Raw genomic sequence first — 115,343 nt, forward strand, 5'->3', positions numbered from 1 at the left:
GCTTCGTCAAGCCCTGCACAGTCAGCATGGTGACACCTCCACTGTCCTGTAGAATGAAATAATGAACTATTATTGGTAATATATTTCATGTGTTATACTATGCCTTAGCTAGCCTGAAGTCAATATAATTATGAAATATTTATTGATATGTATTTCATAATTTCGATATTCAACAGAACTAAGGAGGAGGCGTATGAACGGTTTTGAGAAGAGGTCTGCGCTAATCAAGGAGAAAATTACGAATGCAACGCTTGAGATGCTAAGAACTTGGGAGCCGAAGCGAATGCGGATAGCCGATATTGCCAAAGCTGCGAGCGTCTCGCAGGTGACTATATACAAGCATTTTGGCAGCAAAGAAGAGCTACTGAGGGAGACCTTCAAGCATCTAGTAGAGCAATCCACGAGAGAATTCGAAGCTTTTATTCATCAAGAGCCTTCCATGAAGGAGATCGTTCAGTATATCCTCGGGATGAAAAAAGGAACTTATGCCTTACTACGGCCAAGCCTAGTGCAGACATTGATGATAGACGACCCGGAAATGTTTCAGTACTTGCAGGTTCAATATGCAGAACGGACGTTGCCGCTTATGGTGAGGATGGTAGAAAAGGGTCAGGCACGTGGGGAGATTTCCTCCAAGGTGTCGGCCAACGCCGTGTTAATGTATATGCAGATGTACATGAAAAGTAAGGAGGAGCTACTGGAGCAAGCCAAGGCGGAGGAGAATCTGGATCATTTTATGGATGAGACGCTCCATCTGTTTTTCTATGGGATGTTTGGAAGGGAAGCTGGGGAGTAGAAGAGGTGTGTTTTCAGTGAATGGGAAGAGATTGAAGAGAGCGTCGTTCTGCTAAGAACGGCGTTTTGTTTTTTCTGCTTTTCTTCATTATAAATGGAAAACTGTTCGTTCTATACTATTTTGCCCCCCTTTTAAGGGTTAATTGTACGTAAAATACCGAAATGTACCTATCTTGGAAATTCATCTTCTACTATGATCTTCTCGTAAGAAAGCGCTATCAAAATGATTTGGACCAACAATTCAGAGGGGGTAGGGATGATTTTGAAAGTAATCGGAAAAAGGTTGAGAATGAGTCTGCTGGTATTCATTATTGCAGTAGCGCAGTTCGGATTTATTGGAACAAAGGGCAATGTGGCACAAGCAGCTGATGCCAGTATGGCTCAGAAGCCGTACATGGGCTGGAGCAGTTACAGTATGCAGGTGTATGATGGGGCAGGCAACTGGACATCGGCAGAAGGCATCAAGAAGCAATCGGATGCCATGCATGAGAAGCTGCAAGCCCATGGCTATGAATATATTAATATTGATGCGGGATGGAATGGTGCCGAGGATCAATATGGCCGACCTATTCCGAGTGAGGAGCTGTATCCGAACGGATTTCAGGAGGTTATTGACTATGTTCATAATAATGGGCAGAAGATCGGGATTTATCTGATTCCGGGAATGTCGATAACAGGCTATAACGCGAACTATGAAATTTATGGAACTAACGGACAATGTCGTATGCAGGATATAGCAGCACAGCCGCTTACGATTATGGACTATTGGGATTCCTATACGTATAAAATTGATTTTAGTAACCCATGCGCCCAAAAGTATATTGATTCCATCGCGGATCTCCTTGGCGAATGGGGGATTAACTTTGTCAAATTTGACAGTGTGACTCCTGGTTCGGGTATCAACAACCTGAGTCGTGATGCGCGCGGCGATGTAGAAGCTTGGTCTAAGGCACTCGCGAGAAACAACATCTGGTTCGAGCTTTCATGGGCGCTGGACCATAACTATGTGGATTTCTGGAAAAAGTACGCTAACGGCTGGCGGATCGACTGGGATATTGAAGCCTACGACAGCAGTAAGGGCTTAACGGAATGGTCGAGTATTTCCCGCTTGTTCCCGCTTGCGGCCATCTGGTGGCGAGATGCAGGACCGGGGGGCTGGAATGATTTTGATTCCCTGAATATCGGAAATGGTTCTATGGATGGTCTGACCAGAGATGAGCGGAAGTCGGCTATGACGTTCTGGTCGATCTCTTCAGCCCAGCTCTATACAGGCAATGACCTGACAAGGCTCGACGACTATGGATTGGAGCTGCTTACCAATGACGAAGTAATTGCCGTCAATCAGGCGGGTCGTCCGGGCCATCCGGTGTCTATGGATAAACAGCAGCAAGTCTGGTATGCCAATAATGGAGATGGTACTTACAGCGTAGCGCTGTTCAATCTGGGCAACCGGAGTGCTGAGGTTAAAGTGAAATGGAGTGATCTTGGACTTGAAGGTCCAGCTTCGGTACGTGACCTGTGGAGCCATTCCGAGCTAGGTAATTTTGAGAAAGAATTCAGCGGCGGTGTGCTCGAACCCCATGCTTCACGTATGCTTAAAGTGACTGCGCTGAGCGGCACATCTGCTGTCAATGACGATGATACAGGCATGCGCTACAGCGGAGAATGGAAACGCAATGGTGGCAAGGAGCAGTTGAACGGGGCACAGGATATCAGCATAGCAATCAAAGATACCACAAGTACTAATCCAGCGCTTGCTCCACAAGCTGATAACCTGAACAATGCAGCTGACAATGCTGCAAATTCAGCACTGGCTAACAATGCAACCGTTACGAATGTAGTCTATATTAATGATGATGACAGCAATATTAAATACACCGGATCGTGGAATCCGAACACCGGTAGAAGCTTTGGGGATTACAATGGTGATGTGCATTACACGGAGACGGACGGGGATTCTTTTGAGTACACCTTTACGGGTACAGGCATTGACGTGCTGACAGAGAAGGATAGCAATCTGGGAGACATGATTGTTACCCTCGATAATGGCACACCACAAACTGTAAGCGCTAATAACAATGGACCGAGAGAAGTACAGCAGGCTGTGTACAGTGTGTCGGGTCTAGTTAACGGTTCGTATACGCTAAAAGTGGTCAAAGGTTCGGGCCAATATATGCTGCTCGACGCGCTTAGAGTGACAACAGAAACACCTGCGGGAGGACAGAACAGCACGATTAATCCTGCATCGACTAGCTTTGACAAGGCTGTGGAACAACAGAAGGATGTCACTGTTTCATTGTCCTTGAACGGCAATACGCTAACCGGCATTGAAAATGACGGCGTGGCCCTCAGTACAGACGATTATACGGTAGTTAACGATAAGCTTACTATTAAAAAGGAGTATCTCGCATTGCAGCCTGCTGGCACAACGAGTCTGAACGTAATCTTTAGTTCGGGTGATCCGCAGCCGCTGACTATTCGAATCAGCGATTCTACAGGCATTCGTTATGCGCTTATCAATAACGACGATCCTGGCATTAAGTACAACGGCTCCTGGTCGCGCAGCACTGGAAGAGGGATGGGTGACTACAAGGATGATGTGCATTACGCTGAGGCTAACGGCGATTCTTTGGAATACACCTTCAGAGGAACGGGAATTCAGCTGATCACGGAAGTAGATCAGTCACAGGGAGATATGGATATCTATATTGACGGTCAATTTAAGGAAACTGTCAGTGCTTACCGTAATGGACGGCTGGCTCAGCAGGTTCTGTACAGTATCTCTGATCTGCCGGATGGAATGCACACACTCAAGGCCGTGAAGAAATCAGGCCGATTCATGCTGCTAGACATGCTGAAGGTTGAAATTCCAAATTTGATTAATCCGGTGCAGGCGGGCTTCGATAAGTCAGCTTCCGCTCAAGCGGATATTGATGTGACGTTGCTGCAACAGGCGGAAAGCTTCACCGGGATTAATAATGGATCATATAATCTAGTTCCAGGAACAGATTATACGCTAACCGGGAACCATGTTACACTGAACAAATCTTATCTGGCTACACAACCGGTGGGTACACTGAACCTCAGCTTTACCTTCGGGGGCGATTATCACAATGATGTGCATTATACAGCGGTGGATGGTGATTCCTTTGAATATACTTTCAAGGGTACTGGAATCAGCTTGATCACACCTGTTGGACCAGAGCAAGGTGAAGTAGATATATATGTAGACGGAGAGCTGGTGCAAACCGTAAATGCTCACAGTCCGATCCGTCAAACTCAACAGAAAATCTACAGCATCTCGGGATTGGCCAGCGGCGTACACACGCTCAAAGCTGTCAAAAAATCCGGTGATCTCATGCTGACAGACCAGTTGAAGTTCACGGTTGTTGCTGCAGATAATGGCGGACCGGTGGGTCCGACTGAATCACCAGCGCCAACCGCAACCCCAGTGCCAACTGATCCTGCTGGACCAACTGATCCAAATGGACCATCGAATCCAAGTGGGCCGTCTACCTCAGTAGATCAGCCTACAGCTACTCCAGCTCCAACAGCAACCCCTGCTCCTACTGCCACTCCGGCACCGGGCACAGGGGATGGCGATACGAAGTCCATTCAACACACGGCGTATATCAAAGGTTATCCAGGCGGTTTGTTCAAACCGGATAACAAGATCACCCGTGCTGAAATGGCAACGATTCTTGCAGGTGTTGCTCAGAAAGAAGCAGCTGGACCAAATGTCGTATTCAGTGATATCAAGTCCGACTACTGGGCAGCGGAAGCTATTGCCAAGGTTGCCAAGATGGGTCTGATGAATGGCTACCAAGACGGTACATTTAAGCCGAATCAACCGTTGACCCGGGCAGAGCTGGCAGTTCTAGCTGCTGCTCTCAGCCAGACAGCTGCAACTGCGGGGCATGGATTCTCTGACATTGCTGGCCATTGGGCACAAGCAGCTATCTTGAAAGCTCAGAGTGCAGGCATTCTGAATGGTTATGCCGACGGCACTTTCCGTCCTGGTGCAATTCTGACCCGCGCGGAAGCGGTTGTTGCCATCAATAGAGTATTAGGCAGAGGCCCGCTCACTGGCGTTGTGCAACCACAGTGGAGTGATGTTCCGACATCCCACTGGGCGTTTGGTGACATTGAAGAAGCGTCGAGTGATCATGTCTCCAAACCCGGAACAACAGGCGGAGAACAGTTGGTAAAATAATTACAAGCAGGACTAGAAAAAGGGGGGCCTTTGGGGCCCCTTTTTGCTGAATGAATAGAGACGTTAATGAAAGGGGAAGCCGCATGAATATTTTGATTACCGGTGCCAGTGGATTTATTGGTAAAGCCTTGGTCAAGCACCTGGCGGATAAGCATGATGTTATTTGTCTGTCACGAAAAGCTCCGGAGGGAGCGGCGGCTTATGTACAGGGTTCTTTTGACGTAATGGAGGACTTGAAGGGACTGGATGCTTACGACATTGAAGCCGTGATTCATCTTGCGGCTGTGACTGGAGGCTGTAGTGAAGAGGAAGGACTCGGGGTTAATGTTCTAGGCACAAGGAGGCTCTTCAGATATCTATTGGATCGAGGCTGCCGGAAGTTTATTACTGCGAGTTCCATTGCCGTGGCGGGTGGACTGGATGAAGATTTTGTTCCGCTGGAGTTACCTATTCCAGATGAGCACCCATGTCTGGCTACTGATGCCTACGGACTCAGCAAAGCTATGGTAGAGGAACTGACCCGCTATTTTCACCGTGTTCATCCTGAGGCTGACTTTATTAATTTACGCCTCGGTGCTGTAGCGGCAGAAGACTGGATTCCGCCTGTTCTAGAAACTGGCTCCCGGCCATCGCTCCCGTTCATCACCATGGCCCATGTGTATGCTGATGATGTAGTCCGGGGAATCGCCGCGGCACTGCATGCTCCACTTAGGCCGGGGGTGCGGACTTTGAATCTGGTGGGGCCTGATGCAACCAGCAATCTGCCCGTGCCGGAGGTGTTAAGTGATATTTTGGAAAATTCCTATAATCTGGATTACTATCATTTCCCGGGTCATAATTATAAGTCATTATATGCTATGGATCGGTTCAGAGAAGAATTTGGTTTTGTACCTGTAAGGTCCACTCGATACGAGAAAAACGGTAATCAGGAGAACTGAATCGTCAAAAAAGCCGAACTCGGGATTGCCGATAAAAAGCAGTGATAGCAGCGGGATATCGCTGCTTTTTATACATTTCCGAATGTACATAGCGTGACGGAATGAGGTTGAACACTTGACTATACTGAAAAATGTTTTAATCTATAATCATGACAGCGCTATCAATGCCACATCCAGGAGAGGGGTCCATCATGCTTAAATTTTCTAGTGTCTTCCGCAAATTTCTAATCTCCTATGTGGTTATTTTGATTATACCCAGCATTGGCGGCTATATGTCTTATCTAACGTCGATTTCGGTGACACGTTCCATCTCGATTGAGAATAGTGTGACCCAGCTTCAGAAGAGCCAGGATATTCTCGAGCGCCGTATGGCGGAGGTAGAAGGCTTTACGAGACAACTTGCAGTAAACCAGGAATTGAACGTTCTGATGAACGAGCGCGATAATGAGACGAATGTCTACGGCATATGGAGAGCGATGCGGAACGTCCTGACCTTCGGGCAGACCAATGATTTTCTGCAAAATTATTATATCTACCTGTCCAATTACAATGTGATTTTGACACCGGGTTCTACCTATAGGCCCGATCATTACTATGCCAATTTTCATTATAACGATCTGCCGTTGGAAGAATGGAGTAAGGAAGTACTGGAGAAATCTCATCGGAGTGAAATCAAACCGCTGAGTTCTTTTGTCAGCAGAGGGATACAAACTTCAGTGATAACGTACATGCAATCATTGCCCCTGGACAGTTTCAATGAAGATTCACCGGCTGTTGCGGTTGTAATCATAGACGAGAAAGTTATTGCCAGTCTGCTCTCCGGTCTGACGGAGCGGTATGGTGGCTGGGTTCATATCAGCGATGCGGAAGGGCAGACCATTGTCCTGCAGGGTAGCAGTGAGCCTGAAATGGTCAAAATGGTGTCTGATTCGTCGTTTGACAAGAACGAAGTCAGCCAATTCTATGGTGATGATTTGGTGATCACGACCCGTTCAAGCACGAATGGATGGGTGTACAGGGCAGGTATCCCTCGTCAGGTTCTGATGGAGAATGCCAACAAGATCAAGGAAATGACGTGGCTGATTACGGGAGGCACGCTACTGATCGGCCTGATTGTCGGTCTGGTGCTGGCTTATCGTAACAGCGCGCCGATTAACCGTCTGCTCAGTGTTATGAAAGAGCAGTTTGGGAAGGACGAAGCAGGTCCCAAGAATGAATTTGACTTTTTGAGCGGAAACATCGCCGATATGATTACCCAGAACAAGTTCCTGGAGTCAGAGCTGAACCGCCAGCTTCCGCTAGTCAGGGATGCATTCCTGAAGAGGCTGATAGCCGGCGAATTCAAATCACGGGATGAGATTCTTTCTGCTGCCCAGCAGGCGGATATCAATCTGCAACAAGGTAAAGGGTATGCCGGAATCATCCAGATTAACGGATATGCGGGTATGGATAGCGTGGAGATTCTGAATGAGCTGAATGCTTCCCGCCTGCTCGTGAAGCAGGGTTTATCTGAACTCGGCGTGGATGTGCTGATGACGGATATAGGCTCCGATAAAGTAGTCACCTTGTTCTTTTCTATGAATGAAGAATTGGGTAAAGAGAATGAGATTGCGGATATTACTCACACCATGGCGAATCTGGCGCAGTATGTGTTTAATGAGTACCGCATTACGATTCAGACGGGCTTTGGCGAATTGTTCAGCTCAGTGACTGAGGTCAGCCTGTCCTTTGATCAGGCCAATCAGGCCTTGGAATACGCTGTCTACATGAATAAAAAAGGAATTATGTGGTACAATGAGGCCCAAACTGAGAACACGACCTATTATTATCCGCTAGATTCGGAGCAGCGGCTGATCAGTACGATCCGAGCCGGAGAACTAGAGGAGGCCAAACGGATCGTCCATGCGATCATCGTACAGAACATGGAGCAGCGTGAGCTATCCATTGAAATGAAGCACCAGCTTGTCGGGGAAATGAAGGGAACCTTCCTTAAGCTGTTGGATCAAAAAGCCTTTACGGAATATGCTTCTATCGAAAGTGTCAAACGGCGGGTCATTGACATCGGGTCCTCGGAGACGCTCGAGAGCATCCAGTCTGAATTTTATGAAATTATGGAAGAACTCTGTGGGCTTATTGCCAACAAGAAGAAGGACACACACATTCAGATCATTAAACAGATCAAGGAGTATACGGCAGAGATGTACTCTGATTCGGAACTGACCTTGTACCGGGTCGCTGAGCAAGTGGAAAGACCCGAAAAATATATCTCTCAATTGTTCAAGGAGGTCACAGGTGTTAATTTCTCCGACCATCTTGTCAAAGTCAGAATGGATCAGGCTGTAATTTTGTTAAAAGAGAGTGGATATACCGTGGACGAGATCGCTGCACGGGTTGGATACAATAGCTCTCACTCCTTCAGACGGGCTTTCAAGCGGTTAATTGGCATATCGCCAAGTGCGTACAGACAATGTGTTGATGAATGAACCTCTTCAAGACCCATGGCTGCGTTGTCCGGTTTCGGACAGTGCAGCCTTTTTTCTCCCATTTGGGATACAGTCCCGGAAAAATGGCCGTTCCTATGCTGTTTTGTGCCCCCAAAAACGGGGTATCTGTACGCTGAAAAGCGCAATTGTACCTATTCAGGGGACATCTAAATCTACTATGATCAAGTCGTAGAAAGCGCTATCACAAAAAACAGAGGCTGTTGGATAGGGGGAATTGTTCTGGAGAAACAAATCGCTTTAAACCGTACGTCGTTGCCGCAGAGCAAAAAACCGGGCTTTTGGTACAATGCCCGTAAGAGTATTATGAAGCACTGGCAGTTGCATCTGCTGGTCATTCCGCCCTTACTGTTCTTCGCCATCTTTAAGTATTACCCGATGATGAATGCGGTCCTTGCCTTTAAGGACTACAACGTTATTAAGGGAATATGGGGAAGTCCTTGGGTTGGTTTTCTAAATTTTCGTTTATTCTTTGAGAATCCGCAGTTCTGGACATTGGTCAAGAATACGCTCTTACTCAGCGGCTATCTGCTGCTCGCCGGATTCCCGATTCCGATTCTGTTGGCCCTCATGATTAATGAGGTTCGCGGAGGAAGGTTCAAAAAATTCGTGCAGCTCGTGTCGTTTGCACCTTATTTCATTTCAACCGTTGTCATGGTGTCTATCATCATGCTGTTCCTGGCACCGCGGCTCGGCTTTGCCAACATCGCGCTCAACTTCTTCGGCCTACAGTCCGTTAACTTCCTGGGGGAACCGGGGATGTTCCGTTCGATTTATGTGTGGTCGGATATTTGGCAAACTGCCGGGTATAGTGCAGTCATATATTTGGCAGCGCTTGCGGGAATTGACCCGACCTTGTATGAAGCAGCCAGAGTTGACGGAGCGTCGCGTTTTCAAAAAATCCGTCACGTTGATCTGCCAGGAATTGTACCGACCATCGTCATCATTCTGATCCTGAATGTAGGGAATGTTATGGCGATCGGCTTTGAAAAAGTCTACCTCTTGCAGAATCCGCTTAACCTAGTCAATTCCGAGATCATAGCAACCTATGTGTATCGTGTGGGTCTGTTGAATGCCAACTACAGCTTTGCAACCGCGGTTGGTTTGTTCAATTCACTTATCAATCTGATCCTTTTAGTTACCGTGAACGGTTTGGCGAAAAGAATTACTAAGAACAGCATCTGGTAGGGAAGGAGCTCACCTATGGCAGCAACAGTTCAGAAAAAAATTAAAGAATCGGCCGGCGACAAAGCGTTTCTGTTCACGATCTATGTCGTGCTCAGCCTCGTAGTTATCGCTGTGCTTTACCCGCTGATCTTTATTTTCAGCAGTTCGATCAGTAGTCCGGCAGCCGTTACTTCCGGCCGTGTCTGGCTCTGGCCCGTAGATATATCCTTCAAAGGTTTCAAGGTTTTGTTCAGCACACCTGAAATCCTTACCGGTTATGGCAACTCTATATTCTATACCGCAGCGGGAACGCTGATTAGCGTGATTCTAACGGTTATGATTGCCTATCCGCTATCTCGTAAAGGCTTTTTCGGCCGCAACACGCTGATGATGATTATCACCTTTACCATGATCTTCAGCGGCGGGCTGATTCCGACCTATATGGTCGTAAAGCAGATGCATCTGATTGACACCCGCTGGGCGCTGCTGATTCCGAACGCCATATGGGTGTGGCAAGTGATTATCGCCCGTTCGTTCTTCCAATCCTCGATTCCCGAGGAGCTTATGGAAGCTAGTGAAATTGATGGCTGTAGTGATATGCGGTTTATCTGGAGCGTGGTACTCCCGTTATCGAAGCCGATTATCGCCGTGCTGGTCCTGATGTATGCAGTAGGTCAATGGAATGCATATTTCGATGCCTTGATCTATCTGAAATCAGCTGACTTGTTCCCGCTACAGCTAGTCCTGCGAAGTATCATCATTCAGAATAACAGTGCCGGCGGGGCCATGGACGCAGCGAAAATGGTTGAGCGGCAGCAGCTTTCCGAGCTGTTGAAATACTCTTTGATTGTGGTCGCTACTCTTCCGGTACTTGTCATCTATCCGTTTGTACAGCGTTATTTTGTACAGGGGATGCTAGTCGGTTCCGTGAAGGGCTGATTCTTAAATTCCTGCACATGGAAAGGGGGGATGCACGTAGTTTTACGCTCATAAGGAATTATCGTACCACCTGCTAAACTACAAAAGGGAGTGATCAGATTTGAAGAAGAGCATGATAACTTTACTAACAATGGTAATGGCTTTCACGGTTGTTATTAGCGGATGTGCCAACAAAAATACAGATAACGCATCCAGCACAACGGGCAACGCCGGTTCTGAATCATCTGGTAAGCCGGTCAAAGTTAGTGTGTTCTCCGTTCAGGAATCGAACATTGATATTCCAACCAATAAATTCACGAAACTTGTGGAAGAGAAATTCAACATCAAATTCGACTGGCAGATCAATCCTTCCGATGGTGCCAAGGAAAAACGTCAGATCTCGCTAGCGAGTGGTGACTATCCGGATGCTTACCTGCTTACGCATTATATTGATCAGTTCTCTCAGGCTGATCTTCTGAAATACGGGAAGCAAGGTGTCTTGGTTCCGCTGAATGATTTGATTGAGAAATACGCTCCGAATATTAAAGCTGCTATAGAGAAACACCCAGATTTGAAAACGCTTAATACAGCACCTGACGGTAATATTTACGGACTTGGAGCTTATACGGAATGCTTCCATTGTTCGTACCCAAGCAAAATGTGGATCAATACCGAATGGCTGAAAAAGCTGAATTTGGAAATGCCAAAGACTACAGAAGACTTTAAGAATGTTCTGAAGGCCTTTAAAACACAAGATCCTAACGGCAATGGCAAAGCGGATGAAGTACCGCTGAGTGGTTCTACCGAGGAGTTCGGTGTACGTATTATTCCTTTCCTGATGAACGCCTTTGTCTATGATGATGATCGCAACTACCTGAATATGGTGGATGGAAAAGTGCAATCCGCAGCGGTTACACCGGAGTGGAAAGAAGGATTGACTTACATCAAATCTCTGTTTGACGAAGGTCTGATTGATCCGGGCGCATTCACACAAAATGCCGAAGCGTTCAAGAAAATTGGTGAAAACGCCGATGCAGAAATTTTGGGCGCAGGTGCGGGTATGCACCCAGCGATCTTCATTAACATCGATCCAGGCAATACCCGTTCGGCACACTACAACCCAGTACCTCCGATTACTGGACCTGAGGGCATTTCCTATGCTACGCATGATGCGGGCGGAGTATCTCCAGGCGCGAAATTTGTAATCACGAACAAAGCAAGTGAAGAAGCTCAAATCGCACTGATCAAAATGGTCGATTACATGTTCACCGATGAAGGCCAAACCAATGGTGCAAGCGGCATGAAGGGCATCGACTGGACGGATCCGGTTGAAGGCGATGTGGCACTCGGTAAGGATGTTAAACCGATGGTAAAATCCATTCCATTGGCTGAAGGTGAAGCGCCACGCAACGCAGGCTGGAGCGGTATGGCTCACTTCTATATGCCAAAAGAGTACCGTGATACATGGGTTCAAGGTACTGACATCTTCGCTTCTGACGGTTACGAGCGCAGATTGTATGACGCATCCTTGCTGTACCAAGGTCATGAGCCTAAAGAATTGTTCCCAATTTGGTCCATCTGGATTGATCCAAGCGAAATTGATGAAGCCAGCTTGCTGCAAACCAACATTAGAAACTACATCGAGCAAAACGAGCTGCAGTTCATCACTGGCAACAAGGATCTGAACAAGGATTGGGACGCTTATGTGAAAGGTCTGCAGAACCTGAAGCTTGACCGTTACCTTGAAATTCTTCAAAAGGCTTATGACGTATCGCCGAAATAAATATTGAAATCAGAATCAGGTGCTGTATGATAGACCCGGCACCTGATTTCTTTATATTCAGGGGAGATACAAGTTTTATCGTTGGAGGATGAGACATGACAGACGAGAAACATTGCAATCATTCATTTGTGGTTTCACGCAGAGGACTGCCCGGTATCAGCGGAAGACTTGCGGAAAAAGCGCCGGTGACCGTTGCCTTTCTAGGCGGTTCCATTACAGAGGGAGCAGGGGCTTCGGATGCGGACACATCTAGCTGGAGAGCATTAACCGGAAAGTATCTGCAGGAACGGTTTGCAGATCAGGAGTTCCACTTCATCAATGCCGGAGTGGGCGGCACGACTTCCACACTGGGGGCTCACCGGTTGCAGGAGCATGTGCTGCGGCACGGAAGAATTGATCTGTTGTTTGTTGAGTTTAGTGTCAATGACGGCAGTGACCGGGAAGAATCGATCAGGGGTATGGAAGGTATTGTCCGCCAATGTGGGCGGCTGTCGCCGGATACCGATATCTGTTTCCTGTATACGGCAGCAGAGAAGAATCTGTCGGGCAGTCAGCCGTTTAACATCGCCGTCCATGAAGAAGTGGCGGCGCATTATCATCTTCCGTCCGTCAACTTTGCCGCCAGAGTCTATGAACAGACGCAGACCGGTGAAATGGAATGGACAGATCTGGCCCCGGACGGATACCATCCGAATGATGATGGCCATGCCCTCTATGCGTTTTTCTTGCGCGAGTTTTTGGACAGGGCGCTTGTTCCTGACGGTACCGAATTGAAGCGTGGCGATGTAAGAACTATGTCTCCACTGGAAGTAAAGAATTACGAATACGGGAATTTGCTCGATTTTCGTGCGGGTACTCACACAGATGGATTCGAACTCCGTGAGTTGTCGCCAGGAGATCCGCTGATGAACTGGCGTTTCGGAACGGAGCATTTATATACGGATAGTCTGGAAGATGCGTACACATTTACCGTTACGGGTCAAAGCGTAGGTCTGTTGCTACTTTACGGACCGGATAGCGGGATTTTTGAGTATTCGGTAAACGGGAGCCCTTTTACATCTGTAAATCTGTTCGACGAGTGGTGTCCGCTGGCGCACAGACCGATCCTGGCGATGTTTCCTCTACAGGAGCAGCGCGGGAAACTGCAGGTCACGGTACGGATCACCGGAACGAAGGATGAAGCCAGTAAGGGCACTAGTTTGCGCATTATGAAGATATTAAGTAATTGATTATCTGGTGAAGAGGTATTATACTGCCTCTTATTAAGCGGTTACAAGAATAGAGAGGCGGGGAGACCCATTCATTCTGCAGAACAAGACTTCATTGCAACGCCAACCATCATCACTTTGACGGATTACGGGGCACAGCCGGATACAGAGCTGGACACCCAGGCAGCCATGACCACTGCGCTCCAGGCGGCAGGCGAGATTTCCGGGGCTGTTGTGCTGGACTGTCCCAAAGGAACCTATCATTTCTACGTTGATGAAGCTACTAGAGCGCCCTATTATATCTCCAATACGACTAGTGAGACTGAAAATCCAGATGTGACCAAGACCATTGGTATTCTGCTGAAAGGTCTGCACAACTTCACTTTAGAGGGCAATGGCTCCCTGTTTATTTTCCATGGCAAACAGACCATGATCCTGCTGGACGGCTGCTCCAATGTGGAGATCCGTAACCTGCATACCGATTATTACCGGCCTACCGTAACAGAGATGACCATTGTCAGCAGCGGCACACATTCCTTCGATACAGAGGTTCACCCTGATTCCCGTTATGAGATCAGGGACGGCCGGCTGGTCTGGATCGGTGAGGGCTGGAGCTTCACGGAAGGTCCGATGCAGACCTATGATCCGGTGCGCAATACGACCTGGCGGATGGATAACTGGCTGGAACAGGCGACGTCTGTTGAAGAGCTGGAATCAATGAAGCTGCGTCTGCACTTTGATTTTCATCCAGAGGTGGTTTCAGGACATGTCCTGCAGAACCGTGACGGGATTCGCGATCAAGTTGGGGTCTTCATTACGGGAAGCTCCAATGTTACCTTCACGGATGTCGGGCTGCATTTTCTGCATGGACTTGGGGTTGTAGGCCAGTTCAGCGAAAACCTCACTTTCCGCCGGATGGACTTGTCGCCACGACCGGAAACGGGACGGACTGTCGCCGGTTTTGCGGATTTCATCCATATGTCCAGCTGTCGGGGAAAAGTTACCGTGGCGGACGGTTATTTTGCCGGTTCCCATGATGATCCCGTTAATGTTCACGGAACCTATCTGAGAATTGTAGAGCAACTTGCACCGAATGTAGTTAAGGTTCGGTTCATGCATCACCAGACCTACGGATTCCTGGCCTTTCACCCGGGCGATGAGATTGAATTTGTCCGCTCTGGTTCGTTGATCAGCTACGCGAAGGGGAAAGTGGTCGCTGTGGAATCTCTAAATCCGCGCGAGTTGCTATTAACCTTGGCTGATCCAGCTCCAGAAGGTATTGGCAGCCATGATGTTATTGAGAACGTAACCTGGACCGCAGAGGTTGAGGTTATCAATAATCATTTCGCGCGTGTTCCGACCCGTGGCATACTCGTGACAAGCCGCCGTAAAGCGGTGATCGCGAACAATACGTTTGAGCGCATGCATATGAATGCGGTTCTGATCGCAGTGGATGCTGAGTCCTGGTATGAGTCTGGCAAGGTAGAGGATGTGACCATTACCGCTAATCGTTTTGTGGAATGCGGCAATGGAGAACATCCAGTGATCTTCATTGCGCCGGAGAACGTGGACGTTGATGAGAACGCTCCCGTTCACCAGGGGATTACCATTACAGGGAACCGATTCGAGTTGAAGGATACGCTGGCCTTGAGTGCGAAGAGTACATCCGGCCTGGTTTTCCAATCCAATGAAATCGTGACCGAAGGCGGGGACGCTCTGTCCAGCCTTGATGAGGTCATTGTCTTAACCGCTTGCAGCGGAGTGGATATTGCGGATAATACACTCACAGCTGAATGAGATCTGTTCGAACATGCTGTTAAATGATTGATAGTGGGGGAGAGAGCACATGAAACTTCAATATGACAAGCCAGCAAATGTGTGGACGGAAGGACTGCCGATCGGTAACGGTCGTCTGGGTGGTATGATTTTCGGTGGTGTGGAGCAGGAGAAGATCAGTCTGAACGAGGATACGCTGTGGTCAGGATATCCAAAGGATGGTAACAATCCTGGCGCCAAGGAAGCTTTGCCTAAGGTACGAAAGCTAATAGAAGAAGGTCGCTATGAAGAGGCCGACGCGGAGACCCGGAATATGCTGGGGCCATATACGCAATCCTATCTACCTTTTGGCGATCTGCTCCTCCGCTTTGATCACGGCTGTATTTATCGTTCCTATAAGCGGACGCTGGATGTGGAGAATGCGGTCCATCGTGTGGAATACCAGATCGGTAATGTCACTTATACCCGTGAAATGTTCGCTTCGCACCCGGACCAGGTGCTTGTGCTGCGGCTGACTGCCAGCGCACCTGGTGCACTGAATGTACACGCGACGCTGGACAGCCCGCTGCGGCATAGCCTTCATGCACAGGGCGCCAGCCTTGTCCTGTCAGGAACAGCGCCAGAGCATGTTGATCCTAGTTATTTTGCAAGTGATAATCCTATCCGATACGGCGAACCAGGCTATAGCAAGGGGATGGCCTTTGAGGGGCAGCTTACTGTGAAAGCTGAGGATGGCAAGGTAACCGTTGATGGCAGCGGCGTTCATGTGCTGGATGCGACAGCGGCTACGTTCTATTTCAGCGCGGCTACAGGCTTTAATGGCTATGATAAGATTCCGGGCAAAGAAGGGAAGGATGCCTCTGCGATTGCTGCGTCCCATCTTGCGGGCGCGGTAGACAAGTCTTACCCGAGCCTGCGAGAAGCACATGTCGCGGATTATCGCTCCTTGTTCGACCGGGTGAAGCTGTCACTTGGGAAGTCGCTTGCAGCGGAGGATATGTCCACTGAACAGCGGATTACGACTTATGCAGCCAAAGATCCGGGGCTTGTAGAACTGCTCTTTCATTATGGACGTTACTTGCTGATTGCCAGCTCTCGCCCTGGCACGCAAGCTGCGAATCTCCAGGGCATCTGGAATGCATTTACCCGTCCGCCATGGAGCAGTAACTATACACTGAACATCAATACGGAAATGAACTACTGGCCGGCTGAAATCTGCAATCTGGCGGAATGTCATGAGCCATTACTGGAGATGATCGGGAATTTGGCGAAGAATGGCGCCGAGACCGCTCGGGTCAACTACGGAACACGGGGCTGGACCGCGCATCACAACGCCGATTTGTGGGCACAGACCGCTCCGGTAGGCGACTTCGGCGACGGTGATCCGAGCTGGGCTTACTGGCCAATGGGCGGCATCTGGCTGACACAGCATTTGTGGGAGCATTATGCTTTTGGCGGAGATGAAGAGTACCTGCGCAGTACGGCCTATCCTGTACTGAAAGAAGCAGCCCTGTTCGCGCTGGACTGGCTCATTGAGGATGGCAGCGGTCATCTGGTGACCTCGCCCTCGACTTCCCCGGAGCACAAATTCCGGACAGCGGAAGGCGTAGCCGCAGTCAGCCCAGGTTCCACAATGGACATCTCGCTAATCTGGGAACTGTTCACTAACTGCATCGAAGCTTCAACGCAGCTAGGCACGGATCAAGCCTTCAGAGAAGAACTGGAGAGCGCCCGTGAGCGTCTGTTGCCACTTCAGGTTGGCAAGTACGGCCAACTGCAGGAATGGTCGAAGGACTTCGAGGATGAGGACACGTACCACCGGCATACTTCGCATCTGGTCGGGGTGTATCCGGGACGTCAACTGTCGGAAGAGGAGACACCGGAACTGTTCACTGCCGCGAAGACCTCGCTGGAGCGGCGCGGCAATGAGAGCACCGGTTGGAGCCTGGGCTGGAGAGTAGCCCTGTGGGGCCGCTTCGGGGACGGCAACCGTTCCTTGCGCCTGCTCTCAAACATGCTGCGACTGGTGAAAGACGGAGAATCAGAGCAGTATAACCACGGTGGTGTATACGCCAACCTGCTTGGCGCACATCCGCCGTTCCAGATTGACGGCAACTTCGCGGCGTCTGCCGGCATTGCAGAGATGCTGCTGCAATCGCATCGTCCATATCTGGAGCTGCTTCCAGCTTTGCCGGACGAATGGCAGCAGGGTAGTGTGGAGGGTCTGCGTGCGCGCGGCGGCTTTGAAGTGGATATCCGCTGGGAGAATGGACAGCTAGCGGAAGCTACGATCGTCTCCCTGCTGGGTACGGATTGTGTAATTCGCAGCGAGGCTTCGTTGGTAGTCACCGAAGGTGGAAACACGGTTAAAGTTGAATCTTCCGCAGCGGGAACCGTAAGGTTCGCTACGGAAGCAGGAGAGATCTATAAACTGACCCATCGCGGACAGCACTAGACCTATAAGCTGACCCTAGGCGGGCAGCATAGACTTAGTCAGCGAGGTTACGAGGACAGCGGCAGGAACCCGAAAGATGGATTCCCGCCGCTGTTTTTTTACACCCGTCGTGTGACGATTTTATGGCAGAAATTCAGCACTACAGAGGATGTACAGAACAGCGGATCAAGATGTGTTAAATCGCGATATGGATCGGAAGATCGTTGCATGGTAAACGCTTTATTCTGTCTTTATAATGAGGGCAGACTTGGGTGAGAACAGTGCTTGTTCTACTCAAGGAACAGTAAGCAACATTAAGGAGGCATTTTATGCTAACTAGCGATACATCTGTACAAGTGCAAGTAGAACAACAGAATGAAACTCTGATTCGGGTGACAAACGGTCATGTAAGTCTGGAGATCAATCTCGAAAAAGGTGAAGCTAGCCTCGAGAATAGCACCTCACATGTGAAGGGAATCCGCAGCGCATTCCGCTGGCAGGGCCGGGAATATAACACGGAACATTATCAGAGCCACCAATTGAAGTCACAGGAAGAGGTTGTCCGTGAAGGCTTTGGAAAAGGCATTCATCTGGTAATCCTGCACGAAACATCCTTGCTGCCACAGTTGGAGCAGCATTTCTATATTTATGAATCTTCACCGTTTGTCCTTGTGCAAAGTGTAATTGTAAGTGATGAAGAGCTGAAGACCAACCGCCTGGCCGTTGTGCAGACCAAAGAGGTGACTGTAGGCGGAGCAGCGGGACAGCCAGAGGAACTAAGCATCCTGCGTGTGCCGTTTGACAATGACAAATGGGTTCGCTATACGGTTGTAAAGCCACCGGTGGATATCGAGAGCTATGAGGCAACGGCCTTGTTCGCGGCAGACAGCCGCCGGGGAATTATTATGGGTTCCATCAGCCACAAGGTGTGGAAGACGGGTATCCGTATCAAAAGTGAAAAGATCGGCGGGATCGAAGAGCTTGATCTTTACGGCGGTGCGGTGAGTGAGCTGACCCGCGATAGTCAAGCGCACGGTTATGTGAAGGGAAAGAGAGTGGAATCCCCGCTCGTATTTATCGGCTTCTACGATGACTACCGGGAAGGTCTTGAAGCCTATGGCCGGGCCAACACCTGGATCGAAGCCCAGCTCCCATGGGAAGGCGGCGTTCCTGTAGGTTGGAACAGCTGGTCGGCAGCGATGGCCGAGTTGGATTATGACTTGTACACATCAACCAGTGATTTTTTGAAAAATGAAGTGCAGCCGCTCGGCTTCCAAAGCGAGGACACTGTGTATATCAACTTCGATGCTTTCTGGGACAACTTTACCCCGGAAGAAATGAAGGATGCACTGGAGCGTGTACGGCAGAACGGCCACAGACCAGGAACATACTGGACGCCATTCGCCTTCTGGGGAAGTCCGGCGCAATTCGGGCAGCCTGTTGAAGGGACAGACGGTAAATACACTTACGGAGATATTCTGCTGCGCGACAGTGAGGGCGAGATTTTGCCGGATGTTGACGGCGGTCTGGCTATTGACCCTACACATCCCGGAAACCTGCAAAGAATCGACTGGTTCACGAACAAATTCATCTCGGAAGGGTTCGAGTACATCAAGCTGGATTTCCTGGCACATGGTGCGCTGGAAGGACAGCATCACAATCCGGAGATCACAACCGGAATTGCGGCTTACCATTACGGCATGACTTACTTGCAGAACAAGCTCTCGCCGGAAGTCATCGGCCGGCCGTTCTTCATTAATTTGTCTATTGCTCCGCTGTTCCCTTATGCGTTTGCACACAGCCGCCGCGTATCCTGTGACGTCTTCGGCACACTGCAGGATACCGAGTATTTGCTGAATTCGCTGACACACGGCTGGTGGATGAGTAACACCTTGTACCGTTACAATGATCCCGACCATTCCGTACTGTACAAGAGTTTTAACCAGGAAGCTACCGGCTGGCATGAAGGCCGAAGCCGCCTGACTGCGTCGGTCATCGCTGGTACAGTACTGCTGATGGGGGATGACTTCCGCAAAGAGGAGGCTGCCGCACGGGCAAGAGAATGGCTGGGCAACAAAGAGATCATGCATGTAGCTCGCTTAGGACAGACCTTCCGTCCTGTGGAAGGCGACCTTGGCAAGAACGCCTCTGACGTGTTTGTGCTAGAGGCTACAGAAGAGAATGCCTTCTATCTGGCGGTCTTCAACTTCGATGCTGCACAAGCTGCACATAAATCCATCTCTCTGGAACGTGCCGGACTGGATGGCACGGCGCGTTATAGCCTTCAAGATCTGTGGGAAAGTTCACAAGGAGAAGCAGCGGGTGTTCTGACGCTGAATCTGGAGCCAGCGGAATCCAAAATCTTTAAATTGACGGTAAAAGCAGACTGAAAATGATCACATGCTGGTGGCCAAGACAACATGAGAGCCAAGATAGAATAGTGATGATGCCTCACCAAGACAAGTAGAACCGCTAAGCGGTTATATAAAAAATAGAAAAAAACGCGCTTCCGCCTCTTGCGGACAGCGCGTTTTTTTCTATTGCCCGCCTGTGGCCTACATTCGAATCCGGCTTCGCGGATTCAGGCGATATTGGGTCGGATTCACCCCGTAACTGGCACTGAAGTGCCTGGAGAAGGGATGGATTGAGGGATAGCCTAGCTTCTCGGCGATCGCGGTCACGCTTAGTTCACTTTCCAGCAGAAGGCCTGCAGCGCGCCGCATAACCAGATTGTGATGATAGGCGCGCGGGGTTACCCCGGTCTCGCGCTGGAATAGTTCATGGAAATAGGTTCGCTTGAGTCCACACATCTTGGCCCAGTCCTCAATGGACTCACCACGTTCGGGATGGGCGTTCAGGTATTCCAGCAACCGGACAATACGGTAATCGCTTGGCTGATGCAAGTGCAGCGCATTGTACCAGCTCAATATCCAGGCGTACAGATAACTGTTGACAGCCTCGCTCCGGTAAAACTGCGCATCGTTGAACGTCTTCGCAATCATCACCAGATTGTCATTGAGCATGGGATGAGTCGCCAGTTGGAACACGCTGGGGAGCTGATCCAGCTCGGGGCAGGCCGCCTGTAGCGCTTTTTTTTCAAAGCTTAAGGGTTCAGGGGCATAGATAAACGAATGGTTATCAGACATCGGAGACCGGTTGTCCCATAAATCGAAATAAAAATTGTAGGAGGAGAGCGGGTTAGAGGGAGAGATATGGAAGGCATGGGGTTGGCCCGGACGGAGGAAAATCAGTGTTCCCCGTTCGATCGGATAACGCCTTCCGTCAATCTCCATCTCACCAGGGCCTCCCATAAATAAATGGAATGCATATACATTGCAGACCCGCAGATTTTCATTACTGCTGCCATCATACTGATAAGTCATGGTTTCGCCAACATAAGGCGTGATTGCGGACAGTTTGTTCATGCTGTGCCTTCACTTTCCGGTCTCATCGACCTGGTCTCTATTGCAGCATACAAGTAAGCGTACAAATCGTCAAATGAATGAACCAGCGGGCAAAGACAGCGGATCGTCTCGATGATACTATAAATGCAATGAACCGGTATGGTTATAATGACACGAAATGAACTGAAGAATACCATGTATGTAAGTTGAAGAAGGAAACTTGATAGAGGGGAAAAAGCTGAAGCTAGAGGCATGATTTCGACCACCGTACCCCTTATTCTATCTATGGAATAGCGGAGTAATTAACAACATAATGCTAAGCGCACAATCTTGTATACAGAGGTGAAAACAATGAATCATTGGATAAATAACACCTTCCGCAAGCTGCACCTGGACTACCACCAGCCGGAATGGATGAAAGCTGTAGCAGGCGGGTTTACAGAGGAAGAGGCAAGGCGGCAGGTGGCAATGTTCAAGGAAGCCGGCATTGAGGCGGTTGAATTCTTCGCTTACGACCACTATGGACATACCTTTTACCCTTCGGATATCGCCCCGGCGCATCCTGGACTGCAGAATGATTATACGGGCCTGATGTCACATGCGCTTAAAGAGGCTGGCCTCCGCACGATCTTATACTTGAATGCGTTCACAAGCGTGCATCTGCAAAAGGATCATCCGGAATGGCTGCGCGTTCTAGAGGATGGCACTCTGGCGAGAGGGGCTTGGCTTCAGCATGAAGCTTCGCAGGCTTGTATCTCTTCTGGTTTCCTGGATGAGTATTATCTTCCGCTCCTGAAGGAAGCCGTAACACGTCACGAGCCGGATGCTGTCTGGATTGATGGCGGCAGCTGGACCGTGGAATACCCTTGCTACTGTGAGAACTGCCGCAAGCAGTTCCTTGAAGATACGGGCAGAGAGCTGCCACTGGGACCAATGCCTGATCCTAGCGAAGAGTTGAATAGCCCGGACTGGCTGCAATGGCGCCTGTGGCGGCGGGGACAGATCTTTCATTATGTGCGTAAGCTGGTCACCGCTGTGAAGGAGGTTTCACCGGAGACTTTGGTGGCTGAGAATAACCTCGGCAAATATTTCTACGGCCTTCCGCTAATGGAGGGCGGCAAGTTTGTGCGTTGGCTAACACCGAAGGAGCTGGGGCTGGACTGGCTTTCTTGTGATCCGGTCCATTTCGGGGCCAATCATGAGATGATTTTCAGTAAGGAAGGGCGTTATCAGGCAACCACAGGGCTGACTTATGACTATATGAACGAGCGGTTTCACGGCTGGGGTGAGTGGCAAATACGCCCGACCACCGACTGGAAACTGGAAATGGCTACAATTCTGGCCATGGGGGCGAGAGGTTTCTTCGCGGATCAGCCTTATCCGGACGGGCGGCTGGAGCCTGCGGTGTACCGGGAATTAGGGGCCGTTCATGAATTTATGAAGGAACGGGAGCCTTATGCTACAGGCACCCATATCGTGCCGGAGGTGGCAGTGCTGGCCAGCCTGCCATCCCAGCTGCTTGGGCCGATGGCTGGAGCAGAATGGGGACGCGACAAGCACTGGGGTGCGCTGCCCAAATCGCGAATGGACCGAGTGGACGGCGCATCGCAGTTTCTGGTTGAGATGGGCATTCAGCATCTCATCTATGACGAAGCGACATTAAGGGAGCAGCTGGACCGTCAGGCACTGGTTATCGTGCCGGATCAATGTCTCATGGAGGCCGCTACAATTGCTGCTTTGGAGACTTATGTCGAGAACGGTGGCAGACTGATCGTTACAGGCAGATCGGGCCTGTGGGATGAGCAGGGGCGCAGACGCGGGGGCGATCTTTTCGCTGGACTGCTGGGTCTGACACGTGGTGCGGAGCTTCCCGCCCCGCTGCATTATTGGCAGGCCGGGGATGAACTTGCCGGCAAGCTGGCGTTCGGCCAGATCCGGTTGCAGGCCTGGGGCACGGCGCTCCACACTGAGCTGGAGGGAGCAGAGCCGTTAGCCCAGCTACTGGAGCCGGTGGAAGAGGTCTGGGCAGATAGCCGAAAACGGCGTTCAGACTGGCGGCATTATACTACAGTGGGTGCTGCACCTGCCGGGAATACAGTGGCGGCACCAGCGGTGACGCTGCACAGCTATGGGCAAGGCAGCGTTATGTACTTGAACGGTGATCTGTTTGCGCTGTATTACCTTGAAGGACATCGCCTGATCAGGGAATGGCTGGATATTTGCCTAAATGATATTTACCCTCGGGCGGCTCGAACCATCGAAGTGCAAAAGCCACTTCATGTTGAGATGGTCTTGAATGCTCGCCGCACGGATTCCGGCGAGGAGCTTCTGGTGCATTTCCTGAATTATTTCGCGCAGAAGCGCCCAGGGTATGTGGTTCATAATGAAGAGATTATGCCGGTCCAGGGCATTTCCTTCCACGTAGCGGCTCCTACGAAGCCAAGGAAAGTCCTGCTGCAACCCGAGAACCGGGAGCTGGCCTGGAAATGGGATGGAACCCGGGCGATCATAGAGCTACCGGTGCTGGAGCTACACGCAATTGTACAGATTATATTATAGACAGGAGATTAAAATATGAGCGATTTTAAACTATGGTACTCGAACTCTGCAACGGGCTGGTCTCAAGGCCTGCCGCTTGGGAACGGGAGAATAGGAGCTGTTGTTATAGCCGCTCCGCACCGTGAGGTATGGAGCATGAGCGAGGTCACCTATTGGTCTGGTCAGGCCGATCCAGAGCTTCTTCCTGGAAGCGGGAAAGCTGCACTGGAAGAGATGCGGCAGCATTTCTTCGCCGGAGATTATGAAGCTGGCGATTCTCTGGCCAAGCAGCATTTGCAGCCGAAGAAGCGGAATTTCGGTACAAACCTCGGTCTATGCGAGGTGGTAATTGAATTTACAGATCAGGCGTCACAATCAGGGGAAACCGGAGTCTTCCGACGCGAGCTGGATTTGAGAAGTGCGGTGGCCGGAGCGGTGGCTAAGGGCAATGGAATCACGCTGCACCGTGAGGTCTTCGCTACCCATGCCGATGATCTGGTGGCCTCACGAATTTGGAGTGAGGCCCCAGGTGAGGTATCCTTCACGCTCCATTTGGAGGGAGGGTCAGAGTCGTTCAAGGCCGTAGCCTCGGACGCCACCACCCTGGAATTCAAAGGACAGGCCACGGAAAAAGTGCACAGCAATGGTGCATGCGGCGTCTGGGCTCAGGGCTGTGTCAAGGTAGTCATTACTGGCGGTACGATTCAGAGCGGGGACGGCCAATTGACGGTGGCCGGAGCGGATGAGGCCATAATCTACTTTGCTGTCAGCACCGATTATCGCCGGACCGGCGAGGATTGGAAACTGGAAAGCGCTACTATCATAAAGCAGGCTTTGGACAAAGACTATGCCCAGCTGAGAGAGGATCATATCGTCGATTACAACCAGCAGTATGGCAAGGTAAATATCAGACTGGGGACCTCTGACAAGGCTAGTCTCCCTACCGATCAGCGTATTCAATTGCTGGCTCAAGGCGGGACAGAAGATCCGCAATTATTTGCCTTGTTCCTGCAGTATGGACGTTACCTGACAATCGCCGGTTCACGTGGAGATTCACCGTTGCCGCTGCATCTTCAGGGCATCTGGAACGATGGTGAAGCCTGCCGAATGGGCTGGAGCTGTGATTATCACCTGGATGTCAACACCCAGATGAATTACTACCCGACAGAGGTCACGAATCTGGGGGACAGCCATCTTCCGTTGATGCGCTATGTTGAAGATCTGGCTCAGGCGGGAAGATCTACGGCCCGTAATTTATACGGTAGTGAAGGCTGGGTCGCACACGTATTTTCTAATGTCTGGGGTTTTACGCTTCCAGGCTGGGAGACCTCATGGGGACTCAACGTCACTGGCGGACTTTGGATCGCGACACATCTCATCGAGCATTATGAATACAGCCAGGATCGGGTTTTCCTCGAAACCCAAGCTTATCCGGTACTCAAAGAGGCGGCAGCTTTCTACTTGGACTACATGACTGTGCATCCCAAATACGGCTGGCTGGTGACTGGCCCTTCCAATTCACCGGAGAATGCTTTCTATCCTGGTGATTCTGGTGAGGGTGCGCAGCAGTTATCTATGGGGTCGACCATGGATCAGATTCTGGTCCGCGAGCTTTTCGAATTCTGCCTGAAGTCGGCTACACTGCTGAATCGGGACGTAGAACTGCAGCGGAAGCTGGAGGAAGCTATCGCCATCTTACCGCCGCTGCAGATCGGTAAGAAGGGTCAGCTGCAGGAGTGGCTGGAGGATTATGAGGAGGCTCAGCCGGAACACCGGCACCTGTCTCATCTATTCGCACTGTATCCCGCAAGTCAAATCACACCGGACCGGACACCGGAACTCAGTGCGGCAGTAAGAGTGACGCTGGAGAACCGGATGGTTCAAGATGAGCTGGAGGATGTGGAATTCACCGCGGCCTTGTTCGGTCTGGGCTTTGCCAGATTGCATGACGGGGAGAAAGCCTACAAGCATATCTCCCACTTGATCGGAGGTTTATGCTTCGATAATCTATTCACCTACTCCAAATCCGGTATTGCCGGAGCGGAGAATAACATCTTCGTGATCGACGGGAATTTCGGCGGGACGGCTGTCATTGCGGAAATGCTGCTGCAAAGCCATGCGGATGAGATTCATCTGCTGCCGGCACTGCCAGAAGCATGGAGTACAGGGGAAGTAAGCGGGCTGCGGGCCAAAGGTAATGCCGAGGTCGACATTGTCTGGGAGAGCGGCCAACTGACTGAAGCCGTGGTTCACACGTTTACATCAGGAACGGTAACGGTGCGCTGGGGTGATCAAAGAACTACTTTCCAGGCCGAAAGAGGCGGAAGATACAGATTTAATGCCCGGTTGGAAGTGCTGTAAGGGTTGTCTCACCGTCGCATAGTTGTGATCTTAACCTTGAACAACTGAAGTAAACATATACTAGCTATATAAAACGCATTTGAAAACACAACGTAATTTGGAAAATGATTTCGGCGCCACAATAATCGATTTCTTGTATCTTAAGGTGCAAAATGAACTCTTGGTTCACAAGGATTCCACTCATTCAGGTGACAAATGCGCTGAAAAGCTCAACTTCTCTCGATAGGCATTGGAATAACGGGAATAATTCCTGTTATTTTGATTAAATGCTCTTCTTTTCTAAATATAACTGGAAAATATCCTGTTAATTACCTCATGACTAGGCCACAGAACGGATAAAAGAGGTTTTTAACGGGAGAAATTCCCTTTATTGATGATAAATAAGGTGAAAAGAAACAATTAACGGTATATTTTCCTGTTATCAAAGCCCTCTTAAGCTCGAACTTGGGCTCAGGCGAATATTCCAGTGAAGTGTGGACCAAGAATTTCTCCTGACCATCCAGGACGTTAGATTATTAAATTCACACTAGCTATTTTCTAAAAACATAAGCATGACTGAACGTACCCTCGGGTACGTTTTTCTTTTGCCACATTGCAGACTGCTACTCATCTCATGACCAGCTATGCAGCAGCAAAAATAAAATCATAGGCTTGTCCCGCTCACTTCATTCACAGTTGCAACTTTTTGACCCGAACTCACGTTTAGGAGTGCATCATGTAAAGGATGGTGCATTCCTCATGTTCAACAAAAAACTAGCTTTATCCGGACTAATCGTTGCCACTGCCGCTGCAACTCTAATTCAAGCCCCGCTGTCCCATGCGGCGGCTTTGCCGGACTCGATCCAATTTCAATTGAATCGGGCCACATATACGAATAACACAGGCAAGCATCCCTTAGCGGTGTCTCCCTATCAACTCCATAATACCTCTATGGTTCCGCTTCGCCCCTTGGCTGAGTCTTTTGGCACAGCGATGAGCTGGAACCAGGGAAGCCATTCGGCTTCGCTATCGGGTTCATTTGGAAAGATTACCTTTAAAGCCAATAGCAATATTGCGATCAATGGAAAAGGGGAAAAGGTTAAGCTCCCCCAGCAGGCGAAGATGGTAAAGGGAAGCTTGTTCGTACCGGCCAGAAGCCTCGCCGAGCTTGCGGGAGTGAAATTATACTGGGTGCCTTCCACCCGTACCATTACGTTGACAGCCAAGAATGCTATCCCTGCCACAAGAATGGTCAGCTATTCTTTTAATAAGGATAATGAGGGCTGGAAAGGGGGCTTCGCGGATCTCCCGGTAAATTATGATAAGAGTATCTATGAGCTCGAGCATGTCAGAGCGCTTCTGCCGGCTGCTGAAAAGAACCTGACCAACTACGCCCTCAAGCTTCAGGGACATAACCGTAGTGATGATCTGTTCATGTATCTTTCCCGCAACGTGGACGGCTTTGTGCCGAATACGACCTATGAAGTAAAGCTGCAATTCGGTATGTATACCGATCAAGCGGGTGGCATGGCCGGAATTGGCGGTGCTCCAGGTGAAAGTGTTATTGTAAAGGTTGGCATTCTCGATAAAGAGCCCTTAGCGATTCCAACTCCGGGTAAGGATTCCATGTACCGGATGAATGTGGATAAGGGTAACCAGAGTGTAGGCGGCAAGGATGTGAAGGTCTTGGGCAATATCACGAAGCCGGACTCGGCGAAGGAAGGATTCCAACGTGTAGATTTTAGCTACAGTGCCACAGTGAAGAGTAATGCTAAAGGACAATTGTACCTGTTGATCGGTGTGGATTCCGGATTTGAGGGACTGACCACATTGTATTTTGATGACATTAAGATGACGGCTGTGCAAAAATAATTCGGATGGCAGTAGACAAAATATAGATGGTGGCGTAGGATTTAACTTCCTGCACCACTATTTTTTTATGTGTGAAGTGCATGTTGAAACACTCCAATTTAACAATTTATGCTTGAAAATGACTTTCATTTATAAGTACCATGGTTGGTGTGAGGGAAAAGCATATAATAGAGAAAGAGCAGACAACAAGGAGGAGGGGACTTCGATGTACAGTATTTTTCTTGTAGATGATGAAGAACTGGGACTCGAGATGATGAGAGATTATATTCGCTGGGAAGAGATGGGCATCTACGTCGTCGGAACAGCAGGCAATGGCCGGGAGGCTCTGGAGAAGATTGAGGCCACGCAGCCGGATATTGTGCTTACGGATGTTCAAATGCCAATTATGAACGGAATTGAACTGGCTAAAAATATACATGAATGCTATGAAGGGATGCAAGTGATGTTCCTGACTGGGCATGATGAATTTCATTATGTAAAATCGGCCCTCAACGTAGGTGCTGTCGGATATTTATTGAAACCGCTTGATTTAAATGAGATTGTAAGCGTTATCGAAAAGGTGAAACAGCGCTGTGAGGAAGTACGGATGAAGAAACGTTCGATGGAAGCAGCCAAAGCCAACATTTTCAAGGAGCTTTCCTATGAGAAAAACGCAGAACGCGCCGCCAATCTGGCATCTAGCTTTAGCAAACTAACCCGCTTGCCGGAGAGTAACCGCTATGCACTGGCGTTGTTCAGCATTGATCCCAAGGAGGCTGAGGGGGGGCAGAGTCTGGAGGACTGCATGGGCCGACTGGTGTCTTTTCTGGACCACTTTTTCAAGGCGAAGAACCTGGAGGTTGTCTTTGTTCCCTATAAGGAAGGGGAGATAGGCGTGTTTATGGAAGCGTCGGAGCAACCGGGTCATTATGCATGGGAAGACTTAGCCGAAGCCATTCGAGGTACGCTGGATTTCACGGTGACAGCTGCTGTCGGCGGCAAGGATGCTGAATTGATTCATATCCAACCTCTCTATGAGGAGATGCGTGTGATTTTGAATGAGCGATTCTATGAAGGTACAGGTACGATTATTCATGCCAATGCCGTTTGTAACCAGTTCTACAGCGAACATGTACCACCTTTTGCCAGAAAAGAGTGGTTTGACGCCATTAACCGGCTGGAATTCGAGCAGGCCGCGCAGAATCTGCACCGGCATATTGAAGGATTGGCAACGCTGAGAATTAAGAGGAAAATCATCTGTGACTGGTCTATTGATCTCGTGGATGAGCTGCTAGAGCAACTGCACGAGCCTGTTCCCGAGGGTTTTAAGCGGGCGGAATTATACCATTCTATCTATAATGCGCTGACCCTGAATGAGATTGAGGATCTGATTTTAGGGACTGCCGAGAATGCAGTGAGCTTGCTGGGCGAGCGTTTTATGGACAAAAATGCAAAGCTGATCCACAAGGTTCGGACGATGATTGATCAGAATTATGATCAGCCGATTACGATCAATAGCCTGTCTGATCAGGTCTATTTGTCGCCGAATTATTTACGCTCCATTTTTAAAGATAAGACTGGTATGACGATCCACGATTATTTGACCCGCATACGGCTCGATAAGGCCAAAGAATTGCTGTCGGACGGCTCACTCAAGATTCAGGATATCGCCCAGAGAGTAGGCTATGAAAGTACATCCTATTTTATTTCTCTATTTCTGAAGAACCAGGGAGTTACACCGAACGAATACAGGAAAAGTATTTGACCGTGTCAGTACGGAAGACGCTATTCTCCACAGAATGATGAATGAAAGACGCTTTCCTCTATGAATAGTAAGATTACGGTATAGATAATTCACCGTCGGCTTTTTACAATTAGGCATGTATTCAAAACATAGTGCAAGAGACGGGCTGAAATCATCAGTGCCAATCAAAGGGAATCTTTCAGTTTCTATAATTTCGACAGCGCTTTCAGGATTGGCAGACGAAGAAAGAAAGGAGAAGAAAGCATTGGATAGCTCTTTTACGAAAGCGATTACAGAAATGCGTGTAGCTGCACACGGGGACAGCAGACGTTATTTCCCTGCGGATAGTTGGACAGATGTGCGTTGGCTATTGATCTGTCAGGGTGCTGCAACGCTTTGTTGTGGAAGCGATATCATTAATGAGTGGATCGTATTTTCCGGCGCTTGGATTCCTTTGTATCACTTGATTTGAGCAACATGGCCCGAGTATTACAGTGAAACAACAGAAGAATTGGCAGCAAGAAAGCACTACCTATACAACACCAAACGGAGGGATGTTATGCTTGGACAGGTAATGGAAAAAGGAGTTCTGCTCTTCATCATGATCTGCCTGGTGGTTACCGGTAGCGGACAGTTCGCGAGGACGGCATATGCTGATGATACGAACACCTATGAGGCTGAGGCAGCAGGGAATACGTTGACTGGCAACGCTTCTATATCGGATCTCACTACAGCTTCCGGCGGCAAGAAGGTCGGGGGTATCTATCAAGGCAGTTCCTTGCAGTTCAATAATGTAACGGTAAGCGAGACCGGAAATTATAAAATTACAGTGTACTATATTTCTGGCGATCCGCGCCCATTCTATATCAGTGCCAACGGTGGCAACAAGCAGTTCGAAGAACCACCTAAGACGGCGAACTGGGAGACCGTGGGCACCTACGATGTAACGCTTCCCTTGAACGCGGGAGCCAATACCATCTTGATCGATGATAACGACTGGTATTCTCCAGACATCGACAAGATCGTGATTCACGGGATCGACAATAGCAATCCGGGGGAAGGTCATGAAGGCGACTGGAAGAAGAACCTGCGTGGTGTAGTCATTGAGGCTGAAGCGCCTGAGAATATTATTACAGGCAATGCCAAGGTGGAAGACAGCAGCGTCAGCTCTAATGGTAAGAAAGTAACGGGTCTGTACAAGGATAGCTCCTTGACATTCACTAATGTTAATGCACCGGCTGACGGAACCTATTTGATCCGCATTTCATATATTTCGGGCGACCAACGGCCTGTGTATATGCAGGTGAATAATGGACCCGATGAGCTGATTGATTTGCCGAAGACGGCAAGCTGGAACACGATAGGCACTTATGATGTGGAAGTGATTCTACAAACGGGTACGAATACGATCACTTTCTCAGACCATGACTGGTATTCTCCGGATATGGATAAGATCGAAGTGATTCCTTATACGATCAGCTATGAAGCGGAATCTCCGGTCAATGAATTGACTGGCGAAGCCCGTGTGTCCGACAGCCCCAATGCTTCCGGCGGTAAAAAGGTAGGCTACCTGAATGGAGGCAGCTCTCTAATCTTCAAAAAGATTATAGCTCCGATGACCGGTGATTATAAGATCACTGTAGCCTACATTTCGGGCGACCCACGCAGCTTCTATGTCAGCGCTAATGGGGGCACTGAGCAATACTACGAGCTGCCGAAGACAGCAGACTGGGATACGGTTGGCACCTATGATATTACACTGCCGCTAACTGAGGGTGAGAATACGATCACATTCTCGGACGGTAACTGGTATGCACCGGATCTGGACCGCATTATTGTAGAGCCTGCGATGGGCTCAGAGCCGGGAAATCCCGGTGAAGAAGAGGGTGACCTGGGAACACCGGGCGATACACACAGCTACGGGGCGATTACGGTAACCGATTATACTTACGGCCTGCTGGTATCCAATGGACAATATCAAGTATCCTATAATACCAAGAACGGATATGCTGGTTACAGCTGGGCTGATGGACAGAAGCTAAAAGGAATCTACGGCAGCATTAAGCTCGGCGATGAGCTTGTGGAGACCAAAAGCTACGAGAATCATGCAAGCGCTGGAGCGCCAGTAGAGATTCAGGATGGGTTTGGCAAAGGGGTAGAGCTGACATTTGTTCATACCTCGGCAGGCAAGCCGACATTGAAGCAAGTCTACAAATTCTATGAGGACAGAACATACTTCTTGACCCGCCTGGATGCAGCCAGTGATACGGCAATCAAGAGCAATTATATGTCACCGATTACGTTGAAACGTACAGGTGGTGTAGATATTGGCGCCAGCGCGGATAACCGTGTGCTGACCGTGCCTTTTGACAACGATGCCTGGATTCGTTACAAATCTCAAACGATGAATCGGGCAGATACCAGCTATGAGATGACAGCTATTTTTAACAATGCGACTCGTAATGGGCTGATCATCGGTTCTGTTACGCATGACAATTGGAAGACAGGCATTGACTGGAAAGGCTCTTCCAACCGGCTTAATGAACTTGCGGTGTATGGTGGTGCAGCAAGTGATGTTACCCGCGACACCCAGCCACACGGCAGCCTGACAGGTACGGAGCTATCCTCGCCGCTGGTTATGGTGGGTGGATTCAGCGATTACCGTACTGGACTTGAAGAATACGGCAAAGCCAATGCGATCATCACGCCTCCGTTGGAGCTGAATCCGGAATTGCCGCAAGGCGTACCGGTCGGCTGGAACAGCTGGGGAGCTTATGAAAGCTCATTGTCGTACCAAGACGTAGTGGATGTCTCCAATTATTTTAAAGAGAATCTGAAGGACTTCAACAATAACGGCAATGTATTCATCAATATGGATTCTTACTGGGATAATCTGAGTGATCAGCAGCTTGAAAGCGTTGTCTCTGTTATTAAAGGCAATGGGCAGCATGCAGGTATTTATTGGGGACCGTTTGTATACTGGGGCGACAATATGAGTCAGACAGTAGATGGCACCAACGGTCAGTATACGTATGGCGATATCGTCCTTAGGGATGCTGAGGGTAACCCGCTGCCGACGCTGGACGGGGCTTATGCCCTCGATGTGACACATCCAGGTACGAAACTGCGCATGAATTATTTCCTGGATAAGTTCAAGGATCTTGGATTTACTTTTATCAAATTGGATTTCCTGACTCATGGCGCACTGGAAGGTCAACACTATGATCCGAATGTGACCACAGGGATTCAGGCTTATAATGAAGGAATGCGTTATGTGAAAGACCGTCTGGATGGAAAAATGTTCATCAGCGAATCTATCGCGCCAATTTTCCCAAGCCAATATGCGCACAGCAGACGGATTTCCTGTGACACCTTCGGCAGGATCAATGAGACAGAATACATGCTGAATTCATTGACCTACGGCTTCTGGCAAAATGGAACGATCTATCCGTACACAGACCCGGATCATTTGGCACTAAGCCGTGCTAACAGCTTGACTGAAGCCCGCAGCCGCGTGAACTCCGGCGTCATCGCCGGAACGGTGATGTTGGATAGTGATGATGTGAATGATACTAAAGCGCAGGAATACATGACGGCTTTGTACAACAACACGGACGTTCTTGAAGTGGCTTTGAAAGGAAAAGCCTTCAAGCCGCTGGAAGGCAATACGAATGCCAATGCCGCAGATAGCTTTGTACTGAAGGACGGCAACGATTATTACCTGGCTGTATTCAACTACAGTGCTAATAATTCAGCCAACAAAACGGTTGATTTTGCCCGCGCTGGACTGGATGCTTCTGAATCCTACACGATGCAAGATCTTTGGACGGGAGAGACTTCGTCCGTAACCGGTTCCCTGGCATGGACTTTGCAACCGGCAGAGTCTAAACTGGTCAAATTGACAGCAAGTCCGAAGCCGGTAACAGGCGTAGCTCTGGATAAGACCGAGCTTACACTGACCGTTGGCGAAACCGGCAAGCTGGTTGCAACGGTGAACCCGGAAGTGGCAACGAATAAATCGGTAACCTGGTCTTCAGGTAATGCTGCAGTAGCTACTGTAGAGAACGGTACGGTAACCGCTGTTGCAGCTGGCAAGACGACGATTACTGTAAAGACCGTGGACGGTGGATTTAAGGCAACGGCTGAGATTACAGTCAAAGCTGCCACCACAGAAAATCCAGGTAATCCGGAGAACCCTGGGAACCCTGAAAATCCAGGAAATCCAGGAAATCCCGAGAATCCGGGTACCCCAGGTAATCCAGATGTACCAGTGAATCCTGGCAATAACGGTAACAACGGAAACAATAGCAATACCGGCAGCAGCACCCCAGGCAGCATTGTTGATCCATCTAATGCCGCTAGAACGGTGAGCATCACACCAGATATGCTGAAAGTGGACAGTGCAGGTAATAAAGCAGTAGTGGACATCAAGGGAGATACACAAGAAATACAGCTATCCCCTGCGGCGATTCTTCAACTCGGAAATCACACGCTGGAAGTGAAATCCGGTAAGCTCTCGCTCCAAGTGCCTGCGGATCTGATTCATGTACTACAGAACAAGCTGCCTGCTGATCAGCGGGCAGACAGCTCGATCTCCCTGAAGATGGTGCCGCTTGGCAGCAAAGCCAACGAAGCAATCTCCGCTGCTGCGGAAACCACTCATGCGGATGTAGCGCTCAAGGGTGATATCTATGAATTTAGCCTGTCGATCACTTCAAAAGCAGGTGCAACACAAACACTCTCCACGTTTGATCAACCAATTACGCTGAGCCTGACTGCAGCGGAAGGGTTCAATGCTTCGCGTGGAGGCATCTACTATATTGCCGATAACGGCAAGCTTGAATATATTCAAGCAGATTATGCTGATGGCGTCTTGACGGCTAAGATCAGCCATTTTAGCAAATATGCCGTGCTGGAACTGAACCGGACGTTCACCGATGTTTCGGCCAGTCATTGGGCTAGCTCTGTTATCAAGGAGTTAGCAGCGAAGCTGCTTGTTCAAGGCACCAGCGGTGACAAGTTTGAACCGGGACGCGCAGTTACGCGTGCTGAGTTCACATCCATGCTGGTTCATACCCTTGGGCTTAATGAAACGAGTGAAGCAAGCTTTGCTGACGTTGCACCGAATACTTGGTATGCGGAGCCGATTTCTATTGCTTACAAGGCTGGCATCGTCAGTGGCAGAGGTGCAGACAAGTTCGAGCCGGGCGCAGTGATCACCCGTGAAGAAATCACGGTGATGACGATGAAGGCCTATGAACTGAAGCATGGTAAAGTGTCTGCTGCTGCTTCTGATGCAGCGTTCACGGATTTGAACCAAGTGTCCTCTTGGGCAACCGCTTCTGTTAACGAAGCAGCCAGCCTTGGGCTGATTAAAGGCCAGAACCAAGGACAATTCGCGCCTAAAGGAATCGCATCCCGGGCCGAAGCGGCTCAGGTTATCTACAACTTGATTGTGAAGTAAGGGTTGAAGATCGTTAATCCAGTACCAAGATGTGAAAAAGCAGCAAGTCTCTGTTTTGGAGACTTGCTGCTTTTTGTTTCTGGTCAATTGCTCATCATAGGTCAAACCTACGCAAGGAGTGTAACGGACTGTACAGCCGTTATGTGCAATCCAACCGGGTTTTGGGCATGTTACGGACTCCAGTGCCGCTATTTACTTCAGAACCTCGCATTTCGATCAGACAGCCTACCCATAGGGTCATCTGAGTCCATTAGCAAATGCTACGCCCCCACTACAACATTACCTTTTGCGGCAGACGGATCTGGACTGTGGTCCCTATGCCCAGCCGACTATACACTTTTACACCGTAACGCTCCCCGAATTTCAGTTTGATCCGCCGATCTACGTTCGAAATGCCATAGCCCCGTCCGGGTTTGTCCTCCAGCAGTGTTTGTAGCTTCTCCGGCTTCATTCCCATGCCGTCATCGATCACGGACAGGATAATGTCGTTGTCCTCGATGATCCCTTTGATGTGAATATTCAGCGGGCTCTCCTGATTCCACACGGCATGAATGACCGCGTTTTCAATAAAAGGCTGCAAGGTCAGCTTCACCGTAGAGTAGGGCAGAATGGCTTCATCAATCGTGTAGGTAATGTTCAGTTGTCCTTTGAAGCGTATCAACTGAATGGCATTGTAGCTTTGCGTCAGCCTAATTTCTTCATTGATCGTCAGAATACTCTTCCCTTTATTGAGAGAGATGCGGTAGAACTTGGCCAAATTCAGGACCATATCCTGAATCCGCTGATCCTGATGCTTAATAGCCAAGGAGGAAATGGACCCCAAGGTATTGTACAGGAAATGAGGGTTAATCTGCGCTTGCAGCAGATCCAGCTCCGCTTCCTTCCCCAGCAGTTCCTTCTGGTACACCTCGGTGATGAGGCTTTTCAGGCGGTTCGTCATTTGCCGGAAGGCAAAATGCAGCTGTCCAATCTCATCATTGCCAAGTTGCTCATCCTTGCTCGTATTGAAATCGCCTCGCTCAATACGCCGGATCATACGGATTAACATGCGGATGCGTTTGCTGAACAGTGACGCAGTGATATAAATAAGCAGCAGAGCCACACCAATAAAGGCCAGTGAGATTTTGATGATAATTTGCGATAATGAGCGAGCATCCTTGATGATGCTGTCATAAGGAAAGATAGATACCGTCTTCCAGCCGTTTTTGAGCGTATTGTAGACGGCAAAAGCCTTGACCCCGTTGTACGTGGTATCGAATCTGCCTGATGACGCCTCATCAAACTTATGGTCCAGCAGCTGCGGCAGGCTAGTGTTCAACAGCTGTTTGTCAGCAGAAGACAGGATCACACCGTCATTATTGATGATAAAAATGTCTTTCCCGCCTCCACCGGCCTCTTTCTCCATTAAGGAGTAAATGACCGATTCGGAAATACTGAAGACAAGAATTCCGTAAGGATATTGGTTGCGGTTATTATTCAGTTGTCTGGCCAGTGTGAACATGGCGGGACTATCCTGGGTTTGCGGCGTGGACAAATGAACAATGTTCCCGTAAGTATGCTGCAGCTGTTTGAACAATTCTGTCTTTTCAACTTCCGGTGTAACCGGTTTGATATAGTAGTTGTCTTTGGGTAGCGATGCATTATTTGAATAAATGAATACGCTATCAAAATCAGGGTAGGCAGCCATCACCGTGTCAATTCGATTGGCAATGTATTTGTAGACATCCAGGTAAGAAGGGTCATCCTGATATTCGCTTGTGAGATAACTGGCCAGTCTATTATCCAAATAAATAGAAGCTGAAATATGTTCATAACTATCCAGCTTGTTCTCCAGATTCTTGGTGATCTGGGCGGTTGAATTCATCATATTGATATAGATTTGATCCGTGAGCTTGGACTTTGTCAGCTCGAATGATATGTAGGCTAACAGCATCATTGGAACAATGGTGACCAGGACAAACACCAGGAACAGCTTGGAACGAAAGCTTAGATCTAGGAAAGGCATATAGAAGTATTTTTTATAAAACTGACGCATCGAAGAAGCCCTTTCTCTAAGGAGTATTTGGTGTGCCGTAATGTCTAACAGGTAGTGCTATACATATTTTCCCTGACTCACAAAGACAAGTTTGCCAAGTTTATCATAGCAGACTGAATATCGAAATCCAACAATAGTTTGCGGCAAAACATCTTTAAAAAGCGGTATCTTTCGGAGGATTCAAGTATAGAAAGGAACCTGTGGCGGCCTTAAGATAAGGAGGAGAGAAGTAAAGCCAAGAGATGGCTAGGCATGCTGTGTAAAGAGAAAGGGAGGGTATTTGATGTATAAAGCAAGCGCTATCAAAACAGTCAGGGGCAACGGTCTGTGGTACAGACTAAAAGAACAAAAGTGGTTATTTGTCCTTATGTTCCCTGCCTTTATTGCGACATTGCTGTTTTCTTACGGTCCTATGTTTGGATTGTATATGGCATTTACGAATTATCAGCCGGGTGGAGGATCGTTTTTACACCAGTTCTTCGGTGCTGAATTTGTTGGCTTAAAGTGGTTTGAATATTTCTTTAGTACAGGAGATTTCTATCGGGTAATGCGGAATACGCTTGCAACAAGCTTGCTGACGCTGTTATTCGGATTTCCTGCTCCAATCATACTTGCATTGATGCTGAATGAAGCCAAACAAGGATTCTTCAAGCGTTTTACACAGACGGTTTCTTATCTGCCGCATTTTATCTCCTGGGTTATCGCAGCGAACATTGTAATTACACTGCTTGCCTCCGATGGAATGCTTAACAACTTCCTGGTTATGCTGGGAGTGGTCAAAGAACCGGTGGCCTTCCTACAGAATGGACCGTTGTTCTGGTGGATTATCGCCTTATCTAACATGTGGAAAGAAATGGGTTTCAGCGCAATTATGTATCTTGCAGCGATTTCGGCGATTAACCCGGAGCTTTACGAAGCAGCAAGAGTGGATGGAGCCAGCCGGTTCCGCCAAATGTGGCATATTACGCTGCCAGCCCTGCGCCCAACCATTGTAATTCTGGGAATTCTCGCAGTCGGTGGCATTCTGAACGCAGGTTTCGAACAGCAATACCTGCTGCAAAATAATACAGTCCTTGAATATTCCGAAGTTATTGATATTTATGCTTATAAATATGGACTACAGAACAGCATGTTCTCTTACGGGGCTGCCGTAGGGATGTTTAAATCAGTCGTCGCCTTTATTCTCGTAGTGATTGTGAATAACATTTCCAGAAAAGTGAACGACCAGGCGTTGTTCTAAATAAAACAGGAGAGGAGCGCTTGCGATGGTTTCAAGTAGATTCGGAGATCATATCTTTAAATTCTTTGTGTACCTCATTCTCACAATTGTATTGCTAGTTACATTCCTGCCTTTTTGGAACATTCTCGTTCTTTCATTAAATAGCGCGGAGGATACGGTAAGAGGAGGCGTCTACTTATGGCCAAGAGCGTGGACGCTGGACAGCTACAATCAGATATTGAAAGACAGTGAGATCATGAACGGTCTCTGGGTAACCGTAAAACGGACTATAATCGGTGCACCGCTGTCAGTCCTCGTCATTACGATGCTGGCTTATCCGCTAAGCCGCCGGAATTTGGTAGGGCGCAAAGGATGGAACCTTTACTTCGTCTTCACGATGTATTTTGCCGGTGGTCTGATTCCTTATTATATGGTTCTGAAAGCGCTGAACATGATTGATACATTCTCCGTATTCATTCTGCCGAGCTTGATGAACGTCTTCTATATGATTATCGTACGGACCTTTATGGAGGGGTTGCCTTATGAGATTGAAGAGTCAGCAAAGGTAGACGGAGCGAACGATTTGACGATTTTCTTCCGGATTGTCCTGCCGCTGACAACACCTGTACTTGCAACCGTCGGACTCTTCCAGGCCATTGGACATTGGAATTCCTGGTTTGACTCCTATGCGTTCACCTACAGCTCAGACCTGAAGACCTTGCAAGCCGTACTTGTTAAAATATTAAGTCAGTTCCAGACGGGAAGTATGGTGTCACAGACGCAGATGCTAGCCAACTCGGCCAAGCGGAATGCTGTCTCAAGCGATACGATCCGGATGGCAGCGACGATGGTTGCGACCTTGCCTATCGTGCTTGTATATCCATTCCTGCAAAAGTACTTCGTCAAGGGTATGACTTTGGGTGCCGTTAAGAGTTAATATGGTTAAATAAAACCGAACGCCAGCTGGAGAAGACTTGTCCGGCTGGCGGCCCTGAAGGGGGGTGAGGTGACAGACTTGCTTGGTTGCTTGAACGACATGTAAAGTAACTTATTCAATGGGAGGAATTAGGGTGTCAATGATAAAGAAAAACAGATGGATGAGCGTGGGTATTACGGCTGCACTAGCTGCTGGTTTACTGGCGGGATGTGGTTCAAACGACGGAAAAGACAATACAAACCAAACGGCCGGAGACAATAAAAAAGAAGAGCCGATCACACTAACCTGGTTTGATTCTAATACAAAGGGAGAGCCCTTTACTGATGCTGTAGCACAGGAAATTACTAAAAAGACTGGCATTTCGCTCTCTATACAACAACCTACCGGAAACCCTACAGAGAAGCTGAGCTTGATGCTCGCCAGTGGTGACTACCCGGACGTAGTGGTAATGAGCCGTGGGGATGCTTCACTCGATAAGTACATTACAAGCGGAGCATTCGTACCGCTCGATGAGTTGATTGAGAAATATGGTTCTGATGTGAAAGAAATGTATGGCGATACATTGACTAAAACACGCTATAAAGACGGCCAAAACTATTATTTGGCGAACTGGTATGGACTGGATAGTGATCCTGTCTTCGGGATGTTGATGAGAAAAAATCTGCTTTCGGAGTTGGCTCCGGATAAGGCAGATGGTTCTACGCCACTCACCACTGACGATCTGGAAACAATATTGAAAGATTTTAAAGCGAAACACAAAACTATTGATGGAAAAGAATCCGTTCCTATGACAATGAACGGTGAGAATATGGGCGCCAATCTTGGAACGTTCAAAGGCATGTGGGGCCTGAAAACCTACTACGATAACAATGGGAAATTGCAGTATGATGTGAAGGATCCTAAGTATCGTGAGATGCTGCTCTATGTGAACCGATTGTATAGAGAAGGTCTGATCGAGAAAGAATTTGCTATTAGTAAAACGCAAACATGGATTCAAAAGCTGGCTACTGGCGCAGTATTCTCCTCACCAGGCGCTTATTGGGATCCAGGTAATGGTAATGGAGCTTTGAAGAAGGATGGCGGTGTAGATAACCAACTCTTCCCTTACAAGGTTGTCGCACCAGGTACAGATCCTGCCCAAACGACATTTGGACCAAGAAGCTCGCTTGGATGGGATGCAATCGCTATCACGAAGAATAACAAGCACCCAGAAGAAACGATGAAACTGTTCAACTTCCTGTCAAGTGATGAAGGTCAGCATTTGCTGCTGTGGGGCCAAGAAGGAACCAACTACACGGTGGTAGATGGCAAAAGAGAACCGGACCCTGCATTCTTGCAAAGCTTCAAAGACAATTGGGATGATACCGTGAAGAAGAGCGGCGTTCGCAAATGGCTGTGGTTCATCAAGAATGGTCTAGATCCAAATGGTCAGCCATACGATATGCCGGTTAAATTCCAACGCAACGAAGTAGATGAAATGGCGATCAAGAACCTTGGGGATTCCGTTTGGGATACAGCGGAATATGATAACCTGACTCCTGATGGCGGAACACCTGAAGCACTGACAGCTCAGAAGGTTAAAGATATTATGGAACAAAGCACTACGAGAGTAATTATTTCTCCTACTGAAGCTGAAGCCAATGCCACATTCGACAAGATGCTTGAGGATATGAAAAAGGCTGGCGATGAGAAAGTAGAAGAGATTATCAACCAGAAGCATGAAGAACGTATGAAGCTATGGGGCGGAAAATAATTAGCCCAGTTCCTTAATTAAAAAATAACCCGTAAGACGAACCTCTGCTGAGGCGACGTGCTTACGGGTTATTTTTTTGCTGTCCTTCATACCGATGTTAAAATAGTACATTCTCTGAGCGAATCTACTACAAGAAATGAAACGCTTTAGCTGATACACTTTCTTTCAGCCATCAAGTTCCAATCAAAACGACAAAAATCCAATCGTTGTTATATGGATACGCTTACAGCACGGCACTATAATGACATTACAAGATGATTAACGTGCTGAAAGAGGTGATGAAATGCTTGCAAGACTCTCTAAATACCGCTGGCAATATGTAATGATTCTGCCGGCTGTAGTGCTGTTGTTTCTATTCAGTTATATTCCGATGGCCGGCATTCAAGTCGCCTTCAAGGATTTCCATATCGGGGGGACGATCTGGAACAGCCCTTGGGTAGGGCTGGAGAACTTTTCTTTCTTGCAGGATGACCAATTCTGGATTGTAGTGAAAAATACGATTTGGATCGCTCTGCTCAAATTTATATTCGGGTTCCCTGCACCGATCATACTGGCATTGCTCATTAATGAAGTTAGAAATAACGCCTTCAAGCGGTTCGTACAATCCGTCAGTTATCTGCCCCACTTCTTCTCATGGATCGTGGTGGCTTATATCCTTCAATCCCTACTGACCCTGGATGGCGGCCTTGTCAACCAGCTGATCGTCAATATGGGTGGAGATCCGGTCTTCTTCCTCGGCTCGACCCAGTGGTTCCGTCCGATGATTGTAGCCAGCGGCTTGTGGAAAGAAGTGGGCTGGAATACGATTCTGTATCTCGCAGCAATCACGACGATTGACCCGCAGCTCTATGAAGCGGCGAAGGTGGAAGGCGCAGGCAGACTCGCTCAGATTCGCCATATCACGCTGCCGGGTATGATGCCGACCATTGCGATTGTACTGATCCTCAGCATGCCGAGCTTGATCGCAGTGGGTATGGATCAGATCTATCCGCTGATGAACCCGGCCAACCAGCCGGTTGCGGATGTGCTGGATACGTATATTTTACGCAGCGGCTTGCAGCAGGGCTACTTTGGAATGGCTACTGCGATCGGCCTGTTATCTTCAGTGATCAGCTTGATTCTGGTACTCGTTACGAATCAGCTGGCCCGCAAATTCAATGGGGAAGGGCTGTGGTAGAGAGATGAAGACTTCGTTAAGAGATAAAACAGCTCAGATAATCATTATTGTTCTACTGTCCCTGCTCTGTGTAACAGTTATCTATCCGTTCCTGTATATGCTGGCAGTCTCCCTCAACGTCGGTAGCGATGCTGCCAAGGGCGGGGTGTATCTATGGCCGCGGGAGTTCACACTGTACAATTATGAAATTGTCCTTGGCAACGTTGTAATCCGCCATGCTTACCTGATCACGATTGCCCGGACGTTGCTGGGGACGCTGATCGGACTTGCGGTGACGCTCCTGATGGCGTTCGGCATATCTTACCGGTTGCTGCCATTCAGAAAGCAGATTCTTGCTTACGTTCTGCTCACGATGCTCTTTAGCGGCGGATTGATTCCGCTGTACATTCAGCTGAACAATCTGTCTCTGCTGAATTCCTTCTGGGTATATATTATTCCGTCGGCCTTCTCGGCTTGGAACATGTTCGTTATGATGAAATTCATTCAGGGCATTCCCGAGGCGCTAATAGAGTCCGCTGAGATCGACGGCGCGAATCCGCTGCGGATTTTGTTTGTAGTCGTGCTGCCGCTTTCGAAGCCTATGCTGGCGGCCATTGGATTATTTACCGCAGTAGGTCATTGGAATGACTGGTTTGCCGGCGCATTCTATGTCAGTGATCAGAATCTCATTCCGGTGCAGACGTTCCTGCAGCAGCTCTTGTCCGCTCAGGATATCTCGACAGTGCTGGGCTCCAACAATAACCAGGAAGCACTGGCACGGGGAACGATGCTCTCCAACGTCACGCTGATGTCCATTAAGATGGCTACCGTAATGGTGAGTGCAATTCCAATTCTCTGTGTGTATCCGTTCCTGCAAAAGTATTTTGTCAAAGGGGTTCTCATCGGTTCCGTCAAGGGATGAGGCAACTCTTGTATTAGTGGGTATGAGGCAACAACAATATACCAATCTGTTATCCATGAGGGGGATAAATAGTGAATCTACGTGGCTGGAGAAATAAAGGGGCGGCGGTACTCAGTACTGCCATGCTAGTTTCCGTACTGTCCGCATGCTCAGGCGCTGCAGGTACATCTGGCACAGATGAAGGCGCCAGCGGTTCCAAGACATTCAAGCTTTGGCTCGGCTGGTCGGCGACTGTCAACAATGACAGCATGGTACAGAAGTATTGGAGAGAGAAAGAGCCGGGTATCAACGTTCAATTGGAGTCTACGCAGGGTGATGCTATGACTCAGTTAAATCTGAAGCTGAACACCGGCGGTTTTGAGGATGCAGCCATTTTCTCTCGCGGCGATGTGGTGACCAATGCCATGATTCGTTCGAAGAGCGTTCTTCCGCTCGAGCAATATTTCGATATGCCGGATAAATATCCAAGTCTGGCAGCCATCCCTAAAGTATATCTGGATAAAATGAAGGATGCCGACGGTCACATCTGGTCGATCCCGACCTGGTTCGATCAAGATCCTAAAGACCCTTGGCCGGGCTGGGCTTCCTTGGGCTGGTTCGTCCGCAGCGACGTGCTGGAGAAGGTAGGCATGACCAAAGATGATCTGAAAACGATTGATGGTGTGGAGAAGTATCTGAAGCTGGCAGCAGGTCAGAAGGATGCATCCGGCAAAAATCTGCTTCCGCTCAGCTTCATGTCTGATGCCAATGACGAGAACGTTGTTCTCAGTACCTTCGGTGTGACCGTCAGCTCGGCAGGCGGTGTAATTCCTGTAGAGAAGAAGGGTAACGATTACGAATTCATCTATGACAACCCGGAGTACAAAGCGGCATACCAATGGATGAACAAAATGTACAGAGAGAACCTGCTTGATCCTGAAGCGATTACGGATAAGAAGGAACGCTACAAGGAGAAGAACAAAACGGGTCGGGTAGCTATGAACGTAGGCGGATTCTTCAACATGGACGCTTCCCTGTGGGAAACATTGGATGGCCCAACCGAACCGGCGTGGTTCTATGATGTCATTCCTTACCCGAAAGTTCCGGGTGCTCCGCATGTCGGCGCGAATCAAATTATCAATCCTTATCCAGCAAATGATGTATACATCAACAAAAACACCAAGAATCTGGATGCAATCCTGTCCTTCTTTGATTACACATTGCAGCAGAAACCTGAGCAGCAGCAAGTAGCGAACGAAGGACCAGCCGGAGTGTTCTGGGATTGGGTAGATCAGCCGCTGGGTAAATGGACATACACAGATGCCAAGTACAAAGAGCTGCATGATTCTGGAGACTCTGCCAAGAAAGCAAGTACGACACCGGAGCTATATGCGACCTCTTCTTACAGCAACAAATGGTATCCTTGGTGGAACTACGGCGTAACCGATCCTAAGGGCAGACTCAAGACGATCGAATTCACCGAAAGTATCGGTAAAATGGGCGGTGCCCGTGTGGCCGAGGACTATGATATGGTTAAAGCTAAACCGGGCGGTCTTTGGGAAAAGTATCTGCCGGAGCTGGAAAACGTACGCAAGGAATATAAGGCTAAGCTGATCATGGCTAAGGATGAGGCCGGGTTCGAACAGGCCTGGACAGAATTCCAGAGTGCCTTGGAGAAGCGCGCACACTGGAGCGAGCTAAAGAATGAATGGCATGAGGAACTGCAAGCACAGGCAAACAAGTAATATGCAGCACCGCCGGATGACGGCGGCTCCTGTCAGGACATCGAAGAACGGGGACCTTCCTTTTTTGGGGGAAGGGCTCCCGTTTATTCCTGTTTTAAGACGGTTTTATACATGAGGGGATAGCGGGAGGAGGAACTTTCTTGAGACAATGGTTGGAGCGCAGGATTATCGGGTTCACGCAAGGGATGGATCTGTACGGCAAAATTTTATCTATGTATATTCTGATTCTGCTGATTCCGACGCTGCTGCTTGGTAGCGGTGCCATTTATCTGGTCATTCAAAGCTTTCATAACAGCTTTCTGGCTACGGTTGATGAGGCAGTCCGGCAGACGGCGCGCAATGTGGATTTTGGCAAACAGAGCTATGACCTGTTAGCTGTCCGCACCGCTACCGATGGTGAACTTGTGTCCCGGCTGGGGCGGGAGTACACTGACCGGGCGGATATTGTGGATACGGTTAACTATGTGGATCGGACGTTTCTGGTTACAAGCAAATATTTGCCGGGAATCGCGGATTTCCGTATCTATCACACCAATGACACACTGGTGCAGGACGGACAGCTGCTGTGGCGCCCGGAGGGCCGTCCTCTAGCCGGACGGGATGAACAATCCTGGTTCGAAGAGGTGGTACACTCCCCGGATTCGCTGCATTGGGCCAGTGTTCCCGGCAACCCGGAGCAGATCGTCCTTTCCCGTAAAATTATCAGCCCAACGGGCAATATTTTGGGTGCGGTCTATATCCTGTTGAATTATGATGCAGTCTTCGGTGATCTGCTAGGGCAGCCGTTTAACGACAACGGGAGCCTGTATGTGGTCGATAGCTCTCGTCAGATTCTGGCGGGGACAAACCGCGAAGTCATCGGGAACCGCATGCTGCCGGATGAAGCGGCCGGAGGGAAGGCAGATAAACTGGCGAATGCCAACGTCTACAATCCGCATGAAACCAAAGCGCTCGTGATCAGTAAGCCGCTATCTTCAGGCTGGCAGGTTGTTGCTGTCATTCATGCAAAATTTGTCGACGGCCAGAATTGGACAGTGCTGATTCTAATGATCAGTATTATGGCCTTCTTCCTGCTCCTGTCCATTTTCCTGATGCTGACTATTATCAAGAACATCGTGCTGCGCATTCGCAGGCTGGGCAACCGGATGAGCGATCTGTCCCGCGGCGAATTTGAAGTCATGGTGCGAAGCTCCGGGCATGATGAGCTGGGCGAACTGGAGAATATCTTCAATTCCATGTCCGGCCGGCTGGGCAAGCTGGTGCAGGATATCCGCATGGCTGGCGTAATGGAGAAGGAGCAAGCCTTCAAGGCGCTGCAGGCGCAGATTAATCCTCACTTTGTCTATAACTCGCTGGGATTGCTTCGCTGGCGGGCACTGGATTTGCAGGATGAAGAACAGCTTCGGATTATCGACGCGCTCACCGTCTTTTACCGGCTAACGCTCAATAATAACATCAGCGTAGTGCCGATTGCAGAAGAACTTCAGCATGTTCAGGCTTATATGGAAATTCAGCAGCTTCGTTATCCGGACCGGGTGCAGGTAGAATGGGAGATAGACGATGAGGCTCTTCGTTATTTTACCGTCAAGACGATTTTGCAGCCGATTGTAGAGAATTGTTATCAACACGGTTCCATTACCCGTAAGAAAGAGGCTCTGATTATTATTTCTGTACGGTATGAACAGGAGAATATTGTGCTCACCGTCTTTGACAACGGGAAAGGAATCCCGCCAGAGGAGCTGGAGGATGTCCGGAAGGGACGAACGGTGAGTAAAAATAGAAGCAACGGCTTCGGGACAGCCAATATTAAGGAGCGGCTCAGTCTTTATTTTGGCGGGGAAGCGTCATTTGAGGTCGAGAGTGAAGCAGGCGAGTGGACGCTGGTGAAGATCAAGTTCCCGGCTTGTGCCGAACCAATGAGTCTGGGAGGGGAAGTGTAACATGCTGAAGGTACTAATTGTGGATGATGAACCGTCCAATGTCTATGGTCTAGTCCGTTATATAGAATGGGACAGTCTTGGGTACGAGCAACCTATGACCTGTGAATCGGGTGAGGAGGCGCTGGAGCTGCTTAAGGAGACGGCTTTTGATGTGCTGATCTCGGATGTATCCATGCCGGAAATGAGCGGGATAGAGCTGGTAGCGCATGCCAAGCGGATGTATCCTCAGCTGCAAGTGCTGATGATTAGCGGATATAACGAATTTGAGTTTGTCCGCGACGCGATTGATGTGGGGGCACAAGCTTATGTTTTGAAACCGCTTAAACTGGAGGAGGTCGCAAGCCGTCTGGCTTCCCTGCGGGTGGCACTGGAGAAGATGAATGCCATTAAGGATCAGACCCGTGAACTGGAGCAGAAAGTCTCAGAGAGTATCCGGGTGGCGAAGGAGCGCTTTGTCAGCGACCTCATTGCCGGGATTGCTCAGACGGAGGAGATGCTGTCCTCTTGGGAGCGGCTATTGGAACTGCCGCAGGTGGAGCAGGGGCTGCGGGTCATTGTCTTTGGTCTGGATCATTTTCTAACCTCGGGGCAGGAGGCGAGGGAGCGTGTTGTCCTTGGGGGGCTTTTTCGCAAAACGATTGATATCGGCCTATCCGACCTGGGTTCCCTGTTATTTCAGGGGCAGACCGCGCCTGATGAGATCGTGGTGCTGGAGCTGAATGCAAGCCCTGAGGAACGGGCGCGGATGGAGAAGCAGTTCAGTTTTATCCAGAAGATGGTGCTGGAACAGTATGGCTCCACAGTGACCGTTGGCTGTAGCCGAGAAGGCGGCGGCTGGGGAGAGGCTCAGCTGCTGTACAAAGAAGTCCGGTTCATGATGGCTCAGTCGCGCCTGATTGCTGACGGGCAGATTGCCCGGTTTGAGCAACTCGATCCTGCGGGCTTCAAGGATTACCGGCTACGTGAGGAATTGATGCCCAAGATGGTGAAGCTGATGGAAGAGGGAGATGCTCCTGGCGTGTCTAAGCATATGCAATCCATCTTCGATTTGGTGCTGCGGCAGGAACCCATATCTTTTTCACATGTGCAAGCGTTCGGCATGAGCTTCCTTAGCGAGCTGATTCGGGCACTCAAGTGGCACAGTAAAACAGAAGGAGAGATCAATATACTCATGTGGCGGCGGCTGCTGGATTGCAGCAGTACCCTGCAGATTGTTGAAGTACTGACCGAGGTTGTAGATCGTTATATGACCGAAGACCAGAATGATCAGCTCAACCAGCAGCGCAGTCTGATTCGCAGAATCGCCGTTTTTATCGAGGAGAAGGTGAAGGAGAACTGGACGGTAAAGCAGCTTGCGGAACAATTCAACCTGAATGCCAGCTACCTAAGCGTTTTATTCAAAAAAGAAATGGGGATCACCATCTCCGATTATGTCCAGGAGACCCGGATCAAGCTGGCAAGGGAGCTACTGCAGGACCCCAGCGTTAAAATCTATGAAGTAGCCGAGCAGGTCGGTATCCAGACCTCGGCGTATTTCACCTACCTGTTCAAGAAGATAGTCGGCTGTACCCCGCAGGAGTACCGGAATTATTATGCCCAGGAAGAGAGGCAGGAGAAGGAGTAAACGTTTGAACGGTTCGAATCGTTACCGGCTTTTTCAAACCCCTTTTCTGATATTGTGTCTGTTACTCTTTAGACTTGCCCTTTTGCGTATCTATTACCCTTTATGTGTGCTGCGGTATTGCGAGGGCGAGCAACCCATAATCTTCTTGAACAGTCTGGAGAAATAGTAGGGGTCCTGAAACCCCAGCCGATGGCTGATCTCCTTAATGCTGTGATCCGTCAGGTCAAGATGCTGGCAGGCCAGCTGCACCTTAAGGCGCAAGTAATAATCGATCGGCGAATAGCCGGTCGTTTTTTTGAACCTGTGGGTGAAGTGGGGGACAGAGAGGTTGCTCTCTGCCGCCAGCTCTTTGAGCGATAAATTATGCTCCAAATGCTCAGTCATAAACTTCACGGAGCGCTCAATGTCGTGCTTGTTGCGCTGCTGCTGGCTCGTGAATGGCTGAAGCTGCGAGAACTTCAGGATAGCCGCCAGATGGCAGGCGAGCTGTGAGACATAGATGATGTGGTGCAGGGTGTAGCCTTTTTGCAGCAACTCATAGCATTCATCGAATAGCTCTACGATCTTCAGGGATTTGTCGACCGGGATCGCAATCGGCTCACATGCACCATCGCTACCTGGGAAGAAATCGGCGGCGTTCTCTCCTTTCATGTGCCACCAGTAAATACTCCATGGATGCTCCGCGGAAGAGGCATATTCATGCGCCATTCCCGCTGGGATAACGACTGCAGAACCCTTTTGCAGCGTCTGTGTCTTCTGGCCTTGCACCCGGTACCAGCCTTCGCCGCTGATGCAGTAGATAATGATATAGGCGACGCTACCTTCCGGGCGTTCCCGGTAGTGATGCTGAGCTAGCGGGAAGTAGCCAATATCGGTTAGATGCAGCGGGCGGATCAGGGGATGCTGGGCATAGTCCTTAATAATATGATCCGGCAGGACGATTAATTTCTGGGCGTTGAAGCCTTCCTCAATTCGTATATTTTCCATATATACACTATGCTCGAGCGGAATTTCTTTGTCAAATCTATCAATCGTCTATAATCATCATATAGTCCATTATCCTCATGAGATAGTCAATGGTGTCTACGCGTGTTCACCCGTAAGATAAGGGTAGCAAGTGAATCCCTTACAAGAGAGGATGGGCACCCGTGTCAACAACTCAAGAAGTGAAGATTTGGGAGGAAAGTGTCGAGATTCCCACCTATGAAGTCGGACAGCCGGACAAGAATCCGATGTTCCTGGAAAAGCGGGTCTATCAAGGAAGCTCCGGACGCGTTTATCCGCTTCCTGTTATTGATAAGATTTACGATGAGAAGGTTATGAAGCCTTACCAGATGGTCTTTTTGGAAAATGAGTTCGTACAGATTCAGATTATGCCGCAGATCGGCGGACGGATCTACCGGGCGATTGATAAAACCAACGATTATGATTTTGTCTATCATAACCAGGTTATTAAGCCCGCACTGGTCGGCCTGACCGGGCCGTGGATCTCTGGCGGTATTGAGTTCAACTGGCCGCAGCATCACCGTCCCAATACCTTTGGTCCGGTAGAATACCGGCTGGAGCAGGGTGAAGATGGAAGCGCCACGGTCTGGGTCAGTGAGATTGACCGGATGAGCGGCACCAAGGTGACCGCAGGATTCACCCTGCATCCCGGCAAGGCTTATCTGGAGATTTCGGCGCAGATGTACAACCGGACACCGGAGCCACAAACCTTCTTATGGTGGGCGAATCCGGCGGTTGCCGTCAACGATCACACTCAGTCCGTGTTCCCTCCGGACGTGACAGCGGTCTTCGACCATGGTAAACGCGATGTCTCGCGCTTCCCGATAGCGACTGGTACCTATTACAAGATGGACTATTCTGAGGGTGTCGATATTTCCCGTTACAAGAACATCCCGGTGCCGACCTCTTATATGGCCTACAAGTCGGACTTTAACTTCGTGGGCGGCTATGATCATGGGGTGCAGGCTGGATTATTACATGTAGCGAACCATCACGTCTCACCGGGCAAGAAGCAGTGGACCTGGGGGAATGGTGAATTCGGCCAGGCCTGGGACCGCAATCTGACCGATGAAGACGGTCCGTATATTGAGCTGATGACTGGCGTGTTCACAGATAACCAGCCGGACTTCACATGGCTCCAGCCGTATGAAGAGAAATCCTTCAAGCAGTATTTCATGCCATATAAGGATATCGGCGTGGTTAAGAATGCTTCGATTGAAGCCGCTGTCAATCTGGAAGTGGATGAGACAGAACGCACAGCTACAGTGCTGGCCTATGCGACATCGGTCTTCGAGGGTGCCGTAATTGAGTTGAAGGGCCGAAGCCGTACCTATGTGTCCGATGAGGTGACACTCTCTCCGACCTCGACCTACAAGTCGATCATCACGCTGGACGAAGGCGATCTTCCGCATGATCTTACGGTTACGGTACGGGACGCTTCTGGCCGTCTGTTGATTGCCTACCGTCCGGCAAAGCCGTCCATTGAGCAAGTTCCGGATGCTGCAAAGCCGTTGCCGAAACCGGAAGAGCTATTGACGAATGAGCAGTTGTACCTGGCGGGTCTGCACCTTGAGCAATATCGTCATGCCACCTTTGAGCCGGAATCCTATTATCTCGAAGGGTTGAAGCGCGACCCGGATGATATCCGGATCAACACGGCTTACGGCACACTGCTGCTGCGCCGCGGACGTTATGTCGAGGCGGAGGGACATTTCCGCACCGCAGTGAAGTCGCTAACTTGGCGCAATCCGAACCCATATGATAGCGAAGCCTACTATCAGCTAGGAATGGCCTTGAAATTGCAGAACCGGAGCGAAGAAGCCTTCGCTGCGTTCTACAAAGCCGTATGGTCCGCCGCGTGGCAGGACAGCGGATATTTCTCGCTGGCTGGCATCGCTAGCGGCCAGGGGCAGTACGGTGAAGCGCTGGAGCTGGTGGAGCGTTCGCTCATCCGCAACAGCCGCAACTATAAGGCGCGCCACCTGAAGGCGGCGCTGCTGCGCAGGCTGGGTAAGCCTGCGAAGGGTCTGGCCTTTGCGGAAGAGACGCTGGCGCTCGATCCCGCTGACTTTGGAGCCGCCAACGAACGGTGGGCGGCACTGCTGGCGCTGGGCGAAGCCGCCCAGGCGGAAGCTGCACTGGCTGAACTGCAGCGCTTCATGCGCGGCGATGTTCATAACACGCTGCAGCTGGCTGCCGATTATATCGGCTCCGGCCTGTATGAAGAGGCTGTGCAGGTCATGGCACGGATCGCGCCGGATGCAGGCACATCAGCTTATCCGATGGTGCATTACACGCTCGCCTATGCCTATGCACAGCTTGGCTCGTCTGAGCTTGCGGCAGCGCATCACCAGGCCGGCAGCCAGGCGCCTGCTGATTATTGCTTCCCGAACAGCCTATTGGATCTGGCTGTACTGGAGAGCGCTATCGAGGCGGACCCTGCCGATGGCATGGCGAACTATTATCTCGGCAACTGGCTGTATGACAAGAAGCGCCATGCGGACGCCATCACCCGCTGGGAAGCGGCTGCGTCGCTCCAGAGCGATTTTCCAACGGTATACCGTAACCTGGCGCTGGCTTATTTCAACAAGCGCAATGATCCACAGGCTGCACTCCAGTCGTTGGAACGTGCTTTTGAATTGAACACAGCTGATGCCCGTGTCTTCTATGAATTAGATCAGCTCTACAAGAAGCTGGGTCGTCCTGCCGATTGGCGTTTAGCCAAGCTGGAATCCCATTCGGAGCTTGTCGGTAAGCGTGATGACCTCTACGTAGAGTTCGTGGCCTTGCTCAATTCCTTGGGGCGGCATGAAGAAGCCATATCAGCCCTGGCAAACCGTAACTTCCATCCATGGGAAGGCGGAGAGGGCAAGGTGACCGGACAGTATGTGTTCGGCCATGTGGAGCTGGGTAAGAAGAAATTGCAGGAAGGAAACTTCGAAGAAGCTGCGTCCTTACTATTAAAGGCGCGAGTCTATCCAGAGAATCTCGGGGAAGGCAAGCTGGACGGGGCGCAAGAGAACAATATTCTGTACTACCTGGGTAACGCGTATGAGGGCTTGGGCAACAGAGAGCAGGCCGAATTCTACTGGAGTGCTGCTTCGCAAGGGCTCGAGGAACCAGCGGGAGCGATGTATTACAACGATCAGCCGCCGGATATGATTTTCTATCAAGGGCTGGCTTGGCAGAAGCTTCAGGTGGAGAAGGAAAGCAAACGCCGCTTCAACAAGCTGGTAGATTACGCAGAAAAGCATTTGTTCGATGAGGTGGAATTTGATTACTTTGCCGTATCGCTCCCGGATTTCCTCGTCTTCGAGGATGATCTGAACAGACGGAATGAAATTCATTGCCGCTACATGCTGGGTCTCGGATTACTCGGCTTGGGACGTACAGAGGAAGCCAAGACAAGGTTCCAACAGGTGCTGGCGCTGGAAGCCAATCATCAGGGCGCTTTGATCCATCTTAGACTGAGCTAACGGCATATAATGAACATTGTCAAAATACCGGCAGGATAACATCGGAACATGCAACTGAAAGAATACTAGCGGGTGTATACTGGGGGATGATCATTGACAGGGCTGTTCTGCGATGATCATGCTTTGGTGTCCAGAAGGAGGGGCATCATGACACATTGGCTGGAAAATAAAATCGAAGGCCATGACGCCTGGATTGGCGAATCGTCACAGCTCTCGGTCTGCATTGTGCCGGGGCTGGGGGCCAAAGCGGTGTCGCTACGGAGCACCCGGACCGGGCGGGAATGGTTATGGCGCAGTGAAAAAGCACTCGGGAATGAAGGATATGGTTCCCCCTTCCCAAGTGGGGATGAGAGTGGCTGGGATGAGATGTTTCCCTGCATCGACGCCGGTGAGTATCCGCTGGCGCCTTGGCAAGGCAGGCCAATCCCCGATCATGGAGAGGTTTGGTCTCTTCCGTGGGAAGCGCACAGCACAGGGTTCACCCTGCACTGTCAGGTAAAAGGTGAGCAGTTCCCATACCTGCTGGAGAAAACCTATTCCTTCACAGCGGATGGCGCGCTGCGGATAGACTATGCTGTCACGAACACATCCACTGCACCATTCTCCTTCCTCTGGGCGGCTCATCCGCTGCTGGAGGTTCAGGCGGGGATGAAGCTGCATGTGCCAAATAGTCTCGATGAGATCGAGATTTCCTATTCGGCAGAGGAAAGGCTCGGCGTCTTTGGAGACAGACAGCCTTGGCCTCTGGCGTCTAGCTCTGGCGGAACCGTCGATTTGAGTATGACGGAAGCAAATGAGGGACGATTTGCCGAGAAATATTATTTCACCGGCAGGGCGGAGAGAGGCCTCGCAGCGGTCAGCGATCCTGCGACCGGAGAGTCCATCACGTTCAGTTATCCCGCTGAACAGGTTCCTTACCTGGCCGTTTGGGCCAATTACGGTGGATTCGGCGGCAATTATCAGCTTGCGCTGGAACCGGCCACCGGACGGATGGATCATCTCGGGGAGGCCGTGCGGCGCAGCGAGGTCGCCGTTGTTGCCGGCGGCGAAGTGTACCGCTGGCACCTACAGGTGAGCCCTCTTTAAACTGGGAAATTTAATATATATAAAATGAATTAAAGAAGATAACAACTATATAAGCCGAACAAATGAAAATTACAAAACGCGAAGATGAGCGAAGGGGAAAGTTTGGAACTGTAGGAGCGGGAGCACTCGCCTGAAAGCTTTCCATAGGAAAGCTAGCAAAGGTAGCATATGCCTGAAAGTATTCCATAGGAAAGCTCGCATCGGAATATAGATTGTCAGCAGCAAGACCTATAATCCATGGCTGATCAAATTCAGCGATGTCGTCAGAAGCGGTAAATTCTCCTTCTCGAGTCGTCTTAACGGTGAATAAGAGGGGCAAATTCGCAACTAAGAGCATTTTTGTGCCTTATTTTCCTTGGAAATAGAAAAATGAGTCAAATAAGAGTATTATTGTATCTTAATTTTTGAAAAAACGCGCTGGACGGGTATTTTGGAAGAATTAAGGTACGAAAATGCACTTAATTTCCATTAACCCTTAGCTGTAGAGGATTTAAGGTACAAAAATGCCGTTAATTACACCGTGATCCGTTTTGTATACGCTCTCTTTTTCTTGGTAATGGTTGTTTTTTAATTGCGTTCTAAATAGGGAGAAAGACTGCGGAGGGAAGGTTTGGAGCTGTAAGAGCGGTAGCGTATGCCTGTAAGCTTCTATAGGAAGCTAGCACCGGAAGCGCATGTCTGCTTTCCGCAGGAAAGCTCGCACCCGTAAGCATCATTTCACCGGATTTCAACCGCCAGAAGCGGTTCATAAAGTAGAAATCCGGGGACAACAGCAGCCGAAAGCCAAAACATTCACCGTAGTGAGGATCGAGCCGTACGTTCGGATCTTAGGTTTTGATCTTAGGCTCGGATCTTAGGTTTGGATCTTAGGTTTGGATCTTAGGTTTGGATCTTAGGTTTGGATCTTAGGTTTGGATCTTAGGTTTGGATCTTAGGTTCGAATCTTACGTTTGGATCTTAAGTTTGGATCTTTTATTTTGTCTTATATAATAAGACGAAATAAAAGAAAAAGTTCAATTTATACAGCAGGGGGGACACAGAGATGATCAGATGGCTGTTTATGAACCGGAGCATCCGGACCAAAATCGTATGGAGCAATATGGTGATTTCCCTCGTCCCTCTGCTGATTTTGTCCTATCTGTTCTACCAGACTAGCACCAGCTCGCTGGAGCAGGCGATGATCCGCAGCTCCGATCAGAATGCCGAATATGTGTCGGATAATTTGGATCAATATTTTCGCAATCTATCGACCTCGGCACTTCAGGTTTATGGCTTCAAGCGGGTCATTGATCTGATGGAGAACGGTACGAACTATAGTGACGCCAACATTATGGACATCAGGGAGTCGCTGGCGGGATACTATCGGCTTGTGGTTAGCAATAATGCCGATATTATCAAGATTACTGTGCTCGGAAGTGATAACACTGTTCAGGACAGCTGGTCCAGAGCCGACAGCTACAATGTCATTGCCCTGAACGATCAGGTTCCCCATTACCGGGAGATTCCTGATCTGCCTTTCCAGCACTCCCTGATGTTCACTTATACGGATCCTGTGATTGAGCAGGATCTTTTTGTGTATGCGATGACTATATACGACCCTTTTTATAAGAAGAAGTTCGGTTCGCTGGTCTTTTATGTGAAGGGCAAAGACTTCTATAAGAAAATGGAAAAGTATAACCGTGCGCCGAATGTAATCGTCTTGCAGAATGAGCGCGGAGAGACCTTTTACCGGACCAGTGAGGCCTATACCGGGGAGGTCAAGCCCTACATCCGTCCGGAGCGGATGATCGACAGTCATGCACACCAGCTGCTTTTTTCGCAGAACCGTGAATTGTTAACCAGCACCTCATACCTGGATCATGCTAACGTTGGGCTGAGTATTCTTTATCCCAGTACGGAGCTGGCGGATAACCGCAGGAACACATTGCGTATTACCATTGTTGTGCTTGTGCTGGTCATGCTCGTCATTGCAGGTTTCTCCTTGCTGGCGCAGCAGTTCATCACAAGGCCGATTCAGTATCTCGGTAAAGCGATGCGTGCTGTCCGGAGAGGGAAATTCAACACCACACTAAAGCCCAATCGTTGGCATGATGATTTGTCAGAGCTGACGGCGAACTTTAACTTCATGACAGAGAAGATCCAGGAGCTGATCGAGAAGGAGTATAAAATGCAGCTGAGGAACAAGGAAGCTCAGTTTCTGGCGCTGCAAATGCAGATTAATCCGCATTTTCTGTACAATACGTTACAGACGATCGGCGGCAAGGCGGTGCTGATCGGCGATTATGAGATTCATGAGATGTGCCGCGCCCTCGGGGATATGTTCCGCTACAGCTTCTATGAAGGCAACATGGAATCGACGCTAGGGCAAGAGCTGGCGCATCTAAACAACTATTTGTATATCCAGCAGCTTCGGTTCGAGGAATCGCTAAAGACGGAGTTTGAGGTGCAGTCAGAGCTGATGGACTGCTCCCTGATTCGTTTTATGCTCCAGCCAATTATGGAAAATACGATTGTCCATGCCTTGGGCCAAGCGGATCATCACCTACTCGTGATCGGCGTAACTGCTGTACGGGAGGGAAAGGATGTGCTGATAGTCATCCGTGATAACGGAACGGGCATGGAGGAGGAGAAGCTGGCTGAGCTGCAAGCCGCACTTTCCAGTCCTTCGCCGGAAGTGTTCTCGGGCGTCTCTATTGGACTGAGGAATGTCCATGAACGGATTCGGCTATTTTATGGCCCCCCTTACGGCCTTACGCTGGATAGCAGGCTAGGCGAGGGAACAACGGTGAAGATCCGAATTCCATATAAAAAAGCGGGGGCTGAGCATGTATAAAGTGATGGTTGTGGACGATGAACTATGGGGCCGCAGGGCGATCAGCAAGATGATCAGCGAACTGAACCTGGATGCCGAGGTCATCGCGGAAGCTAGACATGGGGAAGAGGCGCTTAAGCTGATCGGGGTCAGCAAGCCGCATATCGTGGTTACGGATATGAACATGCCGGTCATGGACGGACTGCAATTTCTGGAGCATCTTCATGAGCATCACAGCGACATCCGGGTGATTGTGATCAGCGGGTATTCCCAGTTTGAGTACTTGCGAGGCGCTATTCGTTATCAGGCCTGCGAGTATTTGCTCAAGCCGGTTTCTATCGGCGAATTGCGCAGCGCGATGATCAAAGCAGCGGAACTGAGCCGCACATTCAGGAGTCATCAGCAGCAGAAAAAGGAAGCGGTGGATCTGCTCAAGCTGAAGCGGAGCGCTTTTTTGCAAAATGTCACTGCAGAAAGGATCACTAATCCTTCAGACATCCTTAAGCATCAGGATGAATTGCAGATACCTTCTGGCCTGGAGCATTCCCGGCTGGTAGTGATGATGTTCCGGCATTTTCAGGAGACGGCCCGTACCCGGTTTCACGGCAACGCCGATCTGCTGATGTTCAGCATCGAGAACATTTTGTATGAGCTTCTGCAGGATGAACTGGCGCTGGTCTACAAATCGGATGACCGGCTGCGAATTTGCCTGGTAGTGAATGGGCCGCTGACTACCGGGACACAGGGACCTGCCTGGTTACCAGAGTTCCACAAGGCTGTTCAGCAGATGCTGAAGCTGGAGGTCTGTGCCGGACTCAGTCCGTCTTTCAGCGAGTTAGCCGAGCTGCCGCATATGTTCCGTGCTGCGAATAAAGCCATCGGGGGAGCCCGGCTGCATGATTCCGGCTGCGGTCTATACCCTGCAGAGGATCAAATCGAGGCCAGGAGCGGAGGTCTGCTAACTTCCTTTGATTTGCAGGCTCTCCGTCAAGCGGTGGCTTCCGGTAATGTGAAGGAGGTCCGGGAGCTGCTGCACAATTATTTGACAAAGGTAACGGAATGCGGAGTGATCACGGTAAGCGAGGTTCAGCAGGAACTGGCGAGAATCATGGATGTGGCGGTCTCCGAGCTGAAAGTGATGGCATCGGCTCACCCTACGGTTTTCGATCCCCAGTCCATCACAGGCATTATGGATGGCAGAGAAGTCACCTTGCTGCTGGGCCGCTGGCTGGAGGCGATTGAGGAATACAGCACGAACCGTAACGAATCCGAATCGATCCAGATGATTCAGAGCATCGCCGCTTTTTTGGATGACCATTATTTTGAAGATATCAGTCTGATTGATGTTGCCACTAGATTTCATATGGACCCAAGCTACCTGAGCAAACTGTTCAAGTCGGTGACCTCAGAGAATTTCATCGAATATCTGACCCGCAAACGGATGAAAAAGGCGTGCGAGCTGTTGCGCGCTTCTGACCGGAAAATTAGCGATATCTCCGAGCTTGTGGGCTATGAGAATCAGCGTTATTTCAGTCAGGTGTTCAAAAAGAGCACGGGACAGACGCCTTCGGAATATCGGGACAGCCATCTGCGGCGGGACTGATTACAAAAAATTGAACATCCGCTGCACCATTTATTTTATTACGGTTTCTCCCGGAAGCCGGTACGATAAAAGCAGGACATAAAGAGTCAGCGTCCAACGCTTGAACTAGATGAAGGGGGAAATTACGTTGAAAAAATGGATGTCCATCAGTCTTGGTGTCATGCTGCTGAGTACCTTGCTATCCGCTTGTGGCGGAGGCAATAATACACCGTCTGCGGGCGGGAATGCCGAAGGCGCTCCCAGCAGTGGAGGCAATACGAATACGAAGTCTGAAGAACCGGTGACGATTAAGTTCATGCACTTCAAGAGCGATTTTACCGATCAGATTGCCAAGATTGTAGAGCAGTTCGAAAGTCAGAATCCTAATATTAAGGTTGAAATACAGCCGGTCAAATACGACGATTACTATACCCTGCTCAAAACCAAGCTAGCAGGCGGTGACGTCATTGACGTCTTTACGCTAAATGCCGGTTTCAATACCCAGCTTTTTGCGGATGGCGGTTATCTGACAGATCTTACGGGCCAGCCTTTTCTGAACAACTTTGATGAAAGCGTAGTCAAAGGTCAGGCGACAGGCGATAAGAACTACGTAATGCCGCTGAACGCGAACCCGATTGCAGTGTTCTATAACAAAAAAATCTTTAAGGATCTGGGTCTTGAGGTGCCGCGAACCTATGATGCCTTGATCGCAGCCGCTGAGAAGATCAAAGCAGATGGTAAAACTCCGTTCGCCCTCGGCTGGAAAGACGGATGGACGATGACCATGTGGAATACCCGTGATCTGCCGAGCAACAGTGCCTTGGTAGAAGGCCAGCCAGACTTCTTCGAGAAGATAGAGAAAGGTCAGGCGAAGTTCGCGGACAATCCTGCGGTAAAAGCAACAATAGAGCATGCCGCGAAGCTCTTTGAACTGGGTAACAAGGATCAACTGGGCGTGGACTACAACGGCGCTGTCGATCTTTTTGCCAAAGGAAATGTCGGCATGATGTATATGGGCACTTGGCCACTCCCGGATATCGAGAAGAAGAATCCTGATCTGTACAACAATGACTTGGGCTACTTCCCGTATCCCTTCAGCAACGACGAGAGCCTGAACAAGCTGGACTTTAACGCAGACGCATCACTGGCTATCGGCAGCAAGACTGAGCACAAGGAAGCTGCGCTGAAATTCCTGGAATTCATGTCCAGCAAAGAGGGCGGGGATGCCTGGGTGGAGAACATCAAATCCTTGAGCTACGTCAAAGGAACTTCTACCGATATTGCCCCGGCCATCAAAGATTTGCAGACGTACTTCGATAATGGCCAGACCTACGATTCCCAGCTTTATTTAGCGAAGACGACCATTGACTGGCGGGCTCCATTTGATCAGAACCTGCAAAATCTGTTCTTTAAGAAAGTCACACCGGAGCAGATCATTTCCAATATGGACGACTGGTTGAGCAAGAACCATAAATAGCGCTCAGTAGACAAAGAAACGCAGGGGAAGGCACAGAGACATGCGCTGTGCTTTCTACCTGCAGGAAGAAAGGATATGAGACTTATGGGGAATGTCCAGCGTGCCCTGCGGAAAGAGATGTGGTACCTTCTTTTTATTGTGCCGGGCGTTTGTCTGTTTATTATGGCGGTTGTTATTCCGCTGATCATGGGGGCGCGTTACTCTTTTACAAGCTGGGATGGCGTGTCCAATACGTTTGCTTTTGTCGGCTGGGATAACTATGTAAAAGCGTATCAGGACCCTGATTTCTGGGCCGCTCTTGGCAATACAGCCAAATACGCGCTCGTGCTGACGCTGCTTGTGAATGTGTTTTCTCTGTTGCTTGCGTTGGTGCTGGATGCTTTTCTGCCGTTGCGCAACCTATTCCGGACAATCTTTTTCCTGCCGAGTGTGATCTCGATCGTTCTGTCCGGATTTATCTGGAACTATAACTACAGCACGGGGATTCCCCAATTGCTGAGCCACTTCGGACTGGATGTGACAAGCCCGCTTGGCAATCCTGATTATGCCTTGTTCGGGCTGATTCTTGTGGCGCTGTGGCAGGGGATCGGCTCGCCGATGATCATCTACATTGCCGGTCTCCAAGGCATTCCGCAGGAGCTCAGCGAAAGTGCCAAGATTGACGGTGCAGGGGTGTGGAAATCCTTCCGTCATATCACCTTACCTTTGCTCGCGCCTTCAGTGACCATTAATTTGTTGCTGGTGCTGACCGGGTCGCTCAAAGTATTTGATCTGGTCTTTGTAACTACGAACGGAGGGCCCGGCTTCTCCACTGAGGTTGTGTCCACGTATATCTACAGAACTTCTTTCTCTTCTTTCCAGGGCGGATACGGGATGGCGTTGTCCATGATGTTCTTCCTGATCCTGGTGGTCGTTACGGTTGTGCAAATGTCCATTTCCCGCAGACGGGAGGTGGAGATGTAATGAAAAAGACGCGAATCGCGGTTTTTGTACTGATTTTGGTGTTGGCGTTGATTTTTTTGTTTCCTTTATATATTGCTGTATTGATGTCGGTCAAAACAGCTAAGCAAACCTTTGATTCTTTTTATGCGCTGCCGTCCAGCCTTGATTTTTCTAATTATCTGCACGCTTGGCAGACCTCGAAATTCCCGGTGGCCATTACCAATAGTCTTATCATCACGGGCTTATCCGTAGTGCTGATTGTTCTGGTATCTGCCCTGGCTGGTTATTCGATCGCAAGAAGGAACAAGCCTTTTTATAACATCATATTTCTGCTGTTTTTGTCGGGAATGATGATTCCGTTTCAGGTGACGATGCTCCCATTGTATAAGCTTGGAAAATCCCTGCATATGCTCAATACGCATTGGGGTATTATCCTGATCTACGGTGGTTTTGGTATCCAGATGGGTGTACTGTTCTATACCGCCTTTATTAAGCAAATCTCGCGGGAGATTGAGGAAGCGGCCACCATTGATGGTTGTTCAACGCCAGGAATCTTCTTCCGTGTAATTCTTCCTTTGTTAAAGCCGGTGACGGCAACGGTAGTTGTGCTGAACGCACTGTACATCTGGAATGATTTCCTGTTACCTTTGCTTTATTTGCAGGACAATCAATACCGGACCATTCCGCTGCAGCAGTATTTCTTCTTCGGTCAATACAGTAGTGATCTGAACCTGGCGTTCGCTTATGCCGTCATGGGGATGATTCCGGTCATCGTCTTCTTCCTGCTGATGCAGAAATTTATCATTAAGGGGATCGCTGCAGGCGCAGTCAAAGGATAACCTGATAAATGAATGGAGTGTTTTACGTTGGCGATTCAGTATTTGGAACAGGAACGGATGTTTGAAATCCGGATGAAGCAATCCTCTTATATCTTGGGCATTAATGAAAAAAATAGTGTGCAGCATCTGTATTGGGGCGAGCCGGTAGAGGCCCGGGACTGTGCGGGCCTGCTAACTGCGCGCAGTCACAGCTCCTTCGACGCCGATTTGAACGGCGAGCAGGAGGAATACGGCGGCTGGGGAGGTGCCAGCTATACCGAGCCTTGCCTGAAAGTGAAATTCGGCGATGGAGTCCGTGACCTGAAGCTGCAATACACAGGACATGAAATTGTCAGCGACAATGAACTGGTGATCATCCTGACCGATGCCCATTACTCGCTGCGGGTGGAGGTCTGCTATAAAGCAGTTGTTCAACATGATCTGGTCGAAAGAGTAGTGAAGGTCACCAATGGTGAAGGCATGCCCTTGAGCATTAACCAGGTTATGGCGGCGGCGTGGTCGCTCCCGGTATTGCCTGCTTACCGTCTGACCCATGTCACAGGTCGCTGGTCTGGAGAATATCAGCTTCGCTCCCAGCCGCTGACCGAGGGCAAGAAGGTGCTGGAATCCAGAAGAGGATTCACGGGACCGCACGCCAACCCGTGGTTCGCGATTGATGGTGGTCAAGCGAATGAAACCCAAGGAAAGGTCTGGTTCGGGGCCTTGGGTTGGAGCGGAAACTGGAAGATTGTCGCAGAGAAGTCCAACTTCGGTCGACTGCGTATCGTCGGCGGAATCAATGATTTTGACAGTTCGTTCACACTAGCGCCGGGTGAGAGCTACACCTCGCCGGTCTTTACAGGCGGGTTCGCTGCGAACGGCTTCGGGCAAATGAGCCGCAATCTGCATCGCTACCAAAGCGAATGCATTCTTCCAGGCTCGCGGATTAGAAGAGTGCTCTATAACTCCTGGGAAGCGACGGAGTTCGCTGTAACTGCCGAAGGCCAAAAAGTGCTGGCCCGACAGGCAGCCCGGATGGGCACGGAGTTGTTCGTCGTGGATGACGGCTGGTTCGGCGGCCGGAACAGTGACCGGGCAGGTCTCGGGGATTGGACCGTGAACCCGGAGAAATTCCCGCTGGGTCTTCAGGAACTGATAGATGACGTAAAAGGACTGGGTATGGACTTCGGATTATGGGTAGAGCCGGAATCCGTCAACCCGGATAGCGACCTGTACCGGGAGCACCCGGATTGGGTCTATCAGTTCCCAAATCGTGAAGGGACATTGCTCCGTAATCAGCTACTGCTGAATTTAGGTAAACCTGAGGTCAAGGCTTTTGTACTTGATTTTATGACCGAACTGCTCAGTACCCACGACATTTCCTTCATTAAATGGGATATGAACCGGACGGTCACAGAGCCAGGGGTGCTGCCGCTGAAAGAGCATGAAGACCAGTCCGTGTGGATCAAGCATGTGGATCACCTGTATGAAATTTGGGCAGAGCTGAGACACCGCTTCCCGCAGGTGGAATTTGAGACCTGTGCCGGCGGCGGTGCACGGATCGATCACGGCATTTTGCGGTTCGCCGACCAAGCGTGGATCAGCGACAATACGGATGCCCGCGACCGCTTGAGCATACAGGAAGGTTTCACTTATGCCTACAGCTCATCCATTATGATGTGCTGGGTGACAGAATCGCCGCATGGCATGAACGGCAGAAATCTGCCATTGTCGTTCCGCTTCCACAGCGCCATGATGGGCGGCCTTGGCATCGGAGCGAATATCGGCAACTGGTCCGATGAAGAAATAGTCGAAGCGTCGCGGTATGTGCAGCTGTATAAAGACATTCGCCATGTCATCACGGAGGGAAGTCTGCACCGGCTGTCCTCGTTCCGGGAAGGCGATATTGCCGCCAGCCAGTACATCAGCCGTGACGGACAGGAGAGCGTGGTCTTCGCTTTCCAGCAAGCCCAGTATTTCGGTGCGGCGGAGAAAAGACTGAATCTGCAAGGGCTTGACCCGCAAGGCGTATATCTTGTACAAGATGAAGAGGGCGAAGCCGGTACGAAATGGCATGGCTCCAGCCTAATGAACCTTGGCCTTCCGTTGACCCTGCGGGGCGATTACGCCAGTCAGATGTTCCGCTTGACACGTCAGTCGTAAGCGGGCGGATATTTGCGTGAAATGTGAAAGAGAAGAAGCGTCCCCCGGTCTGTGATTGGGGAACGCTTCTTTGCGTTATGGAGTTTTGCTAGTTGTTGTTATGGAGTTTTGCTACTTGTTGTTATGGTGTTTTGCTAGTTGTTGTTATGACATTCTGCTACATGTTGTTATGAATAGCTGTGCTACAGCACGATGAGCCACACTATTCGCTGTCGGGGATAAGTGCTTGATGATTGATCTCTATAAGGGCTCATGTTGTTGTCTATATAAAACGCATTTGAAAACACGACGTAATTTCGAAAATGACTTCGACGTCTCAATAACGGGTTTCTTGTATCTCTAAGGTACAAAATGAACCCTTGGTTCACAAGGATTTCACTCATTTAGGTGACAACTGCACTGAAAAGCTCAGCTTCACTCGATAGGGCATTGGAATAACGGGAATAACTCCTGTTATTTTGATTAAATTCTCTTCTTTTCTAAGAATAACTGGAAAATATCCCGTTAATCACCTCAGACTAGACTATATTACGGATAAAAGAGGTTTTTAACGGGAGAAATTCCCTTTATTTATGACAAATAAGCTGGAAGTAAACAATTAACGGTATATTTTCCTGTTATTAATGTCCTCTTAAGCTCGAACTTGGCCTCAGGTGAATAGTCCGGTGAAGTGTGGACCAAGAATTTCGGCCGCGCAACCGAGACGTTAGATTATTAAGTTCACACTATATAGCTATCACAATTCTCTTCTTAATGTGGGTACTTCACTATGGTGATTACTTCACCTGGCGCGGTCATGATCCGGCCCACTTCACCCAACAATGCAAGCTGTTCCCCTGACGAGAGTGTACATAGCGCACCATCTTCCCAAGGGATGTAGAAGGAGAGCGGAGCACCAGCTTCGCTGATGATCTCGATCCACTCTGGTTCTCCGTCAGTGAATGCCGCGCTGACCAGGAAGCCTCCCACAGCGCGCAGGGTATGGAACTCTGCGTGCTGTTCATCCGGCCAATTGGGGAAGAAGCGCAGGTGCCCGTTGTAGCTTTGCAGCAGGCATTCATTAATAACCGCAGGTAGGGAGAAATTCTCGAACCATATCCCCATTCGGGACATGAAATCGAAATTCTCTGTGTCTGCATAACGGCCGCCACTCATTAGAACACGGTCTGTACAGGTCCCATTAGGCAGTAGGCAATATTGGATTTGCCGCTTGAATCGCTCCAGATCCAATACACCAAGGCGGGCACCGGCAAGATGGTAGAATACTAGCTCATTGCCACCCTCATTGCGGTGATTCAGATAGGAATTCACTGCTGTTTGGTAGTCTTCTTCGGAGGAATGCAGGCCATGGTCTTCTCCTGGAAAGACGGTTGTGAGCGGAACCGGCACGTTATAGACGACTTCAGGATTCTCGCCTTCCACCGATACGAAGACACGTCCATTCCGGGATTCAGCTGTAGGGTAGGACGGGAAACGGTTTAGAATTTCTTCCACCTCATCCAGCAACTCCGCCTCCTCTTGTTCTGCTCCAAGCACGGCAGAGGCTTGAATGAATGCATGGAAAATAAACCGAGTCAATGTCAGGTCGATGAGGCAGTCGCTGTTTTTGGCAAAACCGGGTGTGATCTCGTATAGCTCCGGCACAACTGTCGGGAAGATATGATAATCCTCGTCTCCCCATTGTTCTCCCCGAGCTTCCGGGCGTTTCATATAATCTACCATGAACAGAACAGCTTCCTTAATCGGCTGGAAAGCCCGATCACGCAGGAAGACAGCATCCATGGAGTAAAGATAGTGCCACCATAGACTTTGCACAGTCCACGGGGTTTCGCAGATTTCCCAGCCCCAGTGAGGTACAGGGTAAGGCATCATCGTCATTTCTACAGGATAAGCCGAGTGCGGGAAATAGGCACCGCGAAGGCCGTAGTAATCTCGCGCCCAGGTTTGGCTGACGGGCAATACATGATCCACCATATCCACATAAGGCAGGTGTTTGTCGAGATGATTACTGGAGAAAGCCAGCCAGAAGGGCTGCTGCGTATTGTAGTTCATATGATAGTCGCCATGCCAGTCCGCGCCGATCGTCCGATAGCTCCAGTTGGCGAATAGTCCAGGACAAGTAACCCCTTCCTTCACGGAGCAGTTGAAGAAATACAGATTCCGGTACCAGATATGCTCCAGGAATTCATCCTCCAGTGCGACGGAGGAACGATTCCAGTATTCTCGCCATAGCGTTGCTGTTACTTCTTTGGCAGCATCAAAGCCATCAAGCTCTGGCGTTGCCGCGATCGCTGTCGCCTGGACTTCGCTGCTAAGACCTTCCCACAGCTCGACGCAGGCGAGGAAGCCTTGCTGCGCTTCAGGATTATTCTGAGAAATGCCAGCCGCTCTCACCGCCAGTCGAAACGCCTTGTCGTTCGCTTGTCCGATATAAGGGACAGGTGGTTGTTCTACACGCGGCATTACCTGCGTGAAGTGTTGTACTCCCGTTACGGTATCGGTTACGACTTCTGCTTGTGGGAATTCAGGCGGTGTCTCTGGGTCAGGAATCAGCTTGACCTCCGTGAAGAGCGGAATTGCCATACCACTAGCGGCATCCGTTACCGTTATCCAGACACGGTCATGGTCTCCTTCTACGAACAACTCGAGCACGGCGGGCTTGCCTTGTATCAAAAAATCAATCGTACAACGCCCATCGGCAATATGCACAGTATGGCCCAGCACCTCTGCATCCCGCCGATCATACCGAAGCAGCAGCGAACCGCAAGGCATCGGCTTGGGATAGGCTTTGCGGTAATTATCGCCGGCCATTTCACAATACTCTTTATACCAAGGATTATCGGTAACTTGCGCCAGATCAGCCGGAAGGGCAGCGAACCGGTCAAAGACCTCTTGAAAGGTCATAATCTCGTCTTTATGCTCCTCCGCAATCCGGATATCCCACACATTGTTATGTCCAAAATGCAGCATCACCGCATCCGGCCGGGTCGTAACGACCACACCCATTCCTCCGTTGCCTAGCAAAGCACCTTCAAAAAAATCGGTTGCCGGTCCGTTGAACTTAATATCATGCAGGCTGGCCCGTTCATGACCCATGTGCTTATTCATTAACTTGCCAGCTTGCTTATCATTCTTATGCATTCTGTGTTCCTCCCCGTCATTACATGCTATTTACAGTTCCTAATGTATCTGAATGGTGGATTTCTGTATTTAGCGGGAGGTCCAATAGTTGCACGATTGTCGGATGAATTGATAGAGCAGGAGAAGTGTACCCACGATTCTGAAATGTACCTTTCGGGCAAAGAGGGAACACGGTAAGATCGAATAATAGAAAGCGCTAACATTATAAGGCGCAATTGTTCAGTCGGCAGGGGAGGGTTAGTTTATTTCATAAAGCACAGCAGTTGGTTCCGGAACGCGAACTGTGAACATGAGGTAGAGCGATTTAAAAAAAGAACATCTTGCTGCTTATCCTATCGTACTTTTGTATCGTATAGGTATCCGTAACTTTTGTATCGTACTAGACCCAGCCTGCTATCCCAGTACACAGCGCCAGCTTGGGCAGATAATCTATCAACCGTGAAGGAATGAATAACAGATGGCCAAAAATTCAAAGACAAAATCGGGATTTCCTTATGTTTTTACTGTGATTGCAATCAGCGTGCTTATTCTTGCCGGGGCGCTAATCTTTCTGAAAGGCTCGGGGACAGCCTCCGATCTGAAGGGGCTACCTAACTATACGGAAATCAAAGGGGATTATGACGCGAAAGGCCTGAAATATGAGAAGCAGCCCCATCTGGGCAGCCCGGACGCCAAGGTCAAAGTCATCGAGTTTGCGGACTTTAAGTGCCCAGCGTGTAAGAACTGGAAGCAGGCTTATTTTGAACGTTTTCAACAAGAGTTTATCGAAACCGGTAAGGTGGAGCTTTTCTTCATAAACTATGCATTTATTGATCGTGACTCCATTATGGCCGCCAGTGCAGGGGAAGCTATAGCCGCACAGAACAACGAGAAATTTTGGGAGTTCATGAGCAAACTCTATGACCACCAGGGCGATGAGACCCAGATTTGGGCGACTCCCAAGTTCTTGAAGGATTTCGTAAAGGAGAATATCAGTGGTATCGATTATGACCGGTTTGCCAAGGACCTGGATGATCATACGTATATGCTTCCGGTAAAAGAAGACTTCAAAACAGGAGCGAACTACGGTGTGAACGGAACTCCGCAGTTCATGGTAGATGGCAAGCTGTTGCCTAGCTCCTCCTATGCAGAACTGGCTGCAGCTATCGAATCACAACTTGCCGCCCAGTAAAAATCGCCTGGATCGACGCTGAGGAGGATATCCTGCAGAAGCGCCCGATTTGAACAAGTTGTAGTAAATTGTTTACAATGGTGTTGTTTGGTCACGCTTACCTTGATCATACAATTAGATGGAATATTGGAGGGACACCCGTATGAATTTTACTTCCTTGCATCCCTATGTATATCTTGCGACTAGATATCCTTTTTCCAAAGGGCAATCCAGTTCTCCGCGAATATGCTATACCAGTTCCATTTACTTGATCAGCGAGGGGTATGGCGTGCTATGTACGAATGGAGAGCGTACCCGGCTTGGTCCGGGTGCGCTTGTTTATCTTCCAGCGGGGCAGCCACATGAATGGCTAGCTGATCCGCAGGAACCTATGGTCCACCTATGCTGCTATTTCGATTGGTCCTATGTCGAGCGAGCGGCGTTTTTTGATACGGCTTGTCCAGTCTGTTACCCGCCCGAGCAGTTGTTGGAGGAACTTGTGGGTCCGCGATTCCCTTATTCGCTTCCGGGAATCGTTACGGTGGAATCCGTACGCGTTTGGCAGGAGCTCTTCCAGAACTTTTATAAAACCGCTAGCTTTACCAATGAGCAGACCTTCATGCGCAGCCTGACGATTCAGCGGAATTTCCAGACCTTCATCGACTACTTCCTGAATAGCTTGCTGAAGGACCAGCAGATTCCAGACCGAAGGATCAGTCAACTGCTGGAGGTAATGGAGCAGGATCTGCTCCACGATGCTCCCAAGCCGCTGGAGGTCTATTACACCAGTCTTAACATGAGCCGTGGTCATTTTTTTGAGCTGTTCCGCAAATCTACCGGTTGCTCGCCCATTCAATATATGAATCTCTTTCGAATCGGCCGAGCGAAGGAAGACCTGCTCCACACCACACTCAGCATCACAGAAATCGCCGAAAAATATCATTTTAGCTCTGTGCATTATTTTTCTCGGCTGTTTCACCAACTGACAGGTCAGGCTCCTCGGGAGTTCCGCCAGAAATAGATACGGGCATATACATCATCACCCCTGCGGGCTCATTGGATGTTTTCAATGGGGCGTGGAGATCCCAAGTTTGATCAGATATTGAGTGAATTCTTCTTAAAGATGAAATAGACAAAAGGTTAACTTTGATTGGCTTTGTGCCTTTCAAGTTTTTTTGGTGAGGTTACCCAGTGCCGAATAAATCATTGAATTAATCTCATCCTTAATTTAACATAACAGGCGATATATCAAGTTGGAAATGCTAGCTTAATATACTCTTGTTAAGAAGCACTAGCCATCAAAAAAGTAGATTAGTTCAAATACCATTAATCTTAGTTAGACAAAAAAATCCAATGCAAAACACCCCCTCAGCCCTCCCTGGAATTCCTTCCAGAGAGCGGCTCGAGGGGGTGTTTGCTTGTTGCTTTCCTTACCAGGCCACAGTTACAACCATAGCCTTGGGACTAGTGGTGTGCAGCGATGGGCTGAAGTCGCGGACGTCATCGTAGCAGAAGCCGTAGGCCAGGCGATCAATGCTGTGATCGTGCCAGAATTTGACGTAGTCGTTGGACGGTGCGGTTTGGAAGAAATAGCTCTCATTACCCCAGTTCGCTGGATTGACGTTGAGGAGCAAGCCGCGGTTGATCGCTGCGCAGAGCTGGGCTTGAATGGCCAGTTCGACGTCGGTGATGGATGTCGGCTGCCCGGCGCTTCGTCTGTCGAAGGCGCCTTTGCCTTCCAGCGCATCCGCTGTGGTTGGTTTATCAACATAGTATTGGTAAGGTGTGAAGCCACTGCCGTTATGATTATCCTTTTTGAACACGAACCTATCGGTTCCCGGCATGATATGGCCGCTGTAGGTTACCAGATTGCCACCGCCCACAGGTACAGCGAAGACAAGCTCCTGACTGCGGTAGGTGTTCCAGATGTTATTGATGTAGTTGTCAAAAAAGTGCGTGTTGTCTTCGCCGTTCACCGGATGTCCGAACGAGCCTTTACCCGGGGCCAGAATCCGGTACTGTGAATCAGCCAGGGAACGGAATTTGGGTCCTACTTCGTTCTTGAAAGCCGCGTAGATGGCTGCGCGGGATTCGGTCTCGCCGACCGTACGGTTGTAGCCGTCGTGGCCGATCAGCTGCATTTTTAACGGGAATCCGAACTGATCTACTCTTGTGGTATTTCCGTGGAAGCCTTCAGGTCCCAGGTTGAATTCAACGAAGTCAAAATAGATATTCTGGTTCGCATCGGTAGGAGAATTGATATCCGGTCCCTGATAGCCCAGGCCGACGATATTTCCGGCGCCATCAAGTGCATCAACGGTACGGATCAATACCGGTTCGCCATAGCTCACATACAGCCGTGCGGATTCGATATCCGGGATGGATACCCAGTTTACATCGCTTAGCTTGTGGAAGTAGTTGGTGTAGTAATCGTTTGTATGATTGCCGTCATGGTTGTCTTTATAGTAGGTGTTGTCTGTACGCTTCATCTCAACTAGCTGTCCGTTCGCATTCACATGAACGAATTTGCCGGTTTGATAGGATTTGCCGACGATTTGCCAGTAAACCTGGCTGTCGGGGTATTGGCCTTTACTGTCATTTTTGATTTGCACGGTCAACCGATTGCTGCCAACAGGCACTTCCGGGCTGCCGCCGGAATTGGAGCTAATCGTATAGGCTGCTACGGCAGCAGGGGAATCGTTGTAGCCATTTTTCACAGCAATCGCCTTGAGCGTCTGACTTTGTGGCACTTGAATTGTCCCTGTGTACAGCGCGGAGGAACGAGTTGGTGTGCTACCGTCCGTAGTGTAATAGATGGTAGCATCCGCTGGAGTAGCAGTGATCGCTACATTTTGTGCGGTAGCATATGTGCCTGCACCAGGGTTAAAGGTAGGCGACGTTAAGGTAGATATCGGAGTTTCTCCACCTCCACCTTGACCAAAGGTATAGGACACTTGCTGCGTATCTGTCGCTCCCCCGGTCACTTCATTGAAGTAGGTGAAGAAATATTTAATCACATCATTGGCTGTCAGTGGGGCAGGGATGGTGTGTTCATATTGGCCGGTTGCGGCATTTTTGAGTACAGCGACATTCTGCTCGGGGCCAGTCTGACCACCACTGGTGACAGTGTAGTGCACATCCAGGAATCTTAAAGTCAAGCCTGTTTGGAACCAGATCTTACCTGTGGAGCCAGACTCGCTCACACCTGCCGTGTAGTCACCCGCTGCCAAGACATTCTTTGCATGGAGCAGAGGAAGCGCTACGAGCGTCAGTACCAGCCAAACTTTAAATAATTTTTTAAACATACGTTGCCTCCATTTCTTATTTGGGCCTTATCATGCATTTCCCATCAGTGAACCACGTCCCCTTGCTGGCCAATCCCGAGAGTAAAACTTATTAGCCGAAAAGGAACGAAACAGAGTTTCGTAAATCCTTGATAGTAGTGTTCTCGAAGCTATTATATAACGAAAAAAGCGCTTCCGAAACATTATTTTACATTTATAACCGAAATTTTTGCGGGAATCAACGAAAAGTTGATTGGTTCATTTCCGATTTTGCCCATTCTATTTCATTTATGATCCATCGCCTGGCGCAAATTGCCAATGGTATCTCTGTTTTTGCCCATATTATCCCCCTGCTGCTTCAGGTAACCTGTGGAAGAGATGCATCTCACCACTACCATAACCTAAAATAGCGGAGGTCATGTAATGAAAAAATGGTTATCTTCTGTGCTGGTCCTCATGATGCTGGGGACGTCGCTGGCCGCGTGTTCTTCTAAAGAAGAGACGACAACGAACAGCAAGAATACAGGGTCAACGAATGACACGGAAACAAGCAGTGAAGCAGTGACCTATCCCATCAAGACAGACAAGAAGCTCACTTATTGGGGAGAAATCAACGGCAACCTGATCGGGGTTGCAGCGACGCATGAGGATGTTCCTTTTTTTAGAGATTGGCAAAAGCAAACCGGAGTACCGCTTAAGTTTACCGCCCCGCCGACCGGACAGGTGAAGGAAGCACTGAATGTGATGCTGGCTTCCGGTGATTTGCCGGATATGATTGAATACAACTTTTTGGGCGACTTTCCAGGGGGGCCTGAGAAAGCGATAAATGACGGATACATTCTGAAGCTGAACGATCTGATCGACAAACACGCACCAAATCTGAAGAAATATCTCCAGGACAATCCTGATGTGGACAAAATGGTGAAGACCGACAGCGGCAGTTATTATGCCTTCCCATTTGTTCGGGGGGACGATTTCCTGCGGGTGTTCCAGGGACCTATTATCCGCCAGGACTGGCTGGATGAACTGGGTCTACCCGTACCAGAAACCATCGAAGACTGGACGAAGACACTGACAGCGTTCAAGGAGAAGAAAGGCGCCAAGGCACCTTTTGCAGTCGTAAGCAAACCGCGTTTCTTCAATGAATCCGGTAACGGTGCTTTCCTGGGCGCCTTCGGCGTGACACGCGGCTTCTATCAGGAGGATGGCAAGATTAAGTTTGGTCCTTCTGAAAGCGGATTCAAAGAATATCTGAAGCTGTTCCGTCAGTGGTATGCCGATGGTCTGATTGACAAGAACATTGCAACCGCGGACTCGAAATCACTGGATAGCAATATGGCCTCGGGATCGACAGGCGCATCCGTAGGTAACGCGGGCGGAGGGATTGGCAAATGGCAGCCGCTGGTGGAAGGCAATGATCCGAAAGCCGTGCTGGTGGCAGCGCCTTATCCGGTTTTGAATAAAGGAGAAACACCGAAGTTCGGTCAAAAGCATCAGGCGTACGCTTCTGAAGGAACGGTCGCTATCTCGACCTCTGCCAAGGACCCAGTCCTGGCTGTGGAAATGCTGGATTACGGCTATAGCGAGGAAGGCCGGCTGTTCTTTAACTTTGGGACGGAAGGCGTCAGCTATAACATGGAAGACGGTTATCCGAAATATACCGATCTGCTGATGAAGAACCCTGACAAGCTGGCTCCGGCACAGGCCATTTCGATGTATGCCCGCGGCAGCTATAACGGCCCTTTCATTCAAGACAAACGGTATGCCGAGCAATTTTTTGCCCTGCAAACTCAGCGTGATGCAGTAGGCATCTGGAAGAACACCGACGCAGCCAAATACAGCTTGCCGCCGATCACACCGACACCGGAGGAAAGCTCCGAATACGCAACCATTATGAACGATATCAACACGCTGGTGGATGAGATGACGCTGAAGATTATTTTGGGTCAGGAGCCAGTTGATAAGTACGAAAGCTATGTGGACAAAATGAATTCGCTTCACCTGGACCGCGCTATTGCTATTCAGCAGGCCGCTCTGGATCGTTATAAGGCACGTTAAGATCATCAGGATAAGAAGGAGGGGGCGCGCCTGCCCTCTCTCTCAAATTGGATAGAGGTGAGACAACCATATGGCAAAAACACAACCCGCAGTGGGCAAGCAAACGCTGGGATCAGCTAGAAGCACCAATCGTTTTATCCGCGACTTCCGGATCAACAAGTATCTCTATCTCATGATGATCCCTGTAGTCGCGTATTATCTGATCTTTCACTATGCCCCGATGTACGGGGCGCTCATCGCCTTCAAGGAATACTCCCCTATGAAGGGGATTCTGGGCAGCGACTGGGTCGGACTAAAGCATTTTCAAGATTTCTTCAACAGCTATTATTTCTGGCGGATATTGAAAAATACAATCGTCATCAGCCTGTATTCCCTGATCTTTGAGTTTCCCGCACCCATCATCCTGGCGCTTCTGATCAATGAGGTGCGCAGCAAATCCTTCAAGCGGGTAGCCCAGACGATTACCTATATGCCTTATTTTATTTCACTCGTGGTCATTTGCGGGATTATTACCGACTTCACGAATGCAGACGGTATTATCAACAGCTTGTTCACTTATTTCGGCTATGATGGTCAAGCCATGCTGCAAAAGCCGGAGCTGTTCCGCCCCATCTACATCCTGTCAGAGATCTGGCAGCGAATCGGCTGGGAGTCGATTATTTATATCGCCGCGCTGATGAGCATTGATGTGGAGCAATACGAAGCGGCCCGTATGGATGGTGCCAGCCGGTTCAAGCAGATGTTTTACATCACATTGCCGGGGATTCTGCCGACCATCTCCATTATGCTCATTCTGCGAATGGGCAACCTGCTCAATGTCGGCTTCGAGAAAATCATTCTACTCTACAACCCAATCACGTACGAGACAGCCGATGTTATATCGTCCTTTGTCTACCGGAAGGGTCTGCTTGAATTCGGCTGGAGCTACAGCTCTGCCGTAGGTTTGTTTAATTCAGTAATCAACTTGGCGCTGCTGGTTACCGCGAATTATGTGAGCCGCAAAGTGAACAAAAACAGCTTGTGGTGAGGTGAAACCCATGAAGGAAGAAAGCTCTATTTTCGATAAACTGTTTTATGCCGGCATCTATGTGTTTCTGACTTTTCTTGTTGTGGTCACATTGTACCCGCTGTTGTATGTGCTGTTCGCCTCCTTTAGCGACTCCGGTCAGCTGATGGTACATAAGGGAATTCTGTGGCGGCCGCTCGGTATTAACTTTGATGCTTATAAAAGCGTGCTGGCCAACTCCGGCATCCTGACCGGGTACCGCAATACGATGTTCATCGTGGTAGCCGGCCTTGCCGTTAACCTCGTCATGACAGCGTTGGGCGCCTATGTGCTGTCTCGCAAGAATGTGCTGTGGAATAATGCCTTCATGGTGCTGATTATTTTTACGATGTTTTTTAATGGTGGACTGATTCCATTGTATCTTGTCGTCAAAGGGGTAGGGCTGCTGGATTCGCTGTGGTCGACCATCATTCCTTTTGCGATCAGCACGTTCAATCTGATCATTATGCGCACGGCCTTTATGGGCATCCCCGACAGCCTGGAGGAATCGGCCAAAATCGACGGGGCGAACCATTTCACCATCCTGTTCCGCATTATCATTCCACTCTCCATGCCGGTTATCGCCGTGATGATTCTGTATTATGCCGTAGATAAATGGAATGGCTGGTTCTATGCCTCCGTATTTATCAAGAGCCGAGAGCTGTATCCGCTGCAGCTGGTGCTTCGCGAGATTCTGATCGCCAACTCCACGGACAGCATGTCCGCCGGGGCCAGCGCCGGAGACCGTCAGCAGATCGGCGAAACGATCAAATACGCGACGATTATGGTAGCTACGATTCCGATTCTATGTGTATATCCGTTCGTACAGCGTTTTTTCGTTAAGGGCGTTATGGTAGGTTCGCTGAAAGGGTAAGAGATAGCGGGGAGTTGTCGATAGTAACGTGTTAATGAACAGTAAATAGCTGGTTAATTGCCCAGAGATAATGAGCATTAAACAAGTATATAAGATGAATAAAAGAAAGTAACAGAAAGCGAGAAGAAGCGAAGGGAGAAGTTGGGAACTGTAGGAGCGAAAGCGATCGCCTGGAAAGATTACTGTAGGAAATCTCGCGTCCAAGTATAAACTGTGACCAGAAGATTTAACCACTAGAAGTCATTGAAAAGAGGGAATCTCTCTCGAGACAAAGTGACCGGAAGTCCAAATTATCCACGGTAGTGAGGATTAGGACCTATGTTTGTTTCTCAAGATACTCCGAAGCTACTCCCGAGCTGCTTAAGCTACTCAAGGTACTCAAGGTACTCAAGGTACTCCCAAGCTGCTCAAGCTGCTCAAGAAACTCAAGTAACTCAAGTAACTCAAGTAACTCAAGTAACTCAAGTAACTCAAGTAACTCAAGTAACTCAAGTAACTCAAGTAACTCAGGCAGCTCAAGTAACTCAAGTAACTCAAGTAACTTAGGCAGCTCAGGTAACTCAAGCAACACAAGCAACACAGGCAACACAGGCAACTCAAGTAACTCAAGTAACACAGGCAACACAGGCAACTCAGGCAGCTCAGGCAGCTCAGGCAGCTCTGGTAACTCAAGCAACTCAAGTAACACAGGCAACACAGGCAACACAGGCAACACAGGCAACTCAAGTAACTCAGGCAGCTCAGGTAACTCAAGCAACACAGGCAACTCAAGTAACTCAGGCAGCTCAGGTAACTCAAGCAACTCAAGCCGCTCCCTGGCTACTACTCTCAAGCGGCTCCGAGTGTAAATAACGGCATTTTTGTACCTTAATTTTATTGGAATGGATGATATGAGTAAAATAAGTGCATTTTTGTATGCTAATTCTTCCTGATATAGTCCCATGAGGACACTTTTCACGAAATAAGGTACAATATTGCTCTTATATCCTTAATTTTCCTCTAAACAAGAAATATAAGGTACAAAAATGCTCTTAATTGGGAATGTGGAATGAAATACGATTGACCTTCTTAACGGAGTCCGAGACAATTGCGGTTGAAAGCCCGTCTTTGCCAGAGAGACACAGGAAATTCTGTTTGACTCTTAAATTCACTTTATATAATACGATCTTAAAATGTTATCAGCAAGATTAATAGAAAGGAGCACCTCTATTATGAAAACAACACAATATACCTTCGATGCGGCCGCAGTCTGGGGCAGACTGGAGCGCAAAACGGCACTTATGCTCCGGTTGATCGGCGATAAATCCCCGCATGTAGCCGGGAAAGACGGCAAGTATGACGATAAGCGGATCGACTGGTGGACGTCCGGTTTCTGGCCGGGTATCCTGTGGCTTATGTACGACATGACTGGCAAGGAAGTTTACAAGGAGGCTGCCTGGAGCTGGGATGAGCGGCTCGAGCGGCTCATGCAGGAGCCTAATGCCTACGATCATGACGTGGGCTTTCAATTCTTGCCCACGGCCGTGTTCAAGCATCTGCTGACCGGCGATGCGGACGGTCTGCGCCGCGGGTTGTTCGCGGCGAACTTTCTCGCCGGACGGTACAACCTGAATGGCCGGTTCATCCGGGCCTGGAACGGCGACAAGCACGGCTGGTCCATCATCGACACTTCTATGAACTTGTCGCTGCTGTTCTGGGCTTCGCAGCAGTCCGGCGACCCCCGGTTCGCGCAGATCGCCCGGTCCCATGCGGAGACCGTGCTGAAGCACTTCATCCGGGATGACGGGTCGGTGAACCACATTGTGGTGTTCGACCCGGATTCCGGCGAGCGCCTCGAAGTGCTCGGCGGGCAGGGCCATGCCCCGGATTCCGGCTGGAGCCGGGGCGCGGCATGGGCGCTCTACGGCATGGCGAATACCTATCGCCACACCGGCGATGAGGTATTCCTGCATGCGGCGCGGCGAGTCGCCCATTGTTTCCTCGCGAACCTCCCGGAGGATGAGGTCGCGCACTGGGATTTCCGCGCGGCAGCCAGCCTTGCCGGCGAGCCGCGCGACACCTCAGCAGCCGCCTGCGCAGCGTCGGGGCTGCTGGAGATCGCCGAGCGTCTGACACCGGCCGAAGGCCGGGTCTATCGCGCGGCGGCGGAGCGCATCCTGGGTTCGCTGGATGCGCACTACAGCACATGGGAGGATGACAGCCATGAGGCCATCCTCCTCCATGGCACCGGCCACAAGCCGGCCGGTGAGAACGTGGACGTGTCGCTAATTTATGGCGACTACTTCTTCGTGGAGGCCATCGCCAAGCTGAGGGGCTGGCAGCACCGGATTTTTTGAGGTGCTGTCTCCCGCATCCACGCAGATACCCTTCGTGGAAGCCATCGCCCAGCCTTATCCGCGTAGTTATAGCTTTTTGCAGTCATAAACACTCAAATGACAATGACCCGAAATGGAACCTTCCACTCGGGTAATTGTCATTTTTATCAATCCGTTTTAACTTTTTGAACATTCCCTCTGCTGAAATGATCGGTATAATAAGGATACGCCGAATCCAAATCAAATCAGAAGATGAGGGGTTTTTTTGAATCTAAAATATTTGTGGGAGAAACGGAAAAGTATCATTGTAACCTGGTTAATCTCATACAGCGCGGTCTTGTTCGTGCCGATGATTGTCAGCCTGCTGGTATACACCCAGTCTAGTCAGGCGCTGAAAAGTGAGATTCATCGTGCCAATGATTCGATGCTAAGACAGGTTCGGTATACCATTGACACCCAGATTGATCTGATGAAGCGTCTGAATATGGAGATGACCTGGAACAACAAGCTTCAGGATCTGATGTATTCCAGCAAAACCCCGGGCGATGCCCAGTTCACGGTCTATCAATTGGTCAAAGAGCTGCGGATGTATCAGACTTCGTATGCTTCCATTGACGAGTTCTATGTCACCTGGGATCAAGACGGGTCTGTCATTCGGTCCGGTAATGTACGTGATTTAGAAACCGCTTTCAATACAATTCACAATACCGGTTCCCTGACCTATGAACAGTGGCTGGATATGATCCATCAATCGGCAAATAACCGTTTTCTGCTGCTGCCCCATCTAGATTCGGCCAAACCGCAGACCGGCATAGCCTACCTGACCCACTTGCCCAAGGATTTGAACGGGAGGGAGACGGGAACAGTAGTGGTCATGGCGGATACCGCAAGGTTCCAGAAAGCCATCGAGAGCATATCCGGTTTCAGCGGTGGTCAAATTATGGTCCTTAATGAGGAGAACGAGGTACTGCTGTCCAATCTGCCAGTATCCATTAATCTGGATCAGTTATTGCAGGATTTGCCGGCCGACAGCAGCCAAGTCATGAATATCCCGGCAAGAGACGGGGATTCCGAGCTTTTTTACATCCAATCTTCTATTTCCAAATTAAAATATGTCCTGACGATCCCAAGCAGTATTTATTGGGAAAAAGCGGAGTATGTCCGCAGATTCACTTATATCAGCCTCTTTCTCAGTTTTGTGAGCGCGGGGGTGCTGACCTGGTTTTTTATGCGCCGCAATTATTCGCCGATTCAGCAGCTCGTACAGCTTCTGACAGACAAGAACTCTCATGAAGAACGGACAGATTGGAACGAATTGAGCTTTATTCAAAGATCCATCTCGAAGACCAGAAGTGAAAAGGAAAAAATCGCCCTACAGCTGGAGTCTCACCAGCATGTGTTACGTTCCAATATGCTCAATCGGCTCCTCAAAGGCAAGACGGACCCGTTGATTCCTTATGAAGAGGCTTTCGAGTCTTTTGACATTAAGCTGTTGTCCGAGGAGTTTGCGGTGATCCTGTTCATGGTGGAGAACGGCGAAAGTCTGTCCACTCAGCTGCCGGGCATTGATCTGCATGAGAAAAGCAAGCTGATTCAGTTCATTATCAGTAATGTGGTGGAGGAGCTAGCCGAGCAGTACCATCATGTCGGATATATGGTGGAAGTGGATGATATGATGGTGTGTCTGGTGAATTGCGGAGAGCCGGAATCCACTGTGTTCAAAGAAGACCTGAAAGCTATGGCTGCGGAAGCGCAGCGCTTTCTGGCCAGCTACCACATGGTACTGACGCTGTCCATCGGCGGCATTCATTCCTCCCTGTCAGGTATCGCTGAAGCTTACCGCGAGGCAGTAGACGCCATGGCCTACAAAATGGTGCTGGGCAAACAGGAGATCATTGCCTATGACGAAATTCGCAAAGAGACGACGGATCATTCACAGACAGGATATTATTATCCGCTGCAGGTGGAGCAACAGATTATCAATCTGATCAAGGTGGGGGACATGGAGCAGGTCACGAAAATCATCGACGAGGTGACGGACCGTAACTTTAATCAGCCGGTTATTTCACTGACGCTTGCAAGGTGTCTGATCTTTAATCTGGCTGGAACCATGGTGAAGGCGATGAACGAGCTTGGCGACGGGGACAGTAGCATGTTGGGCGATAACCCTTTATGGCTGGATCAAATCATTGCTTGCGACACGATCCTGGAGATGAAGGCGGAGCTCCAGACACTGGTTGCTGAGGTCTGCGCGTTTGCCGCAGCCAAGCTGGAGCAGAACGTCTCACATGAACGGGCAGAGTCGCTGCGTGATTTGGTTCTCAAGGTTACGGCGCATATCGAAGACCAATACAGTAATTCCAATCTGAGCGTCAATATGATCGGCGAGCATTTTAACATGAAGGGCAGTTATTTATCGAAGCTGTTCAAGAGCCAGACCGGAGAAGGCGTGCTGGATTATATCAACAAATACCGGATTGGGCAGGCCAAGGAGATGCTGAAGACGAGACAGGCCTCAATTTCAGATATCGCTAAGCAGGCCGGATACAACGAGGTGGCGACCTTTATTCGCGTATTTAAGAAATATGAGGGGATTACCCCGGGCAAATTCAAGGAAATGAAGTGATACATCCGGAAGAAAGGAGGACGTTTCATGAGCGAACAAGGAACGGAGAGCAACGTAGAGAGGGACGCGGGAGAACAGAATACAGTCGATCTGCGTGATCAGAACTTGTCAGCTAAGGCAGGCAAGCAGGGGCGATTCGGTCGATTCCGGCAGTTCCTGTGGCTGCTGCTCTTGCTCGCGGTGTTGGGCTCCTCCTGCAAGGCACAGGTGCCGAAGCAGCAGGAGGTCTCCTTGCCATCTTTAGCGCAAAAAAGTATAGTGTCGGCTATTCCCCAAGAGGACGGTTATCCGATTCACACGAACAAGACGCTCACTTATTGGGCAGAGCTGAATGGCAATGCTGGCAATATCAAGCCGACCTTTCAGGACGTTCCCTTCTTTCAGGAATGGCAACGCCGGACAGGGGTGAAGCTGAATTTCATTCAGCCTCCGGCCAATCAGGCCAGAGAAGCCATTAATGTGTTGCTAGCTTCAGGGGATCTACCGGATATGCTGGAGTACGAATGGGCCGGTTTTCCCGGGGGACCTGAGAAGGCAATCAGCGACGGGTACATTTTGCGTTTGAATGAAGCCATGGACAAGTATGCACCCCATCTGAAGCAATACCTTCGTGAGCATCCCGAGATCGATAAGCAGGTTAAGACGGACAGCGGCAGCTACTACGTGTTTCCGTTTATTCAGGGGGATGAGAGGCTGCTTACGTATCAGGGTCCGATTATCCGCAAGGATTGGCTGGATGAGCTAGGGTTTCAGGTGCCTGCCACAATAGAGGATTGGTATACCGTCCTGAAGGCTTTTAAGGAGAAAAAAGGCATTGCGGCCCCCCTCAGCTTCCTGGGCGTTCCCAGCCCGTTGTTCGGTATCGAGAGCGGAGCCTTTGTCGGGGCCTACGGGATCAAGAAAGGCTTTTATCTGGATCAGGGTCAAGTGAAGTATGGGGCAATAGAGCCTGGATACAAATCCTTTCTGGCCCTATTCCGCGAGTGGTATGCCGAGGGTCTGATTGACAAAAATATGTCTTCGGTCGACACCAAGACGCTTGATGCCAATATGATCTCCGGCCGCAGCGGGGCCAGCATTTGGAATGCCGGTGCAGGCATTGGTATATGGCAACCCGCGGTGAAGGACAAATGGCCGCAGGCCAAGTTCGTCCCGGCTCCCTACCCGGTGCTTCATGCCGGAGAGAAGCCGAAATTCGGGCAGCGGGCCAATGCCTACATGGGCAGCGGCGGTGTAGCGATTTCCAGCAGTAGCAAGAATGTGGAGGAAGCGGTTCGTATGCTGGATTACGGCTACAGTCCCGCGGGACATCTACTTTTTAACTTCGGCATGGAGGGCATCAGCTATGAGATGAAGGACGGGTATCCGGCTTATACGGATCTCATCATGCAGAATCCAGACAGACTGGCTCCGGCTCAGTCGCTTGCCATGTATACACGAGCCAGTTATTTTGGTCCTTTTGTACAGGACGCCCGTTATCTGGAGCAGTACTATTTCCTGCCGGAGCAGCAAGATGCTGTCGAGACCTGGTCGGGAACCGATGCCAGAAACACCCTGTTTCCGCAAATTTCCAAAACAGAGAAGGAGAGTACGGAATTCTCTGCGATCATGGCGGATGTTACGACTATGGTGGACGAAATGTCCCTGAAGATGATTTTTGGCATCGAGCCGCTGGAGAACTTCGACGATTACGTAGCTCAGATCAAGGCTTTGAAGATCGACCGGGCGATTGAGATCCAAAGTGCGGCCCTTGATCGGTATGTGAAACGGTGAGTGAGAATCAGCGAAGTAGATATAACATGAAGAGCTCTGCCGAAAAGTGGCAGGGTTTTTTCTTGTTTATTTGAGCCAAACTGGATGAGGTCCTGTTTGAAAAACCGGATGGTGTAAAAGTGGCGGTCTTGTCTTAAACTAATCATTGATAATAATTATCATTTTCATAAGAGGGGAAGAAAAACAGAGATGCGTAAAAGAAAGCTACATATGGGGATTATTTTTACTATTCTGCTAAGCCTTGCTCTGGCTGGCTGCGGCAATAAAGATCAAACGGCGGTTTCCGGCTCTAACACAACAAAAGAGGAGGCCACTCCCACCGAGCAAGCTTCCAAGGCTGTCTCTATTAAGCACGCATGGGGCGAAACGGAGTTTGCACAGACGCCGCAAAAAATCGTTACACTGGATTTTTCCTTTATTGATACGTTGACTGCCCTTGGAGTAACGCCTGTAGGGAATGCGGGTGTAGGCAAGACCAAAGTACCGGAATATCTGGCGGATAAAGTGACAGGAGTGGCTGATGTGGGAGAGCGCAAGGCACCCAATCTGGAGGTCATCCAGTCCCTGAAGCCAGATCTGATCATTGCCAGTGTGGATCGTCATGCCATGATTCGCAAGGAATTGGAAGGCATAGCGCAGACGGTTGCTTTTGATGATGCGAGTATTGATCAAATCTTGAGCAATGTAACTACTATTGGAGAAATGCTGGGCAAGAGTGAAGAAGCCAACAAGGTGAACAATAGACTGAAAGCGAAGATTGCAGAAGTGAAGAGTAGTATGAAAGGCTCCCCTTCGGTGCTGGTAGTCGGCTACTTCGACGATCACTTCACGGTTTGGATCAAGGATTCCTTTATCGGAACGCTCTTGACGCAAAGTGGCCTGAATTATGCGTTCAATGGAGAGATTACCAGTACAGAAGGCAAGGGCGAGGGTACGCGTATGGCATTGGAACGCTTGCATGAGCTGAACCCGGATTATATTATGTTGTATGGCGACAGTACAGACAAGCTGAAGTCGAACCCGCTGTATCAAGATATGAAGGCTGTGAAGGAAGGCCATCTTGTGAATGTAGACCGTGATCTATGGGCGCGCGCCCGTGGGCCGATTGCAGCGGATCAGATTTTGACTCAGGTTCAGGATATCCTGAAGGAAAAAAGTGCATCCAAGTAGGGAGAGATCTCTTTTGAGTGATATCGGTTTGAAAAAAGAAGGGGAGGCGCGTAAAGCGCCCCCCTTGTGGTTGGTTTTCAGCATTTTCGGAGTGCTTCTGCTTGCTATAGCCGCTGTCAGCCTCAGCTACCGGGTAAAGGGATTGACTTGGTCTACGTTGTTCTCCACCACAAGCGATGAAGTCTTGACTTACACATTGTGGTCCATTCGCGCGCCCCGGCTGCTCCTGTCCATTATTTTGGGCGCCGGGCTTGCGGTTGCGGGCTGTCTGCTACAGAGTATGACCCGCAATCCGCTGTCTGATCCCGAGATTCTGGGGATTAACCAAGGTGCTTCCTGCTTCGCAGTTATTGCCATCATCGGATTTGGCGAGAGGGACAGCTCGGCCGTGATCCTGCTGGCTTCTTTATGCGGTGCCGGGGCTATCGGTCTCTTAATTTCCTGGCTATCCCGTTACAGTGGAAACGATGCCTCCCGGCTAATGCTGGCAGGTGTTGCGATAAGCGCATTTATGGGTGCTTTAACAACCGGATTTATTTTGCTCTATGAGACGCAGCTTATCGAAATTTTGTACTGGATGGCCGGAAAATTGACAGGGACTACATGGAGTGACAACAAATTGGTCTGGGCACTGGATATTCCCGCCCTAATCGTAGCTTTTTTGCTGGCCCGAACGTTGAATTTGCTGGGGCAAGGGGAAGAGCTGGCCACTGGGCTTGGGGTAAATGTACCCCGGGTCCGGCAACTGATCGGTGTACTGATCGTTATTCTGACAGGCAGTGCTGTCGCCGTAGCGGGACCGATCGGTTTTATCGGTCTCATGGTGCCGCATATGGCGAAACGGCTCGGCGGTTTAGATCACAAGGTCATTTTACCGCTGTCTGCTATCATGGGGGCCGTGCTTTTGTCTGCTGCCGATTTTTTGTCGCAGTGGCTGACTTATCCTGCCGATTTGCCAGTAGGTATTATTACGGCATTCATGGGGGTACCTTTCTTTCTGTACCTGCTGCGCCGTCAGCGGGAGGGTCATAGATAATGAAACTGAGAAAATGGACCCGTTTTGGGCAGATCATTGCGTTATTGTTATTGCTGCTGATTATAGCAGCGGTCTTGAGTCTCCGCTTCGGTGCGGTGAATACGCCGCTGCGGGAGATTTTGGCCGAACTGTCCGGCGGAGAACCGCTGGTGCTTAAATATCGTCTGCCGCGGCTGATTATTGCAGTCCTGACCGGGATCAATATGGCCGTCGCCGGGGCTATCCTGCAGAGCGTCACCCGGAATCCGCTGGCTGCACCTGATATTGTGGGTGTCACCGCCGGCGGCGGATTTGGTGCAGTGGTTGTGCTACTCGTTTTTCCGACATGGAGCGCGGCGGGACTCCCGATAGCAGCTTTTGCCGGAGCAGTGACAGCTGCTGTGATCGTCTACTTGTTCGCTTACCAGCGCGGCGGAATCCGGCCTACCCGACTTGCATTAACTGGTGTATCCGTGTCTCTGGGCTTTCATTCGCTGATTACGTTCTTGATCGTCAAATATGCGCTGGATTCTTCCCAGGCACTGGTCTGGCTGAAGGGTAGTCTCTATGCCCGCTCATGGCAGCATGTGGAAATGCTCTGGCCCTGGACACTGGGAGGCGTGCTTCTCGCGCTGCTTAGTCACCGTCAGATTAATACGCTGCAATTGGACGAAGATACCGTAACCGGCCTAGGGCTGCGTATCCAGCTGGTACGCGTGCTGCTGCTGCTTACAGCAGTAGGGCTGTCCGCAAGTTCGGTGGCTGTCTCCGGTACGATTGGCTTTGTTGGCTTGGTCATCCCGCCGTTGTCCAAATGGCTAGTCGGTCCTGACAGCCGATTGTATTTGCCTGTATCAGCTCTGCTGGGAGCTTTGCTGGTTACGCTGGCAGATTTGCTTGGTCGCGTGGTTCTGCCTCCCCTGGAAATTCCGGCGGGAATCTTCACCGCCCTGATCGGTGTACCTTATTTTATCTACCTGCTGCTCATTCGCAGAGCACAGCCAAACAAGAGCCAGTCCCGTTAAGGGCTGGCTCTTGTTTGGTTTGTTTAGTGTCCTTAATCCTTTATTATTTCTGCAATTCAGCGCGCACAGCGTCCGCCAGTCTGGCTATACCAGGTACAATGTCCTGGTCTGTCGGTCTGCTATAGGACAGCCGCAGATAACCAGACTCAGCGCCGTATACCCCGCCCGGCACAAACGCCACGCCTCTCTGCAGCGCCGCCTCCAGCAGCCGGCTTTCGTTGATCTCTCCTGACAGCTTGCACCACAAAAAAATTCCACCTTCAGGTTTGTTGAAGCTGATTATGCCAGGCAGCTCTTGTTCCAATGCCCTAATGGTTAAATCTCGCTTGTACAGCAGCCTTTGCCGTAACATCTCCAAGTGGGACACGAAGGCGGGCGAAGACATAAACTCTGACGCGATATGCTGAGGGATGATGCTGAAGCCAAGATCCATCTGCCGTCTGGCATCGGCAAGGCGACTGAGGACGGACTCCGGGGCGACAATCCAGCCGATGTGCAGGCCCGGTGCAGCTATTCTGGAGAAGGAACCTGTATAAAGCATACCTGAGGCTGTATCCTCTGATTTCAGCGGGAAGGCCAGCTCGCCGTTGTATCCGGTCAAGCCCAGCGGATCATCCTCTACAACAGGAAGCCGCAGCTCGCTGGCTGTTTCCAGCAGCAGCTTACGTCTTTCCCTGCTCAGCAGTGTTCCAGTGGGATTCTGAAAATTGGGATTGATGAATAGCATTTTGATCCGGTGCTTCCTGTGCAACGTGCGCAGACTGTCCGGGCAGATCCCCTGGTCATCTACAGGCAGCCTGAATAACCGCAAACCTGCCGACCGGAACATCGACAATGAACGGAAAAAAGAAGGGGACTCGACCCCAATGGCATCGCCTGGTGACAACAGGCATTGGGTAATTAAGTACAGCGATTGCTGTGAGCCCGAGGTAATCATAATGGAATCCGGGGTCGTCTGGATGCCTCTGTAACGCGCAAGAAATTCCGCCAAGGCCTGACGAAGGGGGAGATATCCCTGGGGGAGATCAGGCCCTTCATGGGGCGAATAACGGTATTCGCCAATAATACGATTCATCTCATCTGTCGGCACCAGTTCTAACGAAAGCTTTCCGCTGGCAAAATCAATCAGCTCGGGATCATGCTTCAGCGCTTCGCGGACACGGCGGAGCAGCGGAAGATTAGGCAGAAAGTTGCCGCTATCTGCGTAAGCCTGCCAACTTGGCGTAGGGGGCGCACTTCTTTGCCTGAACGGGCTGACAAGCGTCCCGCTGCCTGGCCGGGTCTCGATCACACCCTGTGAGCGCAGCTCCGAATAAGCAAGCACTACCGTACTGCGATTGACTTTGTACTGCTCCGCCAGCTTCCGTTCCGAGGGCAGCCGACTGCCCGGCGGATACTCGCCTTGTGCTATTTTTTCTCCTAGAAGATCAGCGATTTGAAGATACACTGGCCTGCTGCTTTGCCGATTCGGTTTCCACATCTATTCATCACCTGCCATTGCTAATCCTGATTCGGGTTGTTTTTTTATTCTACACTATTTCGGCGTGGACAACCCAGTCGATCCGTATTCCGCTTTTGAGATAAATATGTTGCCCTGGAGTACAGACTTAACATCGTATTTAGTGTAAACTGAATGTAAAGTGATCACGGAACAGTTGGTATATTTTCTGAAAAGGCTCTTCATGTGAAGAGTTTTTTCCAATTTTACAGAAAAGAATGTGATGATGGTTATGCAGCTTCGCGCTCGTCTTCCGAAGAAACGTTTTCTAGAAAAGTACCTCTCAGGGGAGAGCATGGATTACCGGCAAATTATAGCGTTGTTTATTCCGGTTTTGATTGATCAGGCTTTCATTATCGGGCTCAACCTGGTGAATACCGCGATGATCAGCTCGTCGGGAGTAGCAGCGGTCAGTGCGGTCAATATGGTGGATGCGCTGAATATTTTCCTGATCAACGTCTTTGTCGCGGTTGCCACCGGGGGAACGGTAGTAGTTGCACAGTATAAGGGGAGCGGCAATGACCGAATGGTCTCTCAGGCGACAGCAGGCTCCGTCACTTCGGTGTCACTGATCGCGGTTGGCATCGGCCTTCTGCTGATGGGCTTCCACACGCCTATACTTAATCTTCTGTTCGGGTCAGCTTCGGCCGACGTACTGGATAGCGCGCGGGTTTATCTGATCGGCAGCAGCATCTCTTATCTGGGTATCGCTACGGTTCAGGCGGTGTGCGGAGCCTTACGGGGTGTCGGTAGAACCCGGGCGTCCCTGGTACTGTCGTTGATCATGAACTTGCTGTACGTTGTCCTCAACGTAGTTTTTATTAACCTGCTGCATATGGGTGTGCTGGGAATGACACTTGCGATTAATATCGCCCGTTATGTGGGGATGGCCTGTGCCTTGTATTATCTGTTCAAAGTAGACACTGCACTACGAGTCCGCGTGCGCGACTTATTCCATATTCCAATGACTATGCTTCGAAAAATCATGTTCATCGGCCTGCCATTCGCAGCAGAGCAGATGTTCTTCAATGGCGGTAAGCTTTTGACCCAAGTATTCATTGTCAGCCTGGGTACCTACGCCATTGCGACCAATGCTATCGCAGGTTCGCTCGCTATGGTGTTTCAGATTCCGGTCAGCGCGTTGTCACTAACCATTGTGACGGTGGTTGGTCAATGTATTGGACGGGGTAATGTCGCTGATGCCAGAAAGTTCATCAAGGCCTTTCTCTGGATCGGTTCCGGGTCGCTGGCGCTGATTGCCTTAATTCTGATGCCACTGTTCCACCCGTTGGTATCGATCTTCTCGCCGCCACCGGAGATTATTCATGATCTGTTTGTGGTGTTGCTGGTCAATTCCATCGCCCAGGTGCCGCTGTGGGCCATCAGCTTTGTTCTGCCATCTGCGCTACGGGCGGCGGGAGACTCCAAATTTACTTCTATCACCTCGATGCTGACCATGTGGCTATTCCGGGTAATTCTTGGCTATATCCTGGGAATCGTGCTCGGTTACGGTATTCTGGGGGTTTGGCTGGCGATGAATAGTGAATGGGCGGTTCGCGGAGGTATTTTCCTGTGGCGGTTCCGCGGCAAGAAGTGGTATGCGCATAAACTGATTTAAGATTCTGCGGTTAGCTGGGTAAAAGACTGCACTAAGTCGGGCATAGTGGGGGAGCTGCATGAAATATGCGGCTCTCTTTTTGTATAGTAAATTGAAGAAAAAGGGATTGTACCTATTGATTTCATCGTGTAAAATAAGTAATTACGCATAAATATACAGAGGTGATTTTACAGAAATGGCACTACTACTTACCTATGTTCTATTAGGATTCTCCATCGCTCTTCCAGTGGGTACGATTACAATTGAAATGACGAAGCAGGGGCTCAAGAATGGGTTCATGCACGGATGGATTGTCGGACTGGGCGGCATGACCGTGGACATGTTGTTAATCGTCGGGCTCTATTTGGGCCTGGCATCGGTACTATCTCTTCCAATTATACAAGTGATTATGTGGCTGGTTGGTGCGCTGTTCTTATGTTACGTGGGCTATGACAGCATCAAGAACGCGAATCATGATATTTCATTAGCCGGAGAGAAGAATACCAAATCGCTATTTTCATCCTATAAAAATGGGTTGCTCGTTGCCGTCTCGCCAGGAAATCTTGTGTTCTGGGTGAGCGTGTTCGGTACCGTGCTGGCTGATTCATTCGACCAATCCAATAAAGGAAGCTTCCTGATCGTCGGTTTGGGGATTATGCTCGGTATTCTGATTCATGACTTAGGCCTAATGACGATTGTGGCGACCACGCGGAAAGCGATGAACCATACAGCCATCAAATGGGTGACGATAACAGCAGGCATAGTCCTAATTGGTTTTGCAGGGTACTTCTTCTACCAGTTTGTGATGAGTCTACAACAATATTTCTGAGTGAGCTCAGCCTAAAGGTAAATTCTTTGCAAACTAAAATGAATTTTCTGTAACGAAGATCGCAATAACCGCCGTGATTATGGGGCGGTTGCTGTCAGCAAAGAGAGGGAGCGTCTTTTTTCCCGGATCAACCTGTGCCGTCATGGGATTGAGAACTAACCTGTTATTGGAATTCGAGTGGAAGGCATCCAGTTCAAGATGTATATTAGTACTCGTGAAGTTACAAAGCAGTAAGATTTCTTTCATTAGATCGTTACTTACCGCTACACCCTCCGTGCTAAGATGGTCTGGTCCTAACATAAGCGCTATACACAAGGAGGAAGTTCACAATGCGTTTGAAACAACCAATTCTAAAAATAACCCTTGCTGCTGCATTGACGACCGTAGTTGGTGTAGGAGCTGTTATAGCGAATCCGGGCCTTTTGCCTGTGAGCCAGGCCGCAGCTGCGAAAGCAAGCGTAACCGATTCTGAACAAGCACTCAAGACATTAAACAGTTTCTATAAACCAGCATTGAAAGGCCAGTTTCCAGGCTCCGTTAGCGGCTTTACCGTAGGCAAGAGTACACGGCAAGATGTATATAAGCTGTTCGGCGAACCAGAGCAGAAGGGCAATAATGCTGACGCTTTTGAACTCTATCATGCTGAAATGGGTCATCCGGGATATGCCTTCTCCTACAAGCTGGACAAAATCCGCGAAATGCGTTATTTCGGTACGAATATCGAGCGCCAAACTAATATCGGCGGGATCACCATGAGTATGCTGAAGAAAAATTGGTTTGCCCCTAACGCCACAACTATCATTAAAAATGGCAAGCTCAAACAAACAAAATTAACCTATGTTCGCGGTGATTATAAGCTGGAGTTTATTTTCAATAGTAGCACGGATTTGGATCATATTAATTTGTTGCATTCTTAATAACATGATGTAAGCCTGTGTCAATGGCTTGGAAAATAACGGAAAAGAAGAGTAGTGATTCCCTGGGGGAGTCACCACTCTTCTTTTTTTGGAGGAGGAGCATTGGGGTATCTAACCTAAACGCTCCCTGCTGTGCTGGTGATTAATTATAAAAGTTAATTGTTGGTGAAGGTTCAGATCCGCTTGCATACCATTTGTTCAAGCTGCTGACAAAATCGATGACTTTATTGGTATTCAAATCAAATACCAGAAGATCCGGATCTCCTGCAGTATCGATAAAATCAAAACGGCGTGGTGTTGTTCTTCCGCTTGTATCTACAAAAGAAGAATAATGTTGGGTCGGCGGGCCGGACCGGAACTCGGATTCAAAATAAGTGAACAGCGTACCTTCTTTCAAATAAAGCAGAACGGCATTATTGGAGCTGGCAGATGCTGAAGAATAGCTGATGCCAGTGGTCACGCGTGACACTCTTACATCAGAAATACTATGATTGCGTGATGAATAGTTGCCGCCATAGGAGAATGTATAGTCACGTTTCCAGTCCAAATGAGGGTTGACGTCGGCGGCATTCTTAGTGCTGGCAACAAATGTACCATTGACGAAAATTTTATCATCCGGGTACTGCATTACTGCGTATAGCAGGGAGTTAGTATAAGACAAAACCGCAGCCTGATGATCAAAAGGGTTTGTGGCGTTCATATGAATACTGTAGGAAGTGCCGAGTGTACCTATAGAAGTTACACGCAGTCCCCAGTCCCCTGCACCAAGTCCAGTAACATACATTACATTATTTGGGGCGGAAGAGATATTAGTGGATGTAGCCGTTCCTGTTGTCCAATCGATTTTATACAGCTCGACTCTATAATTCGAGTTGGTAGACTTGATCTGAAAGAGAATGTTGCGGTTAGTAGGGACGCTAAAAAACCAAAAATCGGTAGGGTCTGCAGCTGTAAGCGAATCAGTAAAGTTCATCAAGCCACCGGTAACATCGTAATTGGCCATTATTGAAAAGGCTGGACGGCTTACAGGAATAGTTTGATCAGCTTGAAGTTGAATGGTTGCAGGCTGAAGTACCGCTCCGTCATTGCTTGGTTCTACAGCAGACGTAGTGACAGTAAATTCTTCTGTTGCGGGCTCAGCCGATGCTAAGGTATTAAATGAACCAGATGTGAACACGACGATAAGCAACGAAAAGATCAAAAAATACTTACGGTATGATTTCAATTTCATCTTCCTTTTCTTTTTTATTTATATTGATTCACTATTCACCTAAGAAAATAATGAATTAATATTATATTCCTATATTTCCATAATATACATTATTGTGCTAACACCTATGATTTTACAAGTAAAAAAATGTTAATTCGCATATAAAGTTTCGCATGATCACACCAGTATATCCCAATCCTTGAACACCCGCTGCAGTCCGTTCTGATACAATATCTCCCGAATTTCGGACACACTTCGACCGTCGGAGATCTTAACTGAGGGGGGGCCTCCGTCACTGACGTGTCCGCCTACTGCGGCCGACATCTTGGTTACGCCAAGATGAATGAGGCGGTCGCGCAGATGCGCTGGCTCGCGGGTAGAGTGGGGAATTCCGGCCCGGGGCAGAAGAAGCCGGTAGGCGAGGATAACCTGCACCAGTGCACTGTCGGTTACGTCCGAATCGGGATGCCAGTGTTCGCAATCGCAGCCGCTTCTTCGCCATTGACCGGATTTCTGAGCCAATAGGGGGTAAAACATGAGCCTCTACGATAGATTGCTAGAATTAGAACGTTTCCCGTTTAGAGAGCAGTTCTCGGAATACACGGAACTGGATATCCAGCGCATTTTGACTAATGAGTGAAGCAAAGCGGAACAGGATCTTATTAATAAACATAAGGGTTTGTTTAGAATTTTCTTTGCCTCAGAACAAGAAATCGAGAAATTTATAAATGAAAAGATGAAAAAATGAAAAAGCAAGAAACGGTTGCACATTCATTAGGTATGAAGTATATTCGTGAACACAGTTTAACCTATATTGACGCCTACTATAGTGATATGGAAATCTACGGAAACATAATAAAAATATTGATACCATAGTAGTTTCAGTAGGTGGTGGAGGTCTTATTACTGGGATCACGGTCGCGGCAAAATACATTAATCCCGCAATCCGTATTATTGGTGTACAAACCGAGGCTTGTCCTGCCATGTTGAAGTCTTACGAAGACAATACTCTCTATGAAGAATATCCTAGGGAAGAATCATTGTGTGATGCTCTTCTTGGTGGGGTTGGGACGCTGAGTTATGAGATGGCAAAAGATTATGTTGATGATTTCATAGCCGTTTTAGAAGATTCTATCGCCAAAGCTGTAAGCTTTATGGCCTAAGAAGAGAAATATATTATAGAAATTGAGTAGATATTAATTGTGAATACAGTGTAAATTAGAATTGTAGTGACAAGATGCGGAATATGTGCGGGTTGGATTGACAGGAACCCGGGGCTGTAGATATACTTGAAATGTTAAAAAGCAAATGTGTAAAACGTTGATGAAATGGAGTACACCGGAAGATGGCTTGCACAGAGAACGGGTTCCTTTACGAAGATTGTCGTAATGGCTGTGAGAACCCTGGAGACAGGCCGGTGGAAAGCTGATTTCGGAGTGCGGGTCCAAGTCCGCCGGGGGTTCCCGTTAACAGCCGCGACAAGGCGATCGTCTGCAATTTTCCTGCCACAAGGGGATAAGGCGATAACCAGGGTGGTACCGCGATCTAATCGTCCCTGAATTTTCAGGGGCGTTTTTTTGTTTTCCATTTGTTTTTCGGAAATAACCGTGATCTCAAAATTTAGAATAAGACGGGGGCTGTATACAATGAAAGCAAGTGAAATCCGTTCCAAATGGCTGCAATTTTTCGAAAGTAAAAGCCACAAAATCGAGCCAAGCGCTTCGCTCGTACCTCACAACGATCCATCGCTACTGTGGATTAATGCTGGGATGGCGCCGCTGAAGGCGTACTTTGATGGCCGTGAGATTCCGGAGAATCCGCGTCTGACTAACTCCCAGAAGTGTATCCGTACCAATGATATTGAGAATGTCGGCAAGACGCGTCGTCACCATACGTTCTTCGAGATGCTGGGTAACTTCTCCATTGGCGACTATTTCAAGGAAGAAGCGATTACCTGGGCTTGGGAATTCCTGACGGGCAAAGAGTGGATCGGCTTTGATCCAAACCGCATCTCCGTAACTGTATATGCCGAGGACGAGGAAGCTTTCAAACTGTGGAATGAAAAAGTGGGCTTGCCTGCTGAACGCATCATTAAGCTGGGTGACGAGAACTTCTGGGATATCGGCGAAGGCCCATGCGGTCCTTGCTCGGAAATTTTCTATGACCGTGGCGAAGCTTACGGCAATGACCTGAGTGACCCTGAAATGTATCCAGGCGGGGAAAATGAGCGTTGGCTCGAAGTCTGGAACCTGGTATTCTCCCAGTTCAACCATAATAAAGACGGCAGCTACACACCGCTTCCTAACAAGAATATTGATACAGGCGCAGGCTTGGAACGTTTTGCTTCGATCCTGCAGGATGTAGATTCCAACTTCGACACTGACTTGTTCCAGCCGATTATCCAGAAGACAGCACAACTTGCTGGTGTAACTTATAAGGATAGCCTTGAGCAGGATATTGCACTTAAAGTCATCGCTGACCATGTACGTACAGTTACTTTTGCTGTGGGCGACGGCGTACTTCCTTCTAATGAAGGTCGTGGCTACATTATCCGTCGTTTGCTCCGCCGTGCAGTCCGTTACGGAAAGACGCTGGGTCTGGATCGTCCATTCCTGCATGAGCTGACTGAAACAGTAGGCGAAATTATGGGCGTGTATTATCCGTCCGTTGTGGAGAACCGCGAATATATTGCGAAGATCATCCGTACAGAAGAGGAACGTTTCCACGAGACGCTCTCCGACGGTCTGGCTATTCTGAGCGAAATCAGCAGCAAAGCCAAAGAGAGCGGCGCTGGCGTGATTGCCGGAAAAGACGCGTTCAAGCTGTATGATACTTACGGCTTCCCGTTCGACCTGACGGAAGATTTTGCTGCTGAGCAGGGTTTGACGGTAGACCGCGAGGGCTTTGATGCAGCGATGCAGGAGCAACGTGATCGTGCAAGAGCTGCACGCCAAGATGGCGGCAGCATGAAAATTCAAGGCGGAGCTCTTTCTGAACTGACGGTTAAAAGCGAATTTGTTGGTTATAATGACTCGGTAACTGAATCTAAAATTGTTGCGATCGTTGTCGACAACGAGTTGGCAGACCTCGCTGGCGAAGGCACAGAAGCTCAGGTCATTCTGGACACTACTCCGTTCTATGCGGAAAGTGGCGGTCAAGTGAGTGATACGGGTGTACTGAGCGGCGGTTCCGTAACCGCTAAAGTCAAGGGACTGTTCAAAGCACCACATGGTCAGCATGTGCACCTGGTAACAGTAGAAGCTGGCGAGCTGCGCGTAGGAGATACCGTTCGTGCTGAAGTAAACCGCGCCGAGCGTGAGGACATCGTGAAGAACCATACCGCGACTCACTTGCTGCACAAAGCGCTCAAGGAAGTACTGGGCGGACATGTCAATCAGGCAGGGTCTTTGGTAGAAGGTGGACGTCTGCGCTTTGACTTCTCACACTTCGGTGCTATTACGCCGGAAGAACTCAGTGAAATTGAGCACCGTGTGAACGAGCAAATCTGGCGCGGTCTGGATGTAGTGATTGAGAACAAGCCGATTGACGAAGCCAAAGCTATGGGAGCTATGGCATTGTTCGGTGAAAAATATGGCAACATCGTCCGCGTGGTTCAGGTTGGCGACTATAGCTTGGAGCTGTGTGGTGGCTGCCACGTTAGCAATACTTCGCAGATTGGTATCTTCAAGCTGCTCAGCGAGAGCGGCATCGGTTCCGGTGTGCGCCGGATTGAGGCTGTAACTGGACGCTACGCATACCAGTTCACTGAGAGCCAGCTGGATCTGCTCAAGCAATCCGCCGGACTGCTGAAGTCTTCGTTGAACGATGTGCCAAAGCGGATTGAAGCTCTGCATGGTCAAGTACGCGAACTGTCGCGTGAGAACGAGTCGCTGCAATCCAAGCTGAGCGCTACGTTTGCAGCTGAGCTGACTGGTAGCGTGAAGACGGTTGGCGGCGGTACAGAGCTGCTGGCTGTATCTGTGCAAGCAGGCAGCATGGATGCGCTGCGTTCCACAGCCGATGAGCTGAAGAGCAAGCTGCCTGACGCAGTGCTTGTTCTGGGCGCAGCCATGGATGACAAAGTGAACTTTGTCGTAGCCGTACCTCAAGAACTGGTGAAGCGCGGCTACCATGCCGGCAAGTTGGTGAAAGAAGTGGCTGCGGTATGCGGCGGCGGCGGCGGGGGACGTCCTGATATGGCGCAAGCTGGCGGCAAGGACGCTTCGAAGCTAGGCGAGGCTTTGGCTAAGGCTGAAGAATTAGTAGCAGCGCTGGGATAAGATAGAGAGCCAACCCGGTCCAAAGGCCCGAAGCCCAAATTTCATTTGCGAAGACAGACAGCGGTACTGAGTCTTTCCTCTCAGTACCGCTGCTTCGTGGCGGGCCATCTGGTTTAGGCGAAATGTGGTTTTGGCAATAGCTTAAAAGACCAAAAATTTCACGTTTTTTGTAGATGAAATGCCAAAAAAAGCGTTATATCCAGGCAGGATTTTCTTGTTGGGGCATGAATATGTTATGATGAGGGCAGCAAGTAAGCTGTACAGCAGCGAGTTTGCGAAGCCGCCTGCTACAGGTGATTTGCAGAAGGAAGGTGTCACATATGGACTCCATGGACAAAACGGTTAAATTCAATGTGAAGGGCGATGAGAAGGAAGCTTCTCCCGAGGAAATTCTGCTTGCGGTATACAATGCGCTCGTAGAGAAGGAATATCATCCGATCAACCAGATCGTAGGGTATCTTCTTTCCGGAGATCCAGCCTATATTCCCCGTCACAACAATGCTAGAAGTTTGGTCCGGAGAAAAGAACGTGATGAGCTGATTGAGGAACTGGTGCGGTTCTATCTAGCCAATCATCAGGTGGATAACGCCAAATGAAGAAGCTAGGTTTGGATTATGGCGACCGTAGAATCGGCGTCGCCGCGAGTGATATTTTCGGCTGGACGGCACAATCTCTGGAGACCATTGAGCGGCGCGGAGACGGAAGAGAGTTCGAACGCATCCGCGAACTCGTCAAGGAGCATGAGATCGGAGAAATCGTGGTTGGGCTGCCGAAGAACATGAACGGCACAGTAGGTCCCCGTGGCGAAATCTGCATAGAGTTCGCTGACAAGCTTCGGGAACAATTGGAAATGCCCGTACACCTTTGGGATGAGCGTCTGACGACGGTATCCGCCGAGCGGGTGCTGATTGAAGGGGACGTCAGCCGAAAGAAGCGCAAAGGGATTGTGGACAAAATGGCCGCAGCCCTAATTTTGCAAAATTTTTTGGATGCTAACAGTAAAAGGTGAGGGGTGCGCATATGACAAACGAACATATTGGCCAAGAAGAAGAACCGGAAATTATCTATATTCCCGATGAGGAAGGTAATGAAGAGGAATTCGAGGTCATCATGAAGTTTGAGGTTGACGGTTCGGATGCCAAGTACATGATGGTAGTTCCACTGGATTCCGAAGACGAAGAGTCCGACGAAGTGTACGCCTTCCGTTATGAGGAAGACGGCGATGATCTGCAGCTGTTCATGATCGAGAATGACGAGGAGTGGGCGATCGTCGAAGAGACGTTCAATACCCTGGTCGACGAGCTGGACGGGGGAGCAGAGAATGACTGAGTTGTCCGCTGATCAAGCGGTATGGACTTCCCGTCTTAAAGATGCGTACGGAGAGACTGTAGAACTGGAAGATGAGCAAGGCAAATCTTCTGTTTACGATATTATTGCGGAGTTTGAAGTCGGTGGCCGCGGTTACGCGGTGCTGGAAGGTTCCGGCAAGAACGGAGAATATGATATTCTTCGGATTGTAGTCTCGCCTGACGGGCTTCCTGAATTGGAAAGCATCGTCGACGATGAAGAATGGGAAGATATTTCAGAGCTGTACGACGAGCTAACTTTTCCAGATGAGGATTTGGAATAGGACGAGATCAGCGTACGTTACATTTACAGTTGGCATGAAGGAGGGCGGAGTATTCCGCGCTCTTTTTGCATGGAAAGCCTTAATAAAATTATAGGTTGAATTTGGGACGATAGAATTTTATACTTTATAGTCGAATCGATTTCATAAATCCATAAGTGAGCGTCTAATCATCGATATCTAGTTGGACATGGTTTAGGTGTAACTAGATATCTTACCTATTCGGATTGAAATCCGCATTATGAAATCGATTCAGTCGGAAAGTGAGGAGATCCATTGAAATCCGCAGTCCGCACTGTGCTACTGATCCTAGTTCTCCTGATTGCAGCAGGAGGTGGAGGAGCGTGGTACATTTGGAACGGGATGCAGCCGGTAGCTCCTGCCGGGCAGCCCGTTACGTTCACAATTGAGAAAGGCACGGGAAGCGCGGGAATTGCTGACCTGCTTGAGAAGAATGGGATTATCCGTAATAGTCTTTTCTTTAAAGGATATCTGAAATGGACCAAAGAAGGCTCGAAATTCAAGGCTGGCACCTATGTGGCGAAACCAGGCGATACCTATGATGAGCTCATTGCTCGGCTGAACGCTGGTGATGTTGTCAAGGAAGAGACCCTGATGTTCACCATTCCTGAAGGATATACGGCAGAACAGGTGGCTGACAAACTAGCTACTGCCTCCAAGCTGAATTCGGCTGTTTTTGTGGATCTTATGAATTCCGGCAAGGCGCTGAAAGAAGCCGACGTTCTGGGCATTCCGCAAGAGCCGGACCTGCGTCATCGTCTGGAGGGGTATCTGTTCCCGGAGACCTATGAGCTGCCGAAGGACAGCACGCCGCAAGAAATCCTGGAAGCGATGCTGGAACAGCTGGCGAAGAAGCTCGATACCATCCCGAATTGGCACGAAAAGCTCAAAGCGAGAGGTCTAAGTCTACATGAGCTTCTGACCGTCGCTTCACTGGTGGAGCGTGAGGTTGTAGTCGATACAGAACGTCCGCTGGTGGCGGGAGTAATCTATAACCGGCTGAAGAAGGAACAGAAGCTGGAGATTGATGCTACGGTTCAGTATCTGCTGGATCAACCGAAGGAAAGGCTGCTCTACAAGGATTTAGAGATTGAGAGTCCTTATAATACGTACAAGCATGCAGGGCTTCCTCCGGGACCGATCTGCAACCCTGGTCTGCCGTCGATTCAGGCGGCTCTGGAGCCGCAAGCTTCTGATTATTATTTCTATGTCACAAAGAAGGATGGCAGTAAAGGTCATCTTTTTGCCAAGACGTATAAGGAACATTTAGCCAATATTCAAAAAAGCAAACAAACTTCGCAGTAACGCATTACAATGGAGAGTGGTGCAGACTGTGGGCCTGGTTAAGGTGCCGCAGGGACATCACCGGCTTGCAAGCTGTGACAGACGTAGGAGGATTAACAATGAACAAAAAACCTGAGCTGCTGGCGACGGCAGCATCGCTTAAAGAAGCGGCAGCCTTGCTGGATGCAGGTGCAGATGCGCTGTTGATCGGGGATGACCGCTTTGGCATGAGGCTGGCTGGGCACTTCACGCTAGAGGACACCAAGGCAGTTATAGAGATGGCTCATGCCCGGGGCCGCAAAGTCGTTGCGGGGCTGGGCGGTCTGATGCCGAATAGTCTGCTTGATGAGCTGCCAGCCTATGTAAAGGCTATAGGCGAGCTGGGCGTTGACGCTGTTGAATTTGGTGACCCGGCTGTGCTGGCTGCCGTGCGGCAGGAGGCGCCTGGTCTCAAGCTGCACTGGAACGCGGAGATGACTTCCACCAACTACGCTACGTCTAACTATTGGGGACGCAAAGGCGCATCCCGTGTTGTGCTGGCCCGTGAACTAAATATGGACGAGATTACGGAGATGGTGCCGCTGCTGGAAATAGAGGCCCAGGTTCAGGTGCATGGAATGACGAACATTTACCATTCCAAGCGTAAGCTCGTAGCGAGCTACATGGCTCACCAAGGACGTCCAACGGATGGCGGAAGCCTGGGCAAGGAGCGCGGTCTGTTCCTGGTCGAAGCGGAGCGTCCGGGTGAGATCTTCCCGATCTATGAAGATGATAACGGCACTCATATTATGAGTTCGGATGATATTTGTATTATGGAAGACCTGCATATCATGATGGAAGCGGGTGTTCAGAGCTTTAAAATTGAAGGATTGCTGAAGCCGATTGTCTATAATGCTGCGGTAGTTCGAGCTTATCGCACAGCTATTGATGCCTATGCAGCTGATCCTGAAGGCTATGCCTTCCAGGATGAATGGTTGGATGAGGTTCGTAAGCTGCAGGACCCTGAGCGCGAGCTGTCCTTTGGATTCTTTTATAAAGAGCAAGTGTATTAATCGTATAGACCCCGCAGAACGGGGAAATGGAGGGGAGAACAGGAATGAGTACCATGACCAAGCCGCAGCATAAGGGCAAACGTTATCGTCTGGACAAGCCGGAGCTCCTGGCTCCGGCGGGCAATTTGGAAAAATTGAAATTCGCCGTGCATTATGGTGCAGATGCCGTCTATATTGGCGGACAAAAATACGGCCTGCGTTCGGGTGCTGACAATTTCAGCTTTGAGGAAATGCGCGAAGGCGTGGAATTCGCCAAGAAATATGGCGCGAAGGTCTTTGTGGCTACGAACATCTATGCTCACAATGAAGATGTCGCGGGGATTGAAGAATACCTGCGTAATTTATATGAAGCCGGCATTGCCGCGATCATTGTAGCCGACCCGGCTATTGTGGATACAGCACGCCGCCTGGTTCCGGGCCTGGAGGTGCATCTCAGCACCCAACAGTCCACTCTGAACTGGCAAGCTGTATCCTTCTGGAAGGAGGAAGGACTACCTCGTGTCGTTCTGGGCCGGGAGACAAGCCTGGAGGAAATTGCCGAGATCAAGAAGCATGTAGATATTGAGATCGAGAGCTTTATCCATGGTGCGATGTGCTCCTCCTATTCCGGTCGCTGTGTGTTGTCCAACCACTTCACAGACCGGGACTCTAACCGAGGGGGCTGCTGCCAGTCCTGCCGCTGGAAATACGATCTGTTCGAGGATGCGCGTCCGGATGGAACTTGGGTGTCTGAAGAAGAACAGGCCGAAGCGATGCAGTCACCTGAGCGTCTGCTGCCAGGAGTGACCCTGCTTCCACTACATGAGCCACAGGACAACCCGTTCACCATGGGGTCCAAAGACCTGTGCATGCTGGAGAGCATTCCCGATCTGATCGAAGTCGGCATCGACAGTTTCAAGATTGAAGGCCGGATGAAATCCATTCATTATGTGGCTACAGTAGTTAATGCATACCGCAAAGCCATTGATGCTTACATGGCTGATCCTGAAGGTTATGTGCTGAAGCCAGAATGGCTGGAAGAGCTGAACAAAGCGGCGAACCGTCCGCTGAACACAGGTTTCTTCTACGATACACCGGACCATGAGGATCACATCTATGAGCCCGAAGAAAAAGCAGCGCCATATGATTTTGCCGGCCTGGTGCTGGAGTATGATGCACAGACGGGTACTGCGCTGATTCAGCAGCGGAATCACTTCAAGCCGGGCCAGCAAGTGGAGTTCTTCGGACCGGACGATACCTTCTTCAAGCAGACGGTAGGAGAGATCTGGGACGAGCAAGGCAATCCGCTGGATGCCGCCCGTCACCCGCTGCAGAAGGTGCGAATGAAGGTAGATGCACCGGTGGCCTATTTTGACATGATGCGCAAAAGAAAATAAGGATTGACAAAGATACGGGACAGCCTCTCTCAAACGAGGATAGTCCCGTTTTTTTGTATCTCCTAAATAGGCTAAAAGTTACATACTCATGGAAAAGATTATTCAAAAAGCCTAAGGAAAAAAGGACTGTTTGCCGATATATAAGTCAGACAACGCTTACAAATATCTCTAATCAAACTGGTGGGTGATCTAATGGGAACTCCGGAACAGGAGAATAAGAGTGATGAGCAGAAAGAGAGAAGGATGAGAGTGGGAAAGAAAGAGAAGTCGGTGAAAGAAAACACAGAGAAAAAGAACCAGCGTAAGGCCGGTGCATCCAGTATCGGCAAGCTCAAAGACGGCGTTAAATCAGGCGTAAGCATGAAAAGCGTGCTGCGGGGCTCGGTGAGTCAGATGAAAAAAGTCAATCCGGTGAAATCTGTCGGGGTCAAGCTGTTCCTGATCTTTTTATCGTCCATCGTGATTGTCGTACTGCTTCTGGGTTTGTTGTCGTATTCAAAAGCCAAAAGTACGATTAAGAGCAATGTCGCAGAGGCCAACCGCCAAACGGTCATACAGAACTCGGAGAAGTTGGATATTATACTCAAACAATATGAGACATTGGCGCTTCAGCTGTTTTTTGATCCGCAGATTCAGAATGATTTGACATCACTGGATAAAGCGGATAACTATTACGATAAATTTGTGGCTTCAAGTGCAATCGGTAAGAAGCTATCGAGCCAAACGACCTCCGATTCCAACGTAGTCAGTATCTCGCTGATTCCGGAGGAAGCGGCTTCCGATGTTATCACTACTGGTAGTTCGGGTCTAATGCTTGAAGGTATCAGGGATACGGATTGGTTCAAGCAGGCGGTTGAACGAACCAAGGAGTACAAATCGCATTATTCCGATACCGATGGCTCACAGAATTACTGGTTCTCTACCGCAGTTGAAGGCAAAGGCGGAACGAATATCGCTATGGTGCGCGCACTTCGAAATCTCGGCGAGAATTCAGGATATGTGATGCTGGTGGAATTGAAGAATAAAATGCTGGAAGACGCCTTCAAGAGTGTTAAGCTGGGCGAAGGTTCCCGCATACAGTTGGTAGATCCTAACGGTATCGTTATTGCCTCTAATACACCTGCCGAGGATGGGCTAGAATCAAAGTTTGCATTCATCAAAGACAGCAAGGCAAAGAATAAAAGTCAGGAGAATAAAGACGAAGCTGGAAAGCAGGTTCTGGCTGTCTTCAATCCGATGACTAAAGCAGACTGGAAGCTGTCTGGAATTATTCCTACTGGTGAATTGGTTAAGGAGGCTTATCCAATCCTCGTCACGACCTTTGTTGCTGCCGGGGGGGCAGCCTTACTTGCCATTCTTCTGGGCTACTGGATGGTCCGCATGATTGCCCGTCCGCTATCCCGTCTCAAGGATCTGATGGTAGAAGGGGCAAAGGGCGATCTGAGTGTTCGTACCGAATATGCATCGCAGGATGAAATCGGCCAACTGTCCGCATCCTTTAATACGATGATGGGACGGATTACAGAGCTTGTGGCGCAGACGACTGAAACGGCGCGTGAGGTACTGGAAACTGCCGGAGAGCTGGGCGATGCTTCACGTAAAACTGCTGTGTCTGCCAAAGAAATTGCTGCGGCCACGGAAGAGATTGCCGGTGGTGCAGGCAGTCTGGCCCTGGAGGCAGAGCGCGGTAATGAATTGACTGAACTGATTGCTACGCAAATGCAGACCGTTGTATCCGCCAATTCCGAGATGGATGAGGCTGCACGCAGTGTCGGAGAGGCCAGTAGCAGAGGTGCAAATCAGTTGGAGGAGCTGCTGGGTCAGACGAGCCGTACCGGAGAGATGACAGGAGCACTGGTTGCGCGCGTCAACAATCTGAAAGAAACGGTGTTCTCTGTGATCAAGGTGCTTGATGTCATGAAGAATATTACCCAGCAGACGAACATTTTGTCGCTCAATGCTACAATTGAAGCCGCACGAGCAGGTGAAGCCGGTCGGGGCTTCATGGTCGTAGCCGGAGAGGTTCGCCAACTTGCAGACCAGTCCAAGCAGTCGATTGCGCTGGTGGCTGGAATTACTGACAAGATTATGACCGAGATGAATGAGACGGTCGTCGTATTGTCCGAAGTGACGCCACTCTTTGAGGCACAAATGGGCTCGGTGAAGAACACCAGTGATATCTTCGTTTCTGTAAAAGATCAGATGGATGAATTTATTCTGAGCTTGGAGTCTGTTACGGCCTCCATCAACAGCCTGAATCATTCCCAGGGGGTCTTGTCTGAAGCAATGGGCAACGTAAGTGCCGTTGCCCAGCAATCGTCCGCAACCTCGGAAGAAGTAGCCTCGCTTAGCAGCGAGCAGCAGAACGTCAGCGATCAACTGGTATCGCTGTCCGGGAAGCTGGAAAGTGTATCGGGGCAATTGAAGGAAAAGCTGTCTCTGTTCAAAATATAAATCACTTTAATGACAAGCTATCGTACCTTCGGAAGCTTGTTGCAGCCGTCTCTTCTTCGTGAAGAGGCGGCTGTTTTATATTTTCAAAGAGGGGGCGTAAGTCAATTAAGAGTTATTTAGGTTGGCGGCGTACAACTATATCACAGCAGGAAGAGCAATTTTGGTTTAAAATAGTAGTTTGTAATATTTAAAGTAAACTATAACTGTAGATGATGGCAGGTGATCTGTACTGATGAAGTCAACAATCCAACCACGCAGTCTTCTTTCCCGGCTGCATCCCGCTGAATCTTTGGGGTTGCGGCTTTTTCTCGTTTTTTTCATAGCGACTATGACAATAGTGCTCTCGCTCGGCTATACCTCCTATTCCGTTGCTGAGCAGACCATTGAAGACAACGCATTGTCATCCAACCAGCAGACGGTGATTCAAACTGCGGAGAAGCTGGATGTTACTATGCTCCGTTACGAGGACAATTTGGGCCAAATCGCTTACAACAAAGAGATACAGCACGCTATGAAAGAGGCTAGCCAGTCTGCCTCCGGGCTGCCAGTCGATGTTATTGCTACAGAGCTCAGCAACTGGCTGTCGAGCGCCAAGAGCGTGCAGGCGGTGTATCTTATTCCTGTGAAGAAATCATTGCCGATTGTGGCTGCCGGCGCCAAGGATGAACCCTTTATGGAGAGCGCACGTTCGGCATCCTGGTTCAGCCAGCTGTCGGACAAGCCAGAAGGGCTATGGTTGACCAAAGAGATGAAGGGAGCAACAGCTCCAGAGGTTTTTCACTATGCGAAAGCGATTGCAGGAGAATCCCAAGATTCAGGATATGTCGCGATCAGTGATATAAAGGTTAGTGAGGTCGAAAAGCTACTGGGCGAGGTGAATCTGGGGACAGGCTCCTACATTCAGCTCCTGACTGAAAAGGATGAGCTGATCGCGTCCTCTATGCAGAACGAGACGGACACTTATCTAAGCCTGGGAGGTACCTTGTTCACAGGGCTCAAGCAGGCTTCTTCAGGCGCTCTGCCCACCAAGAATGAGGAAGGGAAATCAATTCTGGCGGTATATGGAACGATGCAGAGCTCCGGATGGAAGCTGCTGGGTGTCGTGCCTGCCGAGAATTTAACCCAAGATGCGGTACGGATTCTGAAGACGACTTATATCGCGGTTGGCGCTGCCGCAGTCATTGCCATTCTGATTGGCCTATGGATGGTGCGAATGGTCGCAAGGCCGTTGACCCGGCTCAAGGACTTAATGTTCCAGGGTGCTGAAGGGAACCTCAGTGTGCGGACGTCGTTCAAATCCCGGGATGAAATCGGCCAATTGTCGCTCTCCTTCAACACCATGATGGAGCGAATTACGGAACTCGTCGACCAGACCAATGAGACTGCTCAAGAGGTGCTGGAGATGTCGGATGTCCTGAGCAGTGCTTCCCGCAAGACGGCGTCTGCAGCTAAAGACATCGCTGCCGCTATGGAAGAGGTTGCTGGGGGCGCGGGTAGCCTGGCGCTGGAAGCAGACAACGGAAATGCCTTGTCCGGTCAGATCTCGGAGCAGATGAACAAGGTAACAGCGGCTACTCATGAAATGAACGGCAGGGCGCACAGTGTGGGGCAGTTCAGCACTGAAGGTGTAGCGATGCTGAAGGAACTCAAGAGCCGGACACAGATCACGGAGGAAAGAACTCGGACGCTGGTGAACAAGGTGAACAACCTTCAGACAACGGCATCGTCTGTGATTCAGGTTCTGGATGTCATGCAGCGCATTGTGCAACAAACGAATATTTTATCCCTGAATGCCAGCATTGAAGCTGCCCGGGCCGGTGACGCGGGGCAAGGGTTCATGGTCGTAGCGAGTGAAATCCGTCAGCTAGCCGATCAATCCAGAAGTTCGATTGCCGTGGTGGGAGAAATCACTGACAGAATCATGCTTGAGATGAACGAAACAGTCACGGTTCTCGACGAGGTGGCACCGCTGTTCGGGGAGCAAAGTGCTTCAGTACAAAGTACAAGTGATCTCTTCGTATCCGTACAGGGGCAGATGAATGAATTCATTACCTTCCTGGATGCAGTTACCGGTTCGATTGACGGGCTCGGTGAATCGCAACGTGTGCTGTCAGAGACGATGGACAGCGTCAGTATTATTGCTGAGCAATCTTCGGCAGCTTCACAAGAGGTGGCTTCGCTCAGTGGAGAGCAGCAGAGTGTTAGTGACCATCTGGTGGAGCTTTCCGCAAGTTTGCAGAAGGCTTCCGCCAAGTTAAGGGCCAGTCTAGCGAGGTTTAGAGTATAGGTTCTGATTAATCTAAAAGGTGAACTACCCAGAGCAGGCTCCAGAAGGTTGGGGCTTGCTCTTGTGCTTGTTAATCGTCAGGGGAAAGATTCTAATGACGGAAGGTGGGACATAATAAGGTTAAGGAATCCTGTCAGGAGGGAAGGCAACATTGCGTATCAACAATCATCATCGTCGTCTGTTCAGCTCGCTGTTGATCTTATCCGCTGCCGTGGGAATATTGATCCTGCGGTTGGCTTGGGTACAATTCGTGATCAAGGATCGGCCTGTCCCTGGTACACCCTATACCTTGGCCAAGATGGCAGAAATTCAAAGTGAGCGTGAAACAGTGCTGGACAGCGGACGCGGGCGTCTCTATGACCGTCACGGAATACCTCTCGCCGGGGAAACGATCTGGACAGCCGCTCTATTCCCGCAGGAAGAATTGGCTGCTAGTGTAAAGGTGCAAGTGGAGCGAAACGAAGACGGCCCTATGCACCGCCTGGCGGCCATTTTGGGGGTCAGCTATCAGCAACTGCTGAGCAGAGTCGCATTCCTGAAAGAACCTCTGCTATGGCCATCTCCAAAAGGAAAAGCACCTTTGGCGCTGTCTCCTGCCCAAGCCGACGAAGTTAAAGAACTTGATATCGCTGGTGTGATGGTGCTGCCGTTTGCCCGGAGGTATGATGGTCAGTTGTCGGGACAACAGTGGTTAGGCTACTTGTCAGAAGCGGTCCCGCAGGCAAGCGGAGAGCTGGCTAGTTCTTCAGGACTCCGGATTCCTAGGACCGGAACGGATGGACTGGAGAAGACACTAGAGCCCTTGCTCCGGGGTGTAGGTCATACCGAGGCGTACGTGCAGGTGGATGCGAGGGGGAACCGTCTTCCGGGTAGTCCGCTCAAAGTCCGTTCACCGGGAAATCCGTACTACCCGTTGTCTTTATACACAACGATAGACAAAAAACTTCAGGATAGCATTGAGAAGCTGGCGATTCAGGGTGGTATGAAGGAAGGTGCGATTGTTGTATTGGACTCACGGACTGGGGATATTGAAGCTATGGTTTCTCTACCCTTATATAACCCGCAGGATATTTCGCCTCAGGGTGGAGAGTGGAATAATCGGGCGCTTCAAGCCGCTGTCCCCGGCTCCATCTTCAAGATTGTCACCGCCGCAGCGGCTCTGGAGGCCAGAGTTACAACGCCGCAGGAAGTTTTTACTTGCTCCGGCCAATATGAGAAGTACGGATTGTCCTGCCTAAAAGGAAAAGGACACGGCCCCCTTACGTTGGCGCAAGGGTTCGCCGTGTCCTGCAATACAGTATTCGCCGCGCTCGCCGAACGTCTAAGCGGCGCGCAGATCCAGTCCGCCGCGTGGGCGCTGGGACTGGGAAGGGACATTGGCTGGCAGTCTGAGGATACTCTAGGACTGCCCCTTCTGAGGCCGCTGGCGGGGGAGCAGCAAGGGACGATTTTCACGTCTCTGGTGCCCGATGACAGCGGCGCAAGAGTGCAGACGGCCATCGGGCAGCGCGATGTGCAGGTCACCCCGCTTCAGGCCGCCAACCTGGTAGTGACCCTGCTACATGGCGGGGAGGTCACCGCTCCCCGCATCCTGCAGAAGGTCACTTTTGCCAATGGCCAGAAGCTGGAGGATTTGCCGGGACATCTGTTACCGTCCGGGGCTGGAAGAATCTCAGCATCCACGACCGGGCTGCTGTTGTCATGGATGAGGCAGGTGGTGACCGAGGGCACCGGCCGGAGTCTAATGACCGCCCGCTGGCCGCTGGCCGGTAAATCAGGCACGGCCCAGACACAGGTCAAGGGTGTCCCCCGCAATAATCAGTGGTTCATTGGTTACGGACCTGTAGACCAGCCGCGATATGCGGTGGCTGTGTCTGTCCAGAACGTGGCTCCTGGCAGCGTCCACACGGCTACGAAATTGTTCGGTCAAGTATTTGATTTGCTCTCGTCGACCTCAGGAGCTTGATCCGCCGGAGTTTCTGTTCCAGGATCGCTGTGGTCTTTCTTAGAGGACTCAGCTTCTGGCCCGGATGCCGCGAACGGAGAGACGATAAATTCTTCCTGTGGCAGGTAGATCCAGCGCTGCAGGTAGCCCTGCTGAATCAATTCCTTAATCAGAATCAGCAGTATCGGAGACAGGATCAAGCCTGCTACGCCAAACGCTGACATGGACAAGATAACGAATGAGAGCATCAGGAACGCGGAAGATACACCGATCGAATTACCGGTGATTTTCGGTTCCATGATCTGACGCTGGATTAACACCACAGCGAGAAGGACAATCAGGCCGATCGCCATGGAGGTGTTTCCGATAATGAAGAGATACACAATCCAAGGGATCAGGATGGTTGACACGCCCAGCAGCGGCAGAACGTCGAACACGGCGCAGACTAAGGCCATTGTCAGCTCATTGCCTGTGCCTAGGATGAACAGTCCAACTAGAACGATGACAAAGGTGATGCTGATGAGAATGAGTTGAGCTTTGACATAGGCGCCGATCGCCTTGAATACATTTCCTTGCAGAAAAGCGTAAGCCGTCTTAAGGGTTTTCGGCATTTTCTCATGGGCAATTTTCTTCCAATCCTTAATCTCCATGCTGAGAAAAAAGGCTAAAATGATGGCGATCCCGAAATTTCCCATAAAAGATGAGAACGAGCCCAGTAGTCCGATCATATACTTAAAGAAGATAACGAGCCATGAAGAGAGGATGTTGGTGGCATCCTTGAAATACCCGTTGATTTTATGGGTCAGATCCGGTGGCAGCGTGTCGACTTTATGCTGAAGATAGCCGGTGAGCTCCACAAAATGCTCTTGCACAATACTTGTATACCTTGGCAGGTTGTCCTGAAATTGCAGTGCCTGAGTTGTAATCAGCAGGCCAGCACCGAACAGCGTGCCTAGCAGCAGAACGAGGAAGAACAGAACGGAGATTGCTGAGGCGAATGGTTTGCCAAGACCTCGGCGATTCAGAAAGCGTGCCAGCGGCTCAATAATAATAAACACGAAGAAAGACAGGAACACAGGGGCGGCCAAATGGTACAACTTGCTGAAGGCGAACATGACCAGATACACCGTCAGCACAATTAATCCAATGTCAAAGAAGGTGCGCCAATATTTTTTGTACAAGGGGAGCATGAGATTTGAACGACTCCTTTTCAGATGAAATGTCAGGTCTTTACAACTTGAGTCCATTGTACACGATTTTACTTAAAAAGCGTCTATTTCTTTGATAGCTGTGTTAAAATAGGGGGTAACGTTTTTTTGTGCCGATGATACATATCCGCAAAAAGGCGGTGAAAGCTATACACACTTGGCCGTATCGCTGTATCTGCTTGCAGACCTAAGGCGAGCCAAAGTCAACTCTGGAAAAGCGGGGAATAGACATGCAGACTTTGCTGCTCTGGTTGTTTTACATCTCATCTTTCTATGCCTTTATACCCGGTATTATCAGCCGTATTTTCGGTTACCGTGTGTTCCGTAAAGGAACCGGAAGCCATGAATTTGCGCTGACCTTTGATGACGGGCCGGACCCTCGTTTTACGCCGAAGGTTCTTGAACTTCTGAGGCGCTATGACGCTAAGGCTACTTTTTTCGTGGTGGGCTCCCATGCGGAGCGATATCCTGACCTGATTCGCAGTATTCATGCGGAGGGCCACCTCATCGGTATTCATAACTATGTGCACAAGACCAACTGGCTGATGCGTCCGGCAACGGTACGCAAGCAGATCCAGCGCACAGACGAAATTATTTACAGCATTACCGGTGAACACAGCACTTACTATCGTCCGCCTTGGGGAATTGTGAATTTATTCGATTTCTCGAAGCGTCGCCGTGTGCAGATTGTTTTATGGTCGGCGATGTTCGGCGATTGGCGTGAGAAGCAGGGGGCCGAGAAGCTTACAGAGAAAATGCTCTCCCGCCTTAATCCGGGCGAAGTGATGCTCCTGCATGACAGTGGTGCGACACTGGGCGCCGATCCTGACGCTCCGGGACTAATGCTGATTGCCTTGGAGAGAACCTTGGAGGAAGCGCAAAGACGTGGGCTGCGAAGCATCCGTATTGACCAGATGATCAAGACGGCTGAGAAATCGTCCATTCAGCAAATATCCTTCGGAAAACGCCTGATTGTGGGACTATGGCTGGGCTGGGAGCAATTATTTCAATTTCTGTTTAAGTTAAGAACTCTTTCACCGGCCGAGCCATTCCTGCATTATCGTCTGCGCAAGTATCAAGGACAGTCGATCACTATGGAGGATGGAACCACGTTAAGCAAGGGTGACAAGGTGATTGAGCTACATGTCGATAACCGGGAACTGTTCGAGCTTGGCATGCATTCCCGTTCTTCTGCCCAGCTTGCGATCCGCATGATTCGCCGGATGGAGAAGGATATGCCGGTACTCGCGGAGGAGATTGCCCATGATGAGGCGCTTCTGGAAGCCAAGGCATTGTATGGAGTCAGCATGATCAATCGGGGACCAGAGAAGTTCGGTTTCACAGTACTGGATATGCCCGACGGCTGGTTCGCTCGTTCCAGCAAGATTTACCTGAGTCTTTTGTTAAGTGTGATACATCCTGCTGGTGGAGCAAGACTGAAGGAGCGTACCGAGGTGCTTGTGCCGAAGCTCATCCTGATGCCGGTGTCTGAATTGTTGAAGCGGCATGATCAGAAGATGCAGCCGCGCAGTGCGAACCGTAAGCGGGAGCAGATAGAAGAAGAGAGAAACCGCAGCAACGCTGTGGATGAAGTGGAACTGCCAGGAGCAACTGTTGTTCATTAATGTAAAGAGGAATTATAGGTAGAATTATGGAAGAAGGGAATGCCTTAGGCCAGCGTACGTTGGCTGTAAGGCGTTCCCTTTTTATCTTTAGGTGCACAAAAAAACGGTCCCTCACAGCAGAATAACTGCTGCGAGGGACCGCTTCAATAAGAATTACGTTCTGGCATGGCCTGAAACGTAATTAGATTTTCAATACGCCGCCATTACTAGCGTTGGTAACCAACTTGGAGTAACGGGCGAGATAACCAGTCTTCACCTTCGGCTCGAAGCCTTTCCAGCCTGCACGGCGGGTAGCAAGGGTTTCTTCGTCGACCAGCAGCTCAATCTTGCGATTGATCAGATCCAGCTCGATGATGTCGCCGTCTTCGACGAAGGCAATTGGTCCGCCTTCAGCCGCTTCTGGAGAAATATGTCCGATGCTGATTCCGCGGGATGCGCCGGAGAAACGACCGTCTGTGATCAGGCCGACTTTGGCGCCGAGGCCCATACCCACGATTTGGGAAGTAGGAGCCAGCATTTCTGGCATACCAGGACCGCCTTTCGGACCTTCGTAACGGATAACCACAACGTGGCCTTCTTTAACCTTACCGTTCGCAATGCCTTCCAGCGCAGTTTCCTGAGAATCGAAGCAGATCGCTGGGCCTTTGTGGTAGCCGCCTACCGAAGCGTCAACCGCACCAACCTTGATAATGGAGCCTTCCGGAGCCAGGTTGCCGTACAGTACGGACAATCCGCCCACTTCGGAATAAGGATTATCAAGCGTATGAATAACGGAAGTGTCCTTAATCTCATGTCCTCTTACATTCTCGGCCAGTGTCTTGCCGGTAACGGTGATACAATCACCGAACAATGCACCTGGCTTCTTCAATAATTCGTTCAGCACGGCGCTAACGCCGCCCGCACGGTCTACGTCCTCGATGAAGATATCGGAGGCAGGAGCCAGCTTGGACAGGTAAGGAACGCGGTTTGCAACTTCGTTGATGCGCTCCAGCGGGTAGTCAACACCTGCTTCTTGAGCCAGTGCAAGAGTGTGCAGTACTGTGTTGGTGGAACCACCCATAGCCATATCCAGTGCAAATGCGTTATCCAGGGATTCGATCGTTACGATATCGCGTGGTTTCAGATCAAGTTCGATCAGTTCCATCAGTTGCTTCGCCGATTTACGTACAAAGTCTTTGCGTTCTTCAGCTACAGCCAGAATTGTACCGTTACCTGGCAGAGCAAGACCCATCGCTTCAGCCAGACAGTTCATCGAGTTCGCAGTGAACATACCGGAACATGATCCACATGTAGGACAGCCGTATTGTTCCAATTCAAGCAGTTCCGCGTCGTTGATCTTGCCGACTTGGTGCGCGCCTACGCCTTCGAATACAGAAGTAAGGGAGAGCTTCTTGCCTTTGCTGTCCACACCGGCCTTCATTGGGCCGCCGCTGACGAAGATCGTTGGAATGTTGACACGCAAGGCACCCATCATCATTCCTGGCGTGATCTTGTCACAGTTCGGGATGCAGACCATACCATCAAACCAGTGAGCAGATACTACGGTCTCCAGGGAGTCGGCGATGATCTCGCGGCTTGGCAGAGAGTAACGCATGCCGATATGTCCCATGGCAATCCCATCATCTACACCGATCGTATTGAACTCGAACGGTACGCCACCGGCTTCGCGGATAGCTTCTTTGACGATTTTACCGAATTCCTGCAAGTGTACATGGCCCGGTACAATATCAATATAGGAATTGCAGACCGCGATAAACGGTTTGCCGAAATCTTCTTCCTTAACACCGGCTGCACGCAGAAGACTGCGGTGCGGGGCACGGTCGAAACCTTTGGTGATCATGTCTGAACGCTTTTTCTTGACTGCCATTATGAATTTCCCCCCTAGTAAAATGCGAAATCTGATATAGTGGCGCATTAACGCATTGCACTCATAAGAGGCAAGGAAATGCGGTTTATAGAATTAACGGGGTCCAGCTTCTTAAAGAGAAGAGGGGAAGCCGTTTCTATAACTGGTTGCAATAAGCCTATGATGACTGTGAATGACGGCTGTCCGAAGCCGAACATGTCATTGTTAATAGTGAGTCTATCACAAACGGGTAGTTTTTTCTACCGATCTTCTATCAAGGATATCTGCTCTTCAAGACAAAAAGACCGCTCCTTCCGGTGATACGGACAATTACCAACACCGTTGTCGACAGAAGGAACGATCTCATATTCTATTTTAGATAATGGGTTTAGCTTACTCGAGTGTTTTTATAAAGACCGGCGCAAGGCTGCGCGTTGCAGATGAACCATCCAGCTAACGGAAGGCTCCACCAGCGGGTGCAGGAGCCGTTTGACTGCGGGCTGGGCAAGCAGAATAGTCAGTAATACAGCTGTGCCAATCAGCACTGTAATTCCTGCAGCACCGCTGACTACACTATAAATGTCGGATTCAGCTGCCAGGCGGATAATAAATCCGTGGAGCAAGAAGACATATAGCGTTCGGCGTCCCCAGTCAGTCATACGGCCCATTCGATAAGGGACCCATCCGAGAAAGGCGAGGGAAGCTGCAAATTGCCAACCGTAAAGCCCCAAACGATACAGTCCGGCGTACCACTCATGGTGGCCAAGCTGGATGTAAGTCATTGATCCATACAGCCAGCCGTGTGGAAGAATCGTTCCCCACAATCCCAGGGGGATCAGCAGCAGGATGGAGCAGATGCAAGCAGAGGCTTTGGCCCATTTGCGATACATGCGCAGGAAGGCGGGGAACGAGAAGTGATAGCCGATCACGAAAAAGGGTAGATACACGAAGGTGCGGCTAATGCTGAACCAGACACCGTCAAGCTGGAGATACCCCACAAGTACACCTGCGATAATAGCAAAAGCTAACTGAGCGCCGAGCTTCCACCCCCTCATTCCGATCAACAGCAGGCGCCAGAAGGCGTGGCTCGCTAGAAACCATAGGAGCAGATAAGGTGCGAAGAAAGAATGCTGAATACCGTTCACATGGAAATAGGTGCTGTCTAGCAGGGAATATAGACTTTGGAAAATAATGTACTGCAAACCGATTTGTAATAGCAGCCGGCGTCCAGCAGTTCCATATAGATTTTTTCTGGCGAAATACCCAGTGACGAGTACGAAAAGCGGCATATGGAAACTGAAAATCCACAGATATAGTTGATGCATGGTATTCACCCCGCCTACCAGCGGTTCAATGGCATTCCCAATGAAGACAGTAACAATAAGCATAAAGCGCAGATTCAGAAAAAAGGTCTCCCCACGTTCTTCCAAAGCGTCGTCTCCCATCTTGCTGTCCCTCCAAGCATATCCATTACTTTAATTTTAAAATACCGTATTACACTCCTTTGAATTGTGATTAATATCACTAGCGTAAGCGTTGTCATCTAAGTGAATGTGGCGATGTGTTGAAGGTTGTTAGGAAGCACCGATTCAACTATAATTTTCATATTAAGAGGAAGCAGTATATGCAGAACCAGCCGGGAGTGGACATATGTGAAGGGTAAAATAACGAAACGCCGCGTGTTCGTCATCCTATTGATCATTTTCGTCGCTGCGGGTCTGCTTCTATGGAGATATCTGACGCCCTACGCACCTGAGCAGAGCGCCGAAACGGCTCTCATCTCAGGTGGAGGCATTTCGGTGGAGCAGAACGACAACTGGATATCCTTTGAGCCGGGTCTGGCCACAGGTCCAGGGGTAATTCTGTATCCTGGCGGGCTGGTGGAAGCAGAAGCCTATTCCCCGCTGGCGAAGACCATTGCCATGGCTGGGCATCCCGTGTACATCGCTAAGATGCCGCTTAATCTGGCGGTGACGAAGGGAGATGCGGCGGAAGAGATTATCCGTGTGCATCCCAAGCTTACGTTTGTGCTGGGCGGGCATTCCTTGGGAGGCGTCATGGCTTCCCGTTATGCCGCAGAACATCCTCGTCAACTTAAAGGTGTGTTCTTTCTGGCGTCCTATCCTGATGAGAAAGGCAGTCTGAAAGACACGACACTGTCGGTTCTGTCGATCCTGGGCACGGAGGATGGGGTAATCAATAGGACCAGCTACCGCAAAGGACGCTCCTACCTGCCGGACAATACCATTTATTACTCTGTGGAGGGCGGCAATCATGCCCAGTTCGGAAGCTATGGAAAGCAAAAAGGAGACGGTGAAGCCACAATTACCGAGGAAGAGCAGCAGGGTCGCACGGTTCGCGCACTGCTCGATTGGTTGAGCAATCTGGGTTAACCCATAGACTGGGGGACAATGACAACATGCCTTTATTACATGTGAATCATACGATTATTCCTTGCCAGGGCATTCTTTTTGACAAAGACGGCACATTGCTGGATATCCTGGCTACATGGGGGCTTTGGGCGGAACTGGTTCTACGCGGGATGGAAAAGCAGCTTGCGATTAGGGCCAAGACGCTGGAAGGCGGAATATCTGGACTGCTCGGCACCATCCATGATGATAGCGGAAAGGTCATTGGCTATGATCCCTCCGGACCGTTCTCTATGGCAACGGCAGGAGAAACGGAGGGGCTGCTGGCGTGGCAGCTGTATGCCTCCGGCCTTTCGTGGAACGAAGCCTTAGCAAAGGTGAAGCATATCGCCAAGGATGCGATGAATGAGTTGCGCAAGAGACAGGCGGCGTATCCGCTACCGGGGCTGCTACCCTTCCTGAAGCAATGTGCGGATGCCTCGCTGAAGCTGGGGGTAGTCACCTCGGACGGAGTGAAGACGACGGCTGAGCAGCTGGAGTGGCTTGGAATTGCAGCTTATTTTCAGACGGTGGTGACGAGAGACCATGTAGTAAACGGCAAACCGGATCCCGAAATGGCGGAGAGGGCTTGCCGCGAGCTTGGCCTGAATCCCGGCGAGGCCGTGATGATCGGGGACAGTAATGCGGATATGCAGAC

Annotated in this window: 76 protein-coding genes (2 of these 76 only partly in view); 63 read left to right on the forward strand and 13 right to left on the reverse strand. The window is 49.8% G+C overall.

What is annotated here, in order from left to right:
* On the reverse strand, positions 1–28 hold the start of the coding sequence (locus ACFVRY_RS09320; RefSeq protein ID WP_387499464.1) for an ABC transporter ATP-binding protein. 860 nt of this gene lie to the left of the window's left edge; only the first 28 of its 888 coding nucleotides appear in the window; its start codon is at positions 26–28; its stop codon lies off the left edge, out of view.
* Positions 29–193: 165 nt separating this feature from the next.
* Here ACFVRY_RS09320 and ACFVRY_RS09325 point away from each other — a divergent pair, with 165 nt between their 5' ends.
* From ACFVRY_RS09325 to ACFVRY_RS09375, 11 genes are all read left to right on the forward strand, one after another.
* Positions 194–796: a TetR/AcrR family transcriptional regulator gene (locus tag ACFVRY_RS09325; protein ID WP_387499466.1), complete on the forward strand. Its 603-nt coding sequence runs from the start codon at positions 194–196 to the stop codon at positions 794–796.
* A gap of 255 nt (positions 797–1,051) precedes the next feature.
* Complete coding sequence (locus ACFVRY_RS09330) at positions 1,052–5,008, forward strand: X2-like carbohydrate binding domain-containing protein (RefSeq protein ID WP_387499468.1); 3,957 nt, start codon at positions 1,052–1,054, stop codon at positions 5,006–5,008.
* A gap of 83 nt (positions 5,009–5,091) precedes the next feature.
* On the forward strand, positions 5,092–5,946 hold the full coding sequence (locus tag ACFVRY_RS09335; protein ID WP_387499470.1) for an NAD-dependent epimerase/dehydratase family protein: 855 nt from the start codon (positions 5,092–5,094) through the stop codon (positions 5,944–5,946).
* 191 nt (positions 5,947–6,137) lie between these two features.
* Complete coding sequence (locus tag ACFVRY_RS09340) at positions 6,138–8,429, forward strand: helix-turn-helix domain-containing protein (protein WP_387499472.1); 2,292 nt, start codon at positions 6,138–6,140, stop codon at positions 8,427–8,429.
* 324 nt (positions 8,430–8,753) lie between these two features.
* Positions 8,754–9,635, forward strand: coding sequence for an ABC transporter permease (locus ACFVRY_RS09345; protein WP_387499735.1), 882 nt, complete (start codon positions 8,754–8,756; stop codon positions 9,633–9,635).
* A gap of 15 nt (positions 9,636–9,650) precedes the next feature.
* The gene (locus ACFVRY_RS09350; RefSeq protein ID WP_387499474.1) at positions 9,651–10,553 is read left to right on the forward strand and encodes a carbohydrate ABC transporter permease; all 903 of its coding nucleotides are present in this window, start codon (positions 9,651–9,653) and stop codon (positions 10,551–10,553) included.
* Between the two features lie 130 nt (positions 10,554–10,683).
* Entirely contained in the window at positions 10,684–12,315 is a 1,632-nt protein-coding gene (locus ACFVRY_RS09355; RefSeq protein ID WP_387499476.1) for an extracellular solute-binding protein, read from the forward strand.
* A 95-nt stretch (positions 12,316–12,410) separates the two neighbouring features.
* Positions 12,411–13,544, forward strand: coding sequence for an SGNH/GDSL hydrolase family protein (locus ACFVRY_RS09360; RefSeq protein WP_387499478.1), 1,134 nt, complete (start codon positions 12,411–12,413; stop codon positions 13,542–13,544).
* Between the two features lie 117 nt (positions 13,545–13,661).
* A complete protein-coding gene (locus ACFVRY_RS09365) occupies positions 13,662–15,320 on the forward strand; it encodes a right-handed parallel beta-helix repeat-containing protein (RefSeq protein WP_387499480.1) in 1,659 nt (552 codons plus the stop codon).
* A 49-nt stretch (positions 15,321–15,369) separates the two neighbouring features.
* Positions 15,370–17,754 carry a glycoside hydrolase family 95 protein gene (locus tag ACFVRY_RS09370; protein WP_387499482.1) on the forward strand — a complete coding sequence of 795 codons (2,385 nt, stop codon included), beginning with the start codon at positions 15,370–15,372 and terminating at the stop codon, positions 17,752–17,754.
* A gap of 308 nt (positions 17,755–18,062) precedes the next feature.
* Positions 18,063–20,123, forward strand: a complete 2,061-nt coding sequence (locus tag ACFVRY_RS09375; RefSeq protein ID WP_387499484.1) for an alpha-galactosidase — start codon at positions 18,063–18,065, stop codon at positions 20,121–20,123.
* 165 nt (positions 20,124–20,288) lie between these two features.
* Here the strand turns inward: ACFVRY_RS09375 and ACFVRY_RS09380 are convergent, their stop codons facing one another.
* Positions 20,289–21,158, reverse strand: a complete 870-nt coding sequence (locus tag ACFVRY_RS09380) for a helix-turn-helix domain-containing protein (RefSeq protein WP_387499486.1) — start codon at positions 21,156–21,158, stop codon at positions 20,289–20,291.
* A 330-nt stretch (positions 21,159–21,488) separates the two neighbouring features.
* On the opposite strand from ACFVRY_RS09380, the gene ACFVRY_RS09385 reads away from it, so the two are divergent.
* The 6 genes from ACFVRY_RS09385 (at position 21,489) to ACFVRY_RS09410 (ending at position 35,074) form a co-directional block, all read left to right on the forward strand.
* Positions 21,489–23,696: a beta-galactosidase trimerization domain-containing protein gene (locus tag ACFVRY_RS09385; protein ID WP_387499488.1), complete on the forward strand. Its 2,208-nt coding sequence runs from the start codon at positions 21,489–21,491 to the stop codon at positions 23,694–23,696.
* Positions 23,697–23,711: 15 nt separating this feature from the next.
* Complete coding sequence (locus ACFVRY_RS09390) at positions 23,712–26,036, forward strand: glycoside hydrolase family 95 protein (protein WP_387499489.1); 2,325 nt, start codon at positions 23,712–23,714, stop codon at positions 26,034–26,036.
* A gap of 738 nt (positions 26,037–26,774) precedes the next feature.
* Positions 26,775–27,887, forward strand: a complete 1,113-nt coding sequence (locus tag ACFVRY_RS09395) for a stalk domain-containing protein (RefSeq protein WP_387499491.1) — start codon at positions 26,775–26,777, stop codon at positions 27,885–27,887.
* Positions 27,888–28,092: 205 nt separating this feature from the next.
* A complete protein-coding gene (locus ACFVRY_RS09400; RefSeq protein WP_387499493.1) occupies positions 28,093–29,631 on the forward strand; it encodes a response regulator in 1,539 nt (512 codons plus the stop codon).
* A gap of 244 nt (positions 29,632–29,875) precedes the next feature.
* Complete coding sequence (locus tag ACFVRY_RS09405; protein ID WP_387499495.1) at positions 29,876–30,082, forward strand: hypothetical protein; 207 nt, start codon at positions 29,876–29,878, stop codon at positions 30,080–30,082.
* A gap of 102 nt (positions 30,083–30,184) precedes the next feature.
* Positions 30,185–35,074 carry an S-layer homology domain-containing protein gene (locus ACFVRY_RS09410; protein WP_387499497.1) on the forward strand — a complete coding sequence of 1,630 codons (4,890 nt, stop codon included), beginning with the start codon at positions 30,185–30,187 and terminating at the stop codon, positions 35,072–35,074.
* Positions 35,075–35,345: 271 nt separating this feature from the next.
* Here ACFVRY_RS09410 and ACFVRY_RS09415 read toward each other — a convergent pair whose 3' ends face one another.
* On the reverse strand, positions 35,346–37,109 hold the full coding sequence (locus tag ACFVRY_RS09415) for a cache domain-containing sensor histidine kinase (protein ID WP_387499500.1): 1,764 nt from the start codon (positions 37,107–37,109) through the stop codon (positions 35,346–35,348).
* 283 nt (positions 37,110–37,392) lie between these two features.
* Here ACFVRY_RS09415 and ACFVRY_RS09420 point away from each other — a divergent pair, with 283 nt between their 5' ends.
* The 8 genes from ACFVRY_RS09420 to ACFVRY_RS09455 all read left to right on the forward strand — a co-directional run bounded on the left by ACFVRY_RS09420 (position 37,393) and on the right by ACFVRY_RS09455 (position 48,384).
* Positions 37,393–38,349, forward strand: a complete 957-nt coding sequence (locus ACFVRY_RS09420; RefSeq protein WP_066373542.1) for an ABC transporter permease — start codon at positions 37,393–37,395, stop codon at positions 38,347–38,349.
* Between the two features lie 25 nt (positions 38,350–38,374).
* Entirely contained in the window at positions 38,375–39,265 is an 891-nt protein-coding gene (locus ACFVRY_RS09425) for a carbohydrate ABC transporter permease (protein WP_387499502.1), read from the forward strand.
* Between the two features lie 139 nt (positions 39,266–39,404).
* Positions 39,405–41,018 (forward strand): extracellular solute-binding protein, encoded by a 1,614-nt coding sequence (locus ACFVRY_RS09430; protein WP_387499504.1) that lies wholly within the window; start codon positions 39,405–39,407, stop codon positions 41,016–41,018.
* Positions 41,019–41,301: 283 nt separating this feature from the next.
* Positions 41,302–42,195 (forward strand): ABC transporter permease, encoded by an 894-nt coding sequence (locus ACFVRY_RS09435; RefSeq protein WP_387499506.1) that lies wholly within the window; start codon positions 41,302–41,304, stop codon positions 42,193–42,195.
* A 4-nt stretch (positions 42,196–42,199) separates the two neighbouring features.
* Positions 42,200–43,096: a carbohydrate ABC transporter permease gene (locus tag ACFVRY_RS09440; RefSeq protein WP_387499508.1), complete on the forward strand. Its 897-nt coding sequence runs from the start codon at positions 42,200–42,202 to the stop codon at positions 43,094–43,096.
* Positions 43,097–43,167: 71 nt separating this feature from the next.
* Positions 43,168–44,820 carry a type 2 periplasmic-binding domain-containing protein gene (locus tag ACFVRY_RS09445; protein WP_387499510.1) on the forward strand — a complete coding sequence of 551 codons (1,653 nt, stop codon included), beginning with the start codon at positions 43,168–43,170 and terminating at the stop codon, positions 44,818–44,820.
* A gap of 140 nt (positions 44,821–44,960) precedes the next feature.
* The gene (locus ACFVRY_RS09450) at positions 44,961–46,760 is read left to right on the forward strand and encodes a cache domain-containing sensor histidine kinase (RefSeq protein ID WP_387499512.1); all 1,800 of its coding nucleotides are present in this window, start codon (positions 44,961–44,963) and stop codon (positions 46,758–46,760) included.
* Position 46,761: 1 nt separating this feature from the next.
* Positions 46,762–48,384: a response regulator gene (locus tag ACFVRY_RS09455; RefSeq protein WP_387499514.1), complete on the forward strand. Its 1,623-nt coding sequence runs from the start codon at positions 46,762–46,764 to the stop codon at positions 48,382–48,384.
* Positions 48,385–48,477: 93 nt separating this feature from the next.
* On the opposite strand, the gene ACFVRY_RS09460 is transcribed toward ACFVRY_RS09455, so the two are convergent.
* Positions 48,478–49,371 carry an AraC family transcriptional regulator gene (locus tag ACFVRY_RS09460; RefSeq protein WP_387499516.1) on the reverse strand — a complete coding sequence of 298 codons (894 nt, stop codon included), beginning with the start codon at positions 49,369–49,371 and terminating at the stop codon, positions 48,478–48,480.
* Between the two features lie 161 nt (positions 49,372–49,532).
* Here ACFVRY_RS09460 and ACFVRY_RS09465 point away from each other — a divergent pair, with 161 nt between their 5' ends.
* From ACFVRY_RS09465 to ACFVRY_RS09500, 8 genes are all read left to right on the forward strand, one after another.
* Entirely contained in the window at positions 49,533–52,865 is a 3,333-nt protein-coding gene (locus ACFVRY_RS09465) for a DUF5107 domain-containing protein (protein WP_387499518.1), read from the forward strand.
* Between the two features lie 147 nt (positions 52,866–53,012).
* A complete protein-coding gene (locus ACFVRY_RS09470) occupies positions 53,013–53,951 on the forward strand; it encodes an aldose epimerase family protein (protein ID WP_387499520.1) in 939 nt (312 codons plus the stop codon).
* A gap of 1,042 nt (positions 53,952–54,993) precedes the next feature.
* Positions 54,994–56,784, forward strand: a complete 1,791-nt coding sequence (locus tag ACFVRY_RS09475; protein WP_387499522.1) for a sensor histidine kinase — start codon at positions 54,994–54,996, stop codon at positions 56,782–56,784.
* Entirely contained in the window at positions 56,777–58,366 is a 1,590-nt protein-coding gene (locus ACFVRY_RS09480; RefSeq protein ID WP_387499524.1) for a response regulator transcription factor, read from the forward strand. Before ACFVRY_RS09475 ends, ACFVRY_RS09480 begins: the two co-directional genes overlap by 8 nt.
* 127 nt (positions 58,367–58,493) lie before the next feature.
* Complete coding sequence (locus ACFVRY_RS09485) at positions 58,494–59,822, forward strand: ABC transporter substrate-binding protein (RefSeq protein WP_387499526.1); 1,329 nt, start codon at positions 58,494–58,496, stop codon at positions 59,820–59,822.
* A gap of 75 nt (positions 59,823–59,897) precedes the next feature.
* Entirely contained in the window at positions 59,898–60,785 is an 888-nt protein-coding gene (locus ACFVRY_RS09490; RefSeq protein WP_387499528.1) for a carbohydrate ABC transporter permease, read from the forward strand.
* The gene (locus ACFVRY_RS09495; RefSeq protein WP_387499530.1) at positions 60,785–61,603 is read left to right on the forward strand and encodes a carbohydrate ABC transporter permease; all 819 of its coding nucleotides are present in this window, start codon (positions 60,785–60,787) and stop codon (positions 61,601–61,603) included. Before ACFVRY_RS09490 ends, ACFVRY_RS09495 begins: the two co-directional genes overlap by 1 nt.
* Before the next feature lie 27 nt (positions 61,604–61,630).
* Complete coding sequence (locus ACFVRY_RS09500; RefSeq protein ID WP_387499532.1) at positions 61,631–63,745, forward strand: alpha-galactosidase; 2,115 nt, start codon at positions 61,631–61,633, stop codon at positions 63,743–63,745.
* 750 nt (positions 63,746–64,495) lie between these two features.
* Here the strand turns inward: ACFVRY_RS09500 and ACFVRY_RS09505 are convergent.
* Positions 64,496–66,886: a glycosyl hydrolase family 95 catalytic domain-containing protein gene (locus ACFVRY_RS09505; protein ID WP_387499534.1), complete on the reverse strand. Its 2,391-nt coding sequence runs from the start codon at positions 66,884–66,886 to the stop codon at positions 64,496–64,498.
* 457 nt (positions 66,887–67,343) lie between these two features.
* Between ACFVRY_RS09505 and ACFVRY_RS09510 the strand changes: the two genes are divergently transcribed.
* Both ACFVRY_RS09510 and ACFVRY_RS09515 read left to right on the forward strand, forming a co-directional pair.
* Complete coding sequence (locus ACFVRY_RS09510; RefSeq protein WP_387499536.1) at positions 67,344–68,057, forward strand: DsbA family protein; 714 nt, start codon at positions 67,344–67,346, stop codon at positions 68,055–68,057.
* 142 nt (positions 68,058–68,199) lie between these two features.
* Positions 68,200–69,057 carry an AraC family transcriptional regulator gene (locus ACFVRY_RS09515; RefSeq protein ID WP_387499537.1) on the forward strand — a complete coding sequence of 286 codons (858 nt, stop codon included), beginning with the start codon at positions 68,200–68,202 and terminating at the stop codon, positions 69,055–69,057.
* A 409-nt stretch (positions 69,058–69,466) separates the two neighbouring features.
* Here ACFVRY_RS09515 and ACFVRY_RS09520 read toward each other — a convergent pair whose 3' ends face one another.
* Positions 69,467–71,341 carry a beta-1,3-glucanase family protein gene (locus ACFVRY_RS09520; protein WP_387499539.1) on the reverse strand — a complete coding sequence of 625 codons (1,875 nt, stop codon included), beginning with the start codon at positions 71,339–71,341 and terminating at the stop codon, positions 69,467–69,469.
* 402 nt (positions 71,342–71,743) lie between these two features.
* On the opposite strand from ACFVRY_RS09520, the gene ACFVRY_RS09525 reads away from it, so the two are divergent.
* The 3 genes from ACFVRY_RS09525 (at position 71,744) to ACFVRY_RS09535 (ending at position 75,297) form a co-directional block, all read left to right on the forward strand.
* Complete coding sequence (locus ACFVRY_RS09525; protein ID WP_387499541.1) at positions 71,744–73,378, forward strand: type 2 periplasmic-binding domain-containing protein; 1,635 nt, start codon at positions 71,744–71,746, stop codon at positions 73,376–73,378.
* 70 nt (positions 73,379–73,448) lie between these two features.
* On the forward strand, positions 73,449–74,405 hold the full coding sequence (locus ACFVRY_RS09530) for an ABC transporter permease (protein ID WP_387499543.1): 957 nt from the start codon (positions 73,449–73,451) through the stop codon (positions 74,403–74,405).
* A gap of 10 nt (positions 74,406–74,415) precedes the next feature.
* Positions 74,416–75,297 (forward strand): carbohydrate ABC transporter permease, encoded by an 882-nt coding sequence (locus ACFVRY_RS09535; protein WP_387499545.1) that lies wholly within the window; start codon positions 74,416–74,418, stop codon positions 75,295–75,297.
* A gap of 316 nt (positions 75,298–75,613) precedes the next feature.
* On the opposite strand, the gene ACFVRY_RS09540 is transcribed toward ACFVRY_RS09535, so the two are convergent.
* Complete coding sequence (locus ACFVRY_RS09540; RefSeq protein ID WP_387499547.1) at positions 75,614–76,240, reverse strand: hypothetical protein; 627 nt, start codon at positions 76,238–76,240, stop codon at positions 75,614–75,616.
* A gap of 268 nt (positions 76,241–76,508) precedes the next feature.
* Between ACFVRY_RS09540 and ACFVRY_RS09545 the strand changes: the two genes are divergently transcribed.
* The 6 genes from ACFVRY_RS09545 (at position 76,509) to ACFVRY_RS09570 (ending at position 85,221) form a co-directional block, all read left to right on the forward strand.
* Complete coding sequence (locus tag ACFVRY_RS09545; RefSeq protein WP_387499549.1) at positions 76,509–77,633, forward strand: glycoside hydrolase family 88 protein; 1,125 nt, start codon at positions 76,509–76,511, stop codon at positions 77,631–77,633.
* Positions 77,634–77,877: 244 nt separating this feature from the next.
* A complete protein-coding gene (locus ACFVRY_RS09550; RefSeq protein WP_387499551.1) occupies positions 77,878–80,238 on the forward strand; it encodes a helix-turn-helix domain-containing protein in 2,361 nt (786 codons plus the stop codon).
* A gap of 27 nt (positions 80,239–80,265) precedes the next feature.
* Entirely contained in the window at positions 80,266–82,011 is a 1,746-nt protein-coding gene (locus ACFVRY_RS09555) for an extracellular solute-binding protein (RefSeq protein ID WP_387499553.1), read from the forward strand.
* A gap of 189 nt (positions 82,012–82,200) precedes the next feature.
* Positions 82,201–83,181 carry an ABC transporter substrate-binding protein gene (locus tag ACFVRY_RS09560; RefSeq protein WP_387499555.1) on the forward strand — a complete coding sequence of 327 codons (981 nt, stop codon included), beginning with the start codon at positions 82,201–82,203 and terminating at the stop codon, positions 83,179–83,181.
* A gap of 13 nt (positions 83,182–83,194) precedes the next feature.
* Positions 83,195–84,217, forward strand: coding sequence for a FecCD family ABC transporter permease (locus ACFVRY_RS09565; RefSeq protein ID WP_387499557.1), 1,023 nt, complete (start codon positions 83,195–83,197; stop codon positions 84,215–84,217).
* Positions 84,217–85,221, forward strand: coding sequence for a FecCD family ABC transporter permease (locus ACFVRY_RS09570; protein ID WP_387499559.1), 1,005 nt, complete (start codon positions 84,217–84,219; stop codon positions 85,219–85,221). Before ACFVRY_RS09565 ends, ACFVRY_RS09570 begins: the two co-directional genes overlap by 1 nt.
* Before the next feature lie 43 nt (positions 85,222–85,264).
* On the opposite strand, the gene pdxR is transcribed toward ACFVRY_RS09570, so the two are convergent.
* Positions 85,265–86,701: a MocR-like pyridoxine biosynthesis transcription factor PdxR gene (gene pdxR, locus ACFVRY_RS09575; protein ID WP_387499562.1), complete on the reverse strand. Its 1,437-nt coding sequence runs from the start codon at positions 86,699–86,701 to the stop codon at positions 85,265–85,267.
* A gap of 244 nt (positions 86,702–86,945) precedes the next feature.
* Between pdxR and ACFVRY_RS09580 the strand changes: the two genes are divergently transcribed.
* The 3 genes from ACFVRY_RS09580 to ACFVRY_RS09590 all read left to right on the forward strand — a co-directional run bounded on the left by ACFVRY_RS09580 (position 86,946) and on the right by ACFVRY_RS09590 (position 90,062).
* On the forward strand, positions 86,946–88,337 hold the full coding sequence (locus tag ACFVRY_RS09580; RefSeq protein ID WP_379465528.1) for an MATE family efflux transporter: 1,392 nt from the start codon (positions 86,946–86,948) through the stop codon (positions 88,335–88,337).
* Between the two features lie 175 nt (positions 88,338–88,512).
* Positions 88,513–89,145 carry a LysE family translocator gene (locus ACFVRY_RS09585; RefSeq protein WP_387499564.1) on the forward strand — a complete coding sequence of 211 codons (633 nt, stop codon included), beginning with the start codon at positions 88,513–88,515 and terminating at the stop codon, positions 89,143–89,145.
* A 329-nt stretch (positions 89,146–89,474) separates the two neighbouring features.
* Entirely contained in the window at positions 89,475–90,062 is a 588-nt protein-coding gene (locus tag ACFVRY_RS09590; RefSeq protein WP_387499566.1) for a YjgB family protein, read from the forward strand.
* Positions 90,063–90,204: 142 nt separating this feature from the next.
* Here ACFVRY_RS09590 and ACFVRY_RS09595 read toward each other — a convergent pair whose 3' ends face one another.
* Both ACFVRY_RS09595 and ACFVRY_RS09600 read right to left on the reverse strand, forming a co-directional pair.
* Positions 90,205–91,293: a hypothetical protein gene (locus ACFVRY_RS09595; RefSeq protein ID WP_387499568.1), complete on the reverse strand. Its 1,089-nt coding sequence runs from the start codon at positions 91,291–91,293 to the stop codon at positions 90,205–90,207.
* A gap of 156 nt (positions 91,294–91,449) precedes the next feature.
* A complete protein-coding gene (locus tag ACFVRY_RS09600) occupies positions 91,450–91,809 on the reverse strand; it encodes a hypothetical protein (RefSeq protein ID WP_387499570.1) in 360 nt (119 codons plus the stop codon).
* A gap of 365 nt (positions 91,810–92,174) precedes the next feature.
* Between ACFVRY_RS09600 and ACFVRY_RS09605 the strand changes: the two genes are divergently transcribed.
* The 13 genes from ACFVRY_RS09605 to ACFVRY_RS09665 all read left to right on the forward strand — a co-directional run bounded on the left by ACFVRY_RS09605 (position 92,175) and on the right by ACFVRY_RS09665 (position 107,619).
* Complete coding sequence (locus ACFVRY_RS09605) at positions 92,175–92,435, forward strand: pyridoxal-phosphate dependent enzyme (protein WP_387499736.1); 261 nt, start codon at positions 92,175–92,177, stop codon at positions 92,433–92,435.
* A gap of 483 nt (positions 92,436–92,918) precedes the next feature.
* Positions 92,919–95,552, forward strand: a complete 2,634-nt coding sequence (gene alaS, locus ACFVRY_RS09610; protein ID WP_387499572.1) for an alanine--tRNA ligase — start codon at positions 92,919–92,921, stop codon at positions 95,550–95,552.
* A gap of 214 nt (positions 95,553–95,766) precedes the next feature.
* Positions 95,767–95,898 carry a hypothetical protein gene (locus ACFVRY_RS09615; protein ID WP_387499574.1) on the forward strand — a complete coding sequence of 44 codons (132 nt, stop codon included), beginning with the start codon at positions 95,767–95,769 and terminating at the stop codon, positions 95,896–95,898.
* Positions 95,873–96,148: an IreB family regulatory phosphoprotein gene (locus ACFVRY_RS09620; protein WP_066373638.1), complete on the forward strand. Its 276-nt coding sequence runs from the start codon at positions 95,873–95,875 to the stop codon at positions 96,146–96,148. Before ACFVRY_RS09615 ends, ACFVRY_RS09620 begins: the two co-directional genes overlap by 26 nt.
* Positions 96,145–96,561, forward strand: coding sequence for a Holliday junction resolvase RuvX (ruvX, locus tag ACFVRY_RS09625; RefSeq protein WP_066373641.1), 417 nt, complete (start codon positions 96,145–96,147; stop codon positions 96,559–96,561). Before ACFVRY_RS09620 ends, ruvX begins: the two co-directional genes overlap by 4 nt.
* 11 nt (positions 96,562–96,572) lie before the next feature.
* Positions 96,573–96,881, forward strand: coding sequence for a DUF1292 domain-containing protein (locus tag ACFVRY_RS09630; RefSeq protein WP_066373645.1), 309 nt, complete (start codon positions 96,573–96,575; stop codon positions 96,879–96,881).
* Entirely contained in the window at positions 96,874–97,182 is a 309-nt protein-coding gene (locus tag ACFVRY_RS09635; RefSeq protein ID WP_175374081.1) for a DUF1292 domain-containing protein, read from the forward strand. The genes ACFVRY_RS09630 and ACFVRY_RS09635 overlap by 8 nt, the downstream gene beginning before the upstream one ends.
* A gap of 273 nt (positions 97,183–97,455) precedes the next feature.
* Complete coding sequence (gene mltG, locus ACFVRY_RS09640) at positions 97,456–98,505, forward strand: endolytic transglycosylase MltG (protein ID WP_387499576.1); 1,050 nt, start codon at positions 97,456–97,458, stop codon at positions 98,503–98,505.
* A 98-nt stretch (positions 98,506–98,603) separates the two neighbouring features.
* Positions 98,604–99,536 carry a peptidase U32 family protein gene (locus ACFVRY_RS09645; protein WP_387499578.1) on the forward strand — a complete coding sequence of 311 codons (933 nt, stop codon included), beginning with the start codon at positions 98,604–98,606 and terminating at the stop codon, positions 99,534–99,536.
* 44 nt (positions 99,537–99,580) lie between these two features.
* A complete protein-coding gene (locus ACFVRY_RS09650; protein WP_387499580.1) occupies positions 99,581–100,912 on the forward strand; it encodes a peptidase U32 family protein in 1,332 nt (443 codons plus the stop codon).
* A 192-nt stretch (positions 100,913–101,104) separates the two neighbouring features.
* The gene (locus tag ACFVRY_RS09655) at positions 101,105–103,366 is read left to right on the forward strand and encodes a methyl-accepting chemotaxis protein (protein WP_387499583.1); all 2,262 of its coding nucleotides are present in this window, start codon (positions 101,105–101,107) and stop codon (positions 103,364–103,366) included.
* A gap of 232 nt (positions 103,367–103,598) precedes the next feature.
* On the forward strand, positions 103,599–105,653 hold the full coding sequence (locus ACFVRY_RS09660) for a methyl-accepting chemotaxis protein (protein ID WP_387499586.1): 2,055 nt from the start codon (positions 103,599–103,601) through the stop codon (positions 105,651–105,653).
* Positions 105,654–105,804: 151 nt separating this feature from the next.
* Positions 105,805–107,619, forward strand: coding sequence for a peptidoglycan D,D-transpeptidase FtsI family protein (locus tag ACFVRY_RS09665; protein WP_387499588.1), 1,815 nt, complete (start codon positions 105,805–105,807; stop codon positions 107,617–107,619).
* Here ACFVRY_RS09665 and ACFVRY_RS09670 read toward each other — a convergent pair.
* Positions 107,580–108,788 (reverse strand): AI-2E family transporter, encoded by a 1,209-nt coding sequence (locus tag ACFVRY_RS09670; RefSeq protein WP_387499590.1) that lies wholly within the window; start codon positions 108,786–108,788, stop codon positions 107,580–107,582. The genes ACFVRY_RS09665 and ACFVRY_RS09670 overlap by 40 nt on opposite strands.
* 248 nt (positions 108,789–109,036) lie before the next feature.
* Between ACFVRY_RS09670 and ACFVRY_RS09675 the strand changes: the two genes are divergently transcribed.
* A complete protein-coding gene (locus ACFVRY_RS09675) occupies positions 109,037–110,431 on the forward strand; it encodes a polysaccharide deacetylase family protein (protein WP_387499593.1) in 1,395 nt (464 codons plus the stop codon).
* A gap of 181 nt (positions 110,432–110,612) precedes the next feature.
* On the opposite strand, the gene ilvD is transcribed toward ACFVRY_RS09675, so the two are convergent.
* Positions 110,613–112,298: a dihydroxy-acid dehydratase gene (gene ilvD, locus ACFVRY_RS09680; RefSeq protein ID WP_066373669.1), complete on the reverse strand. Its 1,686-nt coding sequence runs from the start codon at positions 112,296–112,298 to the stop codon at positions 110,613–110,615.
* Positions 112,299–112,684: 386 nt separating this feature from the next.
* Positions 112,685–113,722 (reverse strand): acyltransferase family protein, encoded by a 1,038-nt coding sequence (locus ACFVRY_RS09685; protein ID WP_387499595.1) that lies wholly within the window; start codon positions 113,720–113,722, stop codon positions 112,685–112,687.
* A gap of 207 nt (positions 113,723–113,929) precedes the next feature.
* Between ACFVRY_RS09685 and ACFVRY_RS09690 the strand changes: the two genes are divergently transcribed.
* Complete coding sequence (locus tag ACFVRY_RS09690; protein ID WP_387499597.1) at positions 113,930–114,670, forward strand: alpha/beta hydrolase; 741 nt, start codon at positions 113,930–113,932, stop codon at positions 114,668–114,670.
* A gap of 26 nt (positions 114,671–114,696) precedes the next feature.
* Positions 114,697–115,343, forward strand: the 5' portion of a protein-coding gene (locus ACFVRY_RS09695; protein ID WP_387499599.1) for an HAD family hydrolase. Its footprint extends 121 nt past the window's final position; 647 of the gene's 768 nt are visible here — the first part of the coding sequence; it begins with the start codon at positions 114,697–114,699; its stop codon lies off the right edge, out of view.

Source organism: Paenibacillus sp. NPDC057934, assembly GCF_042887565.1.
Taxonomy (GTDB): Bacteria; Bacillota; Bacilli; order Paenibacillales; family Paenibacillaceae; genus Paenibacillus_AQ.

Excerpts from the sequence above, each read along its gene's own strand:
- ACFVRY_RS09370 (WP_387499482.1), top strand. The coding sequence starts at position 15,370 with ATGAAACTTCAATATGACAAGCCAGCAAATGTGTGGACGGAAGGACTG.
- ACFVRY_RS09425 (WP_387499502.1), top strand. The coding sequence starts at position 38,375 with ATGGTTTCAAGTAGATTCGGAGATCATATCTTTAAATTCTTTGTGTAC.
- ACFVRY_RS09420 (WP_066373542.1), top strand. The coding sequence starts at position 37,393 with ATGTATAAAGCAAGCGCTATCAAAACAGTCAGGGGCAACGGTCTGTGG.
- ACFVRY_RS09430 (WP_387499504.1), top strand. The coding sequence starts at position 39,405 with ATGATAAAGAAAAACAGATGGATGAGCGTGGGTATTACGGCTGCACTA.
- ACFVRY_RS09415 (WP_387499500.1), bottom strand. The coding sequence starts at position 37,109 with ATGCGTCAGTTTTATAAAAAATACTTCTATATGCCTTTCCTAGATCTA.
- ACFVRY_RS09570 (WP_387499559.1), top strand. The coding sequence starts at position 84,217 with ATGAAACTGAGAAAATGGACCCGTTTTGGGCAGATCATTGCGTTATTG.
- ACFVRY_RS09595 (WP_387499568.1), bottom strand. The coding sequence starts at position 91,293 with ATGAAATTGAAATCATACCGTAAGTATTTTTTGATCTTTTCGTTGCTT.
- ACFVRY_RS09350 (WP_387499474.1), top strand. The coding sequence starts at position 9,651 with ATGGCAGCAACAGTTCAGAAAAAAATTAAAGAATCGGCCGGCGACAAA.
- ACFVRY_RS09380 (WP_387499486.1), bottom strand. The coding sequence starts at position 21,158 with ATGAACAAACTGTCCGCAATCACGCCTTATGTTGGCGAAACCATGACT.
- ACFVRY_RS09495 (WP_387499530.1), top strand. The coding sequence starts at position 60,785 with ATGAAAAAGACGCGAATCGCGGTTTTTGTACTGATTTTGGTGTTGGCG.
- ACFVRY_RS09655 (WP_387499583.1), top strand. The coding sequence starts at position 101,105 with ATGGGAACTCCGGAACAGGAGAATAAGAGTGATGAGCAGAAAGAGAGA.
- ACFVRY_RS09460 (WP_387499516.1), bottom strand. The coding sequence starts at position 49,371 with ATGGAAAATATACGAATTGAGGAAGGCTTCAACGCCCAGAAATTAATC.
- ACFVRY_RS09580 (WP_379465528.1), top strand. The coding sequence starts at position 86,946 with ATGGTTATGCAGCTTCGCGCTCGTCTTCCGAAGAAACGTTTTCTAGAA.
- ruvX (WP_066373641.1), top strand. The coding sequence starts at position 96,145 with ATGAAGAAGCTAGGTTTGGATTATGGCGACCGTAGAATCGGCGTCGCC.
- ACFVRY_RS09340 (WP_387499472.1), top strand. The coding sequence starts at position 6,138 with ATGCTTAAATTTTCTAGTGTCTTCCGCAAATTTCTAATCTCCTATGTG.
- ACFVRY_RS09535 (WP_387499545.1), top strand. The coding sequence starts at position 74,416 with ATGAAGGAAGAAAGCTCTATTTTCGATAAACTGTTTTATGCCGGCATC.
- ACFVRY_RS09325 (WP_387499466.1), top strand. The coding sequence starts at position 194 with ATGAACGGTTTTGAGAAGAGGTCTGCGCTAATCAAGGAGAAAATTACG.
- ACFVRY_RS09620 (WP_066373638.1), top strand. The coding sequence starts at position 95,873 with ATGGACTCCATGGACAAAACGGTTAAATTCAATGTGAAGGGCGATGAG.
- ACFVRY_RS09390 (WP_387499489.1), top strand. The coding sequence starts at position 23,712 with ATGAGCGATTTTAAACTATGGTACTCGAACTCTGCAACGGGCTGGTCT.
- ACFVRY_RS09585 (WP_387499564.1), top strand. The coding sequence starts at position 88,513 with ATGGCACTACTACTTACCTATGTTCTATTAGGATTCTCCATCGCTCTT.
- ACFVRY_RS09645 (WP_387499578.1), top strand. The coding sequence starts at position 98,604 with ATGAACAAAAAACCTGAGCTGCTGGCGACGGCAGCATCGCTTAAAGAA.
- ACFVRY_RS09630 (WP_066373645.1), top strand. The coding sequence starts at position 96,573 with ATGACAAACGAACATATTGGCCAAGAAGAAGAACCGGAAATTATCTAT.
- ACFVRY_RS09555 (WP_387499553.1), top strand. The coding sequence starts at position 80,266 with ATGAGCGAACAAGGAACGGAGAGCAACGTAGAGAGGGACGCGGGAGAA.
- ACFVRY_RS09505 (WP_387499534.1), bottom strand. The coding sequence starts at position 66,886 with ATGCATAAGAATGATAAGCAAGCTGGCAAGTTAATGAATAAGCACATG.
- alaS (WP_387499572.1), top strand. The coding sequence starts at position 92,919 with ATGAAAGCAAGTGAAATCCGTTCCAAATGGCTGCAATTTTTCGAAAGT.
- ACFVRY_RS09410 (WP_387499497.1), top strand. The coding sequence starts at position 30,185 with ATGGAAAAAGGAGTTCTGCTCTTCATCATGATCTGCCTGGTGGTTACC.
- ACFVRY_RS09600 (WP_387499570.1), bottom strand. The coding sequence starts at position 91,809 with ATGTTTTACCCCCTATTGGCTCAGAAATCCGGTCAATGGCGAAGAAGC.
- ACFVRY_RS09660 (WP_387499586.1), top strand. The coding sequence starts at position 103,599 with ATGAAGTCAACAATCCAACCACGCAGTCTTCTTTCCCGGCTGCATCCC.
- ACFVRY_RS09685 (WP_387499595.1), bottom strand. The coding sequence starts at position 113,722 with ATGGGAGACGACGCTTTGGAAGAACGTGGGGAGACCTTTTTTCTGAAT.
- ACFVRY_RS09355 (WP_387499476.1), top strand. The coding sequence starts at position 10,684 with ATGGTAATGGCTTTCACGGTTGTTATTAGCGGATGTGCCAACAAAAAT.
- ACFVRY_RS09435 (WP_387499506.1), top strand. The coding sequence starts at position 41,302 with ATGCTTGCAAGACTCTCTAAATACCGCTGGCAATATGTAATGATTCTG.
- ACFVRY_RS09545 (WP_387499549.1), top strand. The coding sequence starts at position 76,509 with ATGAAAACAACACAATATACCTTCGATGCGGCCGCAGTCTGGGGCAGA.
- ACFVRY_RS09515 (WP_387499537.1), top strand. The coding sequence starts at position 68,200 with ATGAATTTTACTTCCTTGCATCCCTATGTATATCTTGCGACTAGATAT.
- ACFVRY_RS09385 (WP_387499488.1), top strand. The coding sequence starts at position 21,489 with ATGAATCATTGGATAAATAACACCTTCCGCAAGCTGCACCTGGACTAC.
- ACFVRY_RS09400 (WP_387499493.1), top strand. The coding sequence starts at position 28,093 with ATGTACAGTATTTTTCTTGTAGATGATGAAGAACTGGGACTCGAGATG.
- ACFVRY_RS09590 (WP_387499566.1), top strand. The coding sequence starts at position 89,475 with ATGCGTTTGAAACAACCAATTCTAAAAATAACCCTTGCTGCTGCATTG.
- ACFVRY_RS09455 (WP_387499514.1), top strand. The coding sequence starts at position 46,762 with ATGCTGAAGGTACTAATTGTGGATGATGAACCGTCCAATGTCTATGGT.
- ACFVRY_RS09470 (WP_387499520.1), top strand. The coding sequence starts at position 53,013 with ATGACACATTGGCTGGAAAATAAAATCGAAGGCCATGACGCCTGGATT.
- ACFVRY_RS09490 (WP_387499528.1), top strand. The coding sequence starts at position 59,898 with ATGAGACTTATGGGGAATGTCCAGCGTGCCCTGCGGAAAGAGATGTGG.
- ACFVRY_RS09395 (WP_387499491.1), top strand. The coding sequence starts at position 26,775 with ATGTTCAACAAAAAACTAGCTTTATCCGGACTAATCGTTGCCACTGCC.
- ACFVRY_RS09540 (WP_387499547.1), bottom strand. The coding sequence starts at position 76,240 with ATGGGACTATATCAGGAAGAATTAGCATACAAAAATGCACTTATTTTA.
- ACFVRY_RS09360 (WP_387499478.1), top strand. The coding sequence starts at position 12,411 with ATGACAGACGAGAAACATTGCAATCATTCATTTGTGGTTTCACGCAGA.
- ilvD (WP_066373669.1), bottom strand. The coding sequence starts at position 112,298 with ATGGCAGTCAAGAAAAAGCGTTCAGACATGATCACCAAAGGTTTCGAC.
- pdxR (WP_387499562.1), bottom strand. The coding sequence starts at position 86,701 with ATGTGGAAACCGAATCGGCAAAGCAGCAGGCCAGTGTATCTTCAAATC.
- ACFVRY_RS09475 (WP_387499522.1), top strand. The coding sequence starts at position 54,994 with ATGATCAGATGGCTGTTTATGAACCGGAGCATCCGGACCAAAATCGTA.
- ACFVRY_RS09375 (WP_387499484.1), top strand. The coding sequence starts at position 18,063 with ATGCTAACTAGCGATACATCTGTACAAGTGCAAGTAGAACAACAGAAT.
- ACFVRY_RS09480 (WP_387499524.1), top strand. The coding sequence starts at position 56,777 with ATGTATAAAGTGATGGTTGTGGACGATGAACTATGGGGCCGCAGGGCG.
- ACFVRY_RS09345 (WP_387499735.1), top strand. The coding sequence starts at position 8,754 with ATGAAGCACTGGCAGTTGCATCTGCTGGTCATTCCGCCCTTACTGTTC.
- ACFVRY_RS09560 (WP_387499555.1), top strand. The coding sequence starts at position 82,201 with ATGCGTAAAAGAAAGCTACATATGGGGATTATTTTTACTATTCTGCTA.
- ACFVRY_RS09525 (WP_387499541.1), top strand. The coding sequence starts at position 71,744 with ATGAAAAAATGGTTATCTTCTGTGCTGGTCCTCATGATGCTGGGGACG.
- ACFVRY_RS09520 (WP_387499539.1), bottom strand. The coding sequence starts at position 71,341 with ATGTTTAAAAAATTATTTAAAGTTTGGCTGGTACTGACGCTCGTAGCG.
- ACFVRY_RS09335 (WP_387499470.1), top strand. The coding sequence starts at position 5,092 with ATGAATATTTTGATTACCGGTGCCAGTGGATTTATTGGTAAAGCCTTG.
- ACFVRY_RS09510 (WP_387499536.1), top strand. The coding sequence starts at position 67,344 with ATGGCCAAAAATTCAAAGACAAAATCGGGATTTCCTTATGTTTTTACT.
- ACFVRY_RS09635 (WP_175374081.1), top strand. The coding sequence starts at position 96,874 with ATGACTGAGTTGTCCGCTGATCAAGCGGTATGGACTTCCCGTCTTAAA.
- ACFVRY_RS09530 (WP_387499543.1), top strand. The coding sequence starts at position 73,449 with ATGGCAAAAACACAACCCGCAGTGGGCAAGCAAACGCTGGGATCAGCT.
- ACFVRY_RS09650 (WP_387499580.1), top strand. The coding sequence starts at position 99,581 with ATGAGTACCATGACCAAGCCGCAGCATAAGGGCAAACGTTATCGTCTG.
- ACFVRY_RS09670 (WP_387499590.1), bottom strand. The coding sequence starts at position 108,788 with ATGCTCCCCTTGTACAAAAAATATTGGCGCACCTTCTTTGACATTGGA.
- ACFVRY_RS09330 (WP_387499468.1), top strand. The coding sequence starts at position 1,052 with ATGATTTTGAAAGTAATCGGAAAAAGGTTGAGAATGAGTCTGCTGGTA.
- ACFVRY_RS09440 (WP_387499508.1), top strand. The coding sequence starts at position 42,200 with ATGAAGACTTCGTTAAGAGATAAAACAGCTCAGATAATCATTATTGTT.
- ACFVRY_RS09675 (WP_387499593.1), top strand. The coding sequence starts at position 109,037 with ATGCAGACTTTGCTGCTCTGGTTGTTTTACATCTCATCTTTCTATGCC.